99 protein-coding genes, 1 tRNA gene and 1 pseudogene are annotated in these 102,171 nt (G+C 45.0%); 56 read left to right on the forward strand and 45 right to left on the reverse strand.

The features are described 5' to 3' along the window. The 3 genes from QUB39_RS00865 to QUB39_RS00875 all read left to right on the forward strand — a co-directional run. On the forward strand, positions 1 to 1,010 hold a 1,010-nt coding region (locus tag QUB39_RS00865; RefSeq protein WP_333484986.1), incomplete at its 5' end, for an Hsp70 family protein. Between the two features lie 108 nt (positions 1,011 to 1,118). Continuing rightward, positions 1,119 to 1,976, forward strand: a complete 858-nt coding sequence (locus tag QUB39_RS00870) for a bifunctional class I SAM-dependent methyltransferase/HIT family protein (RefSeq protein ID WP_333052749.1) — start codon at positions 1,119 to 1,121, stop codon at positions 1,974 to 1,976. A 188-nt stretch (positions 1,977 to 2,164) separates the two neighbouring features. Further along, a complete protein-coding gene (locus QUB39_RS00875; protein ID WP_333210544.1) occupies positions 2,165 to 2,734 on the forward strand; it encodes a hypothetical protein in 570 nt (189 codons plus the stop codon). A gap of 91 nt (positions 2,735 to 2,825) precedes the next feature. Here QUB39_RS00875 and QUB39_RS00880 read toward each other — a convergent pair whose 3' ends face one another. From QUB39_RS00880 to QUB39_RS00890, 3 genes are read right to left on the reverse strand one after another with little or no spacing between them, the layout of a single operon-like run. Continuing rightward, on the reverse strand, positions 2,826 to 3,182 hold the full coding sequence (locus QUB39_RS00880) for a GNAT family N-acetyltransferase (protein WP_333052753.1): 357 nt from the start codon (positions 3,180 to 3,182) through the stop codon (positions 2,826 to 2,828). After that, complete coding sequence (locus QUB39_RS00885) at positions 3,166 to 3,408, reverse strand: hypothetical protein (protein ID WP_333052754.1); 243 nt, start codon at positions 3,406 to 3,408, stop codon at positions 3,166 to 3,168. Before QUB39_RS00885 ends, QUB39_RS00880 begins: the two co-directional genes overlap by 17 nt. Continuing rightward, a complete protein-coding gene (locus tag QUB39_RS00890) occupies positions 3,389 to 3,667 on the reverse strand; it encodes a BrnT family toxin (protein WP_333052755.1) in 279 nt (92 codons plus the stop codon). Before QUB39_RS00890 ends, QUB39_RS00885 begins: the two co-directional genes overlap by 20 nt. A 286-nt stretch (positions 3,668 to 3,953) precedes the next feature. On the opposite strand from QUB39_RS00890, the gene ilvA reads away from it, so the two are divergent. The 5 genes from ilvA (at position 3,954) to QUB39_RS00915 (ending at position 6,963) form a co-directional block, all read left to right on the forward strand. Beyond that, positions 3,954 to 5,486, forward strand: coding sequence for a threonine ammonia-lyase, biosynthetic (gene ilvA / locus QUB39_RS00895; RefSeq protein ID WP_333210570.1), 1,533 nt, complete (start codon positions 3,954 to 3,956; stop codon positions 5,484 to 5,486). An 80-nt stretch (positions 5,487 to 5,566) separates the two neighbouring features. After that, the gene (locus tag QUB39_RS00900; RefSeq protein ID WP_333210547.1) at positions 5,567 to 5,764 is read left to right on the forward strand and encodes a hypothetical protein; all 198 of its coding nucleotides are present in this window, start codon (positions 5,567 to 5,569) and stop codon (positions 5,762 to 5,764) included. A gap of 50 nt (positions 5,765 to 5,814) precedes the next feature. Continuing rightward, a complete protein-coding gene (locus tag QUB39_RS00905; RefSeq protein ID WP_445243086.1) occupies positions 5,815 to 6,378 on the forward strand; it encodes a Uma2 family endonuclease in 564 nt (187 codons plus the stop codon). Between the two features lies 1 nt (position 6,379). Then, positions 6,380 to 6,547 (forward strand): hypothetical protein, encoded by a 168-nt coding sequence (locus tag QUB39_RS00910; protein ID WP_333210551.1) that lies wholly within the window; start codon positions 6,380 to 6,382, stop codon positions 6,545 to 6,547. Positions 6,548 to 6,663: 116 nt separating this feature from the next. Next, positions 6,664 to 6,963: a hypothetical protein gene (locus tag QUB39_RS00915; RefSeq protein WP_333210553.1), complete on the forward strand. Its 300-nt coding sequence runs from the start codon at positions 6,664 to 6,666 to the stop codon at positions 6,961 to 6,963. A 145-nt stretch (positions 6,964 to 7,108) separates the two neighbouring features. On the opposite strand, the gene QUB39_RS00920 is transcribed toward QUB39_RS00915, so the two are convergent. Beyond that, positions 7,109 to 7,420 (reverse strand): hypothetical protein, encoded by a 312-nt coding sequence (locus QUB39_RS00920; RefSeq protein ID WP_333210555.1) that lies wholly within the window; start codon positions 7,418 to 7,420, stop codon positions 7,109 to 7,111. A gap of 195 nt (positions 7,421 to 7,615) precedes the next feature. On the opposite strand from QUB39_RS00920, the gene QUB39_RS00925 reads away from it, so the two are divergent. The 3 genes from QUB39_RS00925 to QUB39_RS00940 all read left to right on the forward strand — a co-directional run bounded on the left by QUB39_RS00925 (position 7,616) and on the right by QUB39_RS00940 (position 8,920). Continuing rightward, on the forward strand, positions 7,616 to 8,134 hold the full coding sequence (locus QUB39_RS00925) for a hypothetical protein (RefSeq protein WP_333210572.1): 519 nt from the start codon (positions 7,616 to 7,618) through the stop codon (positions 8,132 to 8,134). Between the two features lie 232 nt (positions 8,135 to 8,366). Then, on the forward strand, positions 8,367 to 8,573 hold the full coding sequence (locus tag QUB39_RS00935) for a hypothetical protein (RefSeq protein ID WP_333052761.1): 207 nt from the start codon (positions 8,367 to 8,369) through the stop codon (positions 8,571 to 8,573). Next, the gene (locus tag QUB39_RS00940; RefSeq protein ID WP_333052762.1) at positions 8,573 to 8,920 is read left to right on the forward strand and encodes a type II toxin-antitoxin system PemK/MazF family toxin; all 348 of its coding nucleotides are present in this window, start codon (positions 8,573 to 8,575) and stop codon (positions 8,918 to 8,920) included. The genes QUB39_RS00935 and QUB39_RS00940 overlap by 1 nt, the downstream gene beginning before the upstream one ends. On the opposite strand, the gene QUB39_RS00945 is transcribed toward QUB39_RS00940, so the two are convergent. From QUB39_RS00945 to QUB39_RS00970, 6 genes are all read right to left on the reverse strand, one after another. After that, positions 8,908 to 9,186 carry a type II toxin-antitoxin system ParD family antitoxin gene (locus tag QUB39_RS00945; protein ID WP_333052763.1) on the reverse strand — a complete coding sequence of 93 codons (279 nt, stop codon included), beginning with the start codon at positions 9,184 to 9,186 and terminating at the stop codon, positions 8,908 to 8,910. The two genes, QUB39_RS00940 and QUB39_RS00945, sit on opposite strands and share 13 nt — an antisense overlap. Positions 9,187 to 9,289: 103 nt before the next feature. After that, positions 9,290 to 9,607 carry an RNA-binding protein gene (locus QUB39_RS00950; RefSeq protein ID WP_333052764.1) on the reverse strand — a complete coding sequence of 106 codons (318 nt, stop codon included), beginning with the start codon at positions 9,605 to 9,607 and terminating at the stop codon, positions 9,290 to 9,292. A gap of 5 nt (positions 9,608 to 9,612) precedes the next feature. Beyond that, complete coding sequence (locus QUB39_RS00955; RefSeq protein ID WP_333052765.1) at positions 9,613 to 9,978, reverse strand: hypothetical protein; 366 nt, start codon at positions 9,976 to 9,978, stop codon at positions 9,613 to 9,615. A 10-nt stretch (positions 9,979 to 9,988) separates the two neighbouring features. After that, positions 9,989 to 10,186: a hypothetical protein gene (locus QUB39_RS00960; protein WP_333052766.1), complete on the reverse strand. Its 198-nt coding sequence runs from the start codon at positions 10,184 to 10,186 to the stop codon at positions 9,989 to 9,991. 121 nt (positions 10,187 to 10,307) lie between these two features. Further along, positions 10,308 to 10,994: a class I SAM-dependent methyltransferase gene (locus QUB39_RS00965; protein WP_333052767.1), complete on the reverse strand. Its 687-nt coding sequence runs from the start codon at positions 10,992 to 10,994 to the stop codon at positions 10,308 to 10,310. 102 nt (positions 10,995 to 11,096) lie between these two features. Beyond that, a complete protein-coding gene (locus QUB39_RS00970; protein WP_333204390.1) occupies positions 11,097 to 11,471 on the reverse strand; it encodes a DUF1257 domain-containing protein in 375 nt (124 codons plus the stop codon). A gap of 381 nt (positions 11,472 to 11,852) precedes the next feature. Between QUB39_RS00970 and QUB39_RS00975 the strand changes: the two genes are divergently transcribed. From QUB39_RS00975 to QUB39_RS00985, 3 genes are all read left to right on the forward strand, one after another. Continuing rightward, positions 11,853 to 13,043, forward strand: a complete 1,191-nt coding sequence (locus QUB39_RS00975) for a WD40 repeat domain-containing protein (protein ID WP_333210560.1) — start codon at positions 11,853 to 11,855, stop codon at positions 13,041 to 13,043. 601 nt (positions 13,044 to 13,644) lie between these two features. Then, positions 13,645 to 16,017 (forward strand): PAS domain S-box protein, encoded by a 2,373-nt coding sequence (locus QUB39_RS00980; RefSeq protein WP_333210562.1) that lies wholly within the window; start codon positions 13,645 to 13,647, stop codon positions 16,015 to 16,017. After that, positions 16,017 to 17,702 carry an EAL domain-containing protein gene (locus tag QUB39_RS00985; RefSeq protein WP_333210564.1) on the forward strand — a complete coding sequence of 562 codons (1,686 nt, stop codon included), beginning with the start codon at positions 16,017 to 16,019 and terminating at the stop codon, positions 17,700 to 17,702. Before QUB39_RS00980 ends, QUB39_RS00985 begins: the two co-directional genes overlap by 1 nt. 47 nt (positions 17,703 to 17,749) lie before the next feature. Here the strand turns inward: QUB39_RS00985 and QUB39_RS00990 are convergent, their stop codons facing one another. Continuing rightward, the gene (locus QUB39_RS00990) at positions 17,750 to 19,072 is read right to left on the reverse strand and encodes a J domain-containing protein (RefSeq protein ID WP_333210566.1); all 1,323 of its coding nucleotides are present in this window, start codon (positions 19,070 to 19,072) and stop codon (positions 17,750 to 17,752) included. 345 nt (positions 19,073 to 19,417) lie between these two features. On the opposite strand from QUB39_RS00990, the gene QUB39_RS00995 reads away from it, so the two are divergent. From QUB39_RS00995 to QUB39_RS01010, 4 genes are all read left to right on the forward strand, one after another. Then, positions 19,418 to 22,801 (forward strand): DNA polymerase I, encoded by a 3,384-nt coding sequence (locus QUB39_RS00995; RefSeq protein WP_333210568.1) that lies wholly within the window; start codon positions 19,418 to 19,420, stop codon positions 22,799 to 22,801. 11 nt (positions 22,802 to 22,812) lie between these two features. Continuing rightward, positions 22,813 to 23,379 carry a thermonuclease family protein gene (locus QUB39_RS01000; RefSeq protein ID WP_333052774.1) on the forward strand — a complete coding sequence of 189 codons (567 nt, stop codon included), beginning with the start codon at positions 22,813 to 22,815 and terminating at the stop codon, positions 23,377 to 23,379. A 215-nt stretch (positions 23,380 to 23,594) separates the two neighbouring features. Next, a complete protein-coding gene (locus tag QUB39_RS01005; protein ID WP_333052775.1) occupies positions 23,595 to 24,116 on the forward strand; it encodes a hypothetical protein in 522 nt (173 codons plus the stop codon). 351 nt (positions 24,117 to 24,467) lie between these two features. After that, positions 24,468 to 26,183 carry an ATP-binding protein gene (locus QUB39_RS01010; protein WP_333052777.1) on the forward strand — a complete coding sequence of 572 codons (1,716 nt, stop codon included), beginning with the start codon at positions 24,468 to 24,470 and terminating at the stop codon, positions 26,181 to 26,183. A gap of 553 nt (positions 26,184 to 26,736) precedes the next feature. On the opposite strand, the gene QUB39_RS01015 is transcribed toward QUB39_RS01010, so the two are convergent. Then, positions 26,737 to 27,429, reverse strand: a complete 693-nt coding sequence (locus QUB39_RS01015; RefSeq protein WP_333052778.1) for a DUF2259 domain-containing protein — start codon at positions 27,427 to 27,429, stop codon at positions 26,737 to 26,739. A 267-nt stretch (positions 27,430 to 27,696) separates the two neighbouring features. Between QUB39_RS01015 and QUB39_RS01020 the strand changes: the two genes are divergently transcribed. Together QUB39_RS01020 and clpB are read left to right on the forward strand one after the other, a co-directional pair. Continuing rightward, positions 27,697 to 27,969: a hypothetical protein gene (locus tag QUB39_RS01020; RefSeq protein WP_333212809.1), complete on the forward strand. Its 273-nt coding sequence runs from the start codon at positions 27,697 to 27,699 to the stop codon at positions 27,967 to 27,969. A 5-nt stretch (positions 27,970 to 27,974) separates the two neighbouring features. Beyond that, positions 27,975 to 30,590 (forward strand): ATP-dependent chaperone ClpB, encoded by a 2,616-nt coding sequence (gene clpB / locus QUB39_RS01025; protein ID WP_333212811.1) that lies wholly within the window; start codon positions 27,975 to 27,977, stop codon positions 30,588 to 30,590. A gap of 107 nt (positions 30,591 to 30,697) precedes the next feature. Here clpB and QUB39_RS01030 read toward each other — a convergent pair whose 3' ends face one another. Continuing rightward, positions 30,698 to 30,874: a ribbon-helix-helix domain-containing protein gene (locus QUB39_RS01030; protein WP_333052781.1), complete on the reverse strand. Its 177-nt coding sequence runs from the start codon at positions 30,872 to 30,874 to the stop codon at positions 30,698 to 30,700. A gap of 69 nt (positions 30,875 to 30,943) precedes the next feature. Continuing rightward, positions 30,944 to 31,123 carry a ribbon-helix-helix domain-containing protein gene (locus QUB39_RS01035; RefSeq protein WP_332960054.1) on the reverse strand — a complete coding sequence of 60 codons (180 nt, stop codon included), beginning with the start codon at positions 31,121 to 31,123 and terminating at the stop codon, positions 30,944 to 30,946. Positions 31,124 to 31,327: 204 nt separating this feature from the next. On the opposite strand from QUB39_RS01035, the gene QUB39_RS01040 reads away from it, so the two are divergent. From QUB39_RS01040 to QUB39_RS01055, 4 genes are all read left to right on the forward strand, one after another. Further along, positions 31,328 to 31,561, forward strand: coding sequence for a hypothetical protein (locus tag QUB39_RS01040; RefSeq protein ID WP_333052782.1), 234 nt, complete (start codon positions 31,328 to 31,330; stop codon positions 31,559 to 31,561). Between the two features lie 227 nt (positions 31,562 to 31,788). Next, positions 31,789 to 31,989, forward strand: coding sequence for a hypothetical protein (locus QUB39_RS01045; RefSeq protein WP_333052783.1), 201 nt, complete (start codon positions 31,789 to 31,791; stop codon positions 31,987 to 31,989). A gap of 18 nt (positions 31,990 to 32,007) precedes the next feature. Further along, positions 32,008 to 32,322: a GmrSD restriction endonuclease domain-containing protein gene (locus tag QUB39_RS01050; protein ID WP_333052925.1), complete on the forward strand. Its 315-nt coding sequence runs from the start codon at positions 32,008 to 32,010 to the stop codon at positions 32,320 to 32,322. 108 nt (positions 32,323 to 32,430) lie between these two features. Beyond that, the gene (locus QUB39_RS01055; protein ID WP_333052785.1) at positions 32,431 to 33,051 is read left to right on the forward strand and encodes an MAE_28990/MAE_18760 family HEPN-like nuclease; all 621 of its coding nucleotides are present in this window, start codon (positions 32,431 to 32,433) and stop codon (positions 33,049 to 33,051) included. 269 nt (positions 33,052 to 33,320) lie between these two features. Here the strand turns inward: QUB39_RS01055 and QUB39_RS01060 are convergent, their stop codons facing one another. After that, complete coding sequence (locus QUB39_RS01060) at positions 33,321 to 33,983, reverse strand: hypothetical protein (protein ID WP_333212813.1); 663 nt, start codon at positions 33,981 to 33,983, stop codon at positions 33,321 to 33,323. Positions 33,984 to 34,221: 238 nt separating this feature from the next. Then, on the reverse strand, positions 34,222 to 35,247 hold the full coding sequence (locus tag QUB39_RS01065; RefSeq protein WP_333212815.1) for a YihY/virulence factor BrkB family protein: 1,026 nt from the start codon (positions 35,245 to 35,247) through the stop codon (positions 34,222 to 34,224). A gap of 235 nt (positions 35,248 to 35,482) precedes the next feature. On the opposite strand from QUB39_RS01065, the gene QUB39_RS01070 reads away from it, so the two are divergent. Together QUB39_RS01070 and QUB39_RS01075 are read left to right on the forward strand one after the other, a co-directional pair. Beyond that, a complete protein-coding gene (locus QUB39_RS01070; RefSeq protein WP_333052789.1) occupies positions 35,483 to 36,115 on the forward strand; it encodes a hypothetical protein in 633 nt (210 codons plus the stop codon). Between the two features lie 667 nt (positions 36,116 to 36,782). Further along, positions 36,783 to 37,754 carry a mechanosensitive ion channel family protein gene (locus QUB39_RS01075; protein WP_333052791.1) on the forward strand — a complete coding sequence of 324 codons (972 nt, stop codon included), beginning with the start codon at positions 36,783 to 36,785 and terminating at the stop codon, positions 37,752 to 37,754. Positions 37,755 to 37,890: 136 nt separating this feature from the next. On the opposite strand, the gene purU is transcribed toward QUB39_RS01075, so the two are convergent. Beyond that, positions 37,891 to 38,745 carry a formyltetrahydrofolate deformylase gene (gene purU / locus QUB39_RS01080; protein ID WP_333212378.1) on the reverse strand — a complete coding sequence of 285 codons (855 nt, stop codon included), beginning with the start codon at positions 38,743 to 38,745 and terminating at the stop codon, positions 37,891 to 37,893. Between the two features lie 31 nt (positions 38,746 to 38,776). On the opposite strand from purU, the gene QUB39_RS01085 reads away from it, so the two are divergent. Then, the gene (locus tag QUB39_RS01085) at positions 38,777 to 39,022 is read left to right on the forward strand and encodes a hypothetical protein (RefSeq protein ID WP_333052793.1); all 246 of its coding nucleotides are present in this window, start codon (positions 38,777 to 38,779) and stop codon (positions 39,020 to 39,022) included. Positions 39,023 to 39,336: 314 nt separating this feature from the next. Here the strand turns inward: QUB39_RS01085 and thrC are convergent, their stop codons facing one another. Further along, positions 39,337 to 40,461, reverse strand: coding sequence for a threonine synthase (gene thrC, locus QUB39_RS01090; protein WP_333272999.1), 1,125 nt, complete (start codon positions 40,459 to 40,461; stop codon positions 39,337 to 39,339). Positions 40,462 to 40,599: 138 nt separating this feature from the next. Here thrC and QUB39_RS01095 point away from each other — a divergent pair, with 138 nt between their 5' ends. From QUB39_RS01095 to QUB39_RS01115, 5 genes are all read left to right on the forward strand, one after another. Next, positions 40,600 to 40,863 (forward strand): hypothetical protein, encoded by a 264-nt coding sequence (locus tag QUB39_RS01095; protein WP_333212380.1) that lies wholly within the window; start codon positions 40,600 to 40,602, stop codon positions 40,861 to 40,863. Positions 40,864 to 41,120: 257 nt separating this feature from the next. Then, positions 41,121 to 42,173, forward strand: a complete 1,053-nt coding sequence (locus QUB39_RS01100; RefSeq protein WP_333052797.1) for a fatty acid desaturase — start codon at positions 41,121 to 41,123, stop codon at positions 42,171 to 42,173. Positions 42,174 to 42,355: 182 nt separating this feature from the next. Then, complete coding sequence (locus QUB39_RS01105; protein WP_333052798.1) at positions 42,356 to 43,858, forward strand: AAA family ATPase; 1,503 nt, start codon at positions 42,356 to 42,358, stop codon at positions 43,856 to 43,858. Next, positions 43,858 to 44,784, forward strand: a complete 927-nt coding sequence (locus QUB39_RS01110; protein WP_333212383.1) for a ParB N-terminal domain-containing protein — start codon at positions 43,858 to 43,860, stop codon at positions 44,782 to 44,784. Before QUB39_RS01105 ends, QUB39_RS01110 begins: the two co-directional genes overlap by 1 nt. 267 nt (positions 44,785 to 45,051) lie before the next feature. Next, on the forward strand, positions 45,052 to 46,146 hold the full coding sequence (locus QUB39_RS01115; protein WP_333052801.1) for a Rho termination factor (modular protein): 1,095 nt from the start codon (positions 45,052 to 45,054) through the stop codon (positions 46,144 to 46,146). A 129-nt stretch (positions 46,147 to 46,275) separates the two neighbouring features. Here the strand turns inward: QUB39_RS01115 and QUB39_RS01120 are convergent, their stop codons facing one another. The 3 genes from QUB39_RS01120 to QUB39_RS01130 form a co-directional block, all read right to left on the reverse strand. After that, the gene (locus tag QUB39_RS01120) at positions 46,276 to 46,611 is read right to left on the reverse strand and encodes a XisI protein (RefSeq protein WP_333052803.1); all 336 of its coding nucleotides are present in this window, start codon (positions 46,609 to 46,611) and stop codon (positions 46,276 to 46,278) included. Continuing rightward, positions 46,599 to 47,015 (reverse strand): element excision factor XisH family protein, encoded by a 417-nt coding sequence (locus QUB39_RS01125; RefSeq protein WP_333052804.1) that lies wholly within the window; start codon positions 47,013 to 47,015, stop codon positions 46,599 to 46,601. The genes QUB39_RS01120 and QUB39_RS01125 overlap by 13 nt, the downstream gene beginning before the upstream one ends. A 90-nt stretch (positions 47,016 to 47,105) precedes the next feature. Further along, a complete protein-coding gene (locus QUB39_RS01130) occupies positions 47,106 to 48,656 on the reverse strand; it encodes a phenylacetate--CoA ligase family protein (protein ID WP_333212385.1) in 1,551 nt (516 codons plus the stop codon). A 302-nt stretch (positions 48,657 to 48,958) separates the two neighbouring features. Here QUB39_RS01130 and QUB39_RS01135 point away from each other — a divergent pair, with 302 nt between their 5' ends. The 4 genes from QUB39_RS01135 (at position 48,959) to QUB39_RS01150 (ending at position 54,398) form a co-directional block, all read left to right on the forward strand. Then, entirely contained in the window at positions 48,959 to 50,863 is a 1,905-nt protein-coding gene (locus QUB39_RS01135; protein WP_333212387.1) for a serine/threonine-protein kinase, read from the forward strand. 222 nt (positions 50,864 to 51,085) lie between these two features. Beyond that, the gene (locus QUB39_RS01140) at positions 51,086 to 51,355 is read left to right on the forward strand and encodes a hypothetical protein (RefSeq protein WP_333052807.1); all 270 of its coding nucleotides are present in this window, start codon (positions 51,086 to 51,088) and stop codon (positions 51,353 to 51,355) included. Between the two features lie 720 nt (positions 51,356 to 52,075). Beyond that, positions 52,076 to 53,419: an EAL domain-containing response regulator gene (locus QUB39_RS01145; RefSeq protein ID WP_333212390.1), complete on the forward strand. Its 1,344-nt coding sequence runs from the start codon at positions 52,076 to 52,078 to the stop codon at positions 53,417 to 53,419. 202 nt (positions 53,420 to 53,621) lie between these two features. Further along, the gene (locus QUB39_RS01150) at positions 53,622 to 54,398 is read left to right on the forward strand and encodes a response regulator (protein ID WP_445243023.1); all 777 of its coding nucleotides are present in this window, start codon (positions 53,622 to 53,624) and stop codon (positions 54,396 to 54,398) included. A 101-nt stretch (positions 54,399 to 54,499) separates the two neighbouring features. Here QUB39_RS01150 and QUB39_RS01155 read toward each other — a convergent pair whose 3' ends face one another. Next, positions 54,500 to 55,225, reverse strand: a complete 726-nt coding sequence (locus tag QUB39_RS01155) for a pentapeptide repeat-containing protein (RefSeq protein WP_333212392.1) — start codon at positions 55,223 to 55,225, stop codon at positions 54,500 to 54,502. A gap of 191 nt (positions 55,226 to 55,416) precedes the next feature. Continuing rightward, positions 55,417 to 56,616: a phosphoglycerate kinase gene (locus tag QUB39_RS01160; RefSeq protein ID WP_333052811.1), complete on the reverse strand. Its 1,200-nt coding sequence runs from the start codon at positions 56,614 to 56,616 to the stop codon at positions 55,417 to 55,419. 183 nt (positions 56,617 to 56,799) lie between these two features. Between QUB39_RS01160 and QUB39_RS01165 the strand changes: the two genes are divergently transcribed. Further along, positions 56,800 to 57,213 carry a universal stress protein gene (locus QUB39_RS01165; RefSeq protein ID WP_333052813.1) on the forward strand — a complete coding sequence of 138 codons (414 nt, stop codon included), beginning with the start codon at positions 56,800 to 56,802 and terminating at the stop codon, positions 57,211 to 57,213. 267 nt (positions 57,214 to 57,480) lie between these two features. Beyond that, complete coding sequence (gene ylqF / locus QUB39_RS01170; RefSeq protein ID WP_333052815.1) at positions 57,481 to 58,335, forward strand: ribosome biogenesis GTPase YlqF; 855 nt, start codon at positions 57,481 to 57,483, stop codon at positions 58,333 to 58,335. Between the two features lie 19 nt (positions 58,336 to 58,354). Here the strand turns inward: ylqF and QUB39_RS01175 are convergent, their stop codons facing one another. Next, positions 58,355 to 59,170: an MOSC N-terminal beta barrel domain-containing protein gene (locus QUB39_RS01175; protein WP_333052817.1), complete on the reverse strand. Its 816-nt coding sequence runs from the start codon at positions 59,168 to 59,170 to the stop codon at positions 58,355 to 58,357. A gap of 232 nt (positions 59,171 to 59,402) precedes the next feature. Between QUB39_RS01175 and QUB39_RS01180 the strand changes: the two genes are divergently transcribed. Further along, positions 59,403 to 60,128: a carbonic anhydrase gene (locus tag QUB39_RS01180; protein WP_333212395.1), complete on the forward strand. Its 726-nt coding sequence runs from the start codon at positions 59,403 to 59,405 to the stop codon at positions 60,126 to 60,128. Positions 60,129 to 60,473: 345 nt separating this feature from the next. On the opposite strand, the gene QUB39_RS01185 is transcribed toward QUB39_RS01180, so the two are convergent. After that, entirely contained in the window at positions 60,474 to 61,661 is a 1,188-nt protein-coding gene (locus tag QUB39_RS01185; protein WP_333052820.1) for a tetratricopeptide repeat protein, read from the reverse strand. Between the two features lie 300 nt (positions 61,662 to 61,961). On the opposite strand from QUB39_RS01185, the gene QUB39_RS01190 reads away from it, so the two are divergent. Further along, positions 61,962 to 62,231 carry a GlsB/YeaQ/YmgE family stress response membrane protein gene (locus QUB39_RS01190; RefSeq protein WP_333052822.1) on the forward strand — a complete coding sequence of 90 codons (270 nt, stop codon included), beginning with the start codon at positions 61,962 to 61,964 and terminating at the stop codon, positions 62,229 to 62,231. A gap of 555 nt (positions 62,232 to 62,786) precedes the next feature. Here QUB39_RS01190 and sppA (QUB39_RS01195) read toward each other — a convergent pair. The 3 genes from sppA (QUB39_RS01195) to QUB39_RS01205 form a co-directional block, all read right to left on the reverse strand. Continuing rightward, positions 62,787 to 64,607 carry a signal peptide peptidase SppA gene (gene sppA / locus QUB39_RS01195; protein WP_333211949.1) on the reverse strand — a complete coding sequence of 607 codons (1,821 nt, stop codon included), beginning with the start codon at positions 64,605 to 64,607 and terminating at the stop codon, positions 62,787 to 62,789. 248 nt (positions 64,608 to 64,855) lie between these two features. Further along, positions 64,856 to 65,905 carry a type 2 isopentenyl-diphosphate Delta-isomerase gene (gene fni / locus QUB39_RS01200; RefSeq protein WP_333052824.1) on the reverse strand — a complete coding sequence of 350 codons (1,050 nt, stop codon included), beginning with the start codon at positions 65,903 to 65,905 and terminating at the stop codon, positions 64,856 to 64,858. Between the two features lie 145 nt (positions 65,906 to 66,050). Beyond that, positions 66,051 to 66,734 carry an SDR family NAD(P)-dependent oxidoreductase gene (locus QUB39_RS01205; RefSeq protein ID WP_333052826.1) on the reverse strand — a complete coding sequence of 228 codons (684 nt, stop codon included), beginning with the start codon at positions 66,732 to 66,734 and terminating at the stop codon, positions 66,051 to 66,053. 218 nt (positions 66,735 to 66,952) lie between these two features. Between QUB39_RS01205 and QUB39_RS01210 the strand changes: the two genes are divergently transcribed. After that, positions 66,953 to 68,062 carry an S-(hydroxymethyl)glutathione dehydrogenase/class III alcohol dehydrogenase gene (locus QUB39_RS01210; protein ID WP_333052929.1) on the forward strand — a complete coding sequence of 370 codons (1,110 nt, stop codon included), beginning with the start codon at positions 66,953 to 66,955 and terminating at the stop codon, positions 68,060 to 68,062. A 137-nt stretch (positions 68,063 to 68,199) separates the two neighbouring features. Further along, positions 68,200 to 69,054: an S-formylglutathione hydrolase gene (fghA, locus tag QUB39_RS01215; RefSeq protein ID WP_333211947.1), complete on the forward strand. Its 855-nt coding sequence runs from the start codon at positions 68,200 to 68,202 to the stop codon at positions 69,052 to 69,054. A 22-nt stretch (positions 69,055 to 69,076) separates the two neighbouring features. Here fghA and QUB39_RS01220 read toward each other — a convergent pair whose 3' ends face one another. Together QUB39_RS01220 and QUB39_RS01225 are read right to left on the reverse strand one after the other, a co-directional pair. Then, complete coding sequence (locus QUB39_RS01220; RefSeq protein WP_333052830.1) at positions 69,077 to 69,361, reverse strand: tetratricopeptide repeat protein; 285 nt, start codon at positions 69,359 to 69,361, stop codon at positions 69,077 to 69,079. Positions 69,362 to 69,525: 164 nt separating this feature from the next. Next, a complete protein-coding gene (locus tag QUB39_RS01225; RefSeq protein WP_333052831.1) occupies positions 69,526 to 70,440 on the reverse strand; it encodes a branched-chain amino acid transaminase in 915 nt (304 codons plus the stop codon). 286 nt (positions 70,441 to 70,726) lie between these two features. On the opposite strand from QUB39_RS01225, the gene QUB39_RS01230 reads away from it, so the two are divergent. Continuing rightward, positions 70,727 to 71,095, forward strand: coding sequence for a Lin0512 family protein (locus tag QUB39_RS01230; RefSeq protein WP_333052834.1), 369 nt, complete (start codon positions 70,727 to 70,729; stop codon positions 71,093 to 71,095). Positions 71,096 to 71,266: 171 nt separating this feature from the next. On the opposite strand, the pseudogene QUB39_RS01235 reads toward QUB39_RS01230, so the two are convergent. Together QUB39_RS01235 and QUB39_RS01240 are read right to left on the reverse strand one after the other, a co-directional pair. Next, positions 71,267 to 71,686 (reverse strand): annotated as a pseudogene (locus QUB39_RS01235) (DUF4142 domain-containing protein); the annotation flags it as partial. Positions 71,687 to 72,060: 374 nt separating this feature from the next. Then, positions 72,061 to 72,693: a hypothetical protein gene (locus tag QUB39_RS01240; RefSeq protein WP_333211945.1), complete on the reverse strand. Its 633-nt coding sequence runs from the start codon at positions 72,691 to 72,693 to the stop codon at positions 72,061 to 72,063. 248 nt (positions 72,694 to 72,941) lie between these two features. Here QUB39_RS01240 and QUB39_RS01245 point away from each other — a divergent pair, with 248 nt between their 5' ends. Then, positions 72,942 to 73,661 carry an SAM-dependent methyltransferase gene (locus QUB39_RS01245; RefSeq protein WP_333211943.1) on the forward strand — a complete coding sequence of 240 codons (720 nt, stop codon included), beginning with the start codon at positions 72,942 to 72,944 and terminating at the stop codon, positions 73,659 to 73,661. A 177-nt stretch (positions 73,662 to 73,838) separates the two neighbouring features. Here QUB39_RS01245 and QUB39_RS01250 read toward each other — a convergent pair whose 3' ends face one another. From QUB39_RS01250 to QUB39_RS01265, 4 genes are all read right to left on the reverse strand, one after another. After that, positions 73,839 to 74,939: an iron-containing redox enzyme family protein gene (locus QUB39_RS01250; protein WP_333052838.1), complete on the reverse strand. Its 1,101-nt coding sequence runs from the start codon at positions 74,937 to 74,939 to the stop codon at positions 73,839 to 73,841. Between the two features lie 172 nt (positions 74,940 to 75,111). Next, positions 75,112 to 75,300, reverse strand: coding sequence for a hypothetical protein (locus QUB39_RS01255; protein WP_333052839.1), 189 nt, complete (start codon positions 75,298 to 75,300; stop codon positions 75,112 to 75,114). A 144-nt stretch (positions 75,301 to 75,444) separates the two neighbouring features. Beyond that, entirely contained in the window at positions 75,445 to 76,008 is a 564-nt protein-coding gene (locus QUB39_RS01260; RefSeq protein WP_333211940.1) for a hypothetical protein, read from the reverse strand. A gap of 434 nt (positions 76,009 to 76,442) precedes the next feature. Next, positions 76,443 to 78,215: an AAA-like domain-containing protein gene (locus QUB39_RS01265; protein ID WP_333211938.1), complete on the reverse strand. Its 1,773-nt coding sequence runs from the start codon at positions 78,213 to 78,215 to the stop codon at positions 76,443 to 76,445. 175 nt (positions 78,216 to 78,390) lie between these two features. Here QUB39_RS01265 and QUB39_RS01270 point away from each other — a divergent pair, with 175 nt between their 5' ends. From QUB39_RS01270 to QUB39_RS01290, 5 genes are all read left to right on the forward strand, one after another. After that, a complete protein-coding gene (locus QUB39_RS01270) occupies positions 78,391 to 78,936 on the forward strand; it encodes an NfeD family protein (RefSeq protein WP_333211936.1) in 546 nt (181 codons plus the stop codon). A gap of 127 nt (positions 78,937 to 79,063) precedes the next feature. Further along, positions 79,064 to 79,624: an SPFH domain-containing protein gene (locus tag QUB39_RS01275; protein ID WP_333211934.1), complete on the forward strand. Its 561-nt coding sequence runs from the start codon at positions 79,064 to 79,066 to the stop codon at positions 79,622 to 79,624. 116 nt (positions 79,625 to 79,740) lie between these two features. Continuing rightward, positions 79,741 to 80,262, forward strand: a complete 522-nt coding sequence (locus QUB39_RS01280) for a type IV pilin-like G/H family protein (RefSeq protein ID WP_333211932.1) — start codon at positions 79,741 to 79,743, stop codon at positions 80,260 to 80,262. Between the two features lie 19 nt (positions 80,263 to 80,281). Then, on the forward strand, positions 80,282 to 83,209 hold the full coding sequence (locus QUB39_RS01285; protein WP_333211930.1) for an AAA-like domain-containing protein: 2,928 nt from the start codon (positions 80,282 to 80,284) through the stop codon (positions 83,207 to 83,209). A 362-nt stretch (positions 83,210 to 83,571) separates the two neighbouring features. Continuing rightward, complete coding sequence (locus QUB39_RS01290; RefSeq protein ID WP_333052846.1) at positions 83,572 to 84,630, forward strand: potassium channel protein; 1,059 nt, start codon at positions 83,572 to 83,574, stop codon at positions 84,628 to 84,630. A 459-nt stretch (positions 84,631 to 85,089) separates the two neighbouring features. On the opposite strand, the gene QUB39_RS01295 is transcribed toward QUB39_RS01290, so the two are convergent. Both QUB39_RS01295 and pyk read right to left on the reverse strand, forming a co-directional pair. Continuing rightward, positions 85,090 to 85,161, reverse strand: a tRNA-Thr gene (locus tag QUB39_RS01295). A gap of 87 nt (positions 85,162 to 85,248) precedes the next feature. After that, on the reverse strand, positions 85,249 to 87,036 hold the full coding sequence (gene pyk, locus QUB39_RS01300) for a pyruvate kinase (protein WP_333052847.1): 1,788 nt from the start codon (positions 87,034 to 87,036) through the stop codon (positions 85,249 to 85,251). A 455-nt stretch (positions 87,037 to 87,491) separates the two neighbouring features. Here pyk and crtR point away from each other — a divergent pair, with 455 nt between their 5' ends. Next, a complete protein-coding gene (crtR, locus tag QUB39_RS01305) occupies positions 87,492 to 88,382 on the forward strand; it encodes a beta-carotene hydroxylase (RefSeq protein WP_333211928.1) in 891 nt (296 codons plus the stop codon). Positions 88,383 to 88,664: 282 nt separating this feature from the next. Here crtR and aroH read toward each other — a convergent pair whose 3' ends face one another. Together aroH and sppA (QUB39_RS01315) are read right to left on the reverse strand one after the other, a co-directional pair. Beyond that, a complete protein-coding gene (gene aroH, locus QUB39_RS01310) occupies positions 88,665 to 89,072 on the reverse strand; it encodes a chorismate mutase (protein ID WP_333052850.1) in 408 nt (135 codons plus the stop codon). Between the two features lie 117 nt (positions 89,073 to 89,189). Next, a complete protein-coding gene (gene sppA, locus QUB39_RS01315; protein WP_333052852.1) occupies positions 89,190 to 90,008 on the reverse strand; it encodes a signal peptide peptidase SppA in 819 nt (272 codons plus the stop codon). A gap of 294 nt (positions 90,009 to 90,302) precedes the next feature. On the opposite strand from sppA (QUB39_RS01315), the gene QUB39_RS01320 reads away from it, so the two are divergent. Continuing rightward, entirely contained in the window at positions 90,303 to 91,376 is a 1,074-nt protein-coding gene (locus tag QUB39_RS01320) for a DMT family transporter (protein ID WP_333211925.1), read from the forward strand. A 13-nt stretch (positions 91,377 to 91,389) separates the two neighbouring features. Here the strand turns inward: QUB39_RS01320 and QUB39_RS01325 are convergent, their stop codons facing one another. The 4 genes from QUB39_RS01325 to QUB39_RS01340 are packed head-to-tail and all read right to left on the reverse strand — an operon-like array spanning position 91,390 to position 93,978. Further along, the gene (locus tag QUB39_RS01325; protein ID WP_333211923.1) at positions 91,390 to 91,809 is read right to left on the reverse strand and encodes a PIN domain-containing protein; all 420 of its coding nucleotides are present in this window, start codon (positions 91,807 to 91,809) and stop codon (positions 91,390 to 91,392) included. Next, positions 91,806 to 92,105 (reverse strand): hypothetical protein, encoded by a 300-nt coding sequence (locus QUB39_RS01330; protein WP_333052856.1) that lies wholly within the window; start codon positions 92,103 to 92,105, stop codon positions 91,806 to 91,808. The genes QUB39_RS01325 and QUB39_RS01330 overlap by 4 nt, the downstream gene beginning before the upstream one ends. Positions 92,106 to 92,156: 51 nt before the next feature. Next, positions 92,157 to 92,837 carry a phage tail protein gene (locus QUB39_RS01335; RefSeq protein ID WP_333211921.1) on the reverse strand — a complete coding sequence of 227 codons (681 nt, stop codon included), beginning with the start codon at positions 92,835 to 92,837 and terminating at the stop codon, positions 92,157 to 92,159. A 1-nt stretch (position 92,838) separates the two neighbouring features. Continuing rightward, on the reverse strand, positions 92,839 to 93,978 hold the full coding sequence (locus tag QUB39_RS01340) for an AAA family ATPase (protein ID WP_333211919.1): 1,140 nt from the start codon (positions 93,976 to 93,978) through the stop codon (positions 92,839 to 92,841). Between the two features lie 47 nt (positions 93,979 to 94,025). On the opposite strand from QUB39_RS01340, the gene QUB39_RS01345 reads away from it, so the two are divergent. The 3 genes from QUB39_RS01345 (at position 94,026) to QUB39_RS01355 (ending at position 99,911) form a co-directional block, all read left to right on the forward strand. Further along, entirely contained in the window at positions 94,026 to 94,928 is a 903-nt protein-coding gene (locus QUB39_RS01345) for a M28 family peptidase (protein ID WP_333211917.1), read from the forward strand. Positions 94,929 to 95,074: 146 nt separating this feature from the next. Beyond that, the gene (locus QUB39_RS01350; protein WP_333211916.1) at positions 95,075 to 98,767 is read left to right on the forward strand and encodes a hydantoinase B/oxoprolinase family protein; all 3,693 of its coding nucleotides are present in this window, start codon (positions 95,075 to 95,077) and stop codon (positions 98,765 to 98,767) included. 37 nt (positions 98,768 to 98,804) lie between these two features. Then, positions 98,805 to 99,911 carry a three-Cys-motif partner protein TcmP gene (locus QUB39_RS01355; protein ID WP_333211914.1) on the forward strand — a complete coding sequence of 369 codons (1,107 nt, stop codon included), beginning with the start codon at positions 98,805 to 98,807 and terminating at the stop codon, positions 99,909 to 99,911. Here QUB39_RS01355 and QUB39_RS01360 read toward each other — a convergent pair. After that, positions 99,892 to 100,680, reverse strand: coding sequence for a phage Gp37/Gp68 family protein (locus QUB39_RS01360; protein WP_333211912.1), 789 nt, complete (start codon positions 100,678 to 100,680; stop codon positions 99,892 to 99,894). The two genes, QUB39_RS01355 and QUB39_RS01360, sit on opposite strands and share 20 nt — an antisense overlap. A 217-nt stretch (positions 100,681 to 100,897) precedes the next feature. Here QUB39_RS01360 and QUB39_RS01365 point away from each other — a divergent pair, with 217 nt between their 5' ends. Then, positions 100,898 to 101,545 carry a sigma-70 family RNA polymerase sigma factor gene (locus QUB39_RS01365; protein WP_333052863.1) on the forward strand — a complete coding sequence of 216 codons (648 nt, stop codon included), beginning with the start codon at positions 100,898 to 100,900 and terminating at the stop codon, positions 101,543 to 101,545. A 112-nt stretch (positions 101,546 to 101,657) separates the two neighbouring features. Beyond that, positions 101,658 to 101,978, forward strand: coding sequence for a 2Fe-2S iron-sulfur cluster-binding protein (locus QUB39_RS01370; protein WP_333052864.1), 321 nt, complete (start codon positions 101,658 to 101,660; stop codon positions 101,976 to 101,978). Positions 101,979 to 102,171 lie beyond the last annotated feature (193 nt).

Genomic DNA, 102,171 nt, shown 5'->3' on the forward strand with positions numbered 1-102,171 from the left:
CCCCCCTTAGCAACGCGGGGACAAATCTTGCTCCCCCCCTTACCAAGGGGGGGCTGGGGGGGGTACGTGCCGAAGTATTGGCAAAATCCGATGCTTATGTCGGCGGCGAAGATATTGACATCTGGATTGTCGAAGATTATTTGCGGCAAATTGGTTCGTCGCGGGCAGAAGTCGGCCCCGTTGGCTGGCAAAATTTATTAGAAATAGCGGAAAAATTAAAAATTCAAGTTTCTCAAGTTAATGAGGCGAAGGAAAGCTGGTTTGACGATGAAAATTTTATGTCTTACGACTTGCAGCTAAACCGAGACAAGCTTGAGGAAATTCTGGAATCTAGGCAGTTGTTAGAACAGTTGCGGGAAGCTTTAGATGAAGTGCTGAGTATTGCACTGGGAAAAGGTATCGGCAAAGCAGATATCGAACAGGTTTTGCTGGTAGGAGGAACTTCTTTAATCCCGGCTGTATCTAATTTAGTGGTTTCGTATTTTGGGCGGCAAAAAGTCCAAAGAGACAAGCCTTTTGAAGCAGTGGCGCACGGTGCTTTAGCCTTGACACAATTAGCGAGTGTTGACGATTATTTGCGCCACAGCTATGCAATTCGCCTCTGGGAACCTTATGCTAAAGCTTATGCTTATTCGCCGATATTTAGCAAGGAAATGAAGTATCCCTGTCAAAGTTCCGAAGAGTTGACGCTGCAAGTGGCAATTGAAGGACAAAGGGAAATTCGGTTAGATATTGGGGAAGTTGCGGAGGTATCGCAAGCGGAGGTTATTTTTAACGAAAAAGGGCAAATGACGAGCAGTTGGCTCAACAAACAGACGGATTTTCGCTCTCTGGAAAGCCACCACCAGGAGGTTTGCGTGGCGCATTTGAATCCGCCCGGGGTATTGGGAATTGACAGGGTTTCGGTGAGTTTTGAGGTGGATGAGAGGCGGGTTTTGTTGGCGACGGTGCGGGATTTGGTGACTGGTAAGGTGTTGGTGGAAAAAGGGGCGATCGCCAAACTGCAATAATGATAAAATTTTAGATAACATTCGGATCTTGAAATCGGTACTACACAAACTCTCGTCCGGATGGTGCGCGGACTGAAAAATATCGATTAAAATCAAATTTATGCCGCCATGAAAAAGCAACAAAATAAATTCAGCCACCTGACGGCAATCGAAAGAATTTATCTGTCATTTCCAGCCAGATTTTTATTAGATAAAAACTTGCTGCAAGGGAAAATCTTAGATTTTGGGTGCGGCTTCGGCAGCGATGTGAGATTGTTGCAGCAAAAAGGCTTAGATATTGCGGGTTATGACCCTTATTATTTCCCGGAATTACCCAAAGATAAATTCGACACAATCATTTGCTTTTATGTTTTGAATGTTTTGTTTCCTGAAGAACAAGCTAATGTCCTGATGGAAGTGTCGCACCTGTTGAAACCGGGAGGGAATGCGTATTTTGCGGTGAGAAGGGATATCAAAAAAGAAGGCTTTCGAGAACATTATGTTCACAAAAAACCTACATATCAGTGCATTGTCAAACTTCCATTTAAGCCAGTTCACCTAGATGAGTATTGCGAAATTTACAAATACGTGCATTACAATCACCAAAGAAATTCTACTAATAACTGCATATTTTGCAATCCTTACAAAAACCTAATTTTGCTAACTGAATCAGCAACAGCTTATGCGATGTTTGACGGTTATCCAGCCAGCAAAGGTCATGTTTTAATCATCCCAAAACGTCATGTCGCCAATTATTTTGAACTGCCGTTTCGAGAGCAATCGGCTTGCTGGTTTATGGCTAACAAGGTACAAGAGATGTTAAGTAAAGAGTTTCAGCCAGACGGTTTTAATGTGGGAATCAATATTAATAAACAGGCTGGTCAAAGTCGCAGTCACGCTGCTATTCATGTTATCCCGCGTTACAAGGGCGATGCGGCTGGGAATAAAGGGGGAATTAGGTATGTGATTCCGAAGAGTGAAAAATAAAAGTTAGCCAATTGTGAAAGGAATTCTTTTTTACCGCAGAGGCGCAGAGAACACAGAGGAATAGAGAAGAGAGGGATTCATAATTTTTGTAATGATTGTTATATTTGAGCAAACGGCGAGCAAAATAGAGTTAAAATGTGTTTGCAAGGTCTAAAACTACACATTAGCAGTAATTTGGTGTTCTGTTTATGTCTAAGCGCAAAAAGCAAGAATGGCTCAAGGAAACTCTAGAGCTCAAAGAAAACCACAATTGGAAGTCAAAGCCTGGAACTCGAATTTTTGTAGCAGGAAGAGGTGCAGTCCGCTTTGATGTCCCGGAAGATTGGCATTTTGAACCGGATACTAAGTCGTTCCGATTTACGGATAAAAAGCCGCCGGATGATGATTGTTGTTTGGAGGTTTCGTTTAATTTGCTACCACCTGGTAACTGGGCAGATTTTCCGCTGGTGCCGCTATTACAGAAGGTGGTTGAAGATGAGACGCGAAATCCGATCGCTTTTGGGGAAATTATCCAATTGAAGCGGCAAACTGCCCGCGTTGTTTGGACGGAATTTAAGTTTATCGACCCTCCAGAACAGCGGGAAGCTTATTCGCGAATCTGTATTGGGTTGGGTTCTAATGTTCAGTGTTTGATTACTTTTGATTACTGGGTTGATGATGCTGAACGTTTGACTCCTGTCTGGGATACGGTGATGGATTCGTTAGTTCTGGGTTTGTTTATTAGCGACCCTCGAACGGGGTTCGCACGTCCAGACTAGACCGATTTTCTGGGAAACTTTCAATAACTAATTTTGCTAAGTGTTGAATTGGCAAGCCACCTGTCAGTAAATTTAGAACCAACATTAAACTTTACAACCGCTTTGCCATGAAAATATCTGGCTTGCCAATTCCGTTGGCGTCGGGCATCACTCCCACGATCGCAAAACCCATTTTTTGATAAAATTCGTAGGGATGACCGCGCAAATTTCTAATTTTGGCGATGTGTTCCCAAACGTTAGGATAAAGATCGATGCCTGAAAGAGTTGTTTGATTGTCTTCGTCGTCTGTACCTACCCACAGCACGATCCCTCCCCGGTTTTTAGCTTCTGTTGCTAAATCAGCTACGAGCGATCGACCAATTCCTTGTCCCCGAAATTCTGTTCTCACTACCAGCGGGTGCAGTTCCCAAACATTACCGTATTTTAGGACTTTAAACTGTATCCCCACTACTTGCTTGAGGCATCGCTTCAATCAGTGCCCGAAGCACCTTGTTGACTGCCTCTGGTGTTGAGAAAATCCGGGCAATATCCTCATCCAAAACAACGACTGTCATTTGTTGCTTTCCACTACGATTTGCAAAACGGTTGGGTTTGGCTTTTTTGTAGTCGAAGCGGTACTCTGACAAAAGGTCATCTTCCGAGTTTGAAGATTCATTAAAAGGCGTTTTCTTCATAGTCTTCACGCTCCTTTCTAGTGGCTATACGGGCACTAATGATACGGATTGTATTTGCACGTTCAGTATAGCTGACTAGCAGCAACTGATTGTTTTGAGAGTGACCGATGATAATTTCACGGCGCTCATTTTGTGAATGTTTTTCATCATCAAAAATTACGGCAAGCGGATTGTAGAAAACTGTCTTTGCTTCTTCAAAATTTACACCGTGTTTGTTGAGATTGATAGCTGCTTTGATTTCGTCCCATTCAAATTCCATACCCTGATTGTATGTTTTATATATTTTCGCGCTTTTGCTATCTAACGCTGCTTTTATTGTAATCGTACTCCACCTGAGTGCGACTCAACTTCCCCGCTGACTCGACGAAATAAGTTCGATCGCGCGTTTTCAGTATTTTCCCAAACGGAAAAGTTATCATTGATAACTTCCGTGAAGCGAAGCTATCCCGCAGGGAATCGCCCGTTAGTGAAGCTTGCAGCTATTCGATCGCCAATTCCCCGCAAAATACTAACACAAGTGCCCTACAATTATCCCACCATCCGGCATCAACCAACCTGCTAACCCCATGCTTTGCGATTACCTAGTACAAATCCTCACCGCCCGCGTCTACGATGTTGCTCAAGAAACACCCCTCGAAGTAGCCCCCAATCTATCAGCACGGCTCAACAATAAACTTTTGCTGAAGCGAGAGGATATGCAGTCGGTGTTTTCCTTCAAACTGCGAGGTGCGTACAACAAAATGGCGCAACTGTCGCCGGATTTGCTAGCACAAGGTGTCATTGCAGCTTCCGCCGGGAACCACGCCCAAGGAGTCGCCCTCGCCGCCCGCCACCTAGGAACTCGCGCGATCATAGTCATGCCCGTAACGACGCCGCAGGTGAAGGTAAATGCGGTGATAGCCCGTGGTGGAGAGGTAGTCTTGCATGGGGATACCTACGATGATGCTTACGCTTTTGCGCGTCAATTAGAGGGCGAAAAAGGTATGACTTTTATTCACCCTTTTGATGATCCCTACGTAATTGCTGGACAGGGTACGATCGGCATGGAAATTCTGCGGCAACATCAAAAACCAATTCACGCGATTTTTGTGGCAATTGGGGGCGGTGGATTGATTTCGGGAATTGGGGCTTATGTCAAGCGGTTGCGGCCGGAAATTAAGATTATTGGCGTCGAACCAGTGGATTCCGATGCAATGAATCAATCGCTGAAAGCGGGTAAACGGGTGCGTTTGTCGCAGGTGGGTTTATTTGCTGACGGCGTTGCTGTGCGGGAAGTGGGGGAGGAAACTTTTCGGTTGTGTCAGGAGTATGTGGATGAGATTATTTTGGTGCATACGGATGATGTTTGCGCGGCGATTAAGGATGTTTTTGAAGATACGCGATCGATCTTAGAACCTGCAGGCGCTTTGGCGATCGCAGGTGCGAAAGCTTACGTCGAACGCGAACAAATCGCAGGAGAAACATTAATTGCTGTTGCTTGCGGCGCGAACATGAATTTCGATCGCCTGCGTTTTGTAGCAGAAAGAGCCGAGTTTGGCGAACACCGCGAAGCCATTTTTGCAGTCACAATTCCCGAACAAGCTGGCAGTCTCCGCAGGTTTTGCGAATGTCTGGGCAAACGCAATTTAACTGAATTTAGCTATCGAATTGCGGATGAAAAAGAAGCACATATTTTTATCGGCGTGCAAATTGAAAACCGTGCCGATGCGGTGAAGATAGCCGCAAGTTTTGAAGATTGTGGCTTCAAGACTTTGGATTTAACTGATGATGAATTAACGAAATTGCACGTGCGGCATATGGTGGGCGGGCGTTCGATGCTGGCCAATCATGAATTGTTTTATCGCTTTGAATTTCCCGAACGTCCGGGTGCGTTGATGAAGTTTGTCGGTTCGATGAGTCCTAACTGGAATATCAGTGTTTTTCACTATCGAAATAACGGCGCAGATTACGGGCGAATTGTGGTGGGAATTCAGGTGCCGCCCGATGAGATGCAGGAATGGCAGGCTTTTTTGGATACGCTGGGCTATCAGTATGGGGATGAGAGTCAAAATCCGGCTTATAAGTTGTTTTTGAGGTAGGGTTTTTTGGGAAAGCTGGTCGAGTTCTGACAGATGTACTCAACACCTATAGCATTAGCCAAAACAAATTGGCGATCGCAATGGGTGTGCGAAGTTCTGTTGTCTATCGTTGGTTTAATGAGTTGATAGATCCAACGGTCAACACGCTTGTGAAGATGGTTGTGGCGTTAAAGTTGCTCGATATAGATGCAGCGCGGGAGTTTGTGCAGTGCTATTTGGGTGAGATTTTGGAGGGTGAGGGTGAGGGTGAGGTCGATCGGTCTACAAACATAGAATAGACTTAATGATAAAATTATGGCAGAGTGGCAATGACACCGAATTCAAAGCGATGACAGCAGCACTTCCCATTTCTCTCACTCTCGAAGCTTTCCTCAAACTACCGGAAACTCAACCTGCGAGTGAATTTATTAACGGACGCATTCACCAAAAGAGTATGCCTCAAGGCAAACATTCTCGTTTGCAACTCAAGTTTTGCAACGCTGTTAATCTAGTTGCGGAAACAGAACGAATTGCTCTTGCTTTTCCCGAATTGCGCTGTACTTTTGGCGGGCGTTCTATTGTACCTGATGCTACAGTATTTGCTTGGGATAGAATCACTTTTGAAGCGGATGGCGAAGTTCCGAATTCCTTTGAAATTCATCCCGACTGGACAGTAGAAATTTTATCCCCTGACCAGAAAGCAACTAAGGTGATTAGTAATATTTTACACTGTTTGAAATACGGGACTGAGCTCGGATGGTTAATCGATCCAGAGGAACGGTTTATTTTAGCATTTATTCCCGGACGAGAACCAGTTGAGTTAACGGGACAAGATCGGTTGCCCGTGCCCAGTTTTTTAACATTAGATTTGACAGTGGAGCAGGTTTTTGGGTGGCTGAAAGCAGGTGGATAACTTGGCTCTAATTTCGAGCAGATCGCAAATTCCGCACATCCTCAATAGTGAGTCCGGTTGTTTGACCGATCGTTGCATCATCCAGGCGATCGAGCAATTGCCGCGCCATCGCATTTTAGTAGCGATCGCGCGGCGGTATGATATTCCTAATGTTGAAAGGATTTGGTAGTTGCGGGCGATCGCACTTTTGTCTGGTAAGGGCGATCGTGCAAAACATACAAAGCTCAAAAACTGCTATAATCAGGAATCTTAGAAACTTAACACGCTTAGGCTGAGGTTAAAGTCGTGACAATAACTTCACAAGAAACGGATGTACAAATTCAACAATTCCCGATTATTCTGGGACAGGGAGGGGAAATTACCATTCCCCAGTTATTACAAGATTCTCTGAATGTTAATCAGGGAGATACGCTGGTGCTACTCCAAATAGGTAATCTGATTTTTCTTGCTCCCAAACAACCTCAAGTTCCCCAACTAATCGATCGTATTGTCACGATTATGGAAAATGAAAATGTAAGTTTGAGTAATTTATTGGCTGGTTTAGAAGCGGAGAGAGAGGCGATTTGGCAGGAAAAACAGTCTTGATGCGTAGGATATTTGCAGACTCTAGCGTATTAATTGCGGGATGTGGATCTCGAACAGGAGCTAGTCGTGCTGTGCTGACAATGGCTGAGATTGGTCTGTTCAAGTTAGTTGTATCGCAGCAAGTTTTGGAGGAATGCAAAAGATATTAGTTTACAAAACATTGCCAAGAGTAGGGATCGCGCTCATTACTAGGTCGTGCATAGGCATTTTGATTTTTATACTGGAATCGACAAGCATTATCCATTGAGAGACTTACTAGATCTTGCCTGATCCGACAACGCCATCCCCAGGCAGTATTCTCAACCAACTCTGATTTTGACCCCTCACCAAAACGATCCCGACAGTATTTATCAACATCAATACCACCTATAAGACGCTGTGCCTGTGCTGTCATAGGAAACAGAATTGAACTGGTCGCTAAAGCAGCCACCAAAATCAATGCTTTGGAAGTTTTCATTTTTATTATTCGCGATCTATTGTAATGACTTAGCGATCTTTAAGCATTTATGATAAACCGATCGCACAAAAAATGTAAAGTAAAAAAAGTTGGAAAAAGTTGGAACTTCCTAAAATTAGGATGCGAAGCTCAAAAAGTTGGAAAAAGTTGGAAAAAGTTTGGTATAGTAACCATACCTATCTCACCATCCCACCTATGGACAGTCCTCAGATATTGCAATTTGTCGATGAAGCTGTCTGCGCCAAGACAGGCAAACATCTAAACAACTTGCAGCGGAAGATTATCGCGGGAATACTGAAAAATAAAAAATATGCTGACGTTGCAGAAACTTATGGTTATAGCTCCCAGCACGTTAAAAAGGCTAGTCACGAACTTTTACAAATGTTATCTGAAGTGTTTGGCGAACAAGTAAAAAAAAGTAATCTTGAATCCGTGTTAGAAAGGCATATAAATCTGAATATAAGTTTTGGCAATAAAAACACTATTAATAAAAATCTTATTGGTATTGGCTGCATAAATAATTGCCCTGAACCCTCTACTCCTACGCCCGATAAAAGTCAGCCTAAAAATCCCGACTCGCAGCAGAAAACCAAAAATCAAACTAAGATTGAAACAATTGATAAATTACGGCAGTTTGGCTTGAGCGACGAACAAATTGCAGAAGCGCTAGATATACCTTTAGAGCAGGTTAAACAGGTGGACTTGGAGGAGTAAAGTCTCCTACAGTAATGAAAAGGTAAGTTTTGAAAAGAAATTAGGAGAATCAATTGAAAATCAAAATTATTATTCACGAAGCAGAATAAGGCGGATACTGGGCAGAAGTTCCTGCTATTCCTGGCTGTGCAACAGAGGGAGAAACTTTTGAGGAATTGCTGCAAAATCTCTAGGTCGCGATCGAAGGTTGCCTTGTTGAAGTAAGATAAAATATCCCCAGATTTTTTCAGCTATGAACACAAAACTCATTGAATCGTTGGTACAAATCATCCAGACACTCTCAGAAGAAGAGCAATTGCTAATCAAAGCAAAACTATTTAGTAACATCCCCTATCCTTCTACTGCGGAAATAGCCCAGTTAGCCCAAAGCGGACGAGCATTTCAATTCCTGCACGACGAACCTGATATTTACACCCTTGAAGATGGAGAGCCAATTTAGTGAAGCTAAAAAAAGGAGATATTGTTTTAGCTGAATTTCCCTTTACAGATTTGAGTCAGAAAAAGTTACGTCCGGCTTTAGTGCTGTGGGCAAGTTCAACCATAGATGAAATTACGATCTGCTTCATTTCTTCGCAAAATGTCACTAGCCTAAGTTTAGATGAATTTGCTTTAAATGCTTCAGATCCCGAATTTCCCAGCACGGGATTAAAAGTATCTTCTAAAGTTAGAGTGACTCGGATTGTCAGTCTTGAACAGAGATTAATACTGAGACGATTGGGCGAGTTAGGAAGTCAGCAAATGCAGGAATTGAATGCAACTATCATACAAGCATTTCAATTAGTATAGCCTTGTTTACTCTCGCGTACTTGCCGGAAACGATCGCAAATCCCTGCAATAAAAGTTTCGCCATCAATCGGTGGAGTATGTTCGGACATGGCAACAGCAGCATCTATCTTAACTCGTACAGCATCGAGCCACTGGCGATCGGCGCGATCGTATTCATCTAACAATCGCAAGGCAACTTCCAGCACTTCTTCAGCAGAGCCATATTTACCAGTTTGCAGTTTAGTTTGGATGAATAGTTCTTGGGTTTTCGTCAGAGTAATGCTCATAGTATTGATTTACTCGTTTGCTTCAATTATATCGCGTCGATCGATCTTTGAAACCAGCGATCGGGAAAATTGGGATTTTGCGATCTTAGCATACCTAATTATTTCACACCATCACCGGACGACTTCTCAGTGGCACGAGAATTTCATGCAAAACACTAGGCTTCGCATTCAGATACACTTCACGACAATTAGCATCATTATATCCGACAACAATTGCACCGATCGCACTACCGATTTCAGGATACATCTCTTCACTCATCTCTCCGTTATCCAAAAAGTCTGGAATTTTAATCAAACCTTTGACAGCATCTTCACCAATATTAACAAACACTCCAAATGGAGCATGATATTCAACTTTACCAAGCAAAAATTGCCCCAATCTGTACTTTAACTTAATTTGTTCCCAGCTTTGACTATCCATAATATTCAATGTGGTTTGAGGACTCGTGGAAATTGGTTGAGTATGGCAAACAAGCGTTGAGGTACAATTACCTCAATTCGCTCGTAACCGTCTTTCTCATCATAGCGATATTCCAGCGACTTGAAATACTGCTCATAACTTGACTTATCAATTGAAACCTCCAGTATCCCTTCTTTATAGCTTTGATTATACTCTTCTGCAATACTTCGATCTTGGGGGCCGGCAAAATAGCAATTTCCATCGACATAAGGAGGATTGTAGGGAAAATCGACGGTTTGAAATCCCTCTTTCAGTAATTTCTGACCTTTGCCTTTTTGAGGTGCTTTGTAAATCGTAATGATTTGGGGGGGTAGTAACTGACTAGGTTCCATGCAGAATGCTTTAAATTTCCTTACACTTTCCCTCACTAAATGCTTGTTCGGCTTGTCGAATCAAGGCGTCAAATTTGCCTGCTTTCATATCCTCTTCAATTTGCTTATCCCAAAGTGCTTCTTGGAACTCATCAAGCCCTTCGAGAAACTCTGCGAGCTCATTTTGTGAAAGTTCCGTTACAGCAGTCTTGAGTTCTGTAATGTTCATGGGTAACTATCTTTTTTTCCTAAAATTAGTTTACCAGTTTGGTATAATTAGATCGCGTCGATCGCATTATACAAAATTCCCTCTTCATTACCCCTGTTCTCGGAGTCCGTTTGACAAGATTTCAATCGCCGAGTGACTGACAAATCAGCAGCATGGAAAGAGGAATCTGCGTCTGTGGATGTGTCGGCTCCTTGAATTCACATACCCTCCAGCCAGATTCCGACACTTGTTGAAACCACGAACTAACTGTGCGAAAATACCACGGCATCGGCTCTCGAAAAGCTCCGCCGAAGTTGTCGAAAGTCTCGGTTTTCCATCCATCAACATAGGGCTGTTCCTGACACGCTGTGAATGGATGAACTGTCTGGATAAACAGATGTCCGTCTGAGACTATTGCTTTGCGTAACGATCGCAATAAATCTCCAATTTCCTCACCCAGTAGCGAGAAATTACAGACAATTCCATCGTATGGTTGACCGAGTATCGCTGGATCGGCAATAATCTCATCGTAGCCGATCGCCCGAAAGCAACCGCCTCCTTTCTCACAAGCTCGATCGACCAAAACAGCGCAACCATCAACTCCGACAACCTCAACACCGCGCTTTGCTAGGGCGCGCGTCAGCCAACCTTCACCGCATCCGACATCCAAAACTCGCCGAGGCTTATAGCGCAGCACAGCTTGCAGAATAGCCTCGTCGGTTGCTGCGCGGCGACTTTCGATTGTGTTGTATTGGATCGCCTGTATCCATGCGTCAGCATTAGCCTCCCAACTTTGTTGAATTTGTTGTTCAGGGCGATCGAATTTCATAGTGATTCTCCTATTGGTACTAGGACTTACGAAAAAATCTAATTTTAACCCGATTCTGCGTAAGTCCTGAGTCCATAAAAACGAGTTCAACAAGCCCAATTATTAAACCCATCTACCCACTACAACTCTCAGCGTTCCATCTGCCAAAGTTTCCTCTTCTTCAACATGAAAACCCTCTGACTGCACCGCCGCCATCAAACTTTTGCGCGCGTATTTTTGACTAATTGAATTGACAAATTCCTGCTGATTAATTCGAGCGCCCCAAAAATCCGCTACCAATTCGTAATCCTCTCCGTTGCGGCGAAAACCCAAATCGTAACCATTGGATTGCCGAATCACGTACTCGGCATTAGTTTTGTCACCCCGATAACCCCGTACCTGCACATTGGACTCTACTTGATAACCCAACTCTTCCAACACTTGATGCAGCAGTTCGCCGTTCTTGATCTGAACCTTGATCGTTGTGAAGTGTGACATATCACTTTCGGATTTTTGTGTGAAACGCTGATTTGATTATAATACTATAAACTGCAACAGTCAATAAGTTAGAACTTGCGATCTTAAACGAGGTTTGAGCGTCACCGAAAGCAGCCAGGTTACAAGCCCCCGGATTCATCTGTGCAGAAATTCACAACAGAGTATCCGATAACAATTCCCCCGATTTATCCGTGAGTTCGCTTTTTTCAATCCTCCAATTCTTCAATCTAAAATCTAAAATCGTATGATAGCCGATAATTGTAAGCAACCTAAACAATACGATATATCCGACAACAATTCCCCCGATTGATCCGTGAGTTCGCTTTCTTCAATCCTCCAATTCTTCAAATCTAAAATCCAAAATCTAAAATCTAAAATCGTATGATGCCCGACAATTCTAACCAACCCAGAGAATATGATGCCGTCCTCGGCGGCCAAAGTCAAATCCCGATCGCCGCCGCTGTTTTGGGAGGCATCGCCGGGGTCAAGCAGCGCTTCACCAGTCCTAGTATTGAGTCGCGGATTGCCGCTGTTAAAGATGCTCCTAAATACGGAGGCGCTGGTTTAGATTTAGCAATTGAGGCGCTGCTTGACCCCGCAGCAGAAGTGCAGCGAGTTGCTTATTTAATTTTGCGATCGAGGACAGAACCTCTAGTCCGCCAAGCTTTAAAAGAATTCGTGCCTTACAAGCTTTTTGACTGCATCCGCACTGTGAAAACTGGGACAAATGTTGCGATTAGTCCCGGAGGATCTTGCACGGCTAGTTTGCACGGCAAAATAATTAGAATTTGCGATGTAGAGACAGGAGAAATACTCTATACTGTTGACAAGTATCCCCGCGCTCAAGAAACTTTTGTCCTTTGCCAAGAAAGTGAAGTTTTTGTGAGAAGCAGAAATACTCCGAAACATCGTGCGATCGAAATTTGGCAGGGAGGAGAATTGCAGCATACTTCCCTCGGACATGAAGCGGAAATTAGCGCAATTGTTATCAGTCCCGACAGTCAAGTTATCGCCAGCGGTTCGGCAGATACTACTATTAAAATTTGGAATTTAGAGACGGGAAAGTTAATCTGTACTTTTGGCAGTCTTTTAACTTGGGGAGCTCATAAAGCAGGAATTGTTAGTCTTGCTTTTAGCCCGATCGCACAAACTCTCGCTAGCAGCAGTTCTGACGGTACAATTAAACTGTGGAACCTCCGCAGCAGAGAATGCTTTCAAACAATTAAAGGTTACGCGAATTGTCTGGCTTTCAGCCCAGACGGGCAGACTTTGGCTACTGGCGGCTGGGACAGAAACATTCAACTGCGGCAGCTATCGAATCCAGATACTTCAATCACTTTGGCCGGGCATTTTAACTCGATAAATGCGATCGCCTTTAGTCCCGACGGACTCACTGTTGTCAGTGCTAGTGCCGATGGTAATATCAAATTTTGGAATGCCAGTACCGGCGAACATATTCATACTCTCAGCGGACATCAAAACTCTGTTACTTGTCTTACTTTTAGCAGCGATGGTGAAACTATTATCAGTGGCAGTATCGACAAAACTGTCAAAATTTGGGGAATTAATTGAAGGAAGTTCGGCAACGGATTATGTAGCGCATGGAAGAAAGAGGGAAGAGGGAAAAAGGAAGAAGGCAGAAAGAAGAAGGAAGAAGGCAGAGGCGATACGCATGGGACAAGTGCAATTAAGGAATGAGAATTAAATAACTTCCACAAGTTTGTGGGATGGGCGTCCCGCCCATCCCACAATAACAATTAAAATTGTAAGTTATTTAATTCGCGATCCTAAGCGCGTCCTAACGGTCGGGCGCGCTGGCTATATTTCTAAATTCCAGATTCCAGATTCCTCGGTGCGTGAATCTACGCAAACAAATATAATAAATTTACAATCCCAGTTATTGTGCAAGCCGAGAATTGCGGAATTTATTTTTGCAATACTACAAATAGTTACCGTAAGAATACTGAGTTACAGGCATTATTCAGCTTATTATCAATTTGTGAACTGTTGCCAGAAAGCCTGAGCAAGGAGCATTTTCTGAATCCTTTAAACTAGCTTTAATATATCGCATCTTGGTTGGATGAGTATTCCTGCTAATTGTAATATTTGACTTAAAAAGTTTATGCTTAAAAGATAGGCTGGGGTTAAATATACAGTGCGCCCTAGAGTAACCATGTCACACTGCAACCAATCCATCTGTCGTTCCCGCAATCTCGTAGAAATGTGCGATACGGCTGCCAGTTGGCAGCAAAAAGCCGATCGACTAACGGTAGAATTAAACAGCACGCGCGATCGGCTTCACGCAGAAATCGATCGGCTAAAACTTGCCAACGAAACCCTTCACGCCGCTGTCAGTTGTGCCCCAATTTTCCTGTGGGCAACAGACAGAGAAGGCAAGTTAACTCTGGCAGCGGGGAAAGGATTAGAAAATTTGGGACTCAAACCAGGTGCAACTGTCGGGCGATCGATTTTTGAAGTTTACAGCAGCCAGCCAGATATCTTAGAAAATATTGCCGAGGTATTAGCAGGAAACGATCGCAATTGGAATGCCCGACCGGGGCATTGTATTCACGAAATTCGATCGGCAGCCCTGCGAGATGGAAACGGCGAAGTTGTCGGCGCCGTCGGTGTTTCTACTGAAATTACCGAGCGCGAGCAGTCCATCGCCAGTCTGAAAACGGCAAATCAAGAATTAGAAGACAGACTTCAGCAGCAAACGGCAGTCTTCAATGCAGCACTTGCCGAAAGCGAAAAAAAGTACCGCAACCTCGTAGAAACCTCCCAAGAATTGATTTGGTCGATCGATATTGAAGGCCTCTTGACTTTTGTCAATTCCGCCGCCAAACGCATCTACGGTTACGAACCGCCAGAAATGATCGGACGGCGCTTCACCGATTTTTTAGTTCCCGGTCAAGAAAATAGACCAAGAGAAATATTTGCCCAACTTTTAGCGAGAACCAAAATTCAGCCACAAAGCGCTAATTCTCCTTACGAAACAGTGCACCTTCGCAAAGACGGTACTCCCGTCCACCTGCGCGTCAACAGCATCGTCAACCAAGCTGAAAACGGCGCTATTTTAGGGTTGTGCGGAACGGCGACAGATATTAGCGATCGCAAGCGATCGGAAGAAGCACTCAAAGAAGCTACAGACCAACTTCGCGCCGTTTTGGATGCCGTACCCGGACTGATTTCTTGGATCAGTTCCGATTTGCGGTATATCGGAGTCAACCAGCACTTAGCAACCTCATTCAACCTGTCTCCTGAAAGCTTTGTCGGTCAAGAAATCAACTTTCTCGACAAAGGCTCGACTTTCGGAGAACTGATACGAATTTTTTTTAACAGTTCATCTCAGCAAACCTGCCAAGAAATAGAAATAGAAATTAACGGTTTCGTCCGCAACTATTTGATAGTAGCTCAGAAATATCATCAGGGAACCGCAGCAGTTTCTGTAGGAATAGACATTACCGATCGCAAGCGTGCGGAAGCTCTCAAAAACCAATTGATCTGCTCGTTGCAAGAATCAGAACACAAATTTCGCAGCCTTTATGAAGCCACCAGCGACGCAGTAATGTTGCTTGACGAACATGAGTTTTTTGACTGCAACCCCGCCACCTTAAAAATATTTGGCTGTAGCAACAAACAAGAATTTTACGGCAAGCATCCGAGGGAATTTTCCCCGCCATTTCAGCCTAACGGACAAGATTCAGCCAGTTTAGCTGCACAGAAAATGAACATAGCAATGCTCATAGGTAGCTGTCGATTTGACTGGGTACACCAACGACTCGACGGTTCAGAATTTTCTGCCGAAGTTTTGTTAAACGCAATGGAAATTAACGGACAAAAATTTCTCCAAGCTGTAGTACGCGACATTACAGACCGCAAACGGGATGAGGATCAAATCAAAGCCTCCCTCGCCGAAAAAGAAGTCCTTCTCCAAGAAATTCACCACCGCGTCAAAAACAACCTCCAAGTTATTTCTAGCCTGCTGAAACTTCAGTCTCGCTACATTCAAGACAGCCGCGTTAGTGAAATGTTAAAAGAAAGTCAAAACCGAGTCAGATCAATGGCCCTGGTTCACGAACAATTGTATCAATCCAAAGACTTGTCAAACATTGACTTTGCTGAATACATCCAAAATCTCGCCCACAATTTATTCCAAGCTTATGAAAATCATGCAGAAGGCGTCAACTTGCAAACAAATATTGCGCCGTGTTCTCTCAATATTGATACGGCAGTTCCTTGCGGGTTAATTATCAACGAGCTTGTGACAAACGCCCTCAAATATGCCTTTAAAGGACAACTTAAAGGTAAAATTAACATAGATTTCACTTTAGATAATAACAGATTTTGCGTGCTAACCGTGAGTGACAACGGAATTGGTTTTCCTCAAGACTTAGATTATCGCACAGCCCGAACATTGGGTTTGCGACTTGTGGGGTCTTTAGTCAAGCAAATCCGGGGGGGAATAGAACTGTTGGAAACTGCTGGCACGACTTTTAGAATAACCTTTTATCAGCCCAAATTGCACTCTAAGGAGAAAATTTAGTGTCCAACAAAAAAATTCTGATAGTTGAAGACGAGAGCATCATTGCGGAAGACATTTCCGACAGTTTGATATCTCTAGGATATAGAATAACTGGGATGGTATATTCGGGAGAAGAAGCGATTGAATCGGCCGCCAAGTTGCGCCCGGATTTAGTTTTAATGGATGTTAACCTCCAAGGAGAAATCGACGGCATTACAGCAGCGGAAGAAATTCGCTTGCGATTTCAAATCCCGGTAGTTTATCTGACAGCCTATGCCGATGAAACTACTTTGCGACGAGTCAATAGTACAAAACCGTTTGGCTATATTGTCAAGCCATTTGAAGAAAAAAACTTGCATACAACTATTCAACTGGCACTCTACCGACATCAGTATGACAGCTTGACAAACCTGCCGAATCGTTCATTTTTGCGAGAAAAGTTAAGTCGAGTATTAGAGGGTCAAAAAGAATTGTCAGGAGTCGTTCCAGTTATCACGCTTAGCTTAGATAAAATCAACCGCATTAACACTACCTGGGGACACGATATCGGCGACTCAGTGCTTTGCACCATCGCCCAGCGGCTAACTAACTGCATGGAAAACATTAATATTGTTGCTCGTTTGGAAGCGGCAGAATTCGCGCTGATTCTTAAACCAGTGGCCGAAAAACAGGATGTGGCTAAAATTGCTCAAAACATTTTAGATATTGTATCCCAATCTATGATTGTCAAAGATTGCGAAGTCTATGTCACTGCTAGTATCGGGATCTGCTTGTATCCCGGAGACGGCACCGACGGAGATGAAATGCTGAAAAATGCTTATATAGCAATGTATGAATCTCAGCAGAAAGGCGGCAATAATTATCATTTTTATAATCCCACAAATGCTAATTATTTCATCAATACAATTCTTCAAGAAACTTCCCTGCGCCATGCGTTAAAAAGCTCAGAATTTGAAATTTACTATCAGCCTAAAATAGCAATTAAAACAGGTAAAATCATTGGTGCTGAAGCTTTGGTGCGCTGGAATCATCCTGAACGGGGGCGAGTTTCTCCGGGGGAATTTATTCCAATGGCTGAAGAGATGGGCTTGATTGCGCCGTTGGGTGAATGGGTATTAGAGACTGCTTGCAGGCAAACTAAAACATGGCAAATAGCAGGTTTACCGCCCCTGCGAGTCGCAGTTAACGTGTCAGCCCGTCAATTCGAGCGCAAAAATTTCACGGAAAGAGTCAGGGAGATATTAACAGAAACCGCTCTCGATCCCAAGTGTTTGGAATTAGAACTGACGGAAAGTCTGGTTTTGCAAGACGAAATTGCAGCAGCTAAAGCTTTTACGGTGTGGAAAGAGCAGGGGATTAGGATAGCAATTGATGATTTTGGAACGGGATATTCTTCTTTGAGTTATCCAAAACGCTTTCCGTTTGATGCGATCAAAATTGACAAGAGTTTTATTCGCGATATTGCAGACGATCGCCAAAATGCAGCGATCACAATAGCGATTATTCAAATGGCACACTGCATGAACATGACGGTGGTGGCTGAGGGGGTAGAAAATAAGCAAGAACTTGATTTTTTGTGCGAGTACGAATGCGACGAAATTCAAGGCCATCTTTTCAGCCCAGCTTTGCCAAGCGCTGAGTTTGAAGCGCTGCTGAAAAGCGATAAGTGCTGGGATTTACATCAATTCCGGTTGCAATCCTCATGACAGTTAACTGTTAACTGTTGACTGTTAACTGTTGACTGTTAACTGATTTAAAAGATACGATCGCCCAACCAGCTTCCCAGCCACAGCCCAAAACCGGAAGTAGCCACCAACAGGATAACCGTATAAAGCCCGTTGCCGTTGTGGATCAACCTTTCAGCAGCTACCATCCGCGCCACAACTCCAGCAATAATGCCGATCGCAGCCCAAGCCCCATAAACAGCCTTAGATCCGGCGATAGCCAAAGCTTGGACGAGATCCCCCGAACCCGCCCCAGCAAAAACCCCCGCCCACGCCCCAATCCCCAGCCCGATCGCACCTCGGAGCCCGACGGGGCCGCCAGAATTGACGCCTAGTTCCGTCGCCAGCCCGCACATCAAGCCGACAAGCGCCCAACACACGGCCGCCACCAACGCCTTAACCCAATTCCCAGAAACCGTTCCCGCCATCAATCCCACCACTGCCACCACTCCCCCTACAGCCAAAACAGCAGCCACAGCCCGATACTGGGCCTCGGAACTGGCGATCGCCCCCAAACCAGCCCCAACTGCCCCCCAAGCAGCCCCTGTTACCATTCCTCCCGCCTGAAAACCAGCGATCGACCCCCCCACCGCCCCAGCCAAAACTAACGCCGCCAGCCACACTCTAGGCGTTGCCGAACCCTCCGCCAGCAAAATCGCGGCCCACAGCCAATCTGCACCGCAGATTAAAGCCCACATCCACAGCGGGGCGGCTGATTTCGTCAAAATCCAACCGGTCAAAGCGTAACTCACCACGGCGATTGCCAGCGGCCACCAAGGGAAGCTTGAATACTGTTGAGATGGGCGCACTTCCCTCGGCGGGATTCGTGGTTTTGAGTATTGAGTTGAAAATTCTGTTTTCCTTCTCGAAGTAAGCTTTCGATAGTTTTGAGATCGCCCTGCTTTCCTCGCAACGCTTCGCCCTGGTTGCTTTGTGCCCCGCCACCCTGGGCGACTGTGAGTGGTAAATCGTTTCTTGCTTGAAGAGTTTTTTTGAGTGAGAAATTTTTTGGAGGCGGCTTTTGGGCGGGTTTGACGGCGCTCTTGACCAGGCCTGGCGGCTGATTTTGCAGAACGCCTTCTCAGGGGTTTTTCCGGCGCAGGCGGTGGTGGCTGCTGAAACTGTTGTTCGATCGACCTCGATTCAGGCTGACTCAGAAACAACACCAACTCCTGGTAAGCTTCATTAATTTCTGTTAATCTTTGGTGAGCTTTTTGTTGCAGGCGATCGTTGTGGGCAAATCGATCGGGATGCCACACAAACGCTAAATCCCTGTAAGCGCGCTTAATTTCTTCTAAGGAAGTTCCAGGCTCAATTTCGAGGATTTCGTAGCATCGATTAATGTCAGCCATAGGCTTCGGGCAGGTGTTGGTAAATTCGCGTGAAGCGAAGCTATCCCGTAGGGAATCGTACTTAACATCTTCTACTATTCTCAGCCAAGCTGCACATTAAGCCGAGATCCGATCGAGTGTCAATCGATTGCGCGATTTTAGATTTTAGATTTTAGATTGACTTGCGCGAGATAAATGCGGGGGACGCAAGGATTTTCGATTTTCGATTCTGGATTGATTCCACGGAGCAATCACGTGGCGGGTACCACATGAAGAAATTCTTGGTCAAGCGTTCTCAAGTCTGTCGGTCATCCTTCCGGTCGATCAATGCAGGCGGACAACTGAGTACAATGAGAAAATCCTTTCGTGCGATCGGTATTTGTGTCTGTGTCGGCAAATCAAGCTCCCATCTTCATCTTAGTTGACGGCCACTCCCTGGCCTTTCGCTCCTACTTCGCCTTCGCCAAAAGTCGAGACGGAGGCTTGCGAACTACGACAGGCATTCCCACCAGCGTCTGTTTTGGCTTTCTCAAGTCCCTGCTGGAAGTCATGGCGGCCCACGACCCCCAGTACATGGCGATCGCCTTTGACCTCGCCACACCCACATTTCGCCACGAAGCAGACGAAACTTACAAAGCCGGTCGTGCGGAAACTCCCGAAGATTTTATTCCCGATATCAAAAACCTGCAAGAACTCCTCACCTATTTGAATTTACCAGCAATAACTGCTCCCGGCTTTGAGGCGGACGATGTTTTGGGAACTTTGGCAAACAAAGCCAGCGCGGCGGGTTATCAGGTCAAAATCCTCACGGGCGATCGAGATTTGTTTCAATTAGTAGAAACCGAAAAACAAATCAGCGTATTATATTTGAGTACCGATGAACTCAGGCGATCGGGCAAAGGCAAATCCCAAGAATACGGCCCGGAAGCAGTCAAAGAAAAACTCGGTATTTTGCCCGAACAAGTAATAGATTACAAAGCCTTGTGCGGCGACAAATCAGATAACATTCCCGGAGTCAAAGGCATCGGCGACAAAACCGCCCTGCAATTGCTGGCAGCTTACAATTCCCTGGATGGCATTTATGCAGCCATCGACGAGATTAAAGGAGCAACTAAGAAAAAGCTAGAAGAAGGCAAAGAAGCTGCTTATCATTCTCAACGCATGGCAACAATTGTCCAAGACGTGCCATTAGAAATCAACTTAGAAGATTGCCAGCTTATAGGTTTTGACGAATCAGCATTGATTCCCATGCTGGAAAAGTTGGAATTTAAAACATTTTTAAGCAAAGTAAAACAAATTCAAAAGCGTTTTGGTGGCGTTGAAGAGAAGGAAAAACCCGAAGAATCCTCGTTCCCAGGCTCTGCCCGGGAACACATATCCAGAGGCTCTGCCTCGTCGGAAAACACCCTAGAACAGCCATTGGAGGGTGTAGAAAAGCCCTTGGAACAGGGCGGGCAAGATGCCCACCCCACAATAGATAAGTCACCTCCAACTTCTGAAATTTCAGAAGAAAATGCCTTATGGTTTTGGACTTATGCTGATACCCTAGCCGCTCAGGAAGCAAAAAAATTACCAATTAAACCCCGAATAATTCAAACAACCGAACAGTTAAACGAATTAGTCCAACGGCTACAAACCTTCACCGACAAAACTACACCCGTGGCGTGGGATACCGAAACCACCGCCATCGAACCGCGAGACGCTGAATTAGTCGGAATTGGCTGCTGTTGGGGAACCGGTGAACAAGATGTAGCTTACATTCCCACCGGACACAAAACGGGCAAAAACTTGGACAAAGCCACAGTTTTAACTGCTTTGCGTCCGATTTTGGAAAGCGAGAATTATCCCAAGGCGCTGCAAAATGCTAAGTTCGATCGATCGATCCTGCGCTGTCAGGGAATCAAACTAGCAGGAGTCGTCTTCGACACCATGCTAGCCAGTTACGTACTCAATCCAGAAAATAGCCACAGCCTCAGCGAATTGTCAAAGAAATACTTAGTCGAGTCAGAAGACAATCACAGTGTCAGCGAATCGTTAAGGGAATACTTACGCAATAATCCCAAAAGTTATAATAAATTAGTATCGAAAAACCAAACAATTGCTGACATCAGCATTCGAGAAGTAGCCGACTACTGCGGCATGGATGTTTACACTACATTTCACTTGGTTGGGGCACTTAAAGCCAAATTGAAGGAAGCTGATGAATCTAGCTTTCCAGATAAGTCTTTGCAGAAGTTGCTGCTGGAAGTAGAACAGCCCCTAGAACCAGTTTTAGCAGAAATGGAATATCAGGGGGTTCGCATAGACCTAGGACATCTTAAAGAACTCTCCAATCAACTGGAACCGCAATTAGCAGCAATTGAGCAGGAAATTTATAACGCCATACCTCTTGAGGATTTCAAGGCTTATATAGCCGAAAAAATCGAACATATCGAACCCACTTTAGGGACGGTTCCTCAGAAAGTGTACGAAGCCGTACCTAGTGCAATTTTAAAGCCTTATCTCAAGAAAATATTGCCAAAAAATAACCTTAATTTGGCAGAAATTAAGCAGAAAGTTGAAAACACAGCACCGAGTGAACTTTTAAAGTTGAACTCACCATCCCAGTTGAGCGAACTTCTGTTTGACATACTCAAGCTAAACACCAAAAAGTCTCGTAAAACCGCGACAGGCTTTTACTCCACCGATGCTTCTTTCCTAGAAAATTTGCAAGGAGACCATAAGGTTGTCGATGCTATCTTAGATTACCGTACCCTGCAAAAGCTTTACTCTACCTATGTAGATGCTATACCGAAGCGGGTGCGTCCCGATACTCAGCGATTGCATACTGATTTCAATCAAACTGTTACAGACACAGGTCGTCTGTCTTCTTCTAATCCTAATTTGCAGAATATTCCAATCGGTACGGAATTTTCTAAGCAAATTCGCAAGGCTTTTGTACCCGAAGCAGGTTGGCTGATGGTGTCGGCTGACTATTCTCAAATTGAACTGCGAATTTTGGCTCATTTGAGTCAAGAACCTGTGTTAATTGAAGCTTATCAAAATAACCGAGATGTGCATACCGTGACGGCTCAACTTTTATTTGAAAAGGAAGAAATAACTCCCGACGAGCGCAGGTTTGGCAAAACGATTAATTTTGGGGTAGTTTACGGTATGGGGGCGATCAAGTTTGGGCGATCGATGGGCAAGACTTCCAAAGATGGCAAGGAGTTTATTGCTAAATTTAACGCTCGCTATAGTAAAGTTTTTGAATATTTGGAGAAAGTAAAAAAAGAGGCGATCGCCCTCGGATACGTTACCACAATTTTAGGCCGCCGCCGTTACTTAAACTTCGAGAGCGAAAGCCTCCGCGACTTAATAGGCCGCAATCCCCAAGACATTCACTCCGATCGACTTAAATCTCTCAGCAGAGATGACGCCCAATCTTTGCGGGCCGCAGCCAACGCTCCCATTCAAGGTTCCAGTGCTGATATCATTAAACTTGCCATGATTGAGGTACACAAAATTTTGCAAAACTATCAGGCGCGGCTGCTGCTGCAAGTTCACGATGAATTAATCTTTGAAGTCCCTCCCGATGAATGGGAAGAATTGCAACCAAAAATTAGAAGTGCGATGGAAAGTGCTCCGACAATTATAAGTGCGATGGAAAATGCTCTGCCGAAAAATACAAGTGCAATGGAAAATGCGCCCGGTATGGTACCGCTGATAGTTGACATCCACGCTGGGCAAAATTGGATGGAAACTAAATAAAACACAGAAATATGAGCCAACTTAAAATCGCCATTTTCCCAAAAATAAAAACCTTAAGTGCAGTTGCTCTGCTATTGCTACTATTCGGGTGTCCACAAAAGTTAGCGCCCAACAACTATGCTGTCAAGCGAGTCAGCGACGGCGACACCCTTGTCGCCAGCGATGCCGCCGGGAAAGATATAAAAGTGCGTTTTGCCTGCATAGATGCACCGGAAGTCGCCCACACAAATGCTGAAAAAAATAGCAAAGCAGCAGCAAAAAAAAATCAATTTAAGTGGGGAAATCTAGCGCACCAAAGAATGCAGCAGCTTGTCAATCAAGGGGGCGGCCGCGTTGTTTTGACCGTCACCGATACTGACCGCTACGGCCGCAAAGTGAGCGAAGTTCGCTTGCCAAACGGCACATTTGCCCAAGAAGTTTTGACCCGCGAAGGATTAGCAATGGTTTACCGTCCTTACTTGAAAAATTGTCCGAGTGCAAGTATTCTGGAACAAGCGGAAGCAGAAGCTAAGAAAAATCGCCGCGGCGTTTGGGGAGATTCTAAATTTGTTCCCGCGTGGGATTTTCGCAAGAAATGATTTAGTCATTGGTTATTGGTTATTGGTGGTTGACAGTTGACTGTTAACTGTTACCAGTTCTCCATGCCCCATGCCCCACGCCCAATTCTCCATGCCCTATGCCCTATGCCCAATTCCCAATTCCCCAACAAATGTGATAGGCTCCAGATAAACTAATAGACTGCTGACAAAAGCGGTCTATTGCAATCACCCAAAATTAACTTTACCGGACATCAATGAATATCAAACATCTGGTTATTTCCGGCATGGCCCTGCTCCTCGGTACTACAATCGTAGGAAATGCTATTGCTCAAGGACTGACGGACGACCAAAAAACGGTTGTTTGTCGCTTGAAAACTGAATTTGATCAGCGGAAAGGCAACGGTCAAAAATTAGTATTTGTGCCGTTGCTGGGCCAAGTTCGCAAGCAAGTTTCATCTCCTTTTAGAGCCACGCTGCATCCTAATGTGGAGTATGTTTTTGTTGCCACTTGCGATGGAAATTGCCAGGATTTAAACTTATCTCTCAAGGATGCAAGCGGTCAGGAAGTCGCTGTGAGTCAAAAAACAGGCGAACTGGCGTCAATCTCTTTTACTCCCCCATCCCAAGGCGAATATCAAATCAGTGCTAAGCCTGGGGAATGCACGACGGCAGAGGGTTGCAGTTACGGCCTGGGAATCTTCGTTCCAGCAAGTGCTAGCGTACCTAATGCTTCAAGAATTCCTGCTGAGATAGCACAATTTCGACTTTGCCAGTAGGGGAACAAGGATAGAGTTGTAGGTTGCCAGGAGAGTAGAGTTTTTAATCAGAAATCTAACTCATAACTTGCAACTTATAACTCGCAACTTATCTCGCAACCACGCCCGACGGTGAGTAGGTTCTTAATCACTCAAACCCTCCCTTTGACTGTTTCTTCCTTCTTTCTTCTTCCTTCTGCTATAATTTGTTACGCATAACTCATCCAAACTGTCAAGCCGATCGAGCTGTGGAACCCTGCAAAGGCCCAATAACTGCCGAAAGCTGGCTTGAAGCCAGAACTTTATTTACCCTCAGACAGGCATCAATTAGAATATAGATGGTGCCTCTCAAAGGTGACGAGTACATTGCCCATGTCTTTAACCTTAGCTTTGAAAAATCAACTGCAGAACCGTCCTCAAATAGGGTTGAAAAGTCTGTTGGGCCGCTTGGGTATCAGGCAGAAAATCGGCTGCGGATACGCATTGGTCATTGGTATTGCCGTTTTGGGTGCTGTGGCGGGACGGGGAGTAGAATCCTATCACAAACAGCAAGTTAGAGAAAAACTAGCGATCGACCGAGACAAAGCGGAAATCTTAACAAACCTCAATCACACGGTGCAGGAAGTCAGAATTCAGCAGCAAGAGCTCGCGAGTCTGACGGCCAAACCGCAAATTTTCGATCGCGAACGATCGGAATTCCTGACTCGCGTTGCTCAGATGAGCGGCATCCTCGAACAACTGCAAACTCTACCGCCGACGAAGAATCCCGATGTTGCCAAAGACTACCAACAGCTTCAACAGTTCGCTCAAGCCAACGGCAAAACCGTAGAATCATACTTTCAACAAGTACAAAAATTGTTGGCTGCTGCCAAATTATCTGCTTTGAATCCGCAACAGCAGCAGGCTTTCGGGCGGAACTTGAACAATTTTGTGGCCGGCGAAACTGCTTTGAAACTCAAACAGTTTTCCGAGGATTCAGCCCAACTGGCCGTCAACTTTCGCGAGAAAGCAGACGAGGCATTGAGAACCTACGAAAATGCCGAAAAACTCGGAACTCTCATTCTCGTAGGCTCTCTCTTGATATCAGGTGCGATCGCAGCAATTCTAGCAGCATACACCAGCGGGGCGATCGCTCGCTCCTTAGAAGCCACAACCCTCATCGCTCAGCGAGTGACAGAAGAATCTAACTTTGACTTGCAAGTACCCGTCACTACTTCCGACGAAGTGGGAATGCTAGCAATTTCCCTCAACGAACTAATCCAAAGAGTAGCGGAATACACAGAAGAATTGCACGAAGCAAAAGTAGCAGCCGAAGCTGCCAACCGCTCGAAAAGTGCATTTCTCGCCAACATGAGCCACGAACTACGCACCCCCCTCAACGCCATCATTAACTACAGCGAAATGCTGCAAGAAGATGCTCAAGATTCGGGTTCAGAAGACTTTCTGCCAGACTTAGAAAAAATTCAAACCGCCGGCAAACACCTGCTGGATATGATTAGCGACATCCTCGACATTTCCAAAATAGAAGCCGGTCACGTCACCCTTTATTTGGAAAACTTCGACGTGGCGACCATGATTGAAGAAGTGATGACTACGGCTCAACCGCTAGTAGAAAAAAAAGGCAATTCTTTAGCACTGAAAACCAAAGGCGAACTCGGTACAATGTACGCCGACCAACCGAAAGTGCGGCAAATTCTCCTTAATTTGCTCAGCAATGCTGCCAAGTTTACCGAAAAAGGCGTCATTACTATCGGCGTCGAAAGAATGAAAATAGAAAAATCAAGACCGACCAAACAAAATAAAAATAATGATATTCACTCTGGTTCAAGCTACACTTCTCAAGTTTTAATGTTTCGAGTCAGCGACACCGGCATCGGCATGACAAACGAGCAATTAGAGCAGATATTTAAACCTTTTACCCAAGCTGATGCTTCGACTACCCGCAAATACGGAGGGACGGGTTTGGGATTGACAATTAGCCAGCGTTTGTGTCAAATTCTCGGCGGCGAAATTAGCGTTGAAAGCGAAGACGGGAAAGGTTCTACTTTTATTGTCAGTCTCCCGGAACGGGTTGTGATGCAGGCATGAAGTCAATCGATTTTAGATTTTAGATTTTAGATTTTAGATTAAAGAATTGAAGCATTGACCCTACGGATCGATTCGGGGGGCAAGTTTCTCGGATACAGGTTTTTTATTTCTGGACGAATGAATCCGGGGGCTTGTATCCTGGATGCTTGATTGTCAGGCAAGATATGGATTTGGACGCGGATACACGGATTAATGATTGAGCATTTGTCATATCATGTCCGGTCAATTAACCATAATTCCTGTAGGGGCGGGTTCGCCAAGATATTGAATAGAAACGGGAAAATCTGTAAACCCGCCCCGGCATTTAATCGCGCTCAATCATCGGACATGATATCAATAGTCAGGAGGCAGATATTCCAGGAAAAAGAAAGAGGGAGGAAGGAAGAGGAAAATTTTAAAATGTATTGATATATCAATTATCACAATAAAGAATAATTAACAACCCGGACTTACGCACAGGCTCTATCTGTAGGTGCGCGTTGTGCACCTTACAGATAGGGGTTCTGCGTAATTTTTGATAATTCCCAGGTCAAAACCTGGGAATATAGCAAGCCTAAAGAAGAAAGCCTTGTACAACAGTAGTTTTCAAGACTCCTTCAAAAGTGCGTTCTGTCTTGTCCACCAGCACAACGACATTGCGCCGGTTCGGAGACAAACGAACTTCTCGGATTGAATAAGAGAACACCCAATCTTGAAAATTGTTTAGCGATCCGAGGACACGCTGCCGACCGTTATGATTAATTACAAGACGCATGGCGGCGCTTTCTCTGCCAGCAGAAGCATTTTTTTGCCGCTGTTCTAGGCGAATTTGTAAAGGCTTTGCTGTATTGACTCTGACGGCGACTGTCTCGCTTCCATTAGCTCCGGGAGTACGAGAAATAATGTTGAGTTTAGTTCCAGCGTGAGGAGGAGTTAACTTCAAAGTTTGCCTGCTATTCCAAGTTTTTTTAAGCAAGTCATCTTCTGCCATTTTAGTGCTTTTATTGGAGTCTGGTTCGCCATATTTAGTTTCGATACACCCATTTCTGATGCAGGAATTTGCAGCAACTTGGACAATTTGCAATTCTGCTTTGGGAATTCCCGCTCCTGTATCTCTGGAACTTTCTAGGTACAAGTAGTAATTGCTGTCGGCGGAAAAACCAGACATCCGGTGTGCGGCACGCCAGGTACTTGCCAAAGCTTCAGGGGCTAGTGCGATCGCGGCACTTGCTATAATACCTAACGAAATTAAAGGTAAAATTTTCATAGCTATCTTTTCCAGGTGTGAGAGTTATAGCGGCTGTTATTGATGAGTAAAACAATAACGCTTCGGGTTTCGCTATAGGACTGTGACGGTTCTCAAGTCCTCTCTCCTATTTACATGAGTGTTTCTGCATTTTCCGCAGCAGGAGACTGTTTAAGAATGTGCCGTTTTTTCAAGTGGCACTAAAAAGCATTTTTAATGTGATATTTGGCCTTATCTCACATCTTGCACTATTCTCAAGAACAGGCTTTTCGGCCTGTTCCACAAAAAGTGAATTTTATTCTTGTGGAACAGGCCGAAAAGCCTGTTCATAAAAAGCTTATTGACAATGGTGCAACATCTCAGTCTTATCCAAGAGTCCAACTTTTAGGCGCGAAAGTTTGCTTTTCCTTGCGAGAGACTGCTACACAGGACGGAAATACCTATCTCAAGATAGGGGAACACCGATCCGCCCCCCCCTCCGCAACTCCCTACAATGACAATTGTACGGGCGATCGAGCAATTGCCTCTACAGCAATCATCATTTTTAATGCAGGGAATTAAAATTTATGCAACCAAATAATCCAAACCAATTTACCGAAAAAGCCTGGGAAGCCCTCGCCCGCACCCCCGAAATCGTCAAAGCAGGTCAGCAGCAGCAGCTAGAAAGCGAACATTTGATGAAAGCTTTGCTGGAACAAGAATCGGGACTTGCTAGCAGCTTATTTAACAAAGCTGGAGTTTCTGTAGCAAAATTGCGCGATCGCACTGATGAGTTTATCCGTCGTCAGCCCCGAATCACTGGCAGCGGCGGCAACGTTTATCTCGGTCGTTCTCTCGACACTTTACTCGATCGCGCCGAAACTTATCGCAAAGAGTACGGCGATGAATTTATTTCGATCGAGCATTTGATACTAGGTTACGTTAAGGACGATCGCTTTGGCAAAAATTTACTACAAGAATTTAAACTAGATGAAGCCAAGCTCAAAGATATTATTGCCCAAGTCCGGGGGAACAACAAAGTGACAGATCAAAATCCAGAAGGCAAATACGAAGCGCTGGAAAAATACGGCCGAGATTTGACTGAAGCCGCGCGTCAAGGCAAACTCGATCCGGTAATCGGACGGGATGACGAAATCCGCCGCACGATTCAAATTTTGAGCCGTCGCACCAAAAACAACCCCGTACTAATTGGGGAACCGGGAGTCGGAAAAACTGCGATCGCCGAAGGACTCGCCCAGCGAATTATCACCGGAGATGTCCCCCAATCTCTCAAAGACCGACAATTAATTAGCTTAGATATGGGCGCTTTAATTGCAGGTGCAAAATTCCGGGGAGAATTTGAAGAACGCTTGAAAGCGGTGCTCAAAGAAGTGATGGACAGCAACGGCAAAGTCATCTTATTTATCGATGAAATTCACACCGTTGTCGGTGCGGGTGCGACGCAAGGATCGATGGATGCCGGCAACTTGCTAAAACCGATGTTAGCGAGGGGAGAATTGCGCTGTATCGGCGCTACAACTCTCGACGAATACCGCAAGTACCTCGAAAAAGATGCGGCGCTAGAACGCCGTTTTCAACAAGTTTATGTTGACCAACCGACAGTTGAAGATACTGTCTCGATTTTGCGGGGCTTGAAAGAACGGTACGAAGTTCACCACGGGGTAAAAATTTCCGACAGCGCCCTAGTGGCGGCGGCTACTTTGTCTACTCGATATATTAGCGATCGCTTCCTTCCAGACAAAGCCATTGACTTAGTGGACGAAGCAGCCGCTAAACTCAAAATGGAAATTACCTCCAAACCGGAAGAACTAGACGAAATCGACCGCAGGATTTTGCAGCTAGAAATGGAAAGACTGTCGCTGCAAAAAGAAAGTAATGCTGCGTCTATCGAACGTTTGGAAAGACTGGAAAAAGACTTAGCAAACCTCAAGGAACAGCAAAGCGCTTTGAATGCCCAGTGGCAATCGGAAAAAGGTGTCATCGGCAACATTCAAAAGATTAAAGAACAGATTGATAAGGTGAATATTGAAATTCAGCAAGCTGAATTAAAATATGACCTAAACCGCGCGGCTGAGTTGAAATATAGCAAGTTAACTGAACTGCAAAAACAATTGCAAGAAGCAGAAGCTCAACTTTCAGCAACTCAAACCACAGGTAAAACTTTGCTGCGGGAAGAAGTTACAGAAGGTGACATTGCGGAGATTATTTCCAAGTGGACGGGAATTCCGATCAGCAAGTTAGTTGAATCGGAAATGCAGAAACTTCTGCACTTGGAAGATGAACTGCACAAGCGGGTAATTGGACAGGATGAAGCGGTGACTGCGGTTGCAGATGCAATTCAGCGATCGCGCGCAGGTTTAGCCGACCCAAATCGTCCGGTTGCGAGTTTTATCTTCCTCGGCCCCACGGGTGTTGGTAAAACCGAATTAGCTAAAGCCTTAGCGTCTTATCTGTTCGATACTGAAGAGGCGATCGTGCGAATTGATATGTCGGAATACATGGAGAAACACGCGGTTTCGCGGTTAATTGGTGCGCCTCCGGGATACGTTGGCTACGATGAAGGCGGACAATTAACTGAGGCTGTGCGCCGCCGTCCTTACTCAGTGATTCTATTCGATGAAATCGAGAAAGCGCACCCGGATGTCTTCAACATCATGCTGCAAATTCTGGATGACGGCCGCGTTACCGATGCTCAAGGTCACACGGTAGACTTTAAGAATTCTGTGATTATTATGACATCGAATGTCGGCTCTCAATACATCTTAGATGTGGCGGGAGATAACGAACAAATGCGGAGTCGGGTGATGGAAGCGATGCGGGGAACTTTCCGCCCGGAATTCTTGAACCGGATTGATGAGATGATTATCTTCCACGGTTTGAGTAAGACGGAACTGCGGCAGATTGTGCTGTTGCAAGTTAAGCGCTTGGAAAAACGGTTAGCCGATCGCAAAATGTCTCTGAAATTGTCGGAATCTGCGATCGACTTCTTAGCAGAAATTGGTTACGATCCGGTTTACGGTGCGCGGCCTTTGAAGCGGGGAATTCAACGCGAGTTGGAAACGCAAATGGCGAAGGGTATTTTGCGGGGAGATTTTGCTGACGGCGATACCATTTTTGTGGATATCGAGAATGAAAGGTTGGCGTTTAAGCGGCTGCCGGCACAGTTGGTGACTGCGAAATAATTTGAGTAGGGTGGGCTGCGGCCCACCTTATTTTTTTGAGGCGGTGGTTCTTTTTTTGACCGCAGATGTAGGCGGGTGGACGCGGATGGGATTGCGGGCGATCGTTCTTAAGGGCGATCGTTTTCTGATTTATCTTTTTTGAGCTCTTGGCGATCTCTGACTGCTTTAGCTGCGACATGGGAGAGAAGGTTTGCGAGGGTTCTATCTTCTTCTTCGGCCCATTCGGACAAGGCTTGATGAACGTCTTCTGGCAGTGTAACTGTAACTCGCATTCGTGAAGGCATAGGTGGGCACGGTTTTACTTCAATTGTCTTAAATTTTACACTGCAAACCCTTTCAGTATGGCGCCGTCTTCAACTCGGGCGATCGCTCCGGGATTGGTCCTTTTTCTGCTCTTGGCGCTCTCTAACAGATTTCGTCAGCAGGTAAGTTGTCAAACTGCTAACGGATCTGCTTTCTTCTTCTGCCCATTCTTCCAGAGCTTTTTGAATTTCCTCTGGTAGGTATGCGGTAACTCTTCCCCGTGAAGCCATTCGTTGCACTACAAAAAATCTCAATACAGTCCATCTTACGCTGTTTTGAGTTAAGACCGATAAAAATATTTCATTTTAAGTTGTTTTAACTTATTGTACGTCATTGTGTGTTATAATACCACCTGTAAACAGTCAAAAGCCAGCCCCTTACTGTCCAAGGTTCCGGGCTGGCTCTGGCTCCAACATTCAATGGAGACAAATTCTATGATGACATACAAAGAACGCTTGTGTTGTTGGGCGATCGCCCGTTTGTTACCCTCTGAGCAATGGATAATTGTTGCCCGCTTCCGCAGTCGTTCAGATGCAGACGGGCATTTTCAGTTTCTGCGTCAAACTATACCCCACGTTAAGTTCGAGGTTGTGTTCGATTCCAGTGGGGACAGTCACCGTTTATCGGCCTTGGGCCGCCCTTCCAATTCCGTCACCAGCGCGTTATAAATGGTAATTTTCGCGGCGGTTTCAGTTAATTAAACATTGGCGATTCCCTACGGGATAGCTTCGCTTCACGCACTTTTTTTGATAAGTGCGATCGTCCGTACCCTCTCAGCCAAATCAGAATTTACACTGGGGTGGCCTCAAGACTAAAATTCTCCGAACAGGAATTTATCAACCTTGGGCTGTGGTAAAATTATCGTATCCACAACACTTTCTCGTTACTTAAAAATATGCGATCGAAACTCGAAGAAATTACGCTTCAAGACAGAAATGCTGCTGAAATGGAAATTCGCGACAAGCAGAAGCAAATTAATTACGATACGAGAGACTATCCCCTCGAAATACTTGTTCAAAAATATATGGAAGGAATTAACGATGATACTAATAAGTTGTTTATTCCCGACTACCAACGCGAACTTGTTTGGGATTAAGCAAGGCAATCAAAGTTTATCGAATCGGTAATTTGGGGGCTGCCAATACCTTCTATATTCGTTGTTGATATCGGCCATGATGAAAATGATGAACCACGTTTAGAGATCGTATACGGTGCACAACGCATTCTTACCCTAACTAGATTTGTTAACAACGAATTAACCTTAATTGGACTCCAAAAAATAGAGCAGTTAAATGGATTTAAGTTTAGTGATTTACTCATGCCTCGCCAGAGGAACTTCAACCGAAAGACAGTTCGGACTATCCAATTAACTGAAGCTGCGAATGAGGAAGTCCGAAGAGATTTATTTGAACGGATACAATCCTTTTAATGGCAATGTAAATTCATTTTACCTACTGTACAAAACCCGAGGCAACCAGTTTAATAAATGTAGTGGCGCGTATTGAATATTTCCGCAATTAACTGCCATGTCACACTCATGAATACTGTATTTTTAGACTTTAATACACGCGCCAAAGAGGTGAACGATTACTTCATTTTTTTGGAAAGCTTGGAAAAACAGACAACGAAGTTAGCTTTATTCGATACTCGTGGCAAATACCAAATTCAAAGCCTCGATCCAGAGTTAGCAAAAACTCTCAAAGCTAATGCTTTTTTGTTGCTGTATAATTTAGTTGAATCCACTATGCGAAATGCGATTGAAGCCATATTTGAGGAGTTTAAAAATAAATCCATCTCCTTTGACCAACTCCAACCTGAAATTAAACTGATCGTCCTCCAAAATCTTAAAAATCGTTCTCCTAAGAAAATTTATTTAACAATTAATCAACTCTCTACTGATATCATCACAGCTACATTTGAACGTGAAGAACTGTTTTCGGGGAATGTGGATGCTAGGTTAATTAAAGAAATAGCAGACAAATACGGTTTTTCATATCAAACAGACTTTGCTAAGACAAAAAACGGGCAAAATCTTGTAGTGATTAAAAGTAATAGAAATGACTTAGCGCACGGCATTAAGTCTTTTGAGGAAGTTGGACGAGATAAGACAATTAAGCAACTATTAGAAATGATATCGTTTCCGGTTGTATCGGAATGATTTAACCGCAGAGGGCGCAGAGAACGCAGAGGGAGAGAATACAGAGAGGAATAATTCCGATGCTACCGGATTTGATATGAAGGAAGAAGTCGTAGAGTATTTGACGCAAATACTGGAAAATATCAGAGATTATCTTGACAATGAAGAGTATTTGGAAGTAACTACAGGTAATCCTTAATTTTAGGCTAAGAAACCGGGTTTCTCGGATGATTTAGGTAGGGTGGCGAGATATCTCAGAAGAAACCCGGTTTCTGGGGATGATGCGAAGGCTACTTCCGCACCATCACAGACTTAATTACAGCATTCGGGTGATACTTATTAGTCTGATAAAATCCCCCTTTACCAGCCCCGTAAACCCCCCCCAATTGTTTCCCATCAGCCTTGGGAACAAACATAATGTTTCTAGTGGGTTGCTTGGCAAAAACCACATTTTCTCTCATTTCATTATCCACGTTATAAGATAAAGTAGCCTTGCCGTAAATTGCCTCAGCTTGTTTCAGAGTCATTCCTGGCCCGACGCCCTGAACTGTTTTATAATTAGAATTCTCAGTCATCAAAAGTTCAATGACATCGGTATCTTTTAGCTTTGTACCCGCAGCGTAGATAATCCGATATTGCACTTTTCCCGATCGACTGACAGCCACAGAATCAAAGTCTACCATAAAAGGAGACTCTACCTTAAACTGCGCCGTGGAACCCAGAGCCTTTTTCAATTGTCCGAAAGTCATCCCCACCTTCGCCGCTCCAATTGTGCGATCGGAAATTGTTAAACTTGCAGAAGGTGTTTTTTGAGCAGTTTTTGCCGTTTCGCCTAGCTTATTTGCACCCCCAGGCGCAACAGCGGAACCCGGAACTGAAATTAAGGTGAGGTAACTGCCGATCGCCAATAAAACAGCTATCATTGATCCAGACAAAACTTTAACATTCAACATGACTAATTCTCCTAGATTTCAAATGCGACTATCTACCCGTATCTTTTTGACTATCCTGGGCCTCACCCTCCTAGTTTGGATTCTCAGAGGTGTTGGCCTCTTGACATTCATTCCCGGTGGTGTAATTTGGATACTGATTTTGTTGTCTTTTGTTGCGGGTATTCTCAGCACTTTACTCCGTCGGTAAGCCAGCATCCGGCAAATAACAAATAAGAATTAACAATTAAAACTTAACAAATTATTTTAATTTTGATTGTTTGATAGCCTTTCCCACTGTTACATTTAACTGAGCGCCGATCAGCATCACCAAAGAAGAAAGATCGAGCCACAGCAGCAACACAATAAAAGTTCCGATCGTGCCGTAAGTCCAAGTGTAATTGCCCAAGTGCAAAACATAAAACCGAAATAAAGCTGAAAAAAGCGCCCACAAAATAGCAGCAAAAACAGCTCCCGAAAAAATAGGAATATCTGGTTGACGGCGGCTAGGCCCGTAGCGGTAAACAAAAGCAAAGGCTAGTGATATAATTCCCAAAGAAATCGGCCACCGCCACAGCCGCCAAACACCTAACAGTTGCGACTCCAAAGGGCAATTGCCGGCGAGGAGCAAGCAATTTTGAACATCTTTTAAATCGCAATTGGCGACGGACTCCAGCAGGCAACTCTGGCGGGCAATAGCTTGTACAATTAAGTCGCTGACAAAGACTACTCCCGATGCTAGAATTAACAGCACAATTGTACCGATACTCAGCGCCAGAGAAATAAGTTTTGCTTTCCAAAATGGTCGAGTTCGATCGCTGGGGATGTCATGGATGCGATCGAGTGCAGCCATCGCCGCGCTCATTACTCCAGAAAATGCCCAAATCGCCCCAAGAAAGCTCACCGAAAACAGCCCTTTACTGCGAGTTAACAGAATTTCTTTGATTAAGCCGCCAATCAACTTCCGCACGTCATCGGGTATAACTTCGCCCAAAAGACGGGCGATTTGATACAGTGTTGACTGCAAAGGTTCAAAGAGGGCGATCGCAGATAAGATAGCCAACAGCCCCGGAAACAGCGCCAGCATAGAATTGTAGGCCATTTCCGCTGACAGCCCCGGCAAGCGCTGTTCTCCCGCCTTCGCGGCGACTTCCTTGAGTGTCCCCCAAGTCAAACACCGACAAAACAGCCAAAAACCACCAAATTTCCGTTTGAGAGCTCTCAGCAGCCTTAAAAGCGCCTTAAACAAAGCTAAAATCAGGTAGCGCAACCAGTAAAAAATGTTCATAGCGCACAGGCAATGGGGCGAAAGATGAGGTACACAAGTCGTTAATTAATTAATATCAAATCCGGTTGCATCGGAATTATTCCTCTCTGTATTCTCTCCCTCTGCGTTCTCTGCGCCCTCTGCGGTTAAATCATTCCGATGCAACCGGAAACGATATAAGCCATTATCAACTCGCAATTGCCAATTCCCAATTCCCCAATCTAAAATCTAAAATCTAAAATCTAAAATCAATATTATGGCTCAGGATGTCAGACAGTGGTTAGATGAAATCAAGCGGCTGCAACAGCAGTTAACAGAAGTTTCGCGCGATCGCGATGAGGCTGGTGAAAGTGCCGCTCAGTGGCGCCAACTCTACAATACTGAAGCCGAGCAGCGGCGGAATGATGCTAAATTAACTCAGCAAAGCATCGCTTCTCTGGAAGCACAAATACAGCAATTACAAAATTTTTCCCCCATTGTGCCCGAAGGCGACGATGCTGGAGTTGCTCGCCAGCAGGAAGTCGAACAACTGCAAACAGTTGGCGAACTTAAAGCTAAGTTAGCAGAAGTTCTCGAAGAGCGCGATCGGGCGATCGAACAAGTTAAACAACTCACTCAAGCCCTCAAACAAGAAGAAGCCCGTCACGCCGAAACTAGCAAAAATTTAACTAGCGCCCTCGGAGATGCCGTTGACTTGCTCACGAAAGCCCAAAATCCTGCCCCTGCAAAAACCGAGACAGTATATTCTTTAGAGATAGTACCTACTCGCACTGCAAATCCCGGCGAAACTGCTCTGGAAATCCGCCAAACTTCCGCCCCAGGCAAAAATCCCGCCCAACTTCCACCTTCTAAAAATCAGTTACTTGATTTACCGCCCTTTGGGAATTAGGAGTTACAAATTCAGGAATTGTCGTCATGGCGAGTCCCCTTACGATCGCGAATTAAATAACTTACAATTTTAATTGTTATTGTGGGATGGGCTCTTATAGCCCGTCATGAGTGGACGGGCGGGACGCCCATCCCACAAACTTGTGGAAGTTATTTAATTCTCATTCCTTAGCAGATGGGATTTAGTTACCGATGTGTTGTTTTTGCTTTTCCTGCAATTAACCGGCATTAATTCCTCAGCTTCTTGATGATATTCAATTCCGGTTCTATTGGAATGATTAAACCACAGAGGACGCAGAGGATACAGAGGAAGGGAAGAGAGATGAATCATTCCGATGAAGGGCTGAGTTGATATTATTCCGCATTTACGGATGGTCTACTAATCGATGTAAATGTACTACAGCACTTTCCAGGTAAGTGAAGTACAGAGAAACCGGGTTTCTTGAATAAAACCGGTTTCTGGCGAGAAATCCAGAAGAAACCCGGTTTCTGGGGTGTACTTTATAAACCTGGAATCCGCTGTATATCCCAACCTATAATCCGCATTCAAAATTTTGAGGACTGCCAAAAAATCTTCCTCGCGTCGTACCAACCTACAGTCTTTAGATAGAACTTAATCCAGCTAAATTCTACTACTATCGACAACGACTGATGCGCGAGGAAACTTCATGAAGGCAGAGATATCCATAGTCTGGAAAAAGATTCAGAGCATGATCGACGGCTTTCTGATCATGCTGCCTAATATTGTGCTGGCGTTAATTGTCTTTGCAATTTTTTACTTTGTGGGTAGGCAAATTAAGAGAGTGGTCAGGCGAGTTACCCGCAAGCACCACCAAGCTCGAAATTTGGGGCTGGTGTTAGGACGGTTAGCCCAGAGTCTGATCGTTCTAGTTGGTCTGTTTATTTCTCTTTCGATTATAATTCCCACATTGAAAGCTGGCGATTTGGTGCAACTGCTGGGAATTAGCGGGGTGGCGATTGGTTTTGCCTTTCGCGAGATATTGCAAAACTTCTTAGCAGGTATCCTAATTCTGTTGACGGAACCGTTCCGAATCGATGACCAAATTGTGTTTAAAAACTTTGAGGGAACGGTAGAAAATATTGAGACGCGCGCTACAACAATCGAAACCTATGATGGTCGGCGGATTGTCATTCCTAATGCCGAATTGTTTACGAATACGGTGACTGTGAATACTGCTTTCGATAAACGCCGCATGGAATACGATATTAGTATTGGTTACGGCGACGATATTGACCACGCCAAGCAGTTAATCCTGGAAGCAGTGTACAGCCTGAAGGAGGTTTTGAAAGCTCCTGCACCCGATGTGCTGGCGATGGAGTTAACAGAAAGTACCGTCAATATCCGCGTTCGGTGGTGGATTGCTCCGCCGCGCCGAATTGACGATTTGCGATCGCGCGACAAGGTAATTTGTGCTATTAAAAAAAAGCTATATGTGGAAAACGACCTCGATTTGCCTTATCCCACGCGGAACATTTTGTTCCACGATCGAACCGAAGAGACAGATGGCGATCGCTCCCAGCAGCGTGAAGGTAAAGTTCCGAAACCTCGTCGTATGCGCCGCTCTTTGCGAAAACTGGTCGAAAGGCGATCGCAACAAGACGACAACGGAAAATCTTAACAGCATCACAACTCATGCAAAATATCAAGCTGAGCAAACTTTGGGATTCGCTGCACTGCGATCGCACACCGGAATTAATCTCACTCGCCGAGCGATCGAAGGAGTAACAAACCAGGATTGATATGATACCTAACTTTCAAGCAAAAACCACAGTCCGATTGCCATAAACTAAAACACGATTTTGTAAATGATATCGCACCGCTCTTGCTAACACAACCCTTTCTAAATCTTTACCTTTGCGAATCAAATCAGACACTTCATCGCGGTGACTGACGCGCACAACATCTTGTTCGATAATCGGGCCAGCATCTAAATCCGGTGTAACATAGTGGGCTGTTGCACCGATAATTTTTACCCCTCTTTCATAAGCCCTTTCGTAGGGATTTGCACCCACAAACGCGGGTAAAAATGAATGGTGAATATTAATCACATTGGGAAAATTTATGATAAAGTCTTGACTCAAAATTTGCATATATTTAGCTAAAACTACTAAATCAATCTTATATTTCTTAAGAATTTCTAACTGTTGTGCTTCTTGAATAGCTTTATTGTCTTTAGTAATGGGAATATACTCAAAGTCGATACCGTATTGTGCGGCAATGGGCTTTAAATTTTCATGGTTGCTGATTATCAGCGGGATTTCAGCCCTAATTTCTTGCGATCGCTGTCGCCAAATCAAGTCTAATAAACAGTGATCTTGACGGCTGACCCAGATTGCGATGCGTCGAATTTTATGAGAGAAATGCAATTGCCAATTGGCTTGTAAGTCCTTGGCAATTTCACTAAAAGCAGGTGTTATTTGTTCGGTGGTTAAGTCAAAATCATCTAATTGCCATTCTAGCCGGCTCAGAAATAATCCGGCGGTAAAATCTGTATGGTGATCTGCGTGGATGATATTGCCGTTGTGGGATGCGATAAAATTGGCAAGTAAGGCGACAAGTCCTTTGCGATCGGGACAGGCAATTAACAGGGTTGCAGTAGGGCTAGTCATAAGATAATGACAAAATTGTTTCGCTGAGTTTATGGATAAAAAAGTGATATCACAGGAGTTTATTGATACTGAGATGTTGCACCATTCTCAATTAGCCTTTTATGAACAGGCTTTCCGGCCTGTTCCACAAGACAATTTATATTTTGTGGAACAGGCCGGAAAGCCTGTTTCTTTTATTGGTGCAAGATGTGAATTTAAACTGATATCTTACAACAATATCAATCGAGGACTTTCGCGCGGGGTGGGGGCGGGTTTTTTAGTCTTTTGGTATCCTTGAAAGCTATTGAGTAAGCAGTCCCTTGTATGTTAAAAGAGGTAGATTGCGATTTACTGTTGGGTGGGGGCGGGTTTATTCAGATTGTTGGTACTTGTTAGATATTGTTGGTGAACCCGCCCCTTGTATGTTAAAAGAGGTAGATTGCGATTTACTGTTGGGTGGGGGCGGGTTTATTCAGATTGTTGGTAATTGTTAGATATTGCTGGTGAACCCGCCCCTACAGGTTGTTGACCGCCGGTGCAATATCTTAGTTTAAAGGAACCACAGAGGACACAAAGAACACAACTGACAACTGACAACTGTCAACTAATTTCTTAAAATCCCATCGCCCCAGCTACTGCATCCAAAGTCGGAGCAATGCCACTTTTAAATTGATTGTTGCTGTGATTAATTGCGGTATCCGGGTCTTTCAAACCGTTACCAGTTAGCACGCAAACTACTGTCGCCCCAGTCGGAACTTGGTCTTTTACCTTCAGCAAACCGGCCACAGAAGCTGCACTCGCCGGTTCGCAGAAAATTCCTTCCTGCGATGCTAACAAACGGTAAGCGTCGAGAATTTCGGCGTCGGTGACTGCAGCAAAACTGCCGCGGCTGGCTTCGGAAGCTGCGATCGCCTGTTTCCAGCTAGCAGGGTTGCCGATCCGAATTGCTGTCGCCAGGGTTTCTGGGTGCGATACCGGTGAGCCCGTTACCAACGGTGCAGCCCCGGCGGCTTGAAATCCCATCATCTGCGGCAAGCGCGAACATTTTTTGGCTTGGTGGTATTGACAAAAACCCATCCAGTATGCTGTGATGTTTCCCGCATTTCCCACGGGAATGCACAGCCAGTCGGGGGCGTCGCCTAAAGCGTCCACCACTTCAAAAGCGCCGGTTTTCTGACCTTCCAAGCGGTAAGGATTGACGGAGTTGACCAATGTCACCGGATAATTGACAGCCATTTCGCGGACAATTTCTAAGGCGCGATCGAAATTTCCGCCAATCGAAATTACTTCCGCACCGTAAAGCAAAGCTTGCGCCAGCTTGCCCAAAGCCACGTAACCTTCGGGAATCAACACGAAAGCTCGCATTCCCCCGCGTCTGGCGTAGGCGGCGGCGGCGGCCGAAGTATTGCCGGTACTGGCGCAAATTACAGCTTCGGCACCAGCTTCCTTTGCCTTGGAAATCGCCATTGTCATCCCCCGGTCTTTGAAACTACCAGTGGGGTTGAGGCCGTCGTATTTGACCAAGACGCGCACGTCTCTACCGATGAGAGAGGCGATCGCAGGTGCTGGAATCAGAGGAGTATTGCCTTCTTGGAGAGTGACTACCGGCGTGGTTTCAGTCACCGGCAGGTAGGGGCGATAAGCTTCGATCAAGCCGGGCCAGCCGTAGCGTTTGGGCTCGGCGGCGCGGGCTGCAGAGTTAGGAGCAGAGTCAGTAGCAGGTAGAATCAGGGTCACGATGTCAATGGTTTTAGGCAATGGCTAAGGAATTTACACTAATTTTAGCTCGATCGGTTAATTTGATGTTTAATACGATCGGTTCAGGTTAAAGTAACTTAATGGTGTGAATGTGTAGATATGTCTACTCAATTACTAATGTCAAATAATTCATCCACTCTTTCCCGGCCTCAAGTCACCGCGAGCAATCCCGAAATGGCTAGTTCTTCTACCCTATCGACCACTTTTGCCCGCAAAGTAGATTTGGTAAAGTGCCCCTACCAAGCAGATCAGCAAGTTAAGTTCCTGCACTTGCAAGCAGAAATCGAATCCTTGCTGCTGGAAGTGCAAAGCCTCAAACAGCAACGGTCGATCGCTGGCTTGCCGGCTCAGGGCCCGATTTCTGGCAGCAAGAGCAATTAGCAGACAATAGCGCCTAATGCTAATTGTCCTGCCCCTGTGTTATAAAAACGAATGTTTTGCTACCCGCAGTGTTTTTTGCCAAAAGTGCTAGAAATTCCTAACTGCGGATAGCGATCGCTAGCATTTGCTAAAACGCGCTTGCCTACAGCTCAACTCGTCTGCTGCTTGCTGGCAACGAGCTGACATTTTACTGCGCTTTTTTATGCGCTAATTTTGTTAAGCCATCGTCATGGCATACGGAGAATCGAAATCAATTTATGACAGCATCGATCGAAAAACCACTAAATTTGACATCCGCAAGTGACACCTCCAACCTGCGCCTCAAAGATATTCTCAAAACCCTGCCGCGGGAAGTATTCGTCAAAAACCCCCGCAAAGCTTGGACAAAAGTAATCGTCAACGTTTTACTCGTTGCTGTTGGTTATTGGGGCTTAGCAGTATCGCCTTGGTATCTACTGCCCCTAATGTGGATTTTCACAGGCACCGGATTAACCGGTTTTTTTGTGATCGGCCATGACTGCGGGCACCGGTCATTTGCTAACCGCCGCTGGGTAAACGATTTAGTCGGACATATTGCTTTTCTGCCGTTAATTTATCCGTTTCACGCATGGCGGCACGGCCACAATTACCACCACAAGCACACCAATAAACTTGGTGAGGATAATGCTTGGCAGCCGATGACAGCAGAAGACTACGCTGCTGCTCCCAAGGCTTTACAAATAGCTTATAGTTTAATTTTCGGTCGGATGTGGTGGATCGGTTCGATCGCCCACTGGGCAAAAGTACACTTTATGTGGTGGCGGTTCAAAGGTCAACAGAAACAAGAACAAGTGCGGTTTTCAGTTTTTGTCGTTTTAATCGGTGCTGCGATCGGATTTCCGATTTTAATTGCAACCACAGGCATTTGGGGATTTGTCAAATTTTGGTTGATGCCCTGGCTGGTTTACCATTTCTGGATGAGCACTTTTACGATCGTCCACCACACAGCACCAGACATTTCATTTAAAGAACCCGAAGAATGGAACGAAGCCCAAGCGCAACTATCGGGAACAGTTCACTGCGATTATCCCCGCTGGGTAGAGTTTCTGTGCCACGACATTAACGTCCACGTTCCCCACCACCTTTCAACTGCTATTCCCTGGTACAATTTGCGCCTCGCCCACAGCAGCTTAAAGGAAAACTGGCAAGATCATCTCTACGAAACAGAATTTTCTTGGTCTTTAATGAAGCGGATTGCCGACAACTGTCACTTGTACAATCCCGCTGGTGGCTATCAAACATTGCAGGAATTTAACGCTCAAACCAAGTAAGTTTGAAACGCGATTAATCCCCTAAAAACCCGGTTTTTCAAACAAAACCGGGTTTTTCGATATTACAATCCGTAGCCTTTGTAAGGTGCGGAATGCGCGCCCTACTGTCAATCTCACAATCCCTACCATTATTAAATCAGTCATTCCCAATCTAAAATCTAAAATCTAAAATCTAAAATCGAATGACTTTCAATCCCAATAACTGTCGCAACGAAAGCGAAGTAGAAAGCAAACTCATTGTCAGCTATCTGCTACCAAAACTAGGCTATACCCCCGACACTTGGCACCAAGAAATAGCATTTGGGAATATTCGTCTAGACTTCCTCTCATTTGCCACCCAAGTTATCCCCATAGTTGTCGAGACAGACTCACCGATGAGTGTAGTCATGGAGGCTAAACATCCCAAGGAAAATTTAGACCGCCACCTGCGAAAACTCAATCGCTATTTAACAAGTTTGAGCATCCGCTACGGACTCATAACTAACGGTAAAGAAATTAGAATTTACCAAAGAGTCGCCGATGATATTCAGCTAGTCTTTAAGTGTGCTGGACAAGACCTTGAAAATAGAATTGATGAAATTATCGCTTTAATTGGCAGAAATACTTTAAAACCTATAAAAACTCCCGTTCATCTAGAACTGGAAGATAATAAAATTAATTTGGTTAGTCCTGAGTTAATTAGCGAAGTCCCAGTACAGCCCCACAATCCCGCCACCGCAAAAGCTCAGCCAAGTCAAATCTCTGAACCGGAACAAATACCTGAAAATAATCCAGTTAAGCCTCAAGTTAAATCCGATGTAACCGTTCCCCAAAAAACTCAAAATATTATGAAAATCATTGCAGTTTACCATAACAAAGGCGGCGTTGGCAAAACTACAACAGTAGTCAATTTAGCTGCGGCGCTGAGCAAGAAAGGTAAGAGAGTCTTGGTGATTGACTTAGATAGTCAAGCGAATACAACCTTTGCGACAGGTTTAGTTAAATTTGAGGATGAAGAACAAGACGATTTGAAAGATAATAATATTCTTCAAGTTTTGCAATCAGAAGACTTTTTCTCCATCGCAGAAGTAGCTCGCAAGTCTAATTTTTGCCATCCCGAAATAGATGTGATTCCTTCCCATATTGATTTAATGCAATATGAAACGGAACTAAATCAACTAGATTACAGCCGAATGATTTTAATTCAAAAACTAGCAGAAGTACAGGAGAAATATGATCTTGTACTGATCGATACGCCGCCCTCTTTGAATTTTTATGCTAGAGTTGCCCTAATTGCGGCGGATTATTTAATTATTCCTTCTGACTTAAAACCTTTTGCCAATCAAGGACTGATTAATGTCAAGGACTTTATCAAAAAAGTTAACGGATTCAAAAAACAAATTGGCAAGAAACCACTAGAAGTTTTAGGCGTCCTCCCTTGCAAAATTTCAACTAATGCTAAATTTGTACAGTACAGTTTGCCCAAGCGGAGGGAGGCAATTCCCAAACGCTACGGCTTTGAAATCATGGACAGCGTAATTTACGAGAGAGACGATTTAGCAAAGTGTGCAGAACAATTTCAAATCGTGGGAAATATGGAAATCGCCGATCCGATTTCAGTGCTAGACTTTAAGCCTGATTCTATCGCATCCCAAGAATTTGAAATGCTAGCACTCGAAGTTTTGGAAAAAATAGGTAAAAACTAATGAAAAAATTATCTCCGTCACTGGTTGCAGTTAAAAAAATTACATCCGCAGTGCCCCGTTCCAATTTTGCAGAGCCGGATTTGGAGAAACTGGCGCAACTGATTTTAGAATTAGGAGGATTGATCAACCCCATAATTGTCCGCCGCAACGGTATGGATGCCTACGAGATAGTAGACGGAGACTTTGAATACTACGCTGCTGCGAAAGCCAGGGAAATTCACCCTCAAAAAGGCGAGACAATCGGAGCATTTATTCTTGAACCAGAAAATGAAGGACTGCTTTTAGAGCAAGTTCAAGCGCTGAGGAAATCAGCCAAAACTGAAAATTTAGTTGAGAACCCAGAAACCGGGTTTTTGTACGAAAATACTTCGTCGCCGCCCGCAGATTCCATAAAAAACCCGGTTTCTTTGGTCGAAGTCCCTCATTTAGGTGAAAATGAAACTACCGAAGATTCATCTAGTTTAGAACAGCGACTAACGAATATTCAAGCCTTGTTTGCAATTCAAATCAATGAATTAAAAGCCGAATACGCCCGTGAACAACAAGTTTTAGCGCAGAGTATACAAGAAATTGAAAACCGAATCTTACAACAAGTACCTCTGTTAGTTGAATCTGGGTTAGCAAGCAGAATTAATGAGTTGAAAGCAGACTCGCCACCCGAAAAACTGGTGGTAGAGAGGATACCAGAATTTGCCAACGTAGCTTCCGAATCAATGTCGCTGTTGGAAGCACTCAATACTTTAGAGAAAAATCAACTGTCGGCTAATTTGAAAGATGCTGGATTGAAGCTTCCAGTAATCCAAATAATACTCAAAGAGCGAGATGCGCGGCCGTTTGTCTCATTTGCAAATGTGGTGGAACGTGTTAAAGGGTTAACCGACAAAACAATGATTAAAATAATTGACAAGTGGCAAAAATACTCATAACTCGCAAATCCTGCGGCTACTGGCAACTTTGACTCAGTGAGTCTCTACTCCAAAATAAGTAAAGATGAGTAAAGCAGTGGATCGTTGGTGTCCCACAGGCAGTTAAACTCATCACAGTCGCTTTTTTTAGGAATTGCAGTAACTTTTGCCGTAGCACGGGCGAGGGCCCGACGCCATCGTCAGGGATGTCACCCCACGGGAAGCCGCGTAGATATACATAAACACCCAAACACCAGATTTTAATGACAAAAGGGGACTTGTAACAAGATGGATCGATCGTCCGATCAAAACCGAATAGTTGAATATTTGCGGATTAAGCCCATTAGTCACAGTCAGATTTACACTTCCCAAATTGCAGTACCAGAGCCTCATCGGGGCGAAATTCCTCGCGAACGCCGCGAAGCTCTCAGGAGAAGTCTGATCGAGCAAGGCAGCAACTTGATTCCTTTAATTGTACGCCCTACAGAAGCTTACAGCAACGAAGAAGAATATGAAGTTGTCTGCGGCTCAGATTGGTGTATTGTTGCTAAAGAACTCGGCATCGAGCAAATGTGGGCGTGGGTATTTGAAATGACCGACGAGGAGGTAGCTGTTGCTCAAGCAGAAATGGAACATTTAGCTCCGCAACCGACTCAGAAAACTGCACAAATTGAGACTCTACTGCAACAATTAGAGCTATCATTTCAAAAAAAGGTAGATAGTCTAACAAAACAAATAGAACAATCTGTTAAAAAAAATGAAGACCTGCTAAAAAAACACGTAAAAGCTCTAACTGAGCAGAACTTTGAGCGTAACCAAATAGAACAGATTAAGCATTTGCTCGAACAAGTGGAAAAAGCATTTCATGAAAAGGTAGATAAAATGGCTAAAAAAGTTGAACAATCGAGCAGCAACCGTCCGCCAACATCGGCTGTTATTTCTGAGGTAAATCTTGAAGGTGCTTTGAGACAGTTGGATGAACTGGAAAAACTGCTGTCAACAAAATTAGAACGGACAGTCCAAACAATTAATCAGTTTGTCTCCGACGCCATTGAAGAGGTAGAAAATGACCTGAAAAATCAAATTGAAACGCTCCGCCGCCAACTGGGAGCCGCAGCGACTAACTCAGAGAGACAGCCAGATGCACCGCCGAAAAAGCAGTCAAAAACGCAGCAGAAAAAGCAGTCGAAAGCACAGCAAAAACCTCAGTTACCGCAGTTGCAGTTAGAGTTGCCGTTTCCGCCCCCGTCCCCAGAGGATGACTACGAAAGTCTTTCGCTGAGAGGCTTGAAGGCGATCGGCAAAGACCGGAAAGTGCGGGGCTACGCGCGCATGAAACGACCGGAAATTCTGGCGGCTCTCAGACAAACTGACGGTCAATAAAACGATAATTGCTAATAGTTAAAGACGAATTTTTTGGTGTTCGATCGCGCTTTTCGGCAAAAAGTGCGATCGGGCTTTCAGAATAGTCGGCAGAGATATGAAAACCTGTTTCCTGTATTGTAAGCTGGTTTAGGCGATCGCATATCCCGTATGTTGCCGAACATGATACGGATGAAACCCTAAAACTATCTTGTCTTTAGGCACTCCTAATTCTACAAGTTCTGGAGTAATTCCCGTTTCTATACCATCGTGTTGAATCCAGATTTTGCCGTCGATAATTTCCACATGAACGATACAATCGTGAATTCTTTTAGGCCCTTGCCAGCCATCGTGCATTAGTAAAAAATTGTTTTGTTCGCTGTCAACAATAACGCTGCTTTTAATTTCTCCGTGTCCGTAAGAAATCTGGGCATAACTATCTAAAACATTGCGAATAATTTGGCGATATTCATCTAGTCTATCCATCTGACAATTGTCTCCTTTAATGAATCAAAAACTATTAGTTTAAATCTCTTGTTCTCTAACAAAATCTGCCCGATAGGTTCAGAAAAAATTTGTGCATAAACTTCTGCACGAATTGCCAGATATATTATCCGTTCAGGTTCCGCTCGCTGTAGAATATCTTCGTAAACAATATACTGTCCAACAGCTTGTTCTAAGTCATGAACTGGTGAAGCACTCACGAAACTTTTGACTTCTACAGCAATTTTGCGACCTTGCTTTTCGGCAGCAAATAGTTTTTCTGCACCCAAATCGACGCTGAGAGTACGTTTGCCAATTTTTAAGGGTAGGGGATCTTTGGTTATCGTCCACCCATCTTTTTCTAGGGCTGTTCTGACATTATTGTGGTAGATGTCTTGGGCTGGCATATTCTATTCTAAGCTGAACCATCAAATGTCACCCTAATTATAGAATAACACAAGACTTTTGAAAACGGATAGCTCATCAATTCAAACTACTTACTGCCGCGTGTATCTGTGCTTCACCCCAATCGGAAAATACTCCGCATCGCCCGTCTCCGTTAATGTCACCACAGGTAACTGATATTCTGGCGGCACATAATTAGCAAATTCGCTGTTTAGCCGCCGCAATTGCGCGAGAATTGAAGATGCGATCGCCTCCTGCATCTCCGCGTCGCCCTCCACCCCCGGTGCTAATTCCACAACCACCGATAAAAACCGATTTTGATCCGAATCCTCCTTGACTTGCAGTACAAATTTTCCCGTCACCCATTCCCGAATCTTGGGAACTTCTAAACCTACGGTGACATTTTCCGGGTAAATGTTAGCACCGAAGTAGGAAACGGTAAAGTGCGTTAGCGAAGCCCTCGAAGAGGATCGCCCGAATACATAGACAAATGGCAAGCAGCGAATTCCTCTGGGGAAATCAGAAACTTTCATAGCTGCTGCTTGCTGCAAACGTGCCACAGGGTTAAATCCCCATTCAGCCAAAAAATTGAGCATTGCTTCGTAACAAATTAAACCGCCGTTATCGGAGATGTGATAGCGTATTAGCGGGATGCCGTTGTCGCCAGAAAATAATAGCGTGCCGTCATTATTCACTTCAAAAAAGCGGCTTTTCGGATCGTACTGCACCAGCGTTGGCAACCGCGATTCCCCGAATAAATTGCGGGAAGCTTCGGGATTGTTTGCTAAAAAGCGGCGGATGCAAATGCTCAGCGGTGTCTCGTTGCCCAAAACGCCCGCGTCTGCCGTACCGTAAAGGCTCGCCGAGTTGTAATATAGATTGTCAGAATTAGTGCGATCGCTCACCAAACTCCGCCATTCTTCGCTAAACACTTCCCCCGCAAACACCATCTTAATTCGATATTTTTGCAACTCCACACCCCCAGCAATTCCGCTATCAATCACATCCTTGATAAATGGCGGATATCCCAACAAAACTACTTGCTCAAAATGCTCCCCAAGTTCCTGCACAACTCGGAATATTTCAGTCTTATTATTCCCAGGTGTCACAACTGTAACTGGATAGCCCTTACTCGCTAGATAGCGGCAGCAATTTGCCGTGTACATTCCGCCTACCCAAGTTCCCAACGCAAAGCAAATGACAGCTAAAGTTGAGCGATTGTCGGCGTAAAAACTGTCGTGAAATATTTGTTCAAAACGAGCGGCAATTTGCAACTCGTCGCTGATAAAACGCGGCCAAAATGTCGGGTTTCCTGTGGAACCCGATGAAACAGCAATGAAATCGCAAGTTTCTAATTTGCCCTGGTAGCACAACTGAGGTAGCGGGTGACAGCGTAAATAATTCTCTTTGGTAATTAGCGGCAATTTTTGGAAGTCTTCAAAGGTTTGAATTGAGGCGGGATTGATGTTATGTTCAGTTAGGAAAGTCTGGTAAGCTGGTACTGTGGCCGCGACTCTTTGAAAAAGCGCGATCGCCCCGGATTCGGCAACTCGATTCTGCTGGTGTTTCAATCGTTCCTCAAGCGGCGCTCTCAAAAACTCTTCAAACGCCCCAATTGCTCGCTGACGCTGTTCTGGCTGCATGATTTGCTCCTTAAAATGCGTATTTTGCACCTCGATCGCTCAAAATTCAATTAGTAGCGCTAACACCCGATCGCACATTGGGCTCGACACTAAAAATTTGAACACACTTTGAGGTCGATCGAAATGCTGGCGCAGTCGATAAACTTCTATAGCAGGAAACCGCTTTTTTAACAATAACCGCAGGTGATGACCAAGCTGCCGATCGACTAATAAACACTGACACAGTATGTCAAGATTAATTCAGCGATCGCCCAAAACTCCCAGTCTCAGTCAAGCGTGAAAATCCGACGCAGCAAGTTCCCATGAACAATCCCATCTACCCCGGCATAACTCTCAACAACCACTACCGCATCGTCCGCGAATTGGGACACGGAGGCTTCGGGCGCACCTACCTCGCTGAAGACGCCCACCGATTTAACGAACCCTGCGTTTTAAAAGAATTTGCGCCCCAAGTACACGGAAGTTACGCTTTACAAAAATCCGAGGAACTGTTCGAGCGGGAAGCGGGAGTGCTCTACAAGCTGCAACACAATCAAATCCCCCGCTTTCGCGAACTCTTCCGCGTCAGTATCAGCGATCGAGGCTACCTATTTCTCGTCCAAGACTACGTGCCGGGCCAAACCTACCGCTTTCTGCTCGACGCCCGCAAGCGTCAGGGTTTGCGGTTCATAGAAGCAGAAATCAATCAATTGCTGCAGCAGATTTTGCCCGTACTCGAATACATTCACTCTCTAGGAGTGATTCACCGCGACATCTCCCCGGACAACCTGATTCTGCGGAGTTCTGACGGGATGCCCGTGCTGATCGACTTTGGGGGAGTAAAACAAGTCGCCGCCACCGTAGAGTCTCTTTTCGCTGAGGCTAACGGCACTCCCGCCCCCGCGACTCGCATCGGCAAGCTCGGCTATGCTCCCGTCGAACAGATGCAGATGGGCATCGTCTCTCCCCACAGCGATTTGTACGCTCTGGCGGCCACGGTTTTGGTGTTGCTGACGGGGAAGGAACCCCATCAGTTGCTCGACAGCCAGACGCTGAATTGGAATTGGCGATCGGAATGTTCTCTGTCTCCGAATTTGTCCCTGGTGCTGGATAAAATGCTTGCTCAACAGCCGAGCCAGCGTTACTCCTCGGCTCGCGAGGTAATGCTCGCTCTCTCGGGGAATCCGCCTTTACAGCCACCTTTGCCGCCAGCCCCGGATTTTGGGCTCGCGCAGCCGCCGGATCTCTCGCCTATACCCGTGCCCGCCCCCGTGCCAAAACTGCCGGGAACTCCGGTGCGAATTGCTGCTATTGGCAATCAGCAAAAGATGCCTGCTTGGAAAATGGTTTTGTTTGTGGTGGCGGTGCTCTCAAGTATGGGGGGAATTGGCTGGTTGGCGGGCAATTCTTTGTTAAATCTGAAATCAAAATTGCAGAACGTTTCCCAGCCTTCAAACCCGAAGCAGCAGCAAGAAGATGCTTTGCAAGATCGGTTTGTCAAGCTCAAAATTGACGATCGATTCTATAGCGGTTACGTCAACCTTGTGGACGAGACTTTCTATGCCAAATACCCGGAATTGGGGGGACGATTGTTAAAAGAAGGCGATGACGATCGCCAATGGCGCGAAAGGTGGCAGAAAATCGGCGACGAGTTGCTCGATAAGCTGGAAAATCTCAGCAGCGACGCTAGAGCACGGTTGGGCACTTACGACACCACTGATATCGATCGCTGGAAAACAGAGGTTAACAAGCTGAATTTGAGCAGTCGGGCTTTGTACGATTTGGCTGATGCGAGGTTCTTTTATTGGTTTCCACAACAGCCGCGCGATCGCAATCTCATCGGGAAGCCGATCGGACAAATTTGGCAAGCAATTACCGCCGACGAACTCGAAGCCTTACAAGCTGGATCAACTGTCGAAAGCGTCGAATTTGACCGCCTATCGAAGAGCAAAAGCCTCACAGGCAATCTCAAACCCGGAGAAGGGAAAGCTTACATTGCCAGGTTGGCTCAAAATCAAACTTTGCGCGTGAATTTGCAAGCCCCGCGCAAATCTACCCTACTGTCAATTTATACTCCAGGGCGGACAAAGGGCGCGCGAGCTTTGCTGGAAGATGCAGAAGGGCTGAGTTGGTCGGGATTGCTGGATGATACTGGTTTTTATGAATTTGTGGTAGTTTCTCAAGCATCTGAGCCGATCGCTTACGAGTTGAATCTGACGGCAGAATAACTGCTATTGACGATCGAGCATCCAGGATACAAGCTCCCGGATTCATCCGTCCAGAAATAAAACACCTGTATCCGATAAAGGATCCCCCGAATTGATCCGTGGGGTCGCCTCTAAAATCTAAAATCTAAAATCTAAAATCTAAAATCGATTGACGCTCTCTATCCACCCAGGCAATAATAAGGTAATACCAATCAGATAAGTTGTCGGGTTCAAACAAAGAATATGCTGAGATTCGCGATCGTAGCTTTAGTGACTTTGGGATTAGTATTGGTGACTGCACTAGGTTTACATCCGGCCAATGCGACAGTCAGCACTCCCGAATTTTATGCTTGGAACTTTGCCTCTGTAGGCAGTAGCGAGCTGGTTTGTAAAAAGACCAGGGTAGTTCCGCGAGACCTGATAATTCCGTCATCATCCATGCACGCTGTCAGTATCACTTCTGCAATTGTAGATGAAAAATTTTGCGCCAATTCCACTAAGCCTGTGAATTAAGGCCGTGGATAATAGGATTTCCGGTTATAGAACCATAGGAATGAGAATTAAATAACTTCCACTCTTGAAAGTGGGATGGGCTCTTATAGCCCGTCCAAAAAAGACGGGCTATAAGAGCCCATCCCACAATAACAATTAAAATTGTAAGTTATTTAATTCGCGATCCCTAGTTAAGTTATCCCTTTGTCGATTTTAGATTTTAGATTTTAGATTTACTTCACAGATGAATCTGGGAGATTGAACCTTAATCTAAAATTTTGATCTCTCCACGACTGTTGTCTGAAAGCAAGTATCTTTGTTTGGATGAATCAGGATGCAGCATCCTGTCCTGATTCATCCATTGAGAGAAAACTCTAGTTTGTCAGTAAAAACACGGGCTAATTATCAACAATTAACCGGACATCATATAAGTGATAGCCTGAGTAATTTCCGCCATCGGCGCACTGAAACTGTTCGCTAAATTTTTTTATGAGAAATATTGCTAATTTTGTCATAAAAGTTTATCAAAGGAGTCGGGTGCAGCCCTTTTCTGCTGTTGAAAGAGAGCGAGATATTCCCAATTTCGGCAGTTCTTTGATTGTGACTTAAGAACCGAGGGAAAATATTCAGCCATTTGGCTAATCATTTATTGGCTAATTGGCCCAATTACTAATTCCCTAGTTTGAGTATGCTAGAGTTAGTCAGGTTCAGATATATAGTGCCATCTGTTATCTAAGTATCATGCTCAAAATTTTGGTGATTGAAGACGACGAATTAATCCGGGAAACTCTTCTGCAACTCCTGGAATCTCACAGCTACCGGGTCATTGCGGCCGAGAACGGTCGAGTTGGAGTGCAGATGGCACTTTCGGAGATACCGGATTTAATTTTGTGCGATGTGCAGATGCCGGAACTCGACGGTTATGACGTGTTGCGGACTCTGCGGCAAAACTCGCTAGCTGCAACAATTCCATTTATTTTCCTCACGGCTCAAAGTGACAAAACCGATTTTCGTCGCGGGATGGAATTGGGAGCCGACGATTACCTGACAAAGCCGTTTACCAAGGCTGAATTGCTGGGAGCCATTGCTTCTCGCGTCTTGAAACGGCAAACTATTACTCAACCGCTGACAGTCGCGCTTAGCCAAGCAGAAGCCAGACTCAAAGATTTAGTTAACGACTCCACCAAGGTTACGACTCTCTCTCCTGAAAAGTTTGCTCTCGAAGCTTTGCTGCGCCACGCTTTGGCACAAGGCGAGTTTCAGGTATATTATCAGCCCCAGGTGAATATTGCGACAGGCCAAGTTATCGGCGCCGAAGCTTTAGTGCGCTGGCAAAATCCCGATCGAGGTATAATTTCTCCCTGCGAATTTATTCCCTTAGCAGAAGAAACAGGTTTAATTATTCAGATTGGCGAGTGGGTACTGCTTTCAGCTTGCGCTCAAGCCGCTAGTTGGCTGGCGGCGGGGTTTTCGCCCTTTACAATATCAGTAAACTTGTCGGCCCGGCAGTTGTCCGACCCGGAACTCAAGGCGCGAATCGTGCAAATATTGGAAACTACAGGTTTAGAGCCTGCTAATTTAGAATTAGAAATGACCGAAAGCGCTTTGGTGGAAAATGCGACAGTAGCAGGCGCTACTTTAAACCAACTAAAAGCTCTAGGAATTCGGATTGCTATTGACGACTTCGGCACCGGTTACGCTACTTTAGGATATCTTAAGCAATTTGCTTTTGACAGTTTAAAGATCGATCGAATTTTCGTCCGTAATGCCAACGAAGATCCTCAAAATGCTGCTATTACTACAGCAGTAATTTTACTGGGTCACAGTTTGAATATGACCGTAATTGCTGAGGGAGTGGAAACAGAAGCAGAACTAGATTTTTTGAAACAACATCAGTGCGATATCATGCAGGGGTATCTGTTCAGTCGCCCCGAACCAGCGGCGATAATTGAAAGTATGTTGGTTGCCGCCCCGAGTTTGTTCGGGCCGCCCTCAGCAGCACCTGGTCGCGTTGTCCCTTTTGTACCTGTGTCCGAACCAGAAAAATCTAAAAACCTTTCAATGTCGCGTCTAGGAATAGTATAAGTGTCACTAAGATTTCTGTTTAATAGGATAAAATTCTTTCTTTTACCTTCTATTTTCTGCAGAAAAGTGGACGCTTCCTCATAAAAATTTGTAGCTTTTGATGATAGGCGAGTCAAAGAAGGAGATTGTTCCCCATATTGCTCTACTGCTTCCCCTTTTATGCGCTAGGCGCCCCTAATCGGACGATTTGAGAAAGTGTGGCGTGTTGAAATTGCGAGCCTTTATCAAGTTGCAGGAGGTAAACTCAATTAAGTTCCTACTTTGGGACTGGCAGTTTCAAAAACTGTCCAACTGGAATTGGTGCAAGCCTGTCATGGAAAGAATATTAGTGGTGGACGACGAAGCAGACTGTCAAACAGTCTTAGCAATGTACCTGGAAAGTCAAGGATATCGGGTGGAATGCGCTAATTCAGGGGTGGAGGCGCTCTCGATTTTTGAAAATGCCCCCCCAGATTTGGTAATTTCAGATGTCATGATGCCGGAAATGGACGGGTTTGAGTTTTGTCGCCGTTTGAGAACTACCCGTTTGGGACAATTAGTCCCCTTTATATTTTTGTCGGGTCAAGGCGAGTTGGAGTCAAAAGTTGAAGGTCATGCGATCGGCGGTGACGATTATCTGGTAAAACCTTTTCAGTCTGAAGAAATCTTAGCCAAGGTAAAAGCGCAGTTAGAGCGCTCTCACCGGATTCACGCCGAAATTGTCCGACTGCTGCAAACTTCTAGCGGTAGGGCGGTGGAACCACAATTTGTGGCAGTATTGCCACCACCTGCACCTTTGCCTTTAACACCAGCCGAAGAAAGAGTTTTTTGGGAGGTTATCCAGGGTTATACTAACAAACAAATTAGCGATCGGCTGTTTATTAGCCCCCGGACTGTGCAAGCTCATTTAGGCAGCATTTTCAGCAAATTACAGTTAGAAAATCGTGCTCAGCTTGTGAGATTTGCCCTAGAAAGAGGATACAAACCACCTCAAACTTAGCTCGGATATCAACCTAGGGTGCGCCAGCCAGGGGATTTTAGATTTTAGATTTTAGATTTTAGATTTACTCTACAGATTCATCTGGGAGCTAAAACTAGAGTCTAAAATTTTTCTTCCACATTCAAAACACAATAAGGATAATTAGTTATCACACAAACCCCTGGCCCCAAATTCGTACCCCGGAAGTTTGCCCGTTCCAAATCACCCTGCCGCACATTATTCGCCGCATCAATATTTGTCCCGGCCAACTGAGCCCTCGGAAGCCGAGTATTTGACAAAAGAGCATTCTGCAAATTAGTATCCCGCACATCCGCGAAAGACATATCCGCTCCGCTTAAATTCGCACGATTCAAATTAACTCTAAACAGCAGCGAACGCCTCAAATCGGCATTCGACAAATTAGCTTGCAGCAAATAAGCTTCGCCCAGATTCGCATTAAAAAGTTTAGCACCGCGCAAATCCGCACTCGTCAGATTCGCTCGCCCCAAAAAAGCATTAGACAAATCCGCATTTCGCAGATTAGCACCATTCAATTCAGCCCCGTACATCTCCGCATTAACTAAGTTAGCATTGGCCAAATTAGCATCACTTAAATCCGCTTCCAGCAAATTAGCTTCATAGAGATTTGCTCCGCTTAAATCCGCTCCTCTTAAATTAGCTCTGTACAAGCTAGCCTTGAACAAATCAGCATTTCTCAAGTCACAGCCTTCGCACTCTTTAGTTTCCAGCAATTGCCTAACATGATCTGGATTTTGAGCTTGAACGGGAGCTGCCAGCCCAAACAAAGCTAAACTTGCCGCTACAGTTGCCAAGAGTTTAAGTTTCACAAACAAACCTCACTGCTACTTCAAACAAATTATACTAGCAAACTATAGACTTAAAACCGATATCCTTCTCTCTTTTCTCTTCCTCTGCGTTCTCTGCGCCCTCTGCGGTAAATATTCAAAAAAATGATTCGCAGCCAAAGATATAGACCTGCTTCCAGCAAGGCGGGCAAAGCCCGCCCTACTTAACTTAATTAAGCTTCATCTAAAGCAGCAACACCAGGCAATTCCTTACCTTCGAGCAGCTCCAAACTAGCACCGCCACCAGTAGAAATGTGGCTCATTTGTTCGCCTAAATTCAACTGTTCCACAGCCGCCACCGAGTCACCACCACCGATAATTGTGGTAGTACCAGTTTTAGTAAGTCCAGCCAAAGAATGAGCAATACCTTCAGTTCCCACAGCAAACTTCTCCATCTCAAACACGCCCATCGGCCCGTTCCAGATGACAGTTTTGCAATCGGCCAAAGCATCTTGGAAAGTTTTTACTGAATCCGGGCCGATATCCAAACCCATCCAACCGTCAGGGATGCTTTCAACAGGGACAGTTTGAGTGTTAGCATCAGCAGCAAACTTGTCAGCAACTACCACATCAGTAGGTAACAGAAAAGCAACTCCCCGTTCCTTCGCCTTAGCTTCCAAAGACTTAGCCAGTTCAAGCTTGTCATCTTCCACCAAAGACTTGCCCACGTTCAAGCCGCGAGCTTTGTAGAAGGTGAAAACCATGCCACCGCCCAACAGCAGTTTGTCGCACTTTTCGAGCAGTTTTTCAATGACTCCAATCTTGCTGGAAACCTTAGAACCGCCGATTATAGCAGCTAAAGGACGTTGCGGATTGTCGATCGCACTGCCGAGATATTGCAGTTCCTTCTCCATCAAAAACCCAGCCACAGAAGGACTCAGATACTTAGTAACGCCCTCAGTAGAAGCGTGAGCCCGGTGAGCAGTACCAAAAGCATCATTGACATACAAATCGGCCACAGAAGCTAACTTCTTAGCAAATTCTGGGTCGTTTGCCTCCTCCTCTGGGTAGAAGCGGACATTTTCTAGCAACAGCACATCGCCATCTTGCATCGCGGCGACTGTAGCAGCGACTTCATCACCGATGCAGTCGTCAGTCTTTTTGACCTCTTTGCCCAACAATTCCGACAGGCGCACAGCAACCGGCGTCAAGCGCAACTTCTCCGTCACACCCTTGGGACGGCCGAAGTGGCTGCACAAAATCACCTTAGCGCCCTTGGACGCTAAATCTTGAATTGTCGGCAGAGCCGCCCGGATGCGAGTATCATCGGTGATATTGCCGTTGTCGAGCGGCACGTTAAAGTCCGCCCGCACCAATACCCGTTTGCCCGATAAGTCCGATGCCGATAAATTTGCTACAGTTTTTTTTGTCACAGGATTAACCTCCTAATATGTGTGTTTTTGTCGAATTCCGTTGAAATGGCGGCACTGGTAACTTGCACCCCGGCCTCGGACGCATTCAACCGCGCCCGTACAAAAAACGGAAGATGGAACAAACGGCACTGATTGGCTTAACCTAAACATTTTATCGGAGTCCGTGTCCCGGAGATGTGCAGTATGTTCAAGACAGTCTTATTTCCTGTAGATCAAAGCCGAGAAGCCCGCGAAGCTGCCGAAAAGGTTGTCAATATTGTGAAAACCTACGGTGCTCGTTTAGTTATTCTGTCGGTAGTCGAACCCCCCGCCGAGGAGGGCGACGCCCCACCGTCAGAGGTGATGACTTCCCCCGAAGCAGTCGCCAAACTTCTTTCTGAGGCCCAATCGATGTTTTCCCAGCAGGGAATTGAAGCTGAAATCATCGAACGGGAAGGCAAACCTGCTTTCACGATTTGCGATGTGGCTGACGAAATTGGGGCCGATTTGATTGTGATGGGCTGTCGGGGGATGGGTTTAACCGATGATGGGGCGTCTGACAGCGTTACCAATCGGGTGATCAATCTGTCTCCTTGTGCAGTTTTGATTGTGCCTTAGTTATTAGTCATTAGTTATTAGTCATTAGTTATTAGTCATTAGTCACGTGTTATATCGTGTCCGACTAAATAAACCTAGATTCTGTAGGGGCGGGTTCACCCGTATCTATTATGTAAATCCAGGGTATGCGTAAACCCGCCCTGACACAGCGACTAATGGCTAATGACTGGTGGCTAATGACTGCTGACTAATGACTGGTGGCTAATGACTGCTGACTAATGACTGCTGACTAATGACTGCTGACTAATGACTAATAACTAATAACTAATGAAAATTCACTGGTATCCCGGTCACATTGCCAAAGCTGAACGGGCATTAAAAGAACAGCTAAAGCGGGTAGATGTGGTGCTCGAAGTCCGAGATGCCCGCATTCCCTTGGCTACTTATCACCCCCAAATGCCGAGTTGGGTGGGCGGCAAGCCGCGAGTATTGGTCGTCAACCGCATGGATATGATTACGCCTCGCGCGCGCGAGGCGTGGGAAACATGGTTTGAGTCCCAGGGGGAAACTGCATATTTTACTAATGCCGAGCACGGTCACGGAGTACATGATGTGGCGGATGCGGTGCAGAATGCTGGGGTGCAGCTAAATCAAAGAAGGTTCGATCGAGGTATGCTGCCCCGTCCAGTCAGGGCAGTGGTAATGGGATTTCCCAATGTCGGAAAATCGGCTTTAATTAATCGGTTGTTAGGGAAGAGAGTGGTGGACAGTGCCCGCAGAGCTGGAGTAACTAAATCGCTGCGATGGATTCGCATTTCTGACGAAATTGAATTATTAGACGCCCCCGGAGTGATCCCAACCCGAATTAACAATCAAGAAAATGCCATAAAATTAGCTATTTGCGAAGATATTGGCGAAGCAGCTTACGACAATCAGGTAGTAGCAGCAGCGATGGTAGATTTACTCCAAGGGCTGCAGGCGGCTGATGACACGTTGATATCACTATCTGGTTTCAAATCCAGGTATAAATTAGATGCAGCCTCTAGTAATGGTGAAGATTATTTGCACGAGGTCGCAAAAGACAAGTATAAAGGAGATGTCGAACGAACGGCGAGACAGATGTTAAACGATTTTAGAACTGGTGTTTTGGGTCAACTTACTTTGGAGTTGCCGCCGGCTTGAGCAGATTCGTAACCTACAACTAATCAGAAATGGTATTAAATAGGGATTTGCTGACGGTGATAATTTGAACTTCGTCTCCTATATGTAATATTTTTTCTGCTGGTTGAGGTGCGAGCCGCGTGTTAACTATCAGCCGACTAAAGTGATTTAAATGCCCTTTTTTTACCAAGTCAGGCATAATTTCCTTCTGCTTGGCTGTTAGTATATTTTTAAAATTTAGATCGCTTGCTTGCGCCGCATAATTTTGCGTAGATAGGATACAGGGATGACCGGGATTAATAGCTTCAAATATTACAGTCCCTATTTTAAACCTCACAATTTCATCGGCTTGTGGTAAAAGTTGGTCTTCCCAAAAAGCCGGGACATCTCCTATTTCAATATTAGCTCGCAAGCGATGGCGCATCTCGTTAACGCAGACTCTCGGAAACCAAGATGCAACTTCGGCAATTGTTTCGGTACTGATAATGCTTGGCCCTGGTGCAGCGGTATTGTCGGGAAAACCTGTCAGCAAGTTTTCAATTAATTTGACAGGGAAACCGAAGTAGCTGGTCAACCAAGATTCTATTGCCAAGCGTTCTCTATCTACATGAAAAAATATTTCTTGTTCGGTGCCTTGAATTTTCAGGCCGGCAATTCTCTTTTTGATGTCAAATGATAAGCGTAGAAAACGGACTCCGCTGTTGTGCTTAGTGTTAACCAATTCTCCTGCTGCATCGCAGATTGCAAAAGAGCGATCGCCTTCTAGAGCTCCGCTGGCTAGAATAGTTGCTTGACTGACTGCTATGCCGTCAAGGGACTTTACCGGATAGATATGAATGCTGGCGACGTAGGACATTTCGATCCATTGATAAATAATTGTCGTTTTAGATACATTCTAGCATCCCTGTCCGCAGAAGGATGACTGCCGTTGACTTTACTAAATAAAATATGAATGAAATAAAAATGGGCTACTTTTTTGAAGTTTATATTGTGCCGGAGCAGCTTGTAAAGAAAAATCAAAGAAGTCTGGCTGAGCTTGTGGTATATCTTAGGGTATAAATAGAAAAAATTGAACCGAGTTACAAACAATGAATGAAAGCGAAAGTAGAAGCATGATTTCGCGACGGAATTTAATGCTGAGGGCTGGTGCAGGGATGCTGGCGGCCAGCTTGGCACCTGCGTTTTTACAAGCCGAAGCAGCAAAGGCAGAGGCAATCTCTGACCTTACTCCTACTGACATTACTCCTAACAGTGCTCTTAAGAAATTGATGGAGGGTAATGAACGCTACATTGAGCAAAAACGGACATTTCCCGACCAAGCTCGATCGCGAGTTGTAGAAGTAGCACAGGGTCAACATCCGTTTGCAACCATCCTGGCTTGTTCTGATTCGCGCGTTGCTCCCGAAATTATTTTTGACCAAGGATTAGGCGACTTATTTGATATTCGAGTTGCTGGAAATTTTCTCGACGATGTGGTTCTCGGGAATATAGAATATGCCACCTTAGAATTAGGCGTGCCACTATTAGTAATTCTGGGTCACGAACGCTGCGGTGCTGTCAAAGCAGCTTTAGATGGTAAAGCTGTGCCTGGTCACATTAGCACTTTGGTGGCGGCGATTAAACCTGCAGTTGATTCGACCAAAGGTCAAACAGGCGATGCCTGGGATAACGCAGTCAGAGCTAATGTGAAAATGAATGTAAATAAGTTACAATCCTCGTCGCCTATTTTAGCGGAAGCAGTCAAAGCGGGCAAGCTTAAAGTTGTTGGGGGCCGCTACGATTTGGATAGCGGCAAAGTAGAGATAATTTCTTGATTTTGCTGGTAATTGTTACAGTTTGTAGGGGTAATGCCCCCGTGCTTACCCCGTCCGGTTCTAGGGGCAACCGGGCGTGGGATTGCCCCTACAAATTATTTGGTAAGGAATGAGAATTAAATAACTTCCACTCTTGAAAGTGGGATGGGCTCTTATAGCCCGTCATGAGTGGACGGGCGGGACGCCCATCCCACAATAACAATTGAAATTATAAGTTATTTAATTCGCGATCCTAACAAGTTTAGATCGAACCGATTTCTTGCAGTAATGCCCCCGTGCTTACCCCGTCCGGTTCTAGGGGCAACCGGGCGTGGGATTGCCCCTACAAATTATTTGGTAACAAGTTTAAAGTAAACCCATTTCTTGTAGTCCCCGGCGCAGGCGTTCTGCTTCAAAGGGGCGGCGCTGCTCGTGAAGGGCGATCGCTCTTTTGAATTCTGCTAAACTTTCTGGCATTTTGCCAATTTTCAGCAAGGCTACTGCCAAGTTTTGATGAGCTTCGGCGTGTTCGGGATCGATTTTTATCGCTTGTCGGTAATAGGCGATCGCATCTGCTAAATTTCCGGCTGCCTTCAGCGTCAATCCTAAATTGTAGTGACCTACTCCAAAATTAGGGTCAATTTTTAAAGCTGCTTTGTAAGCTTTTTCAGCAGATTTCAAATCTCCTTCATCTTTGAGCAAATTGCCCAAATTATTGTAAGCACCCAACTTGAGCGCGGGGAACACATCTGTATTAATTGCCGCTTGATAGTGTTCTTTTGCTTTAACAAATTGCTGCTGCTGGCGATATGCAATTCCCAAATGATAGTTGAGTTCGTAAAGAATAGAATCATTAATTGCCTCCGCAGTCAAGCCTTTAGTTAATAAATTAATTCCCCGCCCGATTTGCCCGCTTTCTACATAAAGCGCACCTAATTTGCTACAAGCATAAGCATCGTTTGGATAATAAGCGATATAGCGTTCCATTGCTGCTTGAGCTTTTTGGAATTTACTTTTGGCGGCGATCGCATCTTTTTGATAACCAGAGTGCCAAATCGCCACATCGGGGAGAGAAGCTATTTTCCAATTTGGTTCCCTGTGCAAAATCTCAGCCACGCTGTCGTCTACCATTGCGTGGTAAGGGCGAGAAAAGCGGATATCGAGGCGATTACGGAACAAGCGCGACACTAGGGAATAGGGAGATTGAGAGGCACCGATTTCTTGGCGGATGAGATTGATTAGCAGCAGCCGATCGCTCGCAATTGCCGGCTTTATTTGAGGTAGAATCTCCGGTACCAAAACCTCATCGGCATCTAATACCAAAATCCAGTCGCCCTGGGCGTGCTTGAGACACTCATTGCGCGCCGCTGCGAAGTCGTCGCACCATTCAAAGTCATAAACCCTCGCGCCATATCCTCGCGCAATTTCACGGGTGCGATCGCCCGATCCCGTATCCACCACCACCATTTCGTCAACAACACCCTTAACGCTGTCCAAAGTCCGCGACAGTGTTGCCTCTTCATTCTTCACAATCATGCACAGAGTCAGATCCATCGGGCGCAAACTTTCCTCATTTCACAGAAATATTGTAATTTTTTTAACCACCAAAACACAAAAAGTCCCAGAAAAGATTCTCCTATTTCCCTTTTGCTTTGAGCATAAGTACCTTTCTTCCCTCGAAAAAGTGGGTTAAGTCTTTTGAGATATTAAACAGCCTCAAACTCCGACGATTCATGAGAAATCCTACCACTTTCGGTTCATCCCTGCGGTAGAGGTAAGGGCGGGATAGGGGTTGTTATTCTTAGAACATAAGACAAGGCACAAGAAAAGTTTAAGTATTCAGGAGAAAGAGAAATGGGAATTATTGCTTGGATCGTTTTAGGATTGATTGCCGGTGCGCTAGCCAAAGCCATTTATCCGGGAACTCAAGGCGGTGGCTTTCTGGCAACAACAGGTTTAGGAATTTTGGGCGCCCTAGTGGGAGGTTATCTAGGTCAAGTCTTACTGGGGACGAGCGGGGGAGCATCCTTCGGAGCATTGACTCTACCCAGCATAGCTTTTGCAGTCGTAGGTGCGCTAGTTCTACTTTTCATCTGGGGATTGTTAACTCAGCGTGCTGCATAACAAATATTGCCAATTCCCAGTCGATCGACTTTTAGGGTATTCATAAACCCGGTTTCTTCGAGAAACCGGGTTTTTCAGTTGTTTCTAGATGCGTCAATCGATTGCGCGATTTTAGATTTTAGATTTTAGATTTTAGAGGCGACCCCACGGATAAATGCGGGGGCAATAAGTGATTTTCGATTTTCGATTTTGGATTGATTCCACGGATAAATCACGTGGCGGGTACCATCAAGAAATTCGCTTGTCAGCCTACTTTTACCAAATCCGGGTCAATCGATTGCGCGATTTTAGATTTTAGATTTTAGATTTTAGAGGCGACCCCACGGATAAATGCGGGGGCAATAAGTGATTTTCGATTTTCGATTTTGGATTGATTCCACGGATAAATCACGTGGCGGGTACCATCAAGAAATTCGCTTGTCAGCCTACTTTTACCAAATCCGGGTTAAAAACCCCGATCGGACTCAGCGCTTGCAACGGTTCAAGAGCAAAACTTTCGTCCGCACAGAGGGGGAGTGAAGAATAAAGGGGTAAAAATCCCGGATTTGGCATTAATTAATCAATCCGCAAATTGAAAGGCAAGCGAACGTAAATCCCCTGCGGGTCGTTCATCGACTTGATCGCAGCCAATTCCTCTTGCATTTTCTTAAATTCGGCAGTTAGCGGGTCGAGTTTGGCGGCTGGTTTCAAAACGTGAACGCCTGAAAGTCTTTCCAAAATTCGCTCCTCCAAAGTGCGGCGTTTTGGATATTCTTCCACCTTCCAATCGTCGCCTAGTTTAGCTTGCTTAGCAGCCTCTCTGACAGCATCTTCAAGACCGCCAATTTCATCCACTAAACCCAACTGTTTCGCGGCCGTACCAGACCACACCCTGCCTTGAGCAATTTCTTGTACCTGGTTTTTCGGCAGTTTGCGGGCGGTGGCGACTTTAGTAATAAATCGATCGTAAATGCTATCGACTCTCCTCTGAATATTCGCCAATTCTTGAGGATTTTTCGGGCGGGAAACCGTGTTAGTATCCGCAAAGCGGCCGGTTTTCACCACGTCCCAAGTTAGGCCGTTGTTAGCAGCCAACTTTTCGGCGTTGAAAAGCATTCCAAAAACGCCAATGGAACCGGTAATCGTATTGGGTTCGGCAAAAATGCGGTTGGAACCCATCGAAATCCAATAGCCGCCGGATGCTGCTAAATTGCCCATTGAAACAATAACTGGTTTCTTTTTCCCCGTCAGCATTACTTCGCGTGCAATTACTTCGGCCCCCGTCGCACTGCCTCCGGGACTGTTGACGCGCAAAACTACGGCTTTTACGTCGTCATCTTCTCGGATTTTCCGCATTGCTTGAGCGATGCGATCGCCTCCTACTTGAGTCGGGCCCCCTTCCCCGTCTACAATCTCTCCTTCAGCGTAAAGTATAGCAACTTGGTTTTTCTTGTCAGCGCGAGTTGAGTTTTTATTTTCAGCAATTCTCGCGTAGTTTTTCAAACTAATTTGCTTGAAAGATTTGTTTTCGCGATCGGTTCCTGTGAGTTTTTTGAGTTCGGTCGATATTTCGTCAAAGTATACAACTTTATCAACTAACTTACTTTTGAGAGCTTCGTCAGCCATCAAAATTCCGCGATTATCTGCAAGCGCTTGCAGTTGCGGAACAGTCACTTTGCGACTCGGGGCGACAGTTTTCAGGTATTCTCCCCACATATCTCCGAGCAACTTTTGAGTTTGCTGGCGATTTTCGGGGCTCATTTTTGTGAGCAAAAACGGCTCAACGGCTGACTTGTATTTGCCGACGCGAGTCACTTGCACTCCCACGCCGTATTTTTCCAAAGCACCAGTGAGAAACATTGCCTGACTGCTAAAACCGTTGATTTCCAAAGCGCCGTAAGGATTTACGGCAATTGTATTAGCAACGGAACCGAGGTAATAATCTCGCTCATTCCAGTCCATCTGGTAAGCAAAAATGGGTTTTTTGGCATCTCGGAAACGCTGCAAGGCCGATCGAACTTCTTTGAGATTGGCAAACCCGCTGCTGCTCGAATTTGAGCTGCCTTCAAGATAAAGGCCAACGATTTTCGGGTCTTTTTTCGCATATTCGATCGTGTCTAAAACAGTCCGCAGCGTCACTGTATCGCCGGAATCTTCCGAAAGCACTTCTTCAATCGCCGCGCTAGTGCTGCGGCTCGGTTTGCTGTCGGTAATATTTAAAGAAAGGTCTAATACCAATACAGACTTATCTTTAACTTGCGGGCCTGAATCTTTAGACGACGATGCCGCCAGAGCAATTAGTAGTACCAGTCCCCCCAATCCGATGCTGCCCAGCAGCAACAATCCTAGGAAGGTTCCCAGTAAACTTGCACAGGTATATTTTAGGAAATCTTTCATTAGATAATTGGTAATTAGTTATTAGTCAATAGTCAATAGTCATTAGTTAGAGTATATCCGGTGAGAGTGGAATGATACCGAGACGAGCGTCCCGCTCGCACTGCAATCGGAATGATATTTTTCCGATGCCAGCGGAAACGATATTATGGGTAATTCCTGCAACTAGGATTTAGCAATTATCCTCTGTCGTAGTTATTAGCTAATGACTTTTGACTGCTGACTAATGACTTTTGACTGCTGACTCACTTTTATCTTAACCTTTCCAAAACCCCAGAATGTTTTAGCTCATCCAAATTACCGCAGCCCGTACAGAACATCACGGTGGCGATTTCTGCAATTAAAACCTCAGCTAGAAGGGCTGCGGCGGATTCCGATTCCGCAGCAGCTTGTAGAAACGGCCGCGCCAGTCCCGCAATATCCGCGCCAAGGGCGAGAGCCTTCGCTGCATCCAACCCATTCTGCAAGCCTCCAGAGGCAATCAGAGGAACATCCGGCGCTACGGCGCGGGTGCTGACAATGCACTCGGCTGTCGGTATTCCCCAGTCGGCAAAGGTTGCGCCCAACCTGCGCTGCTTGCCATCTTTAGCTCGCTCTCCTTCTATTTTCGCCCAAGAAGTGCCTCCGGCCCCGGCAATGTCGATCGCACCTACCCCGGCGGCGAGCAATTTCTTTGCCATTTTTCCTGAAATACCGTTGCCGACTTCTTTAGCAATAACTGGTACTGGTAATTTATCGCACAATTTGGCAATTTTATCTAGCAGTCCTTTAAAGTTAGTATCGCCTTCGGTTTGGACGCACTCTTGCAGCGGATTGAGGTGCAAAATTAGGGCATCTGCTTCGAGAATATCAATGATTTTTTGGCACTGTTCCAAACCGTAATTGTAGTTTAATTGAACGGCTCCGATATTTGCAAATAACAGAATATCTGGAGCGCGGCGGCGGACGGCAAATGTAGGAGCGAGTTGAGGATTTTCTACAACAATTCGCTGGGAACCGACTCCCATTGCTAGTTTGTATTCTTGCGCGACATCGGCGAGGCGATAATTGATTGTCTGGGCTAATTCTGTGCCGCCGGTCATTGAGGAAATTAGCAGGGGAACGGCTAGTTTTTTGTTGAGAAATGTGGAGGTTAAATCTATTTCAGTGCGATCGAGTTCTGGCAAACAGCAGTGTTCAAAACGGTAGCGTTCGAGGCCACTGGTAGTTTCGCGAAATTGTACGTCTTCTTCGAGGCAAATCCGCAGGTGGTCTGCTTTGCGGGTTTCGGTTTGCGAGGGGGAGGTTAGCGGCAAGTTCACTGTGGCTATTTGGGGAAAGAGTTGTGATTTGGGAATATAGCAATTTTATTTCATTTTTGATTTTTTTTTATGAACCGCAGAGAGCGCAGAGGGCACAGAGGAGAAGAAAGGAGAGAGGTTCGCAAATCCTGTAAGGGTTGTTGTATTATCCAGGAACAGTCAGCGGCATTCCGTTATCTGAAGCTTTCAACTTGAGTAAAAAAGGAACTGCTTTTTGCACCCATGCTTTGACTGATGGGTAATTTGCCGCATCTTCTCCGAAACAAATGTCTAGCATATCGGTGTGAATTATCCCCGGATTCAAAGGAAATGCTGCCATACCTGCGGGCAATTCTTGAGCGAGCGATCGCGTAAGTCCTTCTATTGCCCACTTGGAAGCGCAATAGGGAGCGACTTCCGGCGAAGTTGACCTTCCCCAACCAGAACTAAAGTTGACAATTATGCCACTTTTTCGAGCAATCATTGCCGGGACAAAGTGACGAATTACATTAGCTGTACCTTTAATGTTAACATCAATTACCTGAGAAAATTCTTCGTTGCTGATATTCCAAAGAGGCGCGAGATGATTAGCTACGCCTGCATTATTAATTAACAAATCTGGGGGAGCATTTTTTGCCAGCATTTCTGTGGCCCAAGCTTTTACTCGATCGTCGTTGGTGACATCCAAACAAGTAAAATGGTGGGGCGCACTATATTTTTGTCGGAGTTTTTCCACCGCTTCGGAAGAACGGGCGCATCCCACAACTGTATGTCCCAATTCAATAAACTTTTCGGTCATGGCAAGACCTAGACCGCGACTGACTCCGGTAATTACAATTAATTTTGTCATAGATTTGCTCCAAGTTTGACATTAAGTAATACAATACATCTTGACCAAGAATTTCTTCATGTGGTACCCGCCACGTGATTTATCTCGCGCAAGTCAATCCAAAATCTAAAATCCTTGCGTCCCCCGAATTAATCTCGCGCAAGTCAATCCAAAATCTAAAATCTAAAATCTAAAATCGAATGACTGGTGAATTGACAAATCGATCGCAGGGAGAAAGCATGAAAGTAAAAGCAGCAGTTGCTCGCAGTGCCGGCAAACCTTTGAGCATTGAAACGGTTGATCTAGATGGGCCGAGGGCTGGAGAGGTGCTGGTGGAAATTAAAGCCACGGGTGTTTGTCACACTGACGCTTACACTCTTTCCGGTGCCGATCCAGAAGGCTTGTTTCCGGCTATTTTAGGCCACGAGGGAGCCGGGATTGTCGCAGAAGTTGGGCCGGGAGTCACGAGTGTCAAAGTGGGCGATCGGGTAATTCCTCTCTACATTCCCGAATGTCGCAACTGCGAATATTGTTTGAGCCGCAAAACTAACCTCTGTCAAGCAATTCGCCTGACTCAAGGCCAGGGAGTGATGCCCGACGGCACGAGCCGATTTTCCATAGATGGGCAGAAACTATACCATTACATGGGAACTTCTACCTTTGCTAATTATACAGTATTGCCAGAAATTGCGGTAGCCAAAATTCGCGAAGATGCTCCTTTTGATAAAGTTTGTTTAATCGGCTGCGGCGTAACAACTGGCATCGGCGCTGTCATCAATACTGCGAAAGTAGAGCCGGGATCTAATGTGGTAGTTTTCGGTTTGGGCGGCGTGGGTTTGAATGTAATTCAAGCAGCTCGCATGGTGGGAGCTAACATGATTGTCGGCGTAGACTTGAACCCCGACAAGCGAGAGATGGCGGAAAAATTCGGCATGACTCACTTTGTCAATCCCCGCGAAGTCGAAGGCGATTTAGTGCCTTATTTAGTAGATTTAACCAAAGGCGGCGCTGATTACAGTTTTGAATGTATCGGCAACATTAATGTGATGCGCCAAGCTTTAGAATGCTGCCACAAAGGTTGGGGCGTGAGCGTAATTGTCGGGGTAGCGGGAGCCGGTCAAGAAATTAGCACCCGCCCGTTTCAGCTAGTAACTGGTAGGGTTTGGAAAGGGACGGCTTTTGGTGGCGCAAAAGGCCGAACTGATGTGCCTAAGATTGTGGATTGGTACATGGACGGTAAAATTGATATTGACAGTCTGGTAACTCAGGTAATGCCGATCGACAAAATCAATGAAGCCTTTGATTTAATGCACAAAGGCGAAGTAATTCGCACAGTTTTGACATTTTGAAGGAAAAAGGAAGAAGGAAGAAGGAAGAAGGTACTCTTCCGCGCACCCAACATAACTTCTCTCTTCTCTCTTCCTCTGCGCCCTCTGCGCCCTCTGCGGTTAAAAAAAATCTAATTCAAAAATGAAATAGAATTAACATGATATCAGACTCCCTAAAACTGCACAAAGAACAGAAAAGTTTCCGTGGCAAACTCGGCTTTTACAGCCATCAATCCTCAACCTGCAACAGCGAGATGAAATTCGCAGTTTATCAGCCGCCGCAAGCTTTATCTCAACCCGTACCCGTCCTGTATTTTCTATCAGGTTTAACCTGCACAGAAGAGAACTTTATGGCAAAAGCGGGGGCGCAACAATTTGCGGCCAAATACGGGTTAATGCTGGTTGCGCCCGACACAAGCCCGCGCAATACAGGCATCCCTGGGGAAGATGACGATTGGGATTTAGGAAGTGGTGCAGGTTTTTATGTTGATGCGAAAGCCGCACCTTGGAATGCTCACTATCGAATGTACAGTTATGTGGTTGATGAATTGCCGAATTTAATCGCCGACAATTTTCCGGCGATACCGGAAAAACAAGGAATTTTCGGTCATTCGATGGGCGGACACGGGGCTTTAATTTGTGCGTTGAAAAATGGATCTCGCTATCTTTCAGTTTCCGCTTTTGCGCCGATTTCCGCGCCAATGCGCTGCCCTTGGGGACAAAAAGCTTTTGCAAACTACCTCGGCAGCGACAAAGAGATTTGGAGGGCTTGGGATGCTAGCGAATTGGTGCTTGAGGCGCAATACAACCGTCCGATTCTGATTGACTGCGGCACGGCTGATTCGTTTCTTGCTGATGGGCAGTTGTTGCCGGAAGTGTTCGCGGAAGCTTGTGCAAAAGCGGGACAGCCCCTGAATTTAAGGATGCAGGAAGGTTACGATCACAGCTATTATTTTATAGCTAGTTTTATCGAGGATCATATTCAATTTCACGCGGCTGCTTTGTGTGAGTGAACTTTAGTTTGTAGTAAGGACTTTAGTCCTTAAACCTAATTTCATTGTGCAGCGCACTCCAGGGGACTAAAAGCATATCAGCTATTTGCGATTGTCCTCTAGACCTGTAGATATCCATAGCTTTCTCAAAATCTTCAATTCCCCCCTGTAAATCTCCTGTTCCACTTCGAGCTGTAGCACGAATCATGTAAGCTTCTACAAAGTCAGGATTGAGATTTATTGCTTGAGTAAAAGCTGCAACTGCTTCCTCGTACAGCCCCCTGCGACCGAGGTCGAATCCTTGTTCGTAAAATTCTCGAGCTTCCATAGCATTTCTTAATTATCGATGTAGTTAATTCTGGAGCGTCGATATAGAAGTTTTTAAGCCGATGAAATAGAGCAGACGGGTGTAAGGACACGGCAGTCCCGTTGATGGTTTGTAGTGAGGAATTTAGTCCTTAAAAGAAGGACTGAACTCCTCACTACAAACGGTTAATTAAGATCAATCGGAAATACCCAGTCTTTATAATTGCTGTCGCGATTTTCGATAATCCCGGTTAGTTTGTCCAAAATCTTTTCGGTGATGGGTCGGTTTTTGGGCAAGTGATAGTTTTCTACTCGCTTAATTGGCGTAATTTTGGCTGCGGTTCCGCAGAGGAAAATTTCGTCTGCAATCAACAGTTCTGATCTATCAACGGGTCTTTCTATGACTTCAATTCCTAAGTCTCTGGCGATTGTGATTACGCTGTCTCTGGTAATTCCTTCGAGAATATCTTGCTCGAAACCGGGAGTAACTAATTTACCGTTTCTGGCGACAAATATGTTCATCCCTGAAGCTTCGCTGACTTTTCCCTGAGTGTTCATCATAATTGCTTCGTCGAAGCCGGATTCTACTGCTTCGGTTTTGGCTAAAGCTGAGGTGATGTAGGCGCCGCTAATTTTACCTCTTAAGGGCAAACTGCGGTCTTCTTGGCGGTACCAAGAGCTAATTCTACAGTTGACTCCTTCTTTGGGCAAATAGTCGGAAAGTTCTAATCCGTAGACAAAAAAGTCGGTTTCTACGTTGTGCAGTCGGGGGGCAATTCCTAAACTGGATGTGTAGATAAAAGGGCGGATATAAAATGATTTTGTTGGTTGGTTTTTCTGGACAAAATCAATAATTATTTGTTGGATTTTGCTGGCTGGTAAATCGCAGTTGAGGAAGCGGGCACTTTGACTTAATCTTTGACAGTGGCGGTCTAATCTAAATAGCAATATTCGATCGGCATTTTGGGGGTCTGGAATTCCCCGCAACCCGCCTAAAACTCCGGTTCCGTAGTGCAGTGCGTGGGTGGCTATGGAAATTTTGGCGTCGGTAAATGGGAGAAATTGGTTTTGAAAGTAGGCAATTGGTAGAAAACTATCCATGATTCAAGCTGGCGATGAGTTTGGCAGTCCGCGAGGAAAGCTGAATTTGGTTATATTACCATAAGTTATACCACTTTAGATTTTAGATTTTAGATTTTAGATTTACAAGGACTGATTTGATATCAGTTTGGCTCTGGTCAAAAGTTACCTTTTTTTGATTAAATGAGATGATTATTGTGTTATTCGAGGAATCGATAAAATAATATAAAGTGCGGTCATTTTGGTTGATAATTGTTTTGGGAAAAACTGCGATCAACTAAAAATAAAAATCAACCAAGGGGCAACTATGGCACGTAAATGTTTCATCATTGAGATGGGGATGGGTATAGACCAGCACGGGCAGGAACCGACTGTAGCCTGTGCAAGGGCTGTACGAAATGCGATCGCCCACAATGCTCTCCTAGGCGTCTGGGAAGTGGCTGGTTTGAGCGACCCGAATCAGATGATTGTTGAGGTAAAGGTGGCTGTTCCTTACCCGGAACAAGTGCGCGCCGAGGAGGTGTTGGCGGTGCTGCCTTTTGGCAGCAAAACTCTGATTGTGGAGCAAGGAGGCATGATTGTGCCAGGAAGGGCGATCGCCTCTCTGAATGATAAAAATGATGAAATGCTAATCGCTGTGGCGGCTGTGACTGTTTTTGTCGAAACTGAGGACTAATTAATTTGGTGTTCTTTGAATAAATCGCCAGATCGCACTTGCTTGTTTCCGCGATCGGGCGATCGAACGCCTGTGTGTAAAAAAATGATTAATTTAGGCTAAGTCTCGAATTAGGAAAAGTAGAGTGCGATCGGCTTTTAGGCGATCGGACTCTACCTCCTCTACCTGATATTACGGCTGACTGGTATCTGCCAACATTTGGTTAACCATTTGCAAGTGCGCCTGAAGGTTCGGCAACTTTTGGGTTGCCCAAGCCTTCAATTCGGGATCTTGTCCCTGTTGAGATTGAGCTTGAAACAAAGCAATAGCCTGATTGTGGCTGTCGATCATAGCCTGCTTATAAGCCCTGTCAAAACTTGTACCAGAGAGTCCCGAAAGTCGCTCCATCAAAGCTTTGTTCTGGGTACTCATTTCGGTTGGCAGTTTTACCTCTTTTTGCATTGCTAACTGCATCAATTCTTCATTAGCCTGGGTGTGTTCCTCAACCATTTCTTGCCCGTATTGTTTCACACTAGCACTAGAACCGCGCTCCACGGCTAACTTGCCGAGCTGCACTTCCATCATACCAATTTGACCTGCTTGCATGGCAAAGTTTTTGTCTTGGCTGCTGAGAGAATTAGGCGAAGTTTCGCTATAGCAATCCTAAATGAATTGTGTAATTTTTGTAGGGCAAACCCCCCGTGGTTGCCCCGATCCGTGGGGGGTAGGCACTCTTAGCACTACCCCTACATATTTGTACAACTGATGCGAGGATTGCTATATCGTGTCCGCTAACATAACCCCTATTAGCTGTGTAGTGAGGGCTTCATTCCTCAACTTTTGATGATAAGGAAGAATCCTCACTACCAACCAATTGCAGTGACGTTATTCTAGCGGGCATGATCTCATCAGTCATTAGCAATGTACTCATCACTTGTGATTAATGCTTTACGTTGATAGCTGTTGGAATCGCGGTGGTACACAAGTTAATCGAGCCTGTTAATCGGCTGGCGCATATCCCATTGCAATTCGGCTAAAACCAGCAAGCTAAATACCATTACGGTTCCCGTAAATAGGAAAGACCAACCGCCCGTGTAAGGCAAAATCAAAATTCCCACCAGGTGAAGTAAACTTGCGGCTAAAAGCGCGCGCGATCGCACTGCAAATCCAGTCCCCAAATACCCTATTCCGCTCATTCCCAACCACAGGGGACAGAGATTCGCCAATACTTTTCCCCAACTGAGAAAAATTGCTAAATCGGTCAGCAGCAATCCTAATAACATTAGTATTACCCAACCGTAAAGCACCCAAAGCAGGCGTTCTATTTTGACCCAAGAGTATGTCATGCTTACCATTGCGGCTGTACCTACGAGGCTGAGCGCTGACCACAAACCGGCTTGCAGCATCCAACTCACAGAAAAAAATTGTGCTGTGCCGAAGATGGGTATTAACAGCAAGCTCCACAGCAAGCAAGTTCGATCGAGACAACTATAAAATTGTGAATAAAATCGATCTTTGCTAAGGGGAAACTGAACCTGCCAAAGCCCTTCTAACTCCGGCACCTCGATGTTAAGCTGTTTCCAGCGCAGAGGCGGAACTGAATTATTAAAAAAGGTCATATCTGATACTATTAAAATTTACAATTATTTGCTTAGGTACTATCTCAGCAGCAATCGCTCTAATTGCAATCTGTCAATCGGATTAATCTAGTTAATTGGAGAATCTGCCTGCAGTAATAGTTATTCGATCGCACCAGGTAAAACAGGAAGAGATAGATTGCACAAGTTGATTAAATAGCTCTTGCGACAGATGGCTGGAATATTACTGATTCGATAATTTTAAAATAGTTAACTTTGTTACAGAATTTATGCTCACTTCATCGCATCCTCTCAAACAGGTATTCCACTGCCCGGAAGAATCGGATTTTTACGCGCACTGCTTGGAAAGTTTAGTGTTAAATGCTAGTGACAATTATCGATTTATCGTAGAGTTTGGTTCAGGAGAGGGAAGTCCGGTTATTAAGTCTTTGCTGAGAAGTGATTTTGATGGGACGATACAGGGATTTGAGCTAAATAATGTAGCTTGGAAAATTGCTCAGTCTCAAATTAAGGAATATGAACTGAGCGAACAATACAAGGTCAACAATTGCTCTTTTTTTGATTCGCCTTTATACGAGTCGGCGGATTGTGTAATCTCAAATCCCCCTTACTTGCCGGCGGTGGATGATAAAATCTACCAGCCGTTGTTGCACGGCGGGAGTGATGGTTGTACAATTGCTAAGAAACTTTTATCTTTGGGCAGCGATGAAGTTTTGCTGATGGTTTCTAGCTATTCTAATCCTGTGGGTTTGATCGATTATGCCTTGGATCGAGGCTACTCGGTTGCGAATTTTGAAATTGCACCTTTAACTTTTGGCTATTATAGTTCGGAACCCAAGGTGAAAAGCGCGATCGCCACTCTCAGAGAACAGGGAATGGCTTTTTATTCGGAAAATATCTATCTGCTGGCTGGAGTTTTGTTTAAGAAGCACCAAAAGTCGCCCAGAGATTTGTCGATCGAGCTAATTCAGTTAATGACAGCATTTTAAAATACAGGCCTGGTAGGTGCAAGATGCCTGTTCCACCATGGTCAGCAACAGGCAAGATGTCTGTTCCACAAAGAGTGTATTTCTTGTGGAACAGGCATCTTGCCTGTTCCTAAAAGGCTTATTGAGAACGGTGAAATATCTAGGGTGCATCCGTCTTTGATGCACCCTAGATAGCTGTTAATTGCGTTCTGCAGCTTGGATCGATCGCACCACAGCAGCAGCAGCCCGATCGCCGATCGACTTCTCCTGATCGTACCCCAACACCAGTTCCCAAGCCTCCTGCGGGTATCTATCAACCAGCGGGATCGCCACTTCATCCAACATCCACCGGCCATGACGTTCATCTTCTTTGATGTGGAGTTCCCAATAACCCATCGCAGCGTGCGAGAGGCCCAAACGCTGGGCGGCGGCTAGATAATTGCGGTAAGCCACAGGCCCCGCCACCTCAAAATATGTGAGTCCGCCGTTATAGCGCAGAAAATGGCGCTTGCGTTCCGTCAGCAGGAAGTTGTGATTAATACTTGCGAGCACTTCCCAAGGCACTAAATCGAAGTACGCTTCCGGTTCCGTACTCATATCGAATTCTGCCAGCATTTGAGCAAAAAAGGTCGAGTGCTTGCGCGGGAGGCGACCGCCGCCGTATTCTTCGATCAGCACTCGCGTAAGGGTGCACTGAATTTCGTTGCCGGCACCGCCGATGATGCGAGAAACACGGCTGGCTTCCACTAAACCGTCGAAGGAGGCGATCGCCAGTAGGTGTTTGTATCCCTCTTCAGTCATCTGTTCCCGCTGGTAGCGATCGAGCTCAGTTAGCGGAGGATCGACATCGGCGGCCGCGCGATCGCGCAGGGCTTGCTTGACATCCGGCAATTTTTGCAGCGCTGCAACGTCGATTTGTGCGATTTCCCACTGCTGCCAAGGTTCCTCAATGCGATCGCGCACGGAACGCAAATAGTGCGATCGCTCGTTATTGTAGCGGCGCAAATCGTCGTACCAAAACAAGTTGAGGCGGTTGATGCGGTAAAGTATGCGCTGCAAGAAGCGGTGAGCGGCCTCATCGCCCGGTTCCTGTTGGTAAGCTGCTTGAATTGCATAGGCGATCGCGCTTTCAAAATCGCTGACAAGTAACGGTTTTGTCGCCACCGTCTTGTCTAAATCCTCGACTTCTAGCAAATTGACAAATTGGCGATCGGCTGCTTCGTAATTTGGAAGTGCGGGCTGCTTTTTGGGAAGACTCGGCGAGTCGGAAGAAGGAAGTATCTCTAGGGTGTTTTGCATGGAATAAAGTTATGCTAACTCTAATTATTGTGGTGCCTGCCCAAACAGCCAACCGTTGCTGATTGCTGAGGATTATGGCTACTTTTCTTGAAGATAGCTAATCTGTCAGCACGATACACCTTTCTATTGATAGAGATTTGACAAAAATCTAATTGGTCACAACTGCCCCGATTCATTCCGAAAGCAGGGTGACTGACGGAGACTTTATCAAACTCCCCAAAGTAATTGGAGCTAATATCTGAGCATCTTTTGGAGCCGGCACTGCTTGCCGCCACGCTTTGATACCTCCTGAAAGGACAACAACATTCAGGCTAATATCCTTAATCTTATTTGATAATTTCAGGTAACATGAGATTCTCATTAATGTCGATATTTATACTATATCCGGGTTTACAACCCCCGTTCTTGTCATTGTTCACTGCGTGAAGCAATCGCAAACATTCTGCTTCTAGACAGAATGTTTTACATGAGCGGTTTTCAGACGAGTAAGCGTATTAATTTTTTGTCAGTAGGAGAGCGCCAAATAAAACCATCGATTTTTTAATTTTTTGAGGTTCACGAAAGGATGTTTTTGTTTACGTATAAAAAAGGAAATTTTCCGTTCATCGCTGTCTGAGCGATAGATGAAATAGCGAGTTCCGTCTCCGAATCCCATAGTGCTATGAATAAAGATAACTTCCAGCACTCCGCCCTTTGCGATCGCCCTGACTTCTCCTCCCCGCGACAGCCCTTTAAATTTTTCAGGTAAACTAATTTTTATTCCCCGATTATAATCGTCTGTTGAACTTTGTTTCTCTCCTTTTAATTGCCCTGAATGAATTAGAGCGACGATTTCTTCTCGGTGTTTGACATAAGCATTAAAGTTATTCACTGGATTCTCGTGGTATAAAGCCTGGTTGAATCCAATCATCAGAAGCAATAAACTAGAAAAAAGGATCGATGTCTGACATAAAGCTAGTCTGCTGTAATTTCGCCACAGGTTTTTAATATCTCGTACCAACTTCCTAGTAGCGATCGCTGCTATGAAAGTAGCAGGTAAAATTAAAAATCCCAAATCCAGGAACGTCATTGGCAAATTAATTTTTGGCAAAACTGGAAAATAAGAAATTGTAAAAAATATAGTGAACCCAGAAATAAGTAGGCTTACTATCACAGAGGAAATATTGGGTGTGTTGGCTTTGCGAGCTTTTCTGTCAGCGGTGAATTCAAGACGGTGTAAGTTTCTCATAGTCTCATCTTTTTCGCTCGATGTCTCTATTAAATCAGGTGGCTATTTGAGAACTTGAGTGAGTTCTCATCGACTTCTCATCGACTTTTCCAGGAGTTACGCAACGCAGACCTGTGACAGAAACCGGGTTTCTGGCCAAGACTTTGCAATCAACCTGAGATTTTTGCTCAGAAACCCGGTTTCTCTGGAGTTATCGCAGGGTTAGAAACCGGGTTTGTGGCCAAGACTTTGCAATAAACCCAATGTTTTTTGTCAGAAACCCGGTTTCTCTGGGCTTATAGCCGATCGCCAAAATACTCCTGATACAACCGACATCTCGGAATGCAATGATTTCCATCCAATTTCACCAACCCCATACTATTTAACTTAAACCCCAATTCAGACCTCAATCTAACTGGCTGGGAAACACTCACAATCTCTCTCATCGCCTCCATTAATTCCGAGTATTTCTCTAAATTCCATAAATGCCGCCGCAAATGATCGCTGTAAATTCCCGCTTCAGTTGCAGATTCTTTCACTAACCGATCTAAAGTCACATCTTGACGGGAAATATGATACATTCCTAGGCGCACTAAATAAGGATTTCCGCCCACTAACCCCATCACTTCTCCAACTTCATTCCCACTCCAATTCAATCCGTGCCGTTTAGCCAAATCTTGCACTTGCTGCGAATTAAACTCAGGCAAATCAATGGGCAACCCTACATTAAACGGCGATTTATTCACATCCAGCGGGATATAAACTTCTGTGGAATGCACCACAATCAAACGAAACTTTTTCCAAATATCGCGCCGTTTTGCTTCTTCGTGCAAAGCTCGCAATAACCCAAAGAAGTCGTCGGCAATTTCCGGTGATTCAAATAGGCGATCGCTCTCATCCAGGCCTAACGTCAGAGGACTTGAAGATTCTGACAGTAAATACTGTTCAAAATAAGCCTTGCAGCACTGATTGCTGCCAATCAAATCGGCTAATTCCCAACACTTGGGCAACTGCTCCAGCATTCCTAACTCTTGACCGATGCTAGCACAAAACCACTGCAAAAATGTATCTGAATTAGCAAATATTTTCCTATTTGCTAGCTGAAAACTCAGCGCTACCGTGCGAGAACCTTGCAGTTCGGCATGATGCAAAATCCTTGCCATCAAGGAAGTTTTGCCCATTTGTCTGGGTGCTTTTATACGGATCAGGGCTCCCGGTTGGGCGATCGTCTCGTAACAGCGGGATTCGATCGGAGGGCGATCGATATAAAAACAAGAAGTGAGTTCAACTTGTCCTCCCGGCAATTCTGGCGGCGCGGCTGGCAGGGGTTGACTTATTGACTGTTTGGTGCTAGTAATTACTTGCCATTCTACAGCCAATTCATGGTCGGCAGTTAACGATGTGCGACCTTCTTTGATAATGGTTAAAATTTGTGATAATAACTTAAATGAGTCGCCAACACCGCGCCACAGCCAGGGCTGAATTCCTGCTAAATAGCTAAGTAAATCAAAGGAAAGCGGTGTATTTAATTCAACTATAATCGGTAAAATTGCGGGTTTATGACCAGTTAAATTGTGCAATTCTTTGGCTAGCTGCACTTGTTCCAATACCATTTCGCTAGCGGCCGATTCTTCGGAAATCAGCAGCAGCAAATAATCGCAACGCTTTAAATATGAGGCTGAGTCGCTGCTGTTGTTAATAAAAAAGACTTCGTGGCCTCCCGCACTCAAAGCTTGGTGTAACTGCTGAGAAAGGGTTTTGTGTGAGGTGGTGAGGGCGTTGGCTAAGCCCTCGAAGACGATCGCCACTTTGGCCCTCACCAGCACTACCTCCTCTGGCTCTGAATTCGCCTCAAAATCGGCTATATCGCGCCATTCCTGCCCCAATCCGCGACAAATTTCGATGAAATTGGCATAATCCACAGGTTTGCCATTCAGAAAATGGCTGACTGTAGATTGGGCCATCCCTAAATCCTCAGCCAGGATTTTTTGACTGGGGAAGCCATTTCTCAGGAGACAGGATTTAACTGCGCGAATGCACTCTTCGCGCACCCTTAGCGATCGTGGCATTGCTTATCACAATCAAAACACTGAAACCATCATAAATGCCAACCGTCCCTAAAGTCGATGAAAAGTCGATGAAAAGTCGATGAATTTTCAAATAACTCAGTCGCAAACTCAAATAGCCACCTGATTAGATTAGAAATAACAAGGTTGAATCCCATCAAAACGAGGTAAAAGCATTGTGTATTCTATCCTAATTTGGTCGCTGGCGTCAGCCACTAATCAACCAGGTTTCGCCTTCACCCCGCCCCTATTCTGGTTGCTGATCGGAGTTGTGCTTAGTGCGATGGAGCTATTAATCATCAAAACTCAGCCCCAAAAATACAGATTTTACCTGCTAATGATGGGAGCTTCGGCTGTAATTGAATCATTTATTTTGTGGAGAGGATCGGTAGCATTTCAGTTTAGTTGGGCGAACATAATGTATGAAGATTTTGACTGGCAAATCTTCTACTGGATGGGGATAGCCCTCGCGCTGAGCATCTGGATTCGACCAATTTTTATTGTTCGCAAAAAGTTTGTGATTCCCGAAGCCACGGAAGCGACAACAATCTCCGAAATTTTCCCCGGAGAAACCGGAATGGTGATTTATGAAGGGGCTTCGTGGAAAGCTCGCAATGAAGATTCCCAAGGGGCGATCGCACCCAGACAAAAAGTTTACGTTTTGCGCCGCGAAGGAAACACGCTGATTGTTGTACCTGACAGATTAATCCACATCAACGGCTAAATCTGAGTTCTTTTATGACTAGACGATTGAAATCGCTTCTTGCCAAACAAAGTCCCTCTATAAGAGACTAAGAAATCCCTATCAACTGTCAACTGTCAACTGCCAACTATTTACCAGGAGATTCACTATGTATCACTATTTTTTGACGGTATTGTTTGCCATCACCGGAGTATCCTTAGCCAGCAGTGTAAAAATCGTCCGTCAAGGAGATGAGGCGTTAGTTGAAATTTTCGGAAAGTACGATCGAAAAAAACTCGAACCGGGTATAACCTTTTTGATTCCCTTTGTCGAGCAAGTCGCCTATAAACAAACTCTGCGCGAGCAAATTTTAAACTTGCCACCGCAAGAATGCACAACGCGCGATCGGGTAGCCATCACCGTTGATTTTATTGTGTACTGGCGAATCATTGACTTAGAAAAAGCTTCCTACAAAGTGCAGAATCTCAAGGAAGCGATGTTAAATATGCTGATTCTTTCAATTCGCACTCACCTTGCTAAATTATCTGTTGAGGAACTCTACACGGCTCGACATGAGATTAATAATGCTTTAGTCGAGGAGTTGGATACAACGACCGATCCTTGGGGTGTGAAGTTTACGAGAGTGGAATTGCGCGATTTTGCGATCGGCAGTAAAGTGATTCAGCCCACATCCATTGACCGGAAAGAAGTACAAAAGCTGCGAGCTTAGAGATTAGTATTTCCTCCTTTTCCTCGTTACCAGGCTCTGCCTGGTAACGCAACTCCGGAGGCTCTGCCTCGCCGACTTTAATTCGCATTGTATATACCATTTAAGGAGACAACACCATGACTAACAATCAAGAATCAATAGTTCGCAATGCAGCTTGTCGCGGTTGTGGATGCTTATTACTTATAGCCGGTATTGGAGTAATGAATGGGATAGCTCTGCCATTTTATCTAAATAATACCAATAGAAGCAAGCAGTCAGAAGCAAAACAGTATGTTAGCTCAATGAACAAAGCGCAGCAAGCTCACTTTGCTGAAAAAAGTGCTTTTGCCACTTCTGTTAATGCTTTGGAAATTGGGATAAAAACGGAGACAACAAAATACAAGTATTCAGTTCGCGCCACAAAGCAAACTGCTTTTAATTATGGAGTCTCCAAGCAACCACAACTTAAGAGTTATGTCGGCGGTGTCTTTCTAGTTCCTGTTAAAAAATTTGAGCCCAAGGCTGCTAAAGATGGAATAATAACAACAATATCCATATTCTGCCAAGCTGATTCTCCCGGTACAATTAAACCAGCGGAACCCACCTATGAAAATGGTAAACTTGCTTGTAGCACAGGCACAACACAAGTGACCAGATAATCTAATTATAGGCAAGATCATGACAGTCGATTACCAATATCAAATCGGCGGCAGTCTCCCGCAAAATGCACCTACTTATGTAGTGCGACAAGCTGACTCAGAACTTTATCAAGCCCTCAAAGCCGGAGAGTTTTGTTACGTGCTCAATTCCCGACAAATGGGCAAATCCAGTTTGCTAGTGCGAACTGTACAAAAACTCTCGGCTGATGGCATTGCTTGTGCTACGATCGACCTTTCGGACATTGGCAACCAGCAAGTCTCTCTAGATAAGTGGTACGGCGGCGTCGCTTACAAACTCTTGTGCAGCTTCAACCTGTTTAACCCAGTCGAGTTTATGGCTTGGTGGCGGGAGAGAGAGTTGATGTCGCCGGTGCAGCGCTTAGGAGAGTTAATTGAAGAATTGCTGCTGGTCAAAATTTCTCAAAACCTGGTCATTTTTATTGATGAAATTGATAGCGTTCTGAGTTTCCAAGAACCGCTAGACGATTTTTTTGCATTAATTAGATGTTGCTACAATAAACGCGCTCACAATTCAGAATACCAGCGCATTACATTTGCTTTGCTGGGAGTAGCTACCCCATCGGATTTAATTAGCGATGCAACTCGCACGCCCTTCAATATCGGTTTACCTATTGAATTGCACGGTTTTAACTTACAAGAAGCTCTGCCTTTAGCAAAGGGGTTTGAGGGAAAAGTAGAGAATCCTCAAGAGGTTTTAAAAGAGATTTTGGACTGGACTGGAGGGCAGCCATTTCTGACTCAAAAGCTTTGCAAGCTGATTTTGTACCATGTAAAAAGTTTAGCGTCGGCTTCTATTATATCAGATTCAACGGATGAAAGCAAAACTGAAAATATTACTATAAATCAATTATTAATTAGCGAGATCGTGCAATCTCATATTATTGATAATTGGGAATCGTCCGATGAACCAGTACACATTAAAACAATTCGCGATCGCCTTCTCAGAAGTCCGCACCGCGCCAGTAGGTTATTAGGACTATATCAAAAAATATTGCCACCCTGCGATCCCCCCCAACCCCCCTTAATAAGGGGGGAGAAAATGCCAGAATTACCCTTGTTAAGGGGGGCAGGGGGGATCTGCGCCGATGATACTCCCGAACAAACCGAACAGCAACTGAGTGGAAATCAGCAACCTTCAGAACCCCCCTTATTAAGGGGGGCAGGGGGGATCTGCGCCGATGATACTCCCGAACAAACAGAATTGCGGCTGAGCGGATTAGTAGTAAAACGAGCCGGAAAATTAACCGTATCCAACCGCATTTACGCAGCTATATTCAGCCATGACTGGGTAGAAAAAGCGCTCGGCGACTTGCGCCCCTATGCTGAATCCCTAACAGCATGGATAGCTACCAATTGTCAAGACGAATCTCGCTTGTTGCGCGGTCAAGCACTGGAAGATGCCCGACAGTGGGCGGCAAATAAAAGCTTGAATACCCAAGATTATCAATTTTTAGGTGCAAGTCAAGAAGCGGAGTTTGCCAAATTGCGCGATCGCGAAAAACAAACTCAAGCTGAAATGGAACAACTGCGCCGCGAAAAAAAGTTACTAGAGGAACTAAGCGAAGCACAAAAGCAGAAAAAAGTGATTGCAGCTAAACTTTGGCGCGAGCAACAACTGAGAGTGCAAACAGTTACCGGCTCCGCAGTCATATTAATATCAATCCTGATAGTAACTTTTTGGGTAAAACCGTCAATCGAAGAAAGAAACAACAAAATTCTCACTCTCAGTTTGCTATCAGAAACGCTATTTGCTGCGGATAAAAAAGAAGAAGCTTTGCTAGAAAGCATCAGAGCTGTTACAGAAATGAAACGATCGCTCGGAGTGAGTTCAGATATTCAGATGCGAGTGGCGATCGCCCTAGAACAGGCAGTTTACAACTTTCGGGAACGCCGCCGCTTGCAGAGTCAAGCCAGTACCCTTGCTTTCGCGAGTTTCAGTCCCGACAGTCAAACAATTGTGACTGCTACCGATGATAATTATATCAAGCTTTGGCAAACTAATGGAACTTTGCAAGCAACATTGACAGGGCATACTGATAAAATTATCAGGGCAGTTTTCAATGCTAGCGGTCAGATAATTGTCTCTGCAAGCGACGACCAAACTCTCAAAATTTGGCAAAAAGATGGCAAGTTAATTCATGATATAAAAGCACACAGCGGTCAAATAACAAGCGTCTGTTTGAGTCCAGATGGTAAAATTATTGCTTCAGCAAGTGCCGATGGAACAGTTAAGCTATGGAAAATCAACGGTGAAGAATTGTCAAGTTTAAAAGTCGAGCGAGGTTGGATAACCAGCGCGAGTTTTAGCCCCGACGGTCAGATAATTGCTGCGGCTGGCACTGATGGCACTGTTAAACTTTGGAGTTTGAGAAAGATTGTGGAAAAGTTGCAAAAACAGCAGTCAATTGAAGCAAGCTCCGATATCAAATTGCTCCGAACTTTACAGATTGAAAGTGATAAAATAATGAGTGTAGCTTTCAGTCCAGATGGAGCAATGCTGGCGACTGCAAGTGCTGGGGGAACTGCGAGAATTTGGAGCAAAGACGGCACACCGCTAAGTATTTTAAAGCATACAAGTGGAGTGACAAATATCAGCTTTAGCCCCGACAGTCAAATGTTGCTATCTGCAAGCACAGACAAAATGGTGAGGCTGTGGAACATTGACGGTACATTGCTCAAAACTTTAAAAGGTAATAAGGATGCTGTTTGGAGTGCGAGTTTTAGTCCAGACGGCAAAGCGATCGCTACTGCTAGCGCTGACGGTACGGTGATGCTGTGGAATTTTAATCTTGACGATTTGTTGCAGCAGGGTTGCGATGGAGCCCGCAATTATTTTCAGACAAATCCGATCGCCTATCCCAGCAATCGCCACCTCTGCGACGGGATTGGAACTCAGTCGGAACTCACGCAAAAAAAACCGGGTTAATCGATTTTAGATTTTAGATTTTAGATTTTAGATTAAAGAATTGAAGCATTGACTTGCGCGAGATAAATTCGGTGGCTTGTATCCTGGATGCTTTCGGTCAAAATGTTGAGTTTGGCAGCAAAGTATCTAGGCAGAAACTGGCTTTTTGACCAAGATTTTCAAAGGTGGTACCCGCCACGTGATTTATCTCGCGCAAGTCAATCCCAAATCGAAAATCCTCAACCCCCCGCATTTATCCGTGGGGTCGCCTCTAAAATCTAAAATCTAAAATCTAAAATCTAAAATCGATTGACCGCCCCTGCGTCTAGGGCTGATATCGTTAAAATTAGTAGCAGCTAATAGGTAATAGGTAAGCCCGATCGGTGTATTCAACTCTAGAACAAAAGTACCAGCGCCTGCAAAAAGACTTAACGGGCGGAGTCATCGCCCTGGGCGGCATTTTCTGCACAGGTACTCTCTGGTATTGGCAGGTGGAAAAATGGTCTTTGCTCGATGCCGCTTACATGACAGTATTTACCCTAGCCACTGTCGGCTACGGTGAACTTCAGCCCCTCGGTCAACGCGGGCGAATGTTTACCATATGCCTGATTTTGATGGGCGTGATTGTGATTGGTTTCATCGTCAACCGCTTTACAGAAGCACTGATTGAAGGATATTTTCAAGAAGGAGCAAGAATTAGGCAGCAGCGACGATTGGTAGATTCTTTGATCGGGCATTACATTCTCTGCGGTTTTGGGCGCACTGGCCGCCAGATTGGCTTGGAATTTCAGGCCGAAAATATTCCTTTTGTGGTCATAGATTCGGCGGTACAGTCGGTTGAGGCAGCCTTGGCACTGGGGTACACGGCTGTCCAAGGAGACGCGACTCTGGACGAAATTTTGCTGAGTGTGGGGATCGATCGCGCAATTTGCATAGTAGCAGCTTTGCCTTCGGATGCCGAGAATTTATACACTGTCATGTCAGCGAAAACTCTGAATCCGAAAGTACGGGCGATCGCCCGCGCCACCACAGAAGAAGCCGTAAAGAAGTTGCAGCGGGGCGGCGCCGATGCCGTCGTATCCCCCTACATTACCGGGGGAAAACGCATGGCGGCGGCGGCTTTGCGGCCTCAAGTTATGGATTTTTTAGACGGTGTTTTGACCGGCACCGAGAGTTCTTTTTACATGGAGGAATTTTTGGTCGATCCCAATAGTTGTGTCTACGTTGGGGAAACTTTGAGAAATGCCAAGTTGCGATCGCAATCGGGGGCCTTGGTTTTAGCAGTGCGGCGCGCTGACGGGACTTTGATTGTCGGGCCTACCGGAGAAACTGCGATCGAAGGAGGAGATATGCTGATTTGTTTGGGCACCGCCGAACAACTGCGAACTCTCAATCAAATCCTCAGTCCCCTGAGTTTTCGCCTCCCCCGGCCCCCAAAGTAATACGATGTCAGGTTTGTACTGTTGGCTGTTGACTGTTGACTGTTGACTGTTGACTGTTGACTGTTGACTCTGGGTCGAAAAACTCAATGGTTGAGTGTTAAATGTTGACTCAATTTTATTATTCAAATGCAACCGGAAACGATATGATATCAAATCCGTTGGCATCGTCCTGTATTCATCTCTCTCTTCCCTTTCTCTGTATCCTCTGTGTCCTCTGCGGTTTCATCATTCCGATAAAACCGGAATTGATATGACAACTCACTGTTTGGACATTTGAACAATACCGATGCAACCGGAAACGATATGATTAAAAAAATTCATAATCTCCACCACACAAGGATTTAGGGAAAATAAAAATGCTCTCGGCGCCGAGAGCATTTTTGAGCAGTTAAACTGCGTTTTGATCACAGTTTGAGCTCAGTCATAGACTAAAGACAGACAAAAATCGCTGAAACCCAAAGCCGATGGTGGGATTTGAACCCACGACCGTTCGATTACGAATCGAATACTCTACCCCTGAGCTACATCGGCACAGACAATTTTGGATTATAGCACAACCTCAGCGAAAAAAGCAACGAGTTGTAGAATTTAATTCAAAATTCTACAACTCACCAACAGTTAAACGGTCACTTCAGTGTCAGTTGAACCGCCTCTGGCCCCGGAATAAACCAAACCCCGCTGCATATCCAGCGTCAGCATAGTTCCGTCCCGAATTACCCGCGTGGCATTCTTCACGCCCACCATCACCGGCACGCCCAACCGCAAACCGATAATCGCGGCGTGAGAAGTCAAACTGTCCTCCTCCGTCACCACACCTGCGGCTTTCCGAATCATCTCCACAAAAGCGACGCTGGTGTGTTCCACTACCAAAATTTCTCCAGCGTGGAAATTGCCTACATCCGCAGCAGTGCGAGCAACCCTGGCCATCCCACTCACCGATCCCAAACCGACACCGGTGCCTTTGCCTAAAACTGCTGTCACTACTTCAACTTTGATCAAATCCGTCGATCCGGCAACCCCTTGCAGAGTACCGGCGGTCATTACCACTAAATCTCCGTCGGAGACTAACTCTTTTTCCTGGGCGACTGTCATGGCAGAGTGAAATGTCTGGCCGGTGGAGGGCAAATCCAGCACCAGCAAGGGTTTTACTCCCCATACTAATTGCAGTTGTCGGGCTACGTCTACGTGAGGAGTAACTGCCAAAATCGGAGTTTTGGGTCGGAATTTCGAGACATTTCGGGCTGTGGCGCCGGTTTTGGTCAGCGTCATGATGGCCGCGGCGTTCAATTGTTCGGAGATTTGGCTGACTGCTTGGCTGATGCCGTTGGGGATCGATCGACCAATATCTTCTACATTCCGAATATTCCGCTTGATTCCTTCCCTCTCCATCCGCACCGCAATTCTCGCCATCGTCGCCACCGCTTCGACGGGGAATTTGCCGACAGCAGTTTCATTGGACAGCATCACTGCATCAGTTCCGTCAAGAATCGCGTTGGCCACGTCGGAAATCTCGGCGCGGGTGGGACGGGGATTGTTGACCATGCTGTCGAGCATCTGGGTAGCGGTAATTACCGGAATGCCCAGGCGGTTGGAGGTAGCAATCAGGCGCTTTTGCAAAATCGGCACGTCTTCGGCGGGTAGTTCCACTCCCAAATCGCCGCGGGCGACCATCACGCCGTTGCAAAGGGTCAGAATTTCCTCCATTTGTTCGATCGCCTCGTGCTTTTCGATCTTAGCAATCACCGGTACTTGCTTGCCCGCACTGGCAATCAGCTCTTTAATTTCGAGCACATCTTGGGGATTCCGCACAAAGCTCAGCGCCACCCAATCGACACCTTGGTCGAGGCCGAACATTAAATCTTTGCGGTCTTTATCAGTCAGCGCTTTAATTGACAGGTAAACTCCGGGAAAATTCACCCCTTTGTTGTTGGAAAGTGGCCCGCCGACGACGACGCGGCAGTACAATTCCCGCGCCGCACGGTCTACTTTTTCGACCAGCATTTCCACTTTCCCGTCGTCAAGCAGAATCACTGATCCCTCTGGAACTTCGTCTGCTAGGGGGTCGTAGGTGACGGAAGAAATGAGTTCGGTGCCTGGAACTTGGCGACTGGTGAGAATGAAAGGATCGCCGTTTTTGACAACTATAGAGCCTGTCTCAAAGCGCCCTAAACGAATTTTCGGGCCTTGGAGGTCTTGGAGGATGGCAACCGGCTGGTTGAGTTCAAAGGATGTTTGCCGGATTAAGCGAATGCTGCGCTGGTGGTCTTCTTCTGTTCCGTGGGAAAAGTTGAGTCGCAAAGTTGTGGCACCTGCTTCTATGAGCTGGCGCAGCACTTGTGGGTCCGAAGTTGCTGGGCCAATGGTGGCGACGATTTTAGTCCGGCGTAGGGCTTTTGGCAATTGCATCAGCGGTGTTCTGGGGAGGCAGGTGGATTTCTTGTTTAAATTTCGGCTAACGTTTCATCTTTGCACTACAAGCAATGATGCTAGTCTCAAGTCTTAAAAATTTTGATAGTCGTCAAAAAAGTAGGTATTGAACAATATATAGAATATCTGACTTTTTACCGATCGGTAATCTTTTCTTGGGGAGCGCTCTTTTTTGCAAATTTTTCCGCTCTCAGGCTTGACATAAATACAGACATACCCATTGATTTTAATTGGTCTGCTGAGCTCTTTTGGCTAATCTAGGACTGGTATCCTTGTACAACAGCAATACTTTCCTGTTTGTGCAGAGGCTAGTTTTTGGCGATCGAACTCTGTTCTTTCATGCCTTGAGGCTGAGGTTCCTGACAAAACTTTACTATTGTCTGGCTTGTATCTTATACTACGCAAGTGTGAAATATTAAGGAGTCTTAACAAAGATGTCGGAGGCAGGACGGCCGCTGACAGTGCCGAAAGAGTTTCTGAGTCCTCCCGGTGACTTGAATCCGACACTGCTGCTGTTTTTGAGTGCAGTAGTGATTATCGTGATTTCTAACTTGGGTTTCTGGTGTTGGGGATGGCCCCAATGGTGCTGTTTTTCGCTGAACGTGTTGGCTTTGCACATGGCTGGAACTGTGATTCACGATGCGTCTCACAATGCGGCCCATCGCGATCGCACAGTTAATGCTATTTTGGGACACGGTAGCGCGCTGATGTTGGGTTTTGCTTTCCCGGTGTTTACGCGGGTACATATGCAGCATCACGCCCACGTTAATGACCCAGATAACGATCCAGACCATTATGTTTCTACGGGCGGGCCTTTGTGGTTGATTGCTGCGAGGTTTTTTTACCACGAGATTTTCTTTTTTAAGCGCAAACTGTGGCGGAAATACGAACTCTTGGAATGGTTTCTCAGCCGTTTGTTTGTCGTAGCGGTGGTGTATATTGCCATTCAGTACGACCATTTAGGTTACGTGCTGAATTTTTGGTTTTCTCCGGCTTTGGTGGTGGGGTTGGCCTTGGGGTTGTTTTTTGATTATTTGCCGCACCGTCCGTTTCACGAGCGCGATCGCTGGAAAAATGCCAGAGTATATCCTAGTCCTATTCTAAATATCTTGATTTTGGGGCAGAATTATCATCTGATTCATCACTTGTGGCCTTCCATTCCTTGGTACAATTACAAGCCTGCTTATGAGGCTGTCAAGCCGCTGTTGGATGAGAAAGGTTCTCCTCAAACTTTGGGAATATTGGAAGGGAAAAAGGACTTTTGGAGTTTTATATATGACATTTTTTTAGGGATTAGGCTGCATCACAAGAAAGCGTCTGATTGACAAAAAACCCGGCTTCTCAAAGAAACCGGGTTTTTTTTATAATAAAAGCTTTTAAGCATACAGCGGATTCCAGGTTTATAAAGTACACCCCAGAAACCGGGTTTCTTCTGGATTTCTCGCCAGAAACCGGTTTTATTCAAGAAACCCGGTTTCTCTGTACTTCACTTACCTGGAAAGTGCTGTATATCCCCAAGGCAGGTTTTGTACTGTATCAAATCCCGTAAAAAATAAACCCACCTGTAATGGTGAGTTAACTTTTAAATCAAGCCCAAAGTGAATCTATTATTTTTCCCCAGCCACCGCCACCGCTAAATTCCTATCGGGGCGCAAATTTTGAGCTCCCCGCAAATAAGGATGATAAATTTCAGTATTTGCCGGCCAATTGACGTGAATTAAAAACCGAATGCAGCGTTCCAAAGCACCTTCAACGTGCATTTGCTGCACGTCCAACAAAGGAACATTACACCAGTGAGGACGTTCGCGGGCGATCGCAGCCGGAAACACAGCATCTAAATCGCGAGTAGCAGAAAACGTAGCACTAATAATTAAATCTGGATTTATATCATTTTTTGCTTCTAATTCATCTAATAATTCTCTCACCGCTTCTCGAATTGCTGCCACCGAATTCTCGCTAGCTGTTGTTGCCCCACGAATCCCCCGCACTTGCCACTCCACGCAAATTTCCTCCATATTAGTCAGTTGCCAGTTGTCAGTTGTTAGTTGTCAGTTGCTAGTTGTCAGTTGCTAGTTGCAATTACCCATTACTAATTACTAATTACCACTGCCAACTGCCAACTGACTATTTAATCACGGGCGATACATCCACAGCGGCAAACCGCTAGTAGAAAGATCGAATTCCAGCAAATTCTTGTAAGCCGAAAGCCCGGATATATCCAGACTACTCCCCAAGACGCGATTTAGGAAAGGTTTTTGTTTTTCTAGCGTGCAAGACTCGGTTTTTTCCGGGTCGAGGCCTGCGAGTTCGGCGGCAAGGCGGCGAGCGTCCTCTTCTGTTCCCAGTCGATCGACCAAACCCAATTCTAAGGCTTGCTGGCCGGTAAAAACCCGACCGTCGGCAAAACTTTTCACTTTCTCAACAGGCAATTTCCGGGCTTCAGCAACGGTTTCCACGAATTGCTGGTAGCTGGTGTCGATCAAGTCTTGCAGAATTTGCTGTTCAGGATCTGTCAATTCGCGATCGAATGCCAAGATATCTTTATACGGCCCCGATTTAATCACCTGAAAAGAAACGCCTACTTTTTCTAACAGCCGTTCTAAATTGTTACCCCGGATAATCACGCCAATGCTGCCAGTAATTGTACCGGGATTAGCAACGATATGTTCGGCTCCCATGCCGATGTAAACTCCGCCAGAAGCTGAAATATTGCCAAAACTGGCAACAATTTTGACTTTTTCGCGCAAACGCTTGAGTGCGCTGTAAATTTCCTGGGAATCGCCGACAGTGCCGCCGGGGCTGTCTATCCGCAGCAGCAAGGCGGGAAATTTGCGTTCTTCAACGGTTTTGAGAGCTTCTAGGACTCGTTTACGGGTTTCTCCGGCAATGGCTCCGGTGATTTCGATACGGGCGATTTGTTTGCGGTAGCGGGGCTTGAATGGCCAAATCATGGGCAGTTTCGGGCAATGTTACTTTTTGTATCTCACTTCTAGTGTGCCTTATCTCAAGGAAGAAGGAAGAGAGAAGAAGGAAGAAGGAAGAGGGAAGAAGGCCACTCGATGAGACTGAAGAAACCGGGTTTTTTGCAGAGATTCAGGGTTTGAGGCAAATATGTGGGTGAAAAAACCCGGTTTCTGGCCACCCGTGCGTCCAGGACTACACCAATATATAATTGTAAAAATTGCTTAACAAAACTACATCATCCCCACCAGAATCAATCTCATCAATTATTTGGAGTCTCCGCCATGCAGCTAAAACTTACCGATTCAAAACTACCTTTTGCCCCGCTGTTGCTAATTGCGCCGTTTTTCCTGTGGGGAACCGCGATGGTAGCGATGAAGGGGGTGATGCCGCATACAACGCCACTGTTTGTGGCATTCGTGCGTCTAGTACCTGCGGGTGTGTTGGTGCTGCTGGCGGCGGCGCTGATGGGAAAACCACAGCCCCAGGGTTGGAAAGCTTGGCTGTGGATTTCGCTGTTTGCTTTGGTTGACGCTACTTTGTTTCAAGGCTTTTTAGCCGAAGGTTTGGCGAGAACCGGTGCGGGTTTGGGTTCGGTGATGATTGATTCTCAGCCGCTAGCAGTGGCGATTTTGTGTTTGTGGCTGTTTCAAGAAAAAATTGGTTTTTGGGGCTGGTTGGGATTAGTTATTGGCGTTGCGGGCATCAGTTTGATCGGGTTGCCCGATGGCTGGATTTTGGGGCTTTTTCATCCTGAAAACAGGGAGGTTTCTGCGGGTATCGAACAGTTGTTTCAGGGTGGAGAATGGTTGATGCTGTTGGCTGCTTTGTCGATGGCTGTGGGTACGGTTTTGGTGCGCTGGGTTTGCCGTTATGTTGATCCGGTGGTGGCGACTGGTTGGCACATGATTTTGGGCGGTTTGCCGCTGTTGGCAATTTCGGCTGCAACTGAGTCTGAACAGTTTGTGAATATCGATTTTTCGGGCTGGATGGCGTTAGGTTATTCTACTGTGTTCGGAAGTGCGATCGCCTACGGTTTATTCTTTTATTTTGCTTCGAGTGGCAGTCTAACCAGTTTAAGTTCTCTTACCTTTCTTACGCCTGTATTTGCTTTGCTGTTCGGCAATTTGTTCTTGGGCGAAGTGCTCAATCCGCTGCAATCGATGGGAGTTGGGCTGACTTTGGTTAGTATTTATTTGATTAACCAGCGGGATACTTTGGCCCAGAAGTTGCGAAAAGTGCGGCACGGTGAAGCGAGTGCAGAAGTTGAAGCTACAGGATTGTTAGAGTCGTCTGAGTTGAATTCTGTAGAATTACCCGTGCAGTTGCGGGTTAGCGAACTGGAATCAGAAGTTTAGCGCTTTGAGAAATTTAGGGAGAATCAGTTAATTCAAGAATTAACTGATTTGGAGTTAAAATCCTAGGAGTAGTAACCGGAAAATCTCGCGGGTTGCGGGTGACAATGGCATCAATTCGATTGATGACAGCAGTGCTGTACTGAATCGCATCTTCAAAATCCTTGAAGTTGCAAGTTAATGCCATTGAAATAACAGAGTTATCTACTGTTGCGACTTGACAAAATGTGGCTAGCTGCCTCAAAAAATCCAGCGTCCAATCGCGGCCTCTGTCTCTGCGGATAATATAGTAAAGGTCGCTAAAAGTTGAGGCTGAAATATAGCCTTGAATTTGTGCTTCTTCAACAAAAGTTAAAATGCGATCGCTCTCAGAAAAGAAAGGTTCTCGATCGAGCGCAACATCTACTATTATATTGGTGTCTATCAGGATTTTCACAAGTTATGTTTCTCTTTTAAATATTCCCATTTTGCTTGTTTGTCTGGATCGTCAAAATCCAGCGTTTCCGGTACAGCATCTCGATCGAATAAACCTTGAAATGCCTTCACATTAGTTTTAAACTTTTTTTGAGGTGCTTCAGGTGCGATCGCATTTTCTGACGCGCTGGCTTGTTTAACCGTATCAGGTAGCTGCAAGACGATGATTTCTACATCTCCCGGCGGCATATTCACGGGTTCCACAACTACCAAGTTGCCAGTTGCATCGATTTTACCTCTAAGTTTGTATGCTTGCATGGTAATCTCCGATAACTATGTTTCTATTATAGGACATAATAACTTGCTTCATTACCAATCCTCTTCACCACCAATCTTAATGTCTCTGCTTTGAATCTGTTCTATAAAAGTTTTTAAACTGGGATTATCTGCGTAATGCTTCATCAAAACTTTATGCTTGCGATATGGTTTTGAAATTATTCGATAATATTCAGGATTTTTAGCCTTAGCGTCGATCGTAAAATTGTGTTTTTTCGCCAGTTCCCGATTTAACGTGTCGAGGCAGTTTGTAATTTTAGCTTTTCTACTGTCGGTATAATACAGTGGGAGGAACCAACACTCAATAGAGTCAACAGAAATTGCAAACACGATCCGCTGTTGATGTTTATCATAAAAATCCTCACCAATCGTATCTCTGAATTTTTCAATAACTTTTTCGATCGACTGCTGAGGAGTAAATTCATTACCATTTTCATCTCGCTTGGGAATATTATAATTAGAATTTTGGTAATCCAGCAAAACATCTGTATCTATTTGGATAATGATATAGTCATTATATTGAAATGATTCTCGAAAAATGTTTGACTTGCAATAATCAAAAACTAGAGTCCAACCGCCATAGTTTTTGTCTTTGTCTATTTCTGGTTGCAGCGATCTGATAACTAGATCGGATCTGTTGAAATATCCAGCTAAAATACTCTTAATAACAATCTGGTCAGTAAGTCCCTCTGTAATCAATCCAAACTTAATCATATTAAAAATTTTCAGGAAGTCCGCCGATATAGCCTCTCAAAAAAGCCTCTGATAATTTTACAGGTTCTTGTCCCTCCAGAGGTTTGGGTTTGAGAATACGTATAGCCTTAGTATGACCTAGTTGGCTGCGGTAGATCACAAACAGCCGCTGTTCCTCATCACCTAAATCCAAACCGTCCAAAACTGCCGGGTTGTGGGTTGTGAATATAACTTGTTTGTCGTGTTTTTTTGCTAATTCGACTAATTCTTGCATTAATCGGCGGCATAATCTGGGGTTGAGAGAAGCGTCAATGTTATCTATTGCAAAAAATTTAGGCGTGATATCGCTAATAAATAAAGCGAAGTAAAAAAGCAAGAATAAAAAGCCTTCATTAGAACTTCTTTGATCGAAGTAAGCTAAATCTGGATCTAAGTATCTATCTTTAATTTGGAGAGAGTTTTGAATACTTGATAAATTGGGAGGAGCTTCAAAATCTTGAAACCAATCTATTAATTGCAGTTTTTTATTGATTTCATTAAGCTGCTCCTGGTTATCTGAATTCAAAACTTTTAATAGTTTAAACAAGCCTTCTCCATTAATCCCTAATGGTTGAATTTGCCCTTCTTTTTCAAAAGTACGTAAGGCGATATTTTCAGGAGAGTAAATGATAAATTCCTGTATTTTAAGTGTTTTGATATTTGTTTTGCGGATAAATTGATATTGTCGATCTCGGCTGTCTAAAAAACTATTATATTCCCAAGCAGCAAGCGGCCTATAGGCTCTTTCTAAATTCCGTTCTTCTTCTGAAATCCCATAGTAAAAATGATTTCTCCATCGAGCATAGGGTGTATTATCGTTATTTAAAATAAACCTTATTTTTATTGTGTCATTATTTCCTCTAATTTCAATGCTGATATCTTTATCTAAATTTTCCTTTTCAAAAGCCGATCGCATCAATTGAGGTTCTGTAACTCTGATGCCCCTAGATGCTAAGAACTCGTTATCCAGCTTGTCATCAGCCGCCGCAGAAGCAAGGGCGATCGCCTCTAGGATATTGCTCTTTCCGCAGCCATTTTCACCGATCAATACAGTTAGTCGTCCTAATTCTAGCTTCAGCTTTTGAATGGACTTATAATTTTCGATCCTGACTTCTCCAATCATAATTCAATCCCATATAATCTTAGTGTACTCATTGTATCTCCGATCGCATGAATCTCAAAGAACGCTTGCACAGCCATCTGATTCAAATTGTACGCGATCGCAATCCATACCTCGCATCCCAAGGGCATTTTTATGCTCAGCAATACATCCGGGAACAGTTGGGACAGTGGGGAACTGTAGAAATTGACGATTTTTCCGTGCGCGGCCGAATTCATCACAATTTGATTTTGGATTTACCCCCCCTCAGTCCCCCCCTTGCTAAGGGGGGGAAGCAAGAAGAATCACCCCTTGCTAAAGGGGGGAAGCAAGAAAAGAAGCAAGAAAAGCCGATCGTAATTGGTGCTCATTACGATACTGTACCCGGATCGCCTGGGGCCGATGATAATGCTACTGGTGTTGCTGTTTTGCTGGAACTCGCAAGGGATATCGCATCTGCGCCGCTCAAATATCCAGTGCAATTAGTCGCCTTTGATATGGAAGAATACGGTTATTTGGGAAGCAGTCATCATGCAGCTAAATACAAGCAACAGCAAAAGTCAATCCGGTTAATGATTTCTTTGGAAATGTTGGGTTATTGCAACCATAATCCTAATTCTCAAAGCTATCCCGCTGGCTTGAAATATTTTTATCCCAATAGTGGCAATTTTATTGCTTTAATTGGCACTTTGCGGACGGTTCCCGATTTGATTAATTTGAGTGGCAAAATTCGCCAATCTGGTCAGCCCTGCGAGTGGCTGCCGGTGCCGAATCGAGGTTTAATTGTGCCGGATACTCGCCGCAGCGATCATGTTCCTTTTTGGGATAATGGTTATCCCGCTATCATGGTGACTGATACTGCTAATATGCGAAATCCGCATTATCATCGAGAAAGCGATAGGATTGAGACTTTGGATTTAGATTTTCTGGCTGGTGTTTGTCAGGGGTTAGTCAAGGGCATTCGACATCTATAAATTAACACGATCGAGCGCGTGCTAGTTGGATTGACCAGAAATTATGACTTTTATGACCCGAAGTTATGAATTTTATGAATTGACTTGAACAGAAGTTTGTTGAATACTTGTAAATTAATCAAGCAAAAATTTCAAAAAAAAGAGATATGAATCCTACTTTTCCCGATCGCACTCGCTGGCAATTTTGGATCGATCGCGGTGGCACTTTCACCGATATTGTCGCCAAGAGCCCCGACGGTAAGTTAGTTATTCACAAGCTGCTGTCGGAAAACCCCGATCGCTACACCGACGCAGCAGTTCAAGGAATTCGCGACATCTTGGGAATTGCCACAGATGTTCCCATACCCGCCGCCGAAATTGAAGCGATTAAAATGGGGACGACGGTAGCGACAAATGCTTTGCTGGAACGAAAGGGCGATCGCACAATTCTGTTAATTACTAAAGGTTTCGGCGATGCGCTGAGAATTGGCTATCAAAACCGCCCGAATATTTTCGCGCGTCACATTGTTTTGCCCCAGATGCTGTACGATCGAGTTATTGAAGTTGCAGAACGCTACAGTGCTCAAGGTGAGGAGTTAACTGCTGTCAATCCCGAATTTATCCCGTCTTTGCAGCAAGCATACGATGAGGGAATTCGCAGTTGTGCGATCGTATTCATGCACGGCTACCGCTACTCGGAACACGAAAAACAAGTTGCTAAAATAGCGAAAGAAATTGGCTTTACTCAAATTTCAGTATCTCACGAAGTCAGCCCGCTGATGAAATTAGTTTCGCGGGGAGATACTGCGGTTGTCGATGCTTATTTATCTCCGATTTTACGGCGTTATGTCGAACAAGTAACCAGTCAATTAATAGAGGCAGATTCCGGGAACGAGGGATTATTAATGCCCAATTCCCAATGCCCCAAATTAATGTTTATGCAATCGAATGGCGGCTTAGTGGAGGCGGCACAATTTCAAGGAAAAAACAGTATTTTATCTGGGCCTGCTGGGGGAATTGTCGGTGCAGTTCAAACGAGCAAAAAGGCAGGTTTTGATAAAATTATTACCTTTGATATGGGCGGAACTTCGACAGATGTTGCCCATTTTAACGGCGAATACGAACGCGAATTTGAGACGGAAATTGCTGGGGTGAGATTGCGATCGCCCGTGATGGCAATTCACACTGTAGCAGCCGGCGGCGGTTCAATTGTCTTTTTTGACGGGGCTCGCTACCGCGTCGGGCCGGAGTCTGCAGGGGCCAATCCTGGGCCTGCTTGCTATCGCAAAGGCGGCCCGTTGACGGTGACTGATTGCAATGTGATGTTGGGGAAAATTCAACCGGATTTTTTCCCGAAAGTGTTTGGATTGAATGGAGATTTGCCGATCGCCCCTGACGTAGTTAAGCAAAAATTCGTGCAGTTAGCGGGGGAAATTGGGGGCGAGAGGACGGCGGAACAGGTGGCGGAGGGTTTTTTGGCGATCGCTGTGGAAAAGATGGCAAATGCTGTCAAAAAAATCTCGCTTCAGCGCGGTTACGATGTTTCGGAGTATACTTTGTGCTGTTTCGGCGGTGCGGGCGGCCAACACGCTTGTGCGATCGCCGATGCTTTGGGGATGAAACGGGTATTTATTCACCCTTATGCGGGTGTGTTGTCGGCTTACGGTATGGGTTTGGCTGATGTGCGGGCTATTCGCGAAAGGGCGATCGAGCAACAATTAAATACAGAATTATTATCTGATTTGCATTATATTTTAAGCGAATTGGAGGCTGAGGGAAAGAGGGAATTGAACCGCAGAGGCGCAGAGAACACAGAGAATGAGTCTGAGGTTTTAGTTGTTAGCAAGTTGCGCTTAAAATATCAGGGGAGTGACTCGGTTTTGGCGGTCAATTTTGCTGACAATATTGAAGCGATGCAGGCGGAATTTGAAGCAGCACACCGACAGCGTTACAGTTTTATTATGCCAGAAAAACCGCTGATTGTGGAAGCGGTTTCGGTGGAAGTTGTAGAAACAATGGATGTGCCAGAAGCATCCACAATTTCCCCCTCTTGTGGCACAGGCATCTTGCCTGTGCAACCAATTTCAACGGTGCAAATGTATGTGGGTGGCGGCTGGCGGGAAACGCCTGTTTATCAGAGAGACGATTTGCGATCGGGCGACTGCATAGAAGGCCCTGCTATGATTGTTGAAGCAACGGGAACTAATATCATAGAACCGGGCTGGGAAGGGGAAATCACCGAAAATAATGATTTAATTTTGAACCGCAGATGCACGCAGATGGACGCAGATAATATCGGCGTTCATTCGCGTTTATCTGCGGTTAAATCCGATCCGGTTTTGCTGGAAATTTTTAATAATTTGTTTCGGGCGATCGCCGAACAAATGGGCGTCACATTGCAAAACACAAGTTCCTCAGTCAACATCAAAGAACGTCTCGACTTTTCCTGTGCAATTTTCGACAAAAACGGGCAATTAGTTGCCAACGCGCCGCACATTCCCGTACATCTGGGCTCGATGAGCGAAAGCGTTGAAGCTTTAATTTTAGCACAAGGCAATGCGGTTCAACCCGGCGATGTTTATGTTTCTAACAATCCCTACAACGGCGGCACGCATTTACCAGATATCACCGTTATTACTCCAGTATTCGATCGTGATTCCTCCCTTCCTTTGTTTTATCTTGCCTCGCGGGGACACCACGCCGACATCGGTGGCATCACTCCCGGTTCCATGCCTCCTAACAGTACAACAGTAACTGAAGAAGGTGTATTGCTTGACAATTTGCTGTTAGTAAGCGAGGGCTATTTTCGAGAAAAAGAATTACTAGAAATTCTGACAGCGGGTAATTTTCCTGTTCGCAATTCCGCTCAAAATATAGCCGATTTGCAAGCACAAATTGCTGCTAACAAGCGCGGCGCAGAAGAGCTCCTCAAGATGGTAGAACATTATGGATTAGAGACTGTGCAAGCTTATATGGGCTTCGTACAAGACAATGCGGAAGAGTCGGTACGCAGGGTAATTGATGTTTTGCAAGATGGCGAGTTTACTTATCCGATGGATAGCGGCGGACAAATTAAGGTAGCGATTACAATTGACAAATCTGCGCGCAGTGCAAAAATAGATTTTACTGGCACTTCTGCTCAACAATTCAACAATTTTAATGCTCCCGCTGCGGTGTGCAAAGCCGCTGTTTTGTATGTTTTCCGCACGTTGGTAGATGACGATATTCCTCTAAATGCGGGCTGTTTGAAACCTCTCGAAATCATCAATCCCGAAGGCTGTATGCTGAATCCTCGCTATCCAGCGGCGGTAGTTGCCGGAAATGTGGAAACATCGCAGAATATTACCGATGCTTTGTATTGTGCGTTGGGAGTGATGGCTGCTTCTCAGGGAACTATGAATAATTTTACCTTTGGAAATCAGCGCTATCAATATTATGAAACTATTTGCGGCGGTTCGGGTGCTGGTGCAGATTTTGACGGCACTGATGCGGTTCAAACTCACATGACTAATTCGCGTTTAACTGATCCAGAAGTATTAGAATGGCGCTTCCCGGTGTTGTTGGAAAGTTTTGCAATTCGGGCTAATAGCGGGGGAAATGGATATCATCGCGGCGGTAATGGAGTTGTGCGGCGAGTGCGGTTTCGGGAGGCAATGACGGCGGGAATTTTATCGGGGCGGCGGGTGATTTCTCCTTGCGGTTTGAATGGGGGCGAAGCGGGGAAAGTTGGGCGGAATTATGTTGAAACGGTGGAGGGAAAAGTTGAAGATTTGGGAAGTACGGCGACTGTGGAAATGCAGCCGGGGGATGTGTTTGTGATTGAGACTCCTGGGGGTGGAGGTTATGGTACAATTATGTAGCCGCAGTAAAATTAACTAAATTGTAGAGGTGACTGTGATGCCTGACAGTTCTTTCTTTGATGAGTCCAGAGATAATTCTTTAGTAAAATCAGAAATAGTTGCTAAATACTTTTGGGCCTGGGCAAAAGTAATTATAAAAACAGCCAAGAAAGGGAGTAATAAAATTGCCTATATTGATTTGTTCTCTGGGCCTGGTCGCTATCAAGACGGTTCTAAATCTACTCCACTACTTATCTTGGAACGTGCTATTGCCGATCCCGATATGTCACAAATGCTAGTAACACTGTTTAATGATAAAGACTCAAATAATACTCACTCTCTCCAACAGGCTATAGCAGCCATCCCCGACATAGGTAGATTAAGACATGAACCAATAGTTTTAAATGAGGAGGTGGGAGAAGAAATTTTCCAAGCTATTCAACAAATTAATAATAATGTTCCCACACTTTTTTTTATTGACCCTTGGGGTTACAAGGGCTTGTCGCTAAAACTCATTCGCTCCCTCATTAAAGGTTGGGGTTGTGATTGTATATTTTTCTTTAATTATAACAGAATTAATCCGGGGTTAAACAACCCAAAGGTAAAGGAGCACATGAACTCTCTCTTTGGTCAAGAGCGAGTTCATCTCCTTCAGACAGAATTGAAACCAATGTCACCTGAACAAAGAGAGTTAACGATTGTTAATGCTATTTGCACAGCTTTAAAAGAAGTAGGAGGCTCCCACGTTCAAGATTTTTGCTTTAAAAATGCTACAGGTAATCGTACTAGCCATTATCTGATATTTGTGTCGAAAAGTTCGAGAGGTCATTCGATTATTAAAGATATTATGGGCCGAAAGAGCTCTATTTTTGACCAAGGTGTACCGTCTTTTGAATACAATCCTGCGCCTGCAATACAGCTTTCACTATTTGATATTAAACCGCCTGACGAACTTGAGAATATGCTACTTGATGAATTTGCGGGAAAAACTCTGACGATGCTAGAAGTTTACAACCAACACCACGTTGGCAAACGTTACATTAAGAAAAATTACAAACAAGCTCTTTTGAAACTAGAGGCTGAAGGTAAAATCATAACAAATCCATCTAAGCGAACAGAAAACACATTCGGAGACAGCGTAGAAATCACATTTTTACCAAAGTAGTAGTAGCTTTTTTCATTGAAGTGCGACTTATTTTTAAACTGTAGTTATTGAATTGCCTTTGGTGTTTCTCCCATGCTTCGGGCATCTCATCCCAAATTTTCTCATCCAACATTCTCCCACCAGCTTTAGGTGTTCTACCTCCCCATTGCTTGAAGAAAAACGCTACTTCAGCCTCCTCACACTGCTGTTGAATACTCTCAACCCATTCTGCTTGCATGGGACGGTTTTTTTGTCCAGATTCTCCCCCAACTATTACCCAATGGATGCCTTTTAAATCAATATCCAAAGCACCTAAAAGCGGTTCGCACGAGAGAAATCTGACCTTGGCAGGTACTTTTCGCAAACAATCAATCCTGTCAACGTACTTTTGATTTTCAACAGAAACTCCCATCCAAATGTTTTCATGCCAGTCTAATTTATCTGCTAGTTCGCGAAGGCGTTCGTGTCTTTTGGTCAGAATTTGATATACGTGCCAAGGAGTTTCTCGAATCACTTCAAAAACTTCTTGAAGGAATGAAAAAGGAACTTCTTCGTGAAATAAATCGCTCATCGAATTCACGAAAATGCGGCTCGGTTTTCGCCAGCGTTTGGGTTCTTGCAGCCGCTCGCGATGCAGTGTTAAATCAAAACCGTTAGGAAAATTAGTGTGAAACCTTTTTGTTAATGCTTCGGCATAACAATGCGTGCAGCCCGGACTGACTTTATCGCAGCCCGTCGTTGGATTCCACGTTCTGTCAGTCCATTCGATACCAGTATTAATGCTAGACATACAAAGAATTTACCATTTAAACAACCTTTGTAGGTGACGGTGAACAAATAAAATTCGATCTACTAATTGAGGTTTATTCACCGTCACCTACAACTTAATTATATAATTAATTTGACTTTATTATCAACATATTTTTTAAGCACTTGCATCAAATGTATATCGTGTTGTAGAATCGGGCTGCACCAGCATTTATTCCCAAAACCGTTACAGAACAATTGTGCAAACACCTAATTTTTCAGAATTCAACCATCCTGTGGTCAAATCCCTGTTTCACCACAGCGATCAGGAATTATTGACCCTGTTTCAAAACCATCCCGATCAAGGTAGGTTCTTCACGGCGATTTTTTGCCGCTATGCTCAAATTGTACACTCCCTGATTCGCCATTCCGTACGATCGCCCGTACAAGGCGATTACCTGTTTGCCCACACTTGGCTGCACATCTATCACGAACTCCGAGGCCTGGATTTGCGTCGCGAAATCCAAGAGTCTGATGGCGAAAATCTCAGTCTCCAAAACTGGCTGATTAATGTCACCGCAGTCTGCATCAATCAAGCTGAATTGCCCCCTGTTGAGTCGATTCACTACTCTTTGCAATCGGCTCCGCCTCCCCTCTGGTGTTACGTCAAACAAGCCTTAGAATTGTTAGCGCCGCTGCCGCGTTTAGTCGTGTTGATGGCTCAGACTTTCCGCTGGAGCGAAACTCGAATTGCAGCTTATTTGCAAGCAGAAGGCGAAGCTATTTCGCCCGCTCAGGTAAAGGCTTTGCTGCAAAAAGGATATCAAACTTTAGAATCAAATTTGCCCGAGGATATTCGGGCTATTTATCTAGAGGAAAATCTCGATTATCAAGAAGCACTTGTCTAGATATACACGATATAAATCCGCCCTTTCTAGTTGTATGGGCGGGTTTTACCCGAAATATTTGCTAGGACTAACAGCATCGTAAACCCGCCTTTTCGCGAGGAATAAGAAAAAAATGGCAGTTTATCAAGTTCGGTTGGTGAATGAGGCGATCGCGCTCGATCGCACGATCTCCGTACCAGACGACCAGTATATCTTAGATATGGCAGAAGATGCCGGTATCCGCTTGCCGAATGGATGCAAGCAAGGAGAGTGTTCTGCTTGCGTTGTCAAACTGCTGAGTGGTGAAATCGACCAAAGCGAACAAAAGTTTTTGAAGCCGTCAGAATTGCAAGCTGGCTATGCTGTTACTTGTGTGGCTTACCCGCTTTCTGACTGCACTTTGTTAACCCATCAAGAACAAGTTTTATATCAAGCCGCCCTTTACTTTAAGTAATAGAAAATCAGTTTTTTACCATCTTTTATTCTAGCCTCGCTGGGCGCGGAATTTCTTTGTAGAAGAGCGAATTATATTCGCCATTCATATTATGTCCGGTCGATTACCCATAAGGCTCGCGAATTAAATAACTTACAATTTTAATTGTTATTGTGGGATGGGCGTCCCGCCCGTCCAAAAAGGACGGGCGGGA

Origin of the sequence: Microcoleus sp. AT8-B5 (assembly GCF_036705565.1) — a bacterium.
Lineage (GTDB): Bacteria > Cyanobacteriota > Cyanobacteriia > Cyanobacteriales > Microcoleaceae > Microcoleus.

Bases quoted from the DNA above. Each gene is read 5' to 3' on its own strand.
- QUB39_RS00870 (WP_333052749.1), top strand. From the start codon at position 1,119: ATGAAAAAGCAACAAAATAAATTCAGCCACCTGACGGCAATCGAAAGA.
- QUB39_RS00875 (WP_333210544.1), top strand. From the start codon at position 2,165: ATGTCTAAGCGCAAAAAGCAAGAATGGCTCAAGGAAACTCTAGAGCTC.
- QUB39_RS00885 (WP_333052754.1), bottom strand. From the start codon at position 3,408: ATGAAGAAAACGCCTTTTAATGAATCTTCAAACTCGGAAGATGACCTT.
- QUB39_RS00890 (WP_333052755.1), bottom strand. From the start codon at position 3,667: ATGGAATTTGAATGGGACGAAATCAAAGCAGCTATCAATCTCAACAAA.
- QUB39_RS00900 (WP_333210547.1), top strand. From the start codon at position 5,567: ATGGGTGTGCGAAGTTCTGTTGTCTATCGTTGGTTTAATGAGTTGATA.
- QUB39_RS00905 (WP_445243086.1), top strand. From the start codon at position 5,815: ATGACAGCAGCACTTCCCATTTCTCTCACTCTCGAAGCTTTCCTCAAA.
- QUB39_RS00920 (WP_333210555.1), bottom strand. From the start codon at position 7,420: ATGAAAACTTCCAAAGCATTGATTTTGGTGGCTGCTTTAGCGACCAGT.
- QUB39_RS00925 (WP_333210572.1), top strand. From the start codon at position 7,616: ATGGACAGTCCTCAGATATTGCAATTTGTCGATGAAGCTGTCTGCGCC.
- QUB39_RS00935 (WP_333052761.1), top strand. From the start codon at position 8,367: ATGAACACAAAACTCATTGAATCGTTGGTACAAATCATCCAGACACTC.
- QUB39_RS00945 (WP_333052763.1), bottom strand. From the start codon at position 9,186: ATGAGCATTACTCTGACGAAAACCCAAGAACTATTCATCCAAACTAAA.
- QUB39_RS00950 (WP_333052764.1), bottom strand. From the start codon at position 9,607: ATGGATAGTCAAAGCTGGGAACAAATTAAGTTAAAGTACAGATTGGGG.
- QUB39_RS00955 (WP_333052765.1), bottom strand. From the start codon at position 9,978: ATGGAACCTAGTCAGTTACTACCCCCCCAAATCATTACGATTTACAAA.
- QUB39_RS00960 (WP_333052766.1), bottom strand. From the start codon at position 10,186: ATGAACATTACAGAACTCAAGACTGCTGTAACGGAACTTTCACAAAAT.
- QUB39_RS00965 (WP_333052767.1), bottom strand. From the start codon at position 10,994: ATGAAATTCGATCGCCCTGAACAACAAATTCAACAAAGTTGGGAGGCT.
- QUB39_RS00970 (WP_333204390.1), bottom strand. From the start codon at position 11,471: ATGTCACACTTCACAACGATCAAGGTTCAGATCAAGAACGGCGAACTG.
- QUB39_RS00975 (WP_333210560.1), top strand. From the start codon at position 11,853: ATGATGCCCGACAATTCTAACCAACCCAGAGAATATGATGCCGTCCTC.
- QUB39_RS00980 (WP_333210562.1), top strand. From the start codon at position 13,645: ATGTCACACTGCAACCAATCCATCTGTCGTTCCCGCAATCTCGTAGAA.
- QUB39_RS00990 (WP_333210566.1), bottom strand. From the start codon at position 19,072: ATGGCTGACATTAATCGATGCTACGAAATCCTCGAAATTGAGCCTGGA.
- QUB39_RS01000 (WP_333052774.1), top strand. From the start codon at position 22,813: ATGAGCCAACTTAAAATCGCCATTTTCCCAAAAATAAAAACCTTAAGT.
- QUB39_RS01005 (WP_333052775.1), top strand. From the start codon at position 23,595: ATGAATATCAAACATCTGGTTATTTCCGGCATGGCCCTGCTCCTCGGT.
- QUB39_RS01010 (WP_333052777.1), top strand. From the start codon at position 24,468: ATGTCTTTAACCTTAGCTTTGAAAAATCAACTGCAGAACCGTCCTCAA.
- QUB39_RS01015 (WP_333052778.1), bottom strand. From the start codon at position 27,429: ATGAAAATTTTACCTTTAATTTCGTTAGGTATTATAGCAAGTGCCGCG.
- clpB (WP_333212811.1), top strand. From the start codon at position 27,975: ATGCAACCAAATAATCCAAACCAATTTACCGAAAAAGCCTGGGAAGCC.
- QUB39_RS01030 (WP_333052781.1), bottom strand. From the start codon at position 30,874: ATGCCTTCACGAATGCGAGTTACAGTTACACTGCCAGAAGACGTTCAT.
- QUB39_RS01035 (WP_332960054.1), bottom strand. From the start codon at position 31,123: ATGGCTTCACGGGGAAGAGTTACCGCATACCTACCAGAGGAAATTCAA.
- QUB39_RS01040 (WP_333052782.1), top strand. From the start codon at position 31,328: ATGATGACATACAAAGAACGCTTGTGTTGTTGGGCGATCGCCCGTTTG.
- QUB39_RS01045 (WP_333052783.1), top strand. From the start codon at position 31,789: ATGCGATCGAAACTCGAAGAAATTACGCTTCAAGACAGAAATGCTGCT.
- QUB39_RS01055 (WP_333052785.1), top strand. From the start codon at position 32,431: ATGAATACTGTATTTTTAGACTTTAATACACGCGCCAAAGAGGTGAAC.
- QUB39_RS01060 (WP_333212813.1), bottom strand. From the start codon at position 33,983: ATGTTGAATGTTAAAGTTTTGTCTGGATCAATGATAGCTGTTTTATTG.
- QUB39_RS01065 (WP_333212815.1), bottom strand. From the start codon at position 35,247: ATGAACATTTTTTACTGGTTGCGCTACCTGATTTTAGCTTTGTTTAAG.
- QUB39_RS01070 (WP_333052789.1), top strand. From the start codon at position 35,483: ATGGCTCAGGATGTCAGACAGTGGTTAGATGAAATCAAGCGGCTGCAA.
- QUB39_RS01075 (WP_333052791.1), top strand. From the start codon at position 36,783: ATGAAGGCAGAGATATCCATAGTCTGGAAAAAGATTCAGAGCATGATC.
- purU (WP_333212378.1), bottom strand. From the start codon at position 38,745: ATGACTAGCCCTACTGCAACCCTGTTAATTGCCTGTCCCGATCGCAAA.
- QUB39_RS01085 (WP_333052793.1), top strand. From the start codon at position 38,777: ATGGATAAAAAAGTGATATCACAGGAGTTTATTGATACTGAGATGTTG.
- QUB39_RS01095 (WP_333212380.1), top strand. From the start codon at position 40,600: ATGTCAAATAATTCATCCACTCTTTCCCGGCCTCAAGTCACCGCGAGC.
- QUB39_RS01100 (WP_333052797.1), top strand. From the start codon at position 41,121: ATGACAGCATCGATCGAAAAACCACTAAATTTGACATCCGCAAGTGAC.
- QUB39_RS01105 (WP_333052798.1), top strand. From the start codon at position 42,356: ATGACTTTCAATCCCAATAACTGTCGCAACGAAAGCGAAGTAGAAAGC.
- QUB39_RS01110 (WP_333212383.1), top strand. From the start codon at position 43,858: ATGAAAAAATTATCTCCGTCACTGGTTGCAGTTAAAAAAATTACATCC.
- QUB39_RS01115 (WP_333052801.1), top strand. From the start codon at position 45,052: ATGGATCGATCGTCCGATCAAAACCGAATAGTTGAATATTTGCGGATT.
- QUB39_RS01120 (WP_333052803.1), bottom strand. From the start codon at position 46,611: ATGGATAGACTAGATGAATATCGCCAAATTATTCGCAATGTTTTAGAT.
- QUB39_RS01125 (WP_333052804.1), bottom strand. From the start codon at position 47,015: ATGCCAGCCCAAGACATCTACCACAATAATGTCAGAACAGCCCTAGAA.
- QUB39_RS01130 (WP_333212385.1), bottom strand. From the start codon at position 48,656: ATGCAGCCAGAACAGCGTCAGCGAGCAATTGGGGCGTTTGAAGAGTTT.
- QUB39_RS01135 (WP_333212387.1), top strand. From the start codon at position 48,959: ATGAACAATCCCATCTACCCCGGCATAACTCTCAACAACCACTACCGC.
- QUB39_RS01140 (WP_333052807.1), top strand. From the start codon at position 51,086: ATGCTGAGATTCGCGATCGTAGCTTTAGTGACTTTGGGATTAGTATTG.
- QUB39_RS01145 (WP_333212390.1), top strand. From the start codon at position 52,076: ATGCTCAAAATTTTGGTGATTGAAGACGACGAATTAATCCGGGAAACT.
- QUB39_RS01165 (WP_333052813.1), top strand. From the start codon at position 56,800: ATGTTCAAGACAGTCTTATTTCCTGTAGATCAAAGCCGAGAAGCCCGC.
- ylqF (WP_333052815.1), top strand. From the start codon at position 57,481: ATGAAAATTCACTGGTATCCCGGTCACATTGCCAAAGCTGAACGGGCA.
- QUB39_RS01175 (WP_333052817.1), bottom strand. From the start codon at position 59,170: ATGTCCTACGTCGCCAGCATTCATATCTATCCGGTAAAGTCCCTTGAC.
- QUB39_RS01180 (WP_333212395.1), top strand. From the start codon at position 59,403: ATGAATGAAAGCGAAAGTAGAAGCATGATTTCGCGACGGAATTTAATG.
- QUB39_RS01185 (WP_333052820.1), bottom strand. From the start codon at position 61,661: ATGGATCTGACTCTGTGCATGATTGTGAAGAATGAAGAGGCAACACTG.
- QUB39_RS01190 (WP_333052822.1), top strand. From the start codon at position 61,962: ATGGGAATTATTGCTTGGATCGTTTTAGGATTGATTGCCGGTGCGCTA.
- sppA (WP_333211949.1), bottom strand. From the start codon at position 64,607: ATGAAAGATTTCCTAAAATATACCTGTGCAAGTTTACTGGGAACCTTC.
- QUB39_RS01205 (WP_333052826.1), bottom strand. From the start codon at position 66,734: ATGACAAAATTAATTGTAATTACCGGAGTCAGTCGCGGTCTAGGTCTT.
- QUB39_RS01210 (WP_333052929.1), top strand. From the start codon at position 66,953: ATGAAAGTAAAAGCAGCAGTTGCTCGCAGTGCCGGCAAACCTTTGAGC.
- fghA (WP_333211947.1), top strand. From the start codon at position 68,200: ATGATATCAGACTCCCTAAAACTGCACAAAGAACAGAAAAGTTTCCGT.
- QUB39_RS01220 (WP_333052830.1), bottom strand. From the start codon at position 69,361: ATGGAAGCTCGAGAATTTTACGAACAAGGATTCGACCTCGGTCGCAGG.
- QUB39_RS01225 (WP_333052831.1), bottom strand. From the start codon at position 70,440: ATGGATAGTTTTCTACCAATTGCCTACTTTCAAAACCAATTTCTCCCA.
- QUB39_RS01230 (WP_333052834.1), top strand. From the start codon at position 70,727: ATGGCACGTAAATGTTTCATCATTGAGATGGGGATGGGTATAGACCAG.
- QUB39_RS01240 (WP_333211945.1), bottom strand. From the start codon at position 72,693: ATGACCTTTTTTAATAATTCAGTTCCGCCTCTGCGCTGGAAACAGCTT.
- QUB39_RS01245 (WP_333211943.1), top strand. From the start codon at position 72,942: ATGCTCACTTCATCGCATCCTCTCAAACAGGTATTCCACTGCCCGGAA.
- QUB39_RS01250 (WP_333052838.1), bottom strand. From the start codon at position 74,939: ATGCAAAACACCCTAGAGATACTTCCTTCTTCCGACTCGCCGAGTCTT.
- QUB39_RS01255 (WP_333052839.1), bottom strand. From the start codon at position 75,300: ATGAGAATCTCATGTTACCTGAAATTATCAAATAAGATTAAGGATATT.
- QUB39_RS01260 (WP_333211940.1), bottom strand. From the start codon at position 76,008: ATGACGTTCCTGGATTTGGGATTTTTAATTTTACCTGCTACTTTCATA.
- QUB39_RS01265 (WP_333211938.1), bottom strand. From the start codon at position 78,215: ATGCCACGATCGCTAAGGGTGCGCGAAGAGTGCATTCGCGCAGTTAAA.
- QUB39_RS01275 (WP_333211934.1), top strand. From the start codon at position 79,064: ATGTATCACTATTTTTTGACGGTATTGTTTGCCATCACCGGAGTATCC.
- QUB39_RS01280 (WP_333211932.1), top strand. From the start codon at position 79,741: ATGACTAACAATCAAGAATCAATAGTTCGCAATGCAGCTTGTCGCGGT.
- QUB39_RS01285 (WP_333211930.1), top strand. From the start codon at position 80,282: ATGACAGTCGATTACCAATATCAAATCGGCGGCAGTCTCCCGCAAAAT.
- pyk (WP_333052847.1), bottom strand. From the start codon at position 87,036: ATGCAATTGCCAAAAGCCCTACGCCGGACTAAAATCGTCGCCACCATT.
- crtR (WP_333211928.1), top strand. From the start codon at position 87,492: ATGTCGGAGGCAGGACGGCCGCTGACAGTGCCGAAAGAGTTTCTGAGT.
- aroH (WP_333052850.1), bottom strand. From the start codon at position 89,072: ATGGAGGAAATTTGCGTGGAGTGGCAAGTGCGGGGGATTCGTGGGGCA.
- sppA (WP_333052852.1), bottom strand. From the start codon at position 90,008: ATGATTTGGCCATTCAAGCCCCGCTACCGCAAACAAATCGCCCGTATC.
- QUB39_RS01320 (WP_333211925.1), top strand. From the start codon at position 90,303: ATGCAGCTAAAACTTACCGATTCAAAACTACCTTTTGCCCCGCTGTTG.
- QUB39_RS01330 (WP_333052856.1), bottom strand. From the start codon at position 92,105: ATGCAAGCATACAAACTTAGAGGTAAAATCGATGCAACTGGCAACTTG.
- QUB39_RS01335 (WP_333211921.1), bottom strand. From the start codon at position 92,837: ATGATTAAGTTTGGATTGATTACAGAGGGACTTACTGACCAGATTGTT.
- QUB39_RS01340 (WP_333211919.1), bottom strand. From the start codon at position 93,978: ATGATTGGAGAAGTCAGGATCGAAAATTATAAGTCCATTCAAAAGCTG.
- QUB39_RS01345 (WP_333211917.1), top strand. From the start codon at position 94,026: ATGAATCTCAAAGAACGCTTGCACAGCCATCTGATTCAAATTGTACGC.
- QUB39_RS01350 (WP_333211916.1), top strand. From the start codon at position 95,075: ATGAATCCTACTTTTCCCGATCGCACTCGCTGGCAATTTTGGATCGAT.
- QUB39_RS01355 (WP_333211914.1), top strand. From the start codon at position 98,805: ATGCCTGACAGTTCTTTCTTTGATGAGTCCAGAGATAATTCTTTAGTA.
- QUB39_RS01360 (WP_333211912.1), bottom strand. From the start codon at position 100,680: ATGTCTAGCATTAATACTGGTATCGAATGGACTGACAGAACGTGGAAT.
- QUB39_RS01370 (WP_333052864.1), top strand. From the start codon at position 101,658: ATGGCAGTTTATCAAGTTCGGTTGGTGAATGAGGCGATCGCGCTCGAT.